Raw genomic sequence first — 115,343 nt, 5'->3', positions numbered from 1 at the left:
CGTGGATGCTAGGTGCCGATCAGCGGCCCTGCATGGGAGGCCCGGGGACGTACTGCCCCGGGACCGGGCCCTGCGGGCCGGCCGGCGGGCGCGGCGCGGGCGGTCGCGCGGCCGCCGCACGGGTGGCACCGGCGGCCGTGGACGCGAACGACGCAGCCATCACCATCGTCCCGACGCCGAACAGCATGATCGTCTCGGCGCTGATCGGATCCTCGGGTTCCTTGATGAACGCCCACACCAGCCCGAAGCACAGCACCCCGAACGCGAGCAGCGTGAAGATCGACTGAAGGATTCTCGCAACGATGGCCACGGCGAGCATGGTAGAGGCGCCTCCGCCGGCCCGGGGGGTGTGCGGAAAGACTCAGTTCGCGGGCGTCCCGGACGACATGACCGACATGCGGGCCGGGAAATGGCGGATGCGGCGACCGGGAACCACCTCGGAACGCCCGGGCGGCGCGGCACGGATCGCGATCGACGCCCTCCCCGACGCCGTTCTCGTCCTGGAGCCCGGCGGCGAGGTGGCGTTCACCAACACCGCCGCCGAACGCCTCCTCGCCACACCCGACTGCGGACCGCCCGTGCGCGAGGCGCTGCACCGGCACTTCCTCACCGGCGCGTCCCCCGACGGCGAGACGATCCGCACCGACACGCGCACGCTGCGGGTGCGGTTCACCGAGACGGCCGAGGTCGCCGGCGGGCGCAAGATCGGTGTCGTGGCCGTCGTGCAGGACATCAGCGGGCTGCGCGCCATGGAGGACCAGCGCCGCGTGCTCCAGCACGAGATAGCCGAACTGACGCTCAAGCTCAACGCCCGCAACGACGAACTCGACCGGCTCAGCCGCACCGACGCCCTGACCGGCCTGCACAACCGCCGCAACCTCGACGAGCTGCTGCTGACCCTGGCCAGCATGACCCGGCGCACCGGTTCCAGCCTGGCCCTCGTCCTGATCGACATCGACTCGTTCAAGCTGGTGAACGACGCCTACGGGCATGAGGCCGGCGACGTGATCCTGCAGGTCGTGGCCGACCGGCTCAGCGAGAGCATGCGGCTGGAGGACGCCTGCGGCCGGTGGAGCGGGCAGGAGTTCCTGATCGTGGCGCCGTTCACCGACACCAATGGCGCGATGGCCCTCGGCGAACGGATCCGCCACCGGCTCGCCGTCGAACCCGTGCGCCTGCCCGACGGCGACCGGGTCCCGATCACCGCCAGCGTGGGCGTGGCCGCCGGCACCGACGCCGACCCGCAGAAGCTGCTGCGCCGCGCGAGCCAGGCCCTCCAGCGGGCGAAGACGCTCGGGCGCGACCAGGTCGTGCACTACACGGACTAACGTTCTCGGGCATGGCCCGCCTGACCTTCGACGACCACTGCGCCCAGATCGTCGCCCAGACCGAGCTGCTGCACGCCACGATCACCGGCGCCGACCTGACCGTTCGGGTGCCCTCCTGCCCGGAGTGGAACCTCGTCCAGCTGCTGCGCCATCTCGGCGGCGGCCAGCACTGGGCGGCGGAGGTGGTGCGCACCCGCGCGACGGCGCCGCCCGACGACCGCTACTTCCGGGACCTCTCCCCCGACCCGGGCGGCTTCTCGCCGGCGTGGCTGCTCGAGAACGCCGCGTCGCTCGCGGCCGCCCTGCGCGAGGCGGGTCCCGACGCGGGCATGTGGACCCCGGTCCCCGGCGGCACGGCGGCGTTCTTCGCGCGGCGGTTCGCGCACGAGACGCTGGTGCACCGCGCCGACGCCACCCTCGCGGTGGGCGCGCCGCTGTCGGTCGAGGAGTCCGTGGCGGTCGACGCGCTCGACGAGTGGCTGGAGCTGGGCTCGCTGCCGATCATGTTCGAGTTCCACCCGCGGCAGCGCGAACTGCTCGGCCCCGGGCGCACCATCCACCTGCACGCCACCGACGCGCCGGGCGCCGAGTGGCTGATCGACCTGACCGGCGACGTCATCACCTGGCGACGCGCGCACGAGAAGGCCGCCGTGGCCGTCCGCGCACCGCTGACCGACCTGGTCATGATCGTCTACCGGCGGGTCCCGGTCACCGCCCCCGGCGTGGCGGTGTTCGGCGACCGGGACCTGCTGGACTTCTGGCTGGACAGGGTCGCCTTCGGCTGAGGAGGGTGGCGGGTCAGGCGCCCAGGGCGTGGTAGCCGCCGTCGACGTGCACGATCTCGCCCGTCGTCGCCGGGAACCAGTCCGACAGCAGCGCCAGGCAGGCCTTCGCCGTCGGCGTCTGATCCGTCAGGTCCCAGCCGAGCGGCGCGCGTTCCTGGAACGGGTTCTCGAACTTCTCGAAGCCCGGGATCGACTTCGCCGCCATGGTGCGCAACGGCCCCGCGGCGACGAGGTTCGCGCGGATGCCCTTCTCGCCCAGGTACTGCGCGAGGTACCGGTTCGTCGACTCCAGGCCGGCCTTCGCCACGCCCATCCAGTCGTAGACCGGCCACGCCTTGGTGGCGTCGAAGGTCAGTCCCACGATCCCGGACCCCCGCCCCAGCAGCGGCAGGCAGGCGATGGCCAGCGACTTGTAGGAGAACGTCGACACGTGCACCGCGGTCGCCACGTCCTCCCACGGCGTGTCGAGGAACCCGCCGCCGAGGGCCGTCGCCGGCGCGAAGCCGATCGAGTGCACCACGCCGTCCAGCCCGTCGACGTGTTCGCGCACCTTGTCGGCGAGCCCGTCGAGGTGCTCCTGGTTGGTGACGTCCAACTCGATCACCGGCGGCGTACTCGGCAGCCGCTTGGCGATGCGTTCGACCAGTGACAGCCGCCCGAAGCCGGTCAGCACCACCGTGGCGCCCGCCTCCTGGGCCAGCTTCGCCACGTGGAACCCGATCGACTGGTCGGTGATCACACCCGTGACCAGCAGCCGCTTGCCCTCAAGAAAACCCGTCATGATCTGTTGTTCTCCTCAGTGCCCCATGCCAAGACCGCCGTCGACCGGGATCACCGCGCCGGTGATGTAGGCCGACGCGTCGCTCGCGAGCCACGTCACCGCGGACGCCACCTCCGCCGGGTCGGCGATCCGCCCGAGCGGCACCGACTTGGTGATCTCCTCCTTGCGCGCGTCGGAGAGCACCGCCGTCATGTCGGTGTTGATGAAGCCGGGGGCGACGACGTTCGCCGTGATGTTACGGCTGCCCAGCTCCCGTGCGATGGAACGCGCCAGACCCACGAGGCCGGCCTTGCTGGCGGCGTAGTTCGCCTGACCGGCCCCGCCGGAGAGGCCCACCACCGAGGAGATGAAGACCATGCGGCCCCACTTGGCGCGCAGCATCTTGCTGGAGGCGCGCTTGGCCAGCCGGTAGGCGCCGGTCAGGTTGGTGTCGATCACCCGCCCGAACTGGTCCTCGCTCATGCGCAGCAGCAGGGTGTCGTCGGTGATGCCGGCGTTGGCGACGAGCACCTCGACGGCGCCGAGTTCCTTCTCGATCGTGCCGAACGCGGCGTCGACCGCGGCCGGGTCGGTGATGTCGCACTCGACCCCGAACAGGTCGTCCGGTGCGCCCTTGCCACGATGGGTGACCGCCACCCGGTCGCCCTGCGCGGCGAACGCCTGGGCGATGGCGAGGCCGATGCCCCGGTTACCGCCGGTGACCAGCACGGTGCGCGCCAACGCGACCTCCCTTGTTGTGGGGTTCTACCGGACGAGAGCGTATTGGATCGACCGACCGTCGCCGCGCTGGGACCCACGTGGCCGATGTGACTCTCCGGAACAGAAGGGCTAGAATCGCTGCGTTTGCCCGTCACGAACGCAGGAGGTGATCGCTGTGCGAGATAGCGATCCTCCTAGTCGTGGTCGGGCCTCGGTCAGCCACGGCTGACAGATGATCACCGCCGTGCGTTCTGCACGGCCGCCCGGCCACGACTTCTCACGCGTATGTCACCGATCTGTCGGACACGCCTTGAGGAGTTGCGCCGTGACCAAGATTCTCGCGCCTCTGGGTTTCACCCTCGCCGCCATGTGGGTGGCTTACCTGTTCTTCCTGGTAAGCCCCCACTAGGCGGTGCGCCTTACGGCAGCCGGGACGTCCAGAGCAGGCTCATCCCGGCCGCCGCCAACGCGAACAGCAGCGCGGCACCCACGTACCACTGGGTGACCTCGCGGGGCTTCGTCCGGTAGCCGATCGAGCTACCCATGTCCTTGTAGACCTTCTTCAGCTCCTCGGCCGAGGCCGCCTCGTAGAAGAGCCCCTTGGTCTGCTCGGCCAGCCGCTGCAACGACTGGCGGTCGACCGGCACCCGCTGGGTCTGGCCGTTGATCCGCACGACCCCCTCGTCGGTGCCGAACGCGATCGTCGACACGGGCACGTTGGCGGCCGAGGACGACGCCGCGGCCTCCTCGATCGAACGCCCGAACGTGCGGTACCCGTCCGACAGCAGCACGATCCGCGCCGGCGGCAGTTCGTTGGCGCCGTCGGTCGGCACCGTGCGGATCGCGTCGAGGCAGGCGAAGACCGCCTCGCCGGTGGCCGTCGCCTCGGCCAGCGTCAGCCCGTCCAACTCGGCCAGCACCCCGCCGCGTTCCTTGGTCGGCGACACCTTCACGTTGGCCGACTTGGCGAACGTCACCAGCCCCAGGTTGTACCCGGCGGGCAGCTGGCTGACGAAGTCCTTCGCCGCCTGCTTGGCCGCCTCGATCCGGCTCGGCTGGACGTCGCCCGCCTGCATCGACAGCGACACGTCGATGGCCAGCATGATGGTGGCGCGTTCGAGCGGCTCCTTGGCGTCGATGGACGGCCGGGCCATGCCCATCGCCAGGACGGCGAGACTCGCCAGGAACGCCCCCGCCGCCAGGTGCTTGCGCGGGCCGATGCCGCTCGGCGCCAGGTGGCGCAGCAGTTCGACGTTGGTGAAGCGCATCGCGAACTGCCGCTTGCGCAGCTGCCGCCAGACGTAGGCACCGGCGATCGCCAGCACCGGGAGGATGGCCAGCAGCCACCACGGTTCGAGGAAACGGATCATCGGACGGTCCCCCTGGTGCGCGCGTGCCGCTGGGCGGCGACGAAGCGCACGATGTCGATCAACCAGTCGGAATCGGTCCGCAGGCGCAGGTGTGCCGCACCCGCGCCGCGCAGGGCCGACGCTATCTCTGCACGCTGCGCCGCGGCGGCGTGCGCGTACTTGGCGCGCAGCACCGGATCCGCCGTCTGCACCTCGTGCGTCCGGCCCGTCTCCGGGTCGGTGAAGACCATGACGCCGACGTCCGGCAGTTCCAACTCACGAGGATCGACGACCTCGACGGCCAGGAGGTCGTGACGGACGCCGAGCTTGCGAAGCGGCCGGGACCACTCGTCGACCGGCGCCATGAAGTCGGAGATCACCACGGCCTGGCCGCGCCGCCGCGGCGGCCGGTTGAGCGCGTCGATCAGGTCGCCGAGATTGCCGCGCCCGGGCTGCGGCGCGGTGTGCGCGATCGTGCGCAGCAGGCCCTGGGCGTCCTTGCGGCCCGGACGGGCGGGCAGCCGGGTCACGGCCGTCGCGGTGCCGACGACGGCGCCGATGCGGTTGCCGCCGCGCACGGTCAGGTGCGACACCGCCGCGGCGGCGGCCAGCGCCAGGTCCCGCTTGAGGCAGCGGGCGGTGCCGAAGTCCAGGCTCGCCGACAGGTCCACGGCGAGCCACGTCTCCAGCTCCCGGTCGGCGGTCGTCTGCCGCACGTGCGGCATCGTGGTGCGGGCGGTGACCGGCCAGTCCATCCGGCGCACGTCGTCGCCGGGCCGGTACTCCCGCGACTCGCCGGCCTCCGAGCCGGGTCCCGGCAGCAGGCCGAGGTAGTCGCCCTGGAGCAGGCCGTCGAGCTTGCGGGTGATGAGCAACTGCAGTCGTCCGAGGACCAGCTCGGCGCGCTGGTTGTCCATCGGGATCCCGATGGTGTCGCCGCCCGCCGGATATCCGCCGGGCCGACGCAGCTTCCCCAGCACCGACAACCCCTTTCCGGCCATCACATCCGGCCGGGCCAGCCGGGACCGCCGGCCGCGGCCGTAGCCGGTTGCTGACCATTCGTGGGAACGGCACCCTGCCGCGGCGCCACCGTCGGAGCCGGAATGGTCGACAGCACCCGGTCGACGATGTGCTCGGCCGGGATGTCGTCGGCGAGCGCGTCGTAGGAGAGCACCAGCCGGTGGCGCAGGATGTCCGGCGCGATGTGCTGGATGTCCTGCGGGAGCGCGTAGTCGCGACCGCGCATCAGCGCCAGGGCCCGGGTGGCCCGCACGATGCCGAGCGACGCGCGCGGGCTCGCCCCGTACTGGATCAGCTGCGCCACGTCCGGCATCCCGTGCTCCGCGGGCGAACGGGTCGCCAGCACCAACCGCACCGCGTAGTCCACGAGCGCGTTGTGCACGAACACGTCGTCGGCCTTGCTCTGCAACGACATCAGCTCGTCCGTGGTGAGCACGGCCTGCGGCTCGGGCGTCTTGACGCCCACCCGGTAGACGATCTCGCGCTCCTCGGCGTCGGTCGGGTAGCCCACGATGATCTTCATGAGGAACCGGTCCCGCTGCGCCTCGGGCAGCGGGTACACGCCCTCCTGCTCGATCGGGTTCTGCGTCGCCATCACCAGGAACGGCTTCGGCAGCGTGTGCGTGTCGCCGCCGATCGAGACCTGCCGCTCGGCCATCACTTCCAGCAGCGCCGACTGCACCTTGGCCGGCGCGCGGTTGATCTCGTCGGCGAGCAGGAAGTTGACGAACACCGGCCCCAGCTCGACGTCGAACTTCTCGCTGCCCTGCCGGTAGATGCGGGTGCCCACGATGTCGGCCGGCACCAGGTCCGGCGTGAACTGGATGCGCGCGAACGTGCCGCCGACCACCTTCGCGACGGTCTCCACGGCCAGCGTCTTCGCCACGCCGGGCACACCCTCGAGCAGACAGTGCCCCCGCGCCAACAGCGCCACGAACATCCGCTCGATCATCCGGTCCTGCCCGACGATGACCTTCTTGACCTCGAACAGCGCCTTCTCCAGCACCGAGGCGTCCTGCGCCGGCGTGGTCGTGGCGGGCTCCTTGGTCAGCGCCGGCCCGGCCGGTGACGACGGCTCCGGGGACAGCCCGTCCGGCCCGGTCGACCACGTGGGCGTCGCTGATCCGGTCTGCTCCGGATGGGCGGGCGTGTTCGGCTGGGCCACCGGTCCTCCACGTGGGAACGAGTACGAAAGTCCCCACAAGCCTCGCATGCCGACCCGGCTGACGACGACCAGCCTGTCAGAACACCCAGGCCCGGCCGGACGCTCACCGACTTGCGCCCGAATGGACACGGACACGGGGTGGACAACGGGTGGAGTGCGGGGGGTACGATTTGAGGCGTCGCCGGGCGGCTTCCCCCGTGGCCGCCCGGCGACTTTACTGCTTCTAAAGTAGGCACTGCCTGGGGAACACTGCTCTTCGTGTCCGACGAAGAAATCCTCATCTGTTCATCCCGCGGCTGCCGCTCGCCGGCCGTCCACTCGCTGCGGTGGAACAATCCCAAGCTCCACACCGCCGAGCGGCGCAAGACGTGGCTCGCCTGCGACGAGCACCTGCACACCCTGAGCGACTTCCTGTCGGTGCGCGGGTTCCTCCGCGAGGTGGAGCCCATCGGCGAGCGCCGTAGGCTTGACCGGTGACGGACGTCGCATCGCCCAACGCCGATCCCCTCGCTCCCTGGCCCGACGACGTCGTATGGCGGCCGGTGAGCGGGAAGCTGATCCTCGTCGAACAGGTGCGCCTGGCCGCGCTCGCCGGCACCGCCGTGGTGGCCGGCGCGGTGCTGTGGACGTTCTTCGACGGCCTGTGGGGCTGGGCGGCGGCGGCCGTGGCCGTGCTCTGGGCGGCCCGGGCGGCCGTCGTCGTGCGCTCGGTGCGCAGCTGGGGCTATGCCGAACGCCCCGACGACCTGCTCGTGCGCCACGGGCTGCTGGTGCGCCGGCTGTCGATCGTCCCCTACGCGCGGATGCAGTTCGTCGACGTCAGCGCCGGCCCCCTGGAACGTTCGCTCGGGCTCGCGACCGTCGAGCTGCACACCGCGGCGGCGGCCAGCGACGCCCGCATCCCCGGGTTGCCCGGGCCCGAGGCGGCGCGGCTGCGGGACCGGTTGTCCGCGCTCGGCGAGACGCACGCGGAGGGCCTGTGAACCCGGGCGGGGACCCGGGCCGATCGGGCTCACCGGCGCCGTCGGCGATCTCCACGCCGCCCGACGCGGCCCACCCGGCCGGGCCCGCGCACCGGCCACCGGCCGACGGAGCATCGCCGCCGCACGACGGCCCGGGGCCGGACTTCCGACCGCCGGCCGGCGGGGTGGGCGGCCCGGTGGCCGACGGGGCGGGCGAGGGTGCGCGGAAGGCGGCCGCGGTCGAGGGGCGGCGGCGTTTGCATCCGCTGACGCCCCTGCTCAAGGGCGCCAAGTTCCTGTTCGCGGCCGTCGCCGCCATCTCCTGGCAGGGCTACGCCCAGCTCGGCACGCTGGTCTTCCTCGCACTGGTGGGCGTCCTGCTGGTGCTCGGGGTGGGGCTGTCGGCGGTGAGCTGGCTGGTCACCGGGTTCCATGTGGTGGGTCGGGAGTTGCGGGTCTACGAGGGCCTCGTCTGGCGGCGCACCCGCGCGATCCCGCTGGAACGCGTCCAGGCCGTCGATGTCGTTCGGCCGCTGCTGGCGCGGATGACCGGGGTGGCCGAGCTGCGCCTGGAGGTGATCGGCGCCGCGAAGACCGAGGCGCCGCTGGCCTACCTGGGCGTCGAGGAGGCGCACGCCCTGCGCGCCCGCCTGCTCGCCGGCGCCGGGCACGCCCCGGCGCACGATCCCGCGGCCCCGGCCGCCGGGCCGGAACGCCCGTTCCACGTGGTGCCCAACCAGCGCGTTCTCGTGGCCAACCTGCTCAGCTCGCCCGTGCTGCTGCTGCCGGTTGCGCTCGCCGTGACGCTGCTGCCGGTGCTGTTCGACCCGCCGGCGTGGACCGCGATCGGCGTGGCCTCCATGGCGACCGCCCTGCTCGGCGTCGTGCTCCCGCCGGTGCGGCGGGTCCTCAACGACTGGGACTTCCGGATCTTCGTGGATCCGTCGGGGGTTCGGCTCACGCACGGGCTGCTGGACACCCGCAGCCGGACCGTGCCGGCGCACCGCGCGCTCGCCGTGGCGGTCGTGCGGCCGCTGCTGTGGCGGCCGCTCAAGTGGTGGCGCGCGAAACTGGATGTCGCCGGGGTCGGCGCCGAGGCCGGCGAGCAGGGCGTGCGCGGCGGGGTCCTGGTGCCGGTGGCGGACCGGGCCACTGTGCGGACCGTCGCGGGCCGGGTCATCGACGGGCTGGACATCGACGCGCTGCCGCTTCGGCCGGTGCCGGCCGTGGCGCGATGGGTGTCGCCGCTGGCGTACCGGCGGCGGGCGTTCGGGTGGACGGAGAGCGTGGTCGTCGCGCGCGACGGCTGGCTCACCGAACGCCTCATCGTCGCCCGCCTCGCCCGCGTGCAGAGCGTGCGGGTCGTGCAGGGTCCGATCCAGCGCCGGCTCGGGCTGGCCGACGTGCACGTGGACACGGCCGGTTCGATCCACGTGACGGCGCGGGACCGCGCGGTCGCCGAGGCCTACGCCAGCGCCGCGACGCTCGCCGAGCTCGCCCGCGCCGCCCGCACCGCCACCTGACCGCGCGCGGTGTGGTCAGGGGGAGGCGGGGACGGCGTCGGTTTCGGGGGCGGGTGGGGCCGGCTCGGGGGTGCGGGGGTGGCGGGCCTGCCACCAGCGTTCGGCGAGGCCGACAGCCACGAAGACGAGGCCGATGTACAGCCAGCCGACCAGCACGTCGATGACGTAGTGCTCGCCGCAGTAGACCAGCGTGGCCGTCATCGCCAGCGGGTACAGGCAGAGCACCGGCCACCACCGCTTGCGCACCCGGTCGAAGAAGAACGCCACCGCCAGCAGCGCGAACGCCGTGTGCAGCGACGGCATCGCCGCGACCGGGTTGGACGCGAGCTGGCCGGCGTTGAGCACGTTGCCCGCCCCGTGCAGCCCGATCGCCCGCCAGCCCCGGGTGGAGATGCGCGCGACGTCCGGCAGCAGCCCGAACTTCGCGGCCCACCAGGGCGGCGCCGCCGGGTACAGGAAGTACGTGACGAGCCCGGCCCCGCACAGCGCGAACCACCGCCGCACGAACTTCGCCCAGCGTTCCCGGTCGCGCAGCCAGAGCGTGACGGCGATCCCGAGCGCGACGACGAAGTGCGAGAAGTACACCCAGCTCGCGACGACGTCCCACCAGAACAGCCGGTCCGGGTCGTAGAAGCGCTCCTGCAGCCACAGCGTCGGCACGTGCCCGCCGAACATCCACTTGTCGACCCAGATCAGTTCGTAGGCGTGCGGCGTGGCCCCGTTGTCGGCGAACCCGCGGGAGAAGTTGTAGACGAGCAGGAGCAGCGCCACCGGCGCCCAGTCGCGGGCGAAGCCGAGGTGCACCTTCCACGGCTGGCCGACCCGCCAGGCCATGGTCAGCAGCCACAGCCACCCGAACGCGAGGATCGGGTCCGTGGCCGGCAGGCCGAGCAGCACCCACCACGCGACGAACCCGACCGCCCACAGGGCGAGCGCACGGATGCGCCGGGTGCGCAGGGACGGGCCGTTCGGGGGCGCGGAAGTGGCGGTGCTCATCGGCGTAGAGGGTATGTGGTCAGGACGGCACCCCGGAAACCGCCGCCACCAGCGCCGGCAGGACGGCACCGATCGGCTCCCGCAGCACGGCGTCGGCCATGAGGTCGTACGGGGTGGGGTCGGCATTGACGATCACGACCCGCGCGCCCGCGTACGCGGCCACCTCGACCAGGCCGGCGGCCGGCTGCACGGTCAGCGACGTGCCTACCGCCAGAAACAGGTCGCAGCCCTTCGCCGCTTGCTGGCAGGCGCGCAGGACCACCGGATCGAGGGACTGCCCGAACGAGATCGTCGCCGACTTGAGGATGCCGCCGCAGCGCAGGCACGGCGGGTCCGCCTCCCCGGCGTCCACGCGCGCCAGCACGTCCGGCATCGGCGTGCGGTCGTGGCAGCTCAGGCACTCCACGGTCCAGATGGTGCCGTGGATCTCCAGCACCTTCTCCGGGTCGGAGCCGGCCTTCTGCTGGAGGCCGTCGATGTTCTGCGTGACGATGGCGCGCAGGCGGCCGGCCCGCTCGAGGTGGACCAGGGCCCGGTGGCCGGTGTTGGGCTCGGCGGTCCACGCCGCGTGGTCGCGCCGGTTGCCCCAGGCGCGCACCCGGACCTCCCGGTCGGCGACGTAGTTGTCAAGCGTGAACAGCTTGGCCGCGGCCGGGTCCTTGGTCCACACGCCGTTGGGGCCGCGGAAGTCGGGGATGCCGGAGTCGGTGGAGATGCCGGCGCCGCAGAGCACCGTCACCGAGCCGACCTTCGGCAGCCAGTCGGGCAGCGTCGACACAGACATGACACCCAACGTAGCCCCGAAATAGGGTGAGGCCATGGATCTCGATGCGGCGGGCTGGGTCGGCGCCACCGTGCGCGTGGCGCTCATCGTGGGCGAGGCGGACACCGCGCAGGCCGTGGGCTCCGGCGACGTGCCGGTGCTGGGGACCCCGCGGGTGCTGGCCCTCGCCGAGGCGGCCACGGTGGCCGTGACCGCCCCGCGCCTGCCGTCGGGCGCGACGACCGTCGGGACCCGCGTGGAGCTGACTCACACCGCGGCCACCCCGGTGGGGCGGACCGTGTGGGCGCAGGCCACGCTGGCCAAGGTCGACGGCAGGCGGCTCACCTTCGAGGTGGCGGTCCGCGACGGGTCGACGGTAGTGGCCGAGGCGAGAATCGAACGGGTCCTCGTCGACCGGCAGAAGTTTCTGGCGAAGGCAGAGAAGGCCGGATCATGAAGGAGATCGCGGATCGCGTCTTCGTCCTGCGGCACGAGGTCCTCGACGTCAACGCCACGCTCGTCCTGGGCGACGACTGCGCGGTCGTGATCGACACGCTGTCGACGGCGGCGCAGGCCACCGAGCTGGTGAACGCGGTGCGCCGGGTGACCGACCGGCCGTACCACGTCGTGAACACGCACCACCACTTCGACCACTGCTTCGGCAACGCCACGCTGAACCCCGTATCCGTGCACGCGCATCCCGAGGCGGCCGCATCGCTGACCGCCACCGATCCGCGCACCGTAGCGGCGGGGTACGACATTCCCGGCTTGGCCGAGGTCGTGGTGCGGCCGCCGGATGTTCTGGTGCGGGCGGAGCAGGCGCTCGGGCTGGGCGGGCGGGAGGTGGTGCTGCGCTTCCTGGGGCGTGGGCACACCGCGGGGGATCTCGTCGTTCACGTGCCGGACGTGGGAGTGGTGGTGGCCGGGGATCTGATCGAGGAGAGCGGGCCGCCGCAGTTCGACGACGCCTATCCGCTGGAGTGGCCGGACACCGTGGCCGCTCTTCTTTCGGTGGGGGCGACGGCCTTCGTACCGGGGCACGGAGCGGTCGTCGACGCGGAGTTCGTGCTGGCGCAGCATGCCGAGCTGGCCGCGCTCGACTGGGCCATCCGCGAGGGGCACGCCGACTCCGCGCCGGTCGAGGCCGTGGCGGCGCGCGCCCCGTTCGGCGTGGAGACCGCCACGGTCGCCGTCCGCCGCGGTTTTCAAGCCCTGTACGGAACGGCCTGAGGAAAGCGCCGGCGCACCGCGTCAGCGGTCGGCAGGGCCGTCGCGCCACCCGGCCCCTCGCAGGTGAGCGAACCGACCGCGAGCGCGTAGCGCAGCAGCAGCGGCCAGTCCGGCGTGCCGCCCTCGGGCGTCGTGAGCATGCCGTGCACCAGCGCTGCGAGCACGCTGTCACCGGCGCCGGTCGTGTCGACGGCTTCGATCGGCTCAGCCCGTTCCATATGAAGCTTGTGATCGTGACGGAGGAGGGCGCCGGAACCGCCTCGGGTGACCACGACGGTGGCCCCGCCCTCGGCGAGCCGGGCGGCGGCGCGCTCCGGGTCGTCCCCCCACAGCACCTCGGCGTCGACCGCGCTCAGCTTGACCAGGTCGGCCCCGGCGGCGAACTCCTCGACCACGGCGGCATACGCCTTCCGGTCCTGGAGCAGGCGCGGGCGCGCGTTGGGGTCGAACACCTTGCGCGGCCCCGGCACCCGCCAGGCGGCCCGGGCGGCGGCGAGCGTCGGCTCCCACAGCATCGCGATCGACCCGGCCGAGATCACCTCCGCGCCGGCGAGCAGCTCCGCGTCGAGATCGTCGGGTCCGAGCAGCCCGTGCGAGTCGCCGTAGAACGTGAAGTCCGGCTCGGCGTCGGTGAACGTCGTCAGCGCCAGGGTGGTCGGCGCGGCGACCCGCTTCACCCCGTCGACGCGCACCCCGTTGTCCACGAGGAACGCCAGCAGCCGTTCCCCCAGCGCGTCGGTCGACACGGAGCCCACGAAGTGCGCCGCACCCCCGAGCCGGGACACGCCCACCGCCACGTTGAACGGCGCACCGCCCACCGCGGGCCGGTAGACGGGCTCCCCGTCGCTCGTCCCGTCCAGCAGATCCATCAGGGCCTCGCCCAGCACCACGGCGTATCGCACGGGCATATTGTGGCCCGGTGCTGTACGTCGGAGGCCATAGCCGGGGCATCGCGATCGTGGATCCGGAGCAATTCGTCGTGCGGCGCACCGTCCCCGGCCCGGACGACCCGGTCTGCCTGGCGCACTCCCCCGACGGCCGCTACGTGTACGCCGCGCACTTCCTCGACCCGGCGCTGATCAGCGCCTATGCGGTCGACGGCCCGGATCTGCACCCGCTCGGCGCGCAGCCGTGCGGCGGCGCGGAGCCGGTGCACCTGAGCGTCTCGCCGGACGGCCGCTGGATCCTGGTGGCCAACTGGGGGTCGGGCAGCTTCGCCACCCTCCCGGTCGAGGCGGACGGCGGCGTCGGTCCGGTCGCCGACGTGGTGACCCATCCGCAGCGCTACGCCCACTGGATCGGTGCCGACCCGAGCGGCCGCTGGATCCTCGCGGTGCACATGGGCCTCGGCTCCGTCCTCACCTACCGCCTCGACCCGTCGACCGGCCGCCTGGCGCTCCACGCCGAGGCTCCGTTACATCGACCGGGTGGCGTCCGCGGGCTCGCCTTTCACCCGGACGGGCGAACCTGCTACGTCGTGAACGAGCTGGAGCCCACGCTCACTTTGTGCGACTTCGATATCACAACGGGCCGATTGACGCAGGTCATGACGGTTCCGACGCTGGACGGTGGAATTGCGCCCGGCCATTCGTCGGCGATTGTCGTCGATCCGACCGGAAAGTTCGTCTACATCGGACACCGCGGCCCCGACAAGATCGCCCAGCTCACGGGCGGAACGCCACCCCGCCTCACCGCCCTGGGCGACAGCGGCGGGCACTTCCCCCGTGACATGCTCCTCAGTGCCGACGGCACAAAAATGTGGGTCGCGAACGAGCGCGGCGACTCCGTCGCAGAGTTGATCGTGGATCCAAAAGATGGACAGTTGTCAACATCCGGACGGGTGCTGTCGATATCCACCCCCACGAGCCTGATGACCATTAGGTCACCGCTCCGGGACCGGTCGTAGTGCACACGAGGTAGGTCCGATCGCCACACGTAGTGCAGACTGTCCGGGTGGAATCGGACGAGACGCTCGGCGGGCGGTACCGCCTGGTCGAACTTCTCGGAGAGGGCGGCATGTCCGCCGTCTGGCGCGCGCATGACGAAGTGCTCCGCCGGCCGGTGGCCGTCAAGGTCCTCTCCTCACGGCACCTGACCGACGACGGCTTCCGCGAGCGCATCCGCGCCGAGGCACTGGCCGCCGCCGGTCTTTCGCATCCACACATCGCGAGCGTCTACGACTTCGGGGAGTCGCTGGGCACTCGCCGCGAGCGCGTTCCCTACGTGGTGATGGAACTCCTCGACGGGCGCTCCCTGGCGGACGTCGTGTCCGACGGGCCGCTCACGCCCCGGCAGGCGATGCGGATCTGCGCCGAGGTCGCCTCCGCGCTCGCCGCCGCACACGCCCGCGGCATCGTCCACCGCGACGTCAAGCCGGGCAACGTCATGGTCACGCCCAACGGCGCCAAGGTCGTCGACTTCGGCATCGCCGCGGCAGCCGGTGAGCTGGCCGACTTCGAGTCCGCCGCGATCATGTACGGCACCCCGGCCTACCTCGCCCCCGAACGCCTCGAGGACGGCCCCGCCGTCACCGCCACCGACGTGTACGCGCTCGGCCTGCTGCTCTACCGGCTGCTCACCGGCCAGCTGCCGTGGTCCGCCGAGACGACCACGCAGATCCTGCGGGCGCACGTGTACGTCGAGCCGAAGTCGCTGCCCCGCCAGACCGGGCTGCCGATCGCCGTCACCACCCTCTACCAGCGCTGCCTGGAGAAGGACCCGGCCAACCGGCCGACCGCCGCCGAGGCGGCCCGGATCCTCGCCGACGCGGCCGGGATCTCGGTGTCGCTGCCCGGCAGCCCGTCGTTCAAGAACGGCGACACCTCGGACTTCCCCACCGTGCCGCGGGTCTCGCCGGCGCGCCGGCGGGCCCGGTTCGCGGGTGCCGCGGTCGCCGCCGTCGCCCTGGTCGCCGCGGTCGTCGTGGGCGCCACGCAGTTGGCCGGCGCCGGTGCCGAGGACCGCAGCGGCGACCGGGGCCTGCCGGCCAACAAGCAGGCCGCGCAGGACGCCAACGCCGGCCTCGGCGCCACCGGCGGAAGCACCGGGCCGGGCACCCCGCCGGGCGGCACGTCGGGCGCGCCCCCCACCAGCGGCAACGGTGCCCAGCCGATCCCCGGCTCCACCGTCGTGCCGAGCAACGGTTCGACCACGGGGTCGAGTCCCGTCGGCGGCGGGTCGCCCAGCGGCCCGGGCGGCGCCGCCACCAACTCGCAGGTGGTGGAGTTCGAGACCAAGGCGGGCCACGTCAGCGTCCGGTGCAGCGGCACCACCGCCGTCTACGTCACCCACAGCACGTTCGAGGGCTACAGCTCCAAGGTCCCCGCGGCGGCGCCCAACGTCGTGGTGCGCTACAGGTCGGACACCCTCACCCCGATGAAGGTGAAGATCACCATCAGCTGCGCGACGGGTAAGCCGGACCCGGACATCCGGGAGAGCAACAACCCTTCCGACGACGTGTAGGCGCCGCCGTCCGGGGGTACCCGACGGATCATGACTGATCCCTCGGTTACCGAAGTCCTGCCGCCGGACGTGGTCGACACCGGCGTCTCCGACGTGCTCAACGAGGACGAGGTCGTCCACGTACCACCGGCCGTCGAGCAGCTGGTCGAGGCGCAGGAGGCGGAGATCGCCTACGCCCCCGACGTGCCGCACTGGGAGCCCGGCACCTGACGCGGGGCCCCGGGGTACGGTCGGGGGATGGCGGACCAGCACGGCTCAGAAAGCCACGACCCCGACTTCCCCGAGAAGTATCTCGAGTTCATGCGTACGGGGTGGAACACCTCCGCCCCGTACGTCGCCACCACCGAGCCGTCCCCCGCTCAGCTGCACCAACGGCGACGCGACGCGCTCGCCGAGGCGTTCCCGGGCGAGACCCTCGTCATCCCGAGCGGCGGCGAGAAGACGCGCGCCAACGACACCGCGTTCCGTTTCCGCCCGGGCAGCGACCACGTGTGGCTCACCGGCGAGCACGACGCCGACGCCGTACTGATCATCCACGCCGACGGCGAGCACGTGCTCTACGTCCGCCCGCGCTCCTCCCGGGAGACCGACGAGTTCTTCCGCGACCGCGTGCACGGCGAGCTGTGGGTGGGCCGCCGCCGCACCCTCCGGGAGAAGTCCGAGGTCCTCGGCATCCGCACGGCGCACGTCGACGAGCTGCCCGCCGCCCTCGACGCCCACGCCCCCGGCCGCACCCGCGTCCTGCGCGGCTACTCCGCGGCCGTCGACGCGGCGATCCGTCCCCGCCACGGCGCGCCCGACGCCGACCGGGAGCTGGCCCGCGCGCTCTCCGAGCTGCGGCTGACCAAGGACGAGTGGGAGATCGCCCAGCTCCAGGACGCCGTGGACGCGACGGTCCGCGGGTTCGAGGACGTCGCGCGGATCCTCCCCGCCGACAAAGCCGTGGCGGAACGTCTTCTCGAGGGCATCTTCGCCCTCCGTGCCCGACACGACGGGAACGACGTCGGCTACCACAGCATCGTCGGCGCCGGCGCCAACGCGACGGTCCTGCACTGGGACGACAGCACCGGCACCACGCGCCCCGGCGAGCTGCTGCTGATGGACATGGGCGTGGAGAACGTCAACCTGTACACCGCCGACGTGACCCGCACGCTGCCGGTGTCGGGGACGTTCACGCCGCTGCAGCGGCAGGTCTACGAGATCGTCTACCGCTCCCAGGAGGCCGGCATCGCGGCGGTGCGGCCCGGCGCGATGTTCGACGACGTGCACCAGGCGTGCATGCGCGTGCTCGCCGAGGGGCTCGACGACCTGGGCCTGCTGCCGGTCGGCGTGGACGAGGCCATGAAGCCCGACTCGATCGTGTACCGGCGCTGGTCGCTGCACGGTTCGGGGCACATGCTCGGGCTCGACGTGCACGACTGCGCCAACGCGCGCAAGGAGCGCTACCGCGACGGTTCCCTGGCGCAGGGCTACGTGATCACCGTCGAGCCGGGCCTGTACTTCCAGCTCGAGGACGAACTCGTCCCGGAGGAGCTGCGCGGCATCGGCATCCGCATCGAGGACGACGTGCTCGTCACCGCCGACGGCGCGCAGAACCTCTCCGCCGGGCTGCCGCGCTCGCCGGACGACGTCGAGCAGTGGCTGGCGCTCCAGCGGGAGGCCGGCTTCCGGCTGCCCGGGTGAGCCCCCGTCCGACGGCCGCCGACCTGGCCTCGGCGGAGGGGCGGACGATCCCCGACGTGATCGGCCCGGGGTTGCGGGTGCTGTTCTGCGGCATCAACCCCGGGCTGTACTCGGCGTGGACCGGCCACCACTTCGCCCGCCCCGGCAACCGGTTCTGGCCGGCGCTGCACCGCTCCGGCTTCACGCCGTCGTTGTTCGCCCCGGCTTCGCAGCACCTGCTGCTGGAGCACGGCCTCGGCATCACGAACGTCGTCGAGCGCGGCAGCGCCCGGGCCGACGAGCTGACCCGCGCGGAACTGGTCGCCGGCGGCGAAGCGTTGCGGCGCAAGGTGTTGCGGCACTCGCCGGGATGGCTGGCCGTGTTGGGCGTCGGGGCGTACCGGGTGGCGTTCGGGGAGCCGCGGGCGTCGGTGGGGCGGCAGGGGCGGACCGTGGGGAGCACCGGGGTGTGGGTCCTGCCCAACCCCAGCGGCCTGAACGCCCACTATCAGCTGGATCGCCTCGCGGCGGAGTTCGCCCTCCTCCGCGAGGTCGCCACCCCCTGAACACGTAAATCGACGGGACGTCTCGCCGCAGGATCAGCTCGGCGAACTGGTGCGGCACCTGGACGCGGCACGGCGCGCGGCGGCGTCGCTTCGGGGCAACGCGGCCTGAGGTCAGGCGGTGGCTATGGCTTCGATCTCGACGAGCCAGTCGTCCGACAGGGTCTGGGCGACGATCGCCGTCGTCGGGACGACCCGGCCGCCCAGCGCCGCCACCCGCGCGGCGGCGTTGGCCTCGGCGTACGACGCGTCGCGCAGGTAGCTCGTCAGCCGCACGATGTTGTCGACGGTCATGTCCGCCGACGCGAGGATCGCGTGCAGGTTGTCCCAGATGAGGACGAGCTGATCCTCCAGCGTCTCGCCGGGTCGGCCGGACGGGTCGAGCCCCATCGTCCCCGAGATGAACAGCAGCCGCTGCGCCCCGCGCACTTCGACCGCGTGGACGTAATCCTCGGTGGCCGGATAGACACCCTGGGTCGGGTTGCGCGGGATCAGCTCCATGCCCGGATCCTAACCCGACCGTCCTCTGTGGACGGTTCTGACGCCGTGCGCAGAACCCGTGGTTCGGCACCGTATCAGGCGTTGTCACGCCGCGAATTTCATGACCGAAAGTTCTACGGACGGGGCGGAAAAGTGTCGGTGGGCTCGTCTAGCCTCTCGCTGTCCCGCTGAGAGAGAGGTCTACACGATGACGTGGCTCGCGACGGCCGGTGGCTATGAGGTCACCGTTCGATCCGGGAAGGTGGTGTGCCGCAACTCGAAGAAAACCGAGCTGCGCACCGTTCCTCCCGCGGTGCGCAAGGATCCCGTGACGGTCGCCGCGCAGCAGCTCATCGAGTGGCTCGAACGCCACCAGAAGCAGTGCCACGCGGAGGTCGAGAAGTGGATGGTGCGCTCGTTGCCCGTTCCCTCGAAGCTGTTGTCCGAGGTGTGGGCGGACGACGCGTGGCGCACGGTCCTCACCGACCTCGTCGTGGCGGCGGTGGACGCCGACGGCGGGTGGGACCCGGACGAGGTCGGCTTCCTGCGCGACGCCGGTGACAAGGGCATCGGCCTGGTCAACCTCGACGGCGAGACGGTGCGCGTCGAGACCGAGCGGATCGCGATCCCGCACCCGGTGCTGCTGTCCGACCTGGACGACCTGCGCGAGTTCGCGGCCGACCTGGAGGTGCGGCAGTCGCTCGACCAGCTGTTCCGCGAGACCTGGGTGCGGCCGGCCATCGCCGACCCGCAGGCGCACAGCGTCAACGACTACGCCGGCGGACGCTACGCCGAGCTGCGGCACCTGATGGCGCGCGCCTCCTCGCTCGGTTACCAGGTCAAGGGCGGCTACGCGGTCTGCCGCGTCTTCGAGGGCGGCGAGACCGTCGAGGCCCGCTCGTGGGTCGGCTCCGACGATCCGTACTACTCCACGGAGACCGGCGACCTCGTCTTCACCGACAAGGCGGGCGTGGGCCGGCTGCTGCGGGCCGTCGGCCCGGTGACCTGGTCCGAGGGCATGCGCATGGCCGCGGCGCTGTACGCCGGCCGCGTCGTGGAGAAGCAGGAGGAAGAAGCGTGACCGAGGCGTTGCTGGATGCCGGTGCGGTGCTGCCGCTCGGGTCCACTGTGGACAAGCCCGACACCGTCGACACGTTGACGGTGCGCGCCTACCGGCATGCCGTTCTCGGGGAGCGGCCGGTGGTGCGGCTGGTGCCGGGCATGCTCGGGCAGGCCGAGGACCTCGCGATGGACTTCCTCGGGCTGAAGCCGGACGAGGACTCCACGCCCGCCGAGGTCGGGCTGGTCCGCCAGCAGGCGCTCGGGTTCCCGGCGTGGGCGCTGGTCAACGACCCGGCCAACGGGCATCACGCCCTCGCCCTGGTCAAGGAGATGGAGAAGCTCGCCCGCGGGGCCAAGTCGAAGATCGGCCCGGCCCGCGACGGGTTCAATGCCTTGGGGGAACGCCTCGCGCGTGCCGTGCCGCACTTCCTGCCGACGTTCTACGAGGAGGCCGGGCGGGCGTTCGTGGCGGCCGAGAGCCCGACCTACGCGGCGACCATGTTCGGCAAGGCGCGCGAGGCGGAGGAGGTGTTCGGGCTCGCGATCGACGAGGAGCGGCTGCACGCCGTGTTCCTGGAGTTCGCGCTGGCGGGTGCGCTGACCGCGAAGGCGCTCTCCGGCCACGCCCGCACCCTCGCCGCGCGCAGCGGCTCCGTCGAGGCCTACGACCGGTTCCTGCGGCTGTGCCTCGAACGCACCCTGGGCGGGCTGCCGCCGTACGCCACCATGCACACGGACCTGCGGCGGCTGGCCAAGGCGGCCAAGCTCGACCAGGCCGAGGCCGACGACGAGGTGGTGCGCCGGCTGCTCGACGCGCCCGCCACCGCGCGTGCGCCGGAGGGGTTCTGGACCGGCTACCAGTCGTCGCTGACCCGCATCGGGGCCGCGGAGCCGCGATTCCGCGGTGTGCTGCTGGGGATGTTCCCGCAAAACTGCGGTGACCTCGCGTGGATCACGGTGCTCCGGGAGAGCGGCGCGGCCGATGCCCTCGTCGGACCGGCGGGTGCGGCGCCCGCGGAGGCCCAGTCGCCCGACGGGCCGGCGGGGTGGCTGCACCGCATCGCCGCGCGCCGCGAGGGGCGCTACTACCGCGAGCGCAAGCGGCTCCAGGAGCTGCAGACGCTCGCCGCCGACATGGCCGGCCGGCTCATCGCCGACGGCGAGCCGGTCAAGCTCGCCGAGAACCACTGGGACGTCGACCTCGACCTGATCGACGAGTGCCTGGCGGCCGGGATCCCGGTGGCCGACCCCGCCGACAACATCCGCGTGCACATCGACGAGTGGCTCGACGACGACAAGCCCGGCCGGCGCGACCTGACCGCGCTGGCGGCCGACGAGCGGTTCCTGCCGCACCTGGTCTCGGGTGTGGAGTCGTTCCTCAAGCCGCGGTACAGCAGCTCCCCGAGGATCGATCCGTTGGCGGTGCAGCGGGTGGTGGCCGTGGCGGGCCTGCGGCGCGCCGTGCACGCCTGGCAGGAGCGGCTCGCCGGCGAGGTCGGCGCGCTCGGCCTGCCCAACCTGCCGGGCCAGCTGACCGCCGTCACCGCGCTCGCCTGCGCGGAGGGCTTCGCGGTCAACCCGGAGGCGGTGCGGCGCATCCTCGACACCTCGGTGCCGGCGCTGCTCGGCCGCACCCTGCGCACCGGCCTGCTGGACGAGTACGGCTGGCCGGCGCTCGAGGAGGCGGTGGCGCGGCTGTCGGAGGGCGTCAAGCCGACCGACGACGCCCGCATCTACGTGGTCCGGCAGTGGCCGCAGCTGATCCTGCGCCGCGGCGACCTGGTGCTGGTGGTCGGCCCGGACGGCATCGAGCTGGAGCACATGCTGCGCATCCCCGCCGCCGAGCGCTCCTACTGGTGGCTGCTGGTGCTCAACTACGTCGACGGGCAGCTGCTCGTCAGCTGGGACCGCGGGCCGGATCGCGCCAATTACTGGACCGGTTCGCCGGACGACGTGTTCATCACCTCGGACCGGGCCTTCTCCCGGTACTCCTACGACACGCTGCCGGCGCCCGGCGGTGGGCGTTCCATCGGTGGGCGGGTCCTGCGGGTGGGCGATCGCACCGATGACGCCACCGCCTCGGTGATCAGCGACGGCGTCACGTACTGGCGCTGCCAGAACGTCGAGGGCAAGCTGGTGCTGATCGAGTTCGACCCGGTCACGGGCACCGCCGGGCGGGCCTCGCTGCCGTCGTTCTTCGAGGACGCCGGGCCCGACGCGGAGGCGCTCAGCCCGTGGGCAAGCTGGCTGGCGCCCGTTCCGGCGATCGCGGGGGCCGATCCGCTGGGCGGCGCCGGTGGGCTGGTCGGGTGGCGGGCCGCCGCCGACGGGCACTCCGGGCGTGCCGTCGACGGGCGGGAGTTCCGTGCGACGACGACGCCGGAGGGCTGGACGGCGACCGTGCTGGGCGCGATGACGTTCCCCGGCTCGGATCGGGTCCGGGGCCTCGTGCGCAGCCGCAACAACAACGACGCCACGCAGATCGTCGACGACAGCGGCTTCGCCGTCGGTGAGTACACAGTGGACAGTCGCAACGAGTCGTACGCGCGGGGCACGCGGATGGTGCTGCCCGCCCGCTGGTGGCACTTCCTGCGGGTGCGCGACGAGGCCGGTTCGGCCGCGCTGCGGGCCGTCACCGACGAGGTCGCCGCGGCGCTGATGGCCGAGATCGACGCCGTGTACCGGGCCGCGGAGGAGGAGCAGAAGGTCGACCGCGACGCGGTGCGCGCCGTGGTCACGCGGCTGCTGCCCGAGGTCACCGACACCGGGCTGGTCGACGGGATCGTCGGCGTCGTACGCGAAGCCGTGCGGCACGACACGACGTTCCGGCAGCTCGCCGGTGTGCTGGAGGGGCGGCCGCTGGTCGAGGAGAAGCCCGCGGTCAAGGAGGAGCCGACCCGGCCCGGTTCGGACGTCACGCTCCAGGCCGGTCTGCAGGGGATGATCCCGTACTGCTACAACCGCGGGCACAGCGCGCTGGACATGTTCACGGCGATCGGGCCGGCGCTCACCGGTGCCGTCGACACGCTGTCGCTCGCCTCGCTCGACCGGGACTGGTTCGACGCGTTCGCCGCGCTCCCCGGTGCCATGTTCCGGGCGGTGGCGACGCTGACCCATCCGGACGAGCGCGAGGCGCTGCTGCTGTTCCTCGAGGCCGTCGCGGGCTCCGGGCTGCTCGACGGGACCGGGCGGCTCCGGCGGGTCACGATGATCGCCGCCGCCAAGCCGACGTACGCGGTCGGCCAGGTGGTGCCGATCGACGGACACCGGTTCCTGATCCTGTCGATCGACAACAGCGACAACGAGGTCTACGCGATCGAGTGGGCGCCGGACGGCGTGTTCCGCCAGCCGACCGGCCACAAGCTGACCCACGAGCGGCAGCTCACCGACGGCAGCGTGTCGGCCGAGCGGATCGCCGAACTGGTCGCGCTGGTGCGCGCCAACGGCCCCGTGCCGTGGCGGCCGGAGCTGATCGACACCCTGTCGCAGCGGGCCGGCATGACGCGTGCCGAGGCGGCCGTCGTGCTGTACGGGCTGCCGACCAGCAACGCGTGGGACCGGGAGGAGTCCGTCGCGCACCGCGAGCCGCTGGGCATCGCCGAGGCCGCGTTCACCACCGCCCGCACCCGCTGGGGCCAGCTCGGCACGGGCACCAACTCGACGGTGCTGGCCTCCCTGCTGCCGGCCGACCTGACCGACCTGTGGTCCGGCGGCCTGAACATCGACGGGCTCGTCGCCTGGTGGGTCGAGCGGCACGGCGAACGCACGCCGGTCGACGACAGCATCGTCGTCACCGTCCAGAAGGCACAGGTCAACGGCCGGATCCACACCTCCGAGCTGGTGCACGGCATCGCCAACCCGCACACGTGCAAGTGGCTCGCCGGGCCGTCCGGCGGCTACGACGTCGACGACGTGCTGGTGGCGCTGGCCCGGATGATCCCGTGGATGTCCTACCACCTGCCGGTCGACAGCCCGATCCGGGAGCAGCTGCCGGCCGTGGTGGAGAAGGTGCGCGCGCTGATCGCCGACCCGTCGGTGGCGCTGCCGGCCGGTTACCTCAACGAGAGCAAGATCGCCCCGCTGATCAAGGCGCTGCACGCGGGCACCCCGGTCGACGGGCCGCACGGCCGGGAGATCGGCCCGCTGATCGTGCCACCGGGCAGCGGCTGGCACCGCGTCCTCCTGCGGCCGGCCCTCGTCAACGGCATGGACGACCCGGTGATGACGGTGCTGCGGGCCCGGCTCGACAGCGTCGACGACGAGAACTTCGCCGCCGTGCGGGCGCTGCTCAGCCCGCAGTTGCCGAAGCTGGTTGCCTACACGCCGCCGGACCCGGAGGCGGGAGCGCCGCAGGACCCGTCCCGTTCCGCGCCGGAGCTGGTGGCGGAGGTCGCCGAGAAGACCGGCCTGAGCGCCGACGCGGCGACGCTGTACCTGCAACTGCTCGCGCTGCCCGACCCCACCGACCGCAACGTGGCGGCGTGGACGGGCTGGAAGCCGGCGCGGCTCAAGAAGGCGCGCGCCGAGCTCGCCGAGACCGACCTGGTGGTGGCCGCCAAGCGGGCCCGTGCCGGGCGCGGGCTCTTCATCCCCGGTGGTTGGCTCGCCCTGGGCGCGCCGCACCTGCCGCTCGAACGCTGGAAGCTCTCCATGCTCATCGGCGACGAGAGCGGCATCTCGGAACTGCACATGGTGCTGCCGGTCTCCCCACCACCGGCGCTGTTCGAACTGGCCTGGGACCGGGTGCGCAACGGTGACGCACCCCGGTTCGACGAACTCGTGACGGAGCGACGCCGATGACCTCGACCCTGACCCGCCCGCAGACCCGACAGGTCGACCCCGCGGAGCACGCCCACGCCGAGGAACTGGCGTTCCTGGCCGCCTACGACGACGGCCCCAAGCCGCCCGGCTGGCGGCTGACGCCGCGTGCGGTGGTGACCTTCGTGATGGGCAGCGACGGCAAGCCGCTGACGCTGCCCAAGGGCGCCAAGGCCGACGGCGTGCCGGCCAAGCTGACCATCCGCGGCAAGTTCGTCGGCGAACGCGCACTCGTCGAACGCTGCGTCGTCACCCTGGCCGGCGAGCGCGGGCTGCTGCTCGTCGGCGAGCCGGGCACCGCCAAGTCCATGCTCTCCGAGCTGCTCTCGGCGGCGGTCTGCGGCACCAGCGAACTGGTCGTGCAGGGCACCGCCGGCACCACCGAGGACCAGCTGCGCTACGGCTGGAACTACGCGCTCCTGCTCGCCGGCGGCCCGTCGCCGGAGGCCCTCGTGCCCTCGCCAGTGCTCAGCGCGATGCGCCAGGGTTCGATCGCCCGCGTCGAGGAGATCACCCGCTGCCTGCCGGAGGTGCAGGACGCGCTCGTGTCGCTGCTGTCCGACCGGCGCATCGCCGTGCCCGAACTGGCCGGCACGGAGCACTCGGCGGTGCACGCGGCGCCCGGGTTCTCGCTGATCGCCACCGCCAACCTGCGCGACCGCGGGGTGTCGGAGATGTCGGCCGCGCTCAAGCGCCGGTTCAACTTCGAGACGGTGGGTCCGATCCCGGACCTGGCGGCGGAGACGGATCTGGTGCGCCGGCAGGCCAAGGCCGCGCTGGAACGCTCGGAGGCCGCCTTCGGCGTGGACGACGCGGTGCTGGAGGCGCTGGTGACGGCGTTCCGGGACCTGCGCTCGGGCCGCTCGGTCGAGGGCTGGGACGTCGAACGCCCGTCGACCGTCATGAGCACCGCCGAAGCGGTCGGGGTGGCCACCGCGCTCGGGCTGGCGGCGGCCTACTTCCCGGGTGACCGGGACGTGCTGTCGCTGCTGCCGGGGCACCTGCTCGGCGTGGTGCGCAAGGACGACCCGGCCGACGCGGCGAAGCTGCTCGGCTACTGGGACTCGTCGGTGCGGCGGCGCGCGGAAGAGGGCGGGCGGCTGTGGCGCCGGCTGTGGGAGCTGCGCGATGTCCTTGCGGACTGAGGCCATCGCGGCGTCGGCGGGCGGGGCACCTCCGTCCGCCGGCGCGGGCGGCCCGGCATCGTTCGGCGGCACCGTGCCGTCGGGTCGTCCGGGCGGCTCGGCGCCGTCCGGCGGTCCGGGCGATCCAGCGCCGTCCGGCAGCCCGGCGGTCGGTGGCGGTGACGGCGGGGCTGATCCGGCCGTCGCGACCGACGCGCTCGCCGCGAGTGTGCGGCCGTTCCTCATCGGGGTGCGGCACCACTCCCCCGCGCTGTCCGTGGCGGTGCCGGTGCTGCTGGAGAAGTTCCGGCCGGACGTGCTGCTGTTGGAGCTGCCGGGCGAGTTGGCCGAGTGGCTGCCGTATCTGGCCGATCCGCAGACCCGTGCGCCGGTGGCGCTCGCCGGGGTCACCAAGGGTTCGCCCGGGCCGGCGTTCTACCCGTTCGCCGACTTCTCGCCGGAACTGGTCGCCGTGCGCTGGGCCGCCCGGGCGGGAGTTCCCGTCGTGGCGTGCGATCTGCCGCTCGGGCATCGTGGCTGGGGTGAGGGGCGCGGTGCGGGTGTGCCGGCCGCGCCGGGTGCGGTGACGTTCGCGGGGGCGCTGCGGGCTGCCTCGAGCGGGCGGGCCGACGAGGACATGTGGGACCGCATGGTCGAGGCCCGGGCGCCGGGGGCCGATCCCGAGGCGATCCGGCGGGCGGCTCTCGCCGTGGGGTGGGCGTTGCGCGACGACGCCGTTCGGGGCGGTGGGGTGGATCCCGTCGACCTCGCTCGCGAGGCGTGGATGCGCAAATGCCTGGCCGAGGCCGGGGAGAAGCGGGTGGCGGCGCTGGTGGGGTCGTTCCACGCGGCGGCGCTGTGTGCCGGCGAGCCGGCCGCGGAGACGTCCACAGTGGACGGTGTGCGGACCTCGCTCGTGCCTTACACGTTCCCCCTGCTGGACTCCAGATCCGGCTACCCGGCGGGGATCCGCGACCCGGAGTGGCAACAGGCCGTGGTCTCCGCCGGAGGCGACCCGGCCGCGGTCGAGGACTCGATGCTCTCGACGGTGGTCGCGGTCTGCGCGCGGTTGCGCGCGGCGGGGCACCCGGCCGGCCCGGCCGAGGCGCGGGAGGCGGTGCGCCTCGCGATCGACCTCGCGCGGCTGCGCCGGCTGCCGGCCCCGAGCCGCGGCGAACTCGTCGAGGCGGTGCAGACCGTCCTGGTTCAGGGCGAGACGATGGGTCGCGGTCGGGTCGTGGCCGCCGCGATGGAACGCGTACTCGTGGGCGAACGCCGCGGCGCCCTCGCCCCGGGCACACCCCGCTCCGGACTGGCGCCCTACGTGACGGAACTGCTCACCGAGCTCCGCCTGCCCGGTCCCGCGCAGGCGGAGAAGGACCTGCGGCTCGACCCGATGCGCTCCGACCTGGACCGGCGTCGCGAGGTGACGCTGGCCCGGCTGGCCGCGGCGGGTGTGCCCTACGCGACCCGGGTCGCCACCGAGGGCGTCGGCGGCGGCGACACGATCAGCACCCGCTGGACCGTCAACTGGACGCCCGAGACCGACGCGATGCTGGAGATCGCCGGGCTGCGCGGGGTGACGCTGGCGCAGGCCGCCGAGGGTTCGCTGCGGGAGGACCGCCGCGCGCAGGAGGCCGAGGGCGAGCCGTCCGTGGCTGAGCTGATCGCCGGCCTCGACGCGGCCGCCACGTGCGGGCTCGTGGACCTGACCCGGGAGTGGCTGGGCGACCTCGTCGACGCGGTGCCCTCGCGCGCCACGCTCGGTGCGGCCGTCAGCGCGCTCGCACTGCTCGACCGGCTGCGCCTGGAACACGTTCCGGGCGTCGCGGGGCAGCTCGACACGAAGGTGCTGCCCGGCATGATCGACGACGTCGAGACGGCCGCGGTGCGCCAGGTCGACGGGCTCGCCGGTTCCGAGCAGGTCGAGGACGCGCGGGCTCTCGCGGCGCTCGCGCACCGTTCCGACGTTACCGGGGTGGGGCTGCGCCTCACCGACGCGCTCGCCCGCCTGGTCGCCACCGGCACGCCGATGATCGCCGGTGCGGCCGGCGCGATCCAGGTGCTGCTCGGCGTCGAGGAACCGGCTGTGCTCGGCACGCGGATCGGTTCGTGGCTCGACCGGGCCACCACGCCGGACGGGCGCCGCGCGCTCCAGGGGCACCTCGGCGGTCTGCTCTCGGCGGCGGAGCCGCTGCTGCAGGCCGGCGGGGACGTGCTGCGGGAACTGCTCGGGCGGGTCGAGACGATGCCGGACCGGGAGTTCCTGGGGCGGCTGCCGGCGTTGCGGGGCGGGTTCCACGTGCTGAGCCCGGCCGCGCGGGACCGGATGCTGACCGTCGTCGCCGAACGGGTCGGTGCGCGGGATCAGGATCTCGGCGAGGGCGATCCGGACGGGTTGCTGGTGCGGCTGCTCGCCGATCGGGCGGGGCGGGAGGTGTTGGCCGCGTTCGGCCTGGGCCTGCCGGACGCTTCACCGGCGTCGGCCGGGCCGGATGCCCCGCCCGGCGCGGCGCTGGAGTCCGGCCCGGGCGCCACACATGGCGCGACGCCGGGCTCGGAAGCGGGTGCCGCGCCTGACCCGGCGCTGGAGTCCGGAGCGGCACCGGAGGTGGGCACGACGCCGGGCCCGGCGTCGGAGGCGGACGCGACGCCCGGTTCGGTGCCGGAAGTGGTGCCGGCGTCCGTGGCGGTGCCCAACGACATCGCGCCGGCCGACCGGTGGCGGCTGCTCCTCGGCCGGGAGAGCGACCGCCTACCGTCCGGCGCACGCCGCTACGCGACGGCGCTCGACGAGCTGTACGGGGCCGGCAAGGGCGAGGGTTCCCGCGCGGACTCCGGCAGCCGCGGCGGGCGCGAGGCGCCGTTCCCCTCTGCGCGGGAGTGGGCCGACGAGCTGGCCGACCTGTTCGGTTCGGGGATCCGCGAGGAGGTCATCGCGGCCGCCGTCGAGGGCGGCCGGACGGACGCGGCGCTGCTGCTCGACCCCGACAGCGTTCGGCCCTCGGTCGAACTCCTCCAGAACGTGCTCACCCTCGCCGGCGGCATGCCGGAGAGCGTCGTCGCGCGGCTGCGCCCGATCGTGCAGCGCATCATCGAGGAGCTCACGAAGGAGCTGGCCAATCGCCTGCGGCCGGCGCTGACCGGCATCACCACGCCGCGCCCGAGCTACCGTCCGGGCGGCCCGCTGGACCTGGCCCGCACCCTGCGGGCCAACCTGGCGAGCAGCCATCTCGACGACGAGGGCCGGCTGGTGCTGGTGCCGGAGAAGCCGGTGTTCCGCACCCGGGCCCGCCGCAGTGTCGACTGGCGGCTGGTGCTGGTGGTGGACGTGTCCGGTTCGATGGAGGCGTCGGTGATCTGGTCCGCGCTCACCGCCGCCGTGCTGGCCGGCGTGCCGGCGCTGACGACGCACTTCGTGGCGTTCTCGACGGAGGTGGTGGACCTGACCGACCAGGCGCACGACCCGCTCTCCCTCCTGCTGGAGGTGCAGGTCGGCGGCGGCACGCGCATCGGCGCCGGCCTGCGCTACGCCCGCGAACTGGTCACCGCACCCACCCGCACCATGGTCGTCCTGGTCACCGACTTCGAGGAGGGTTGGTCCATGCCGGAGGTGCTCGCGGAGACGCGTGCCCTCGTGGAGTCCGGCTGCACCGTGCTGGGCTGCGCGAGCCTCGACGACGCGGGCCGGCCCCGGTACTCCGTGGCGACGGCCGGGCAACTGGTCGCCGCCGGGATGCCGGTCGCCGCGTTGAGCCCGCTGGAGCTGGCCCGCTGGGTCGGCGACAAGGTCCGGCAGGCATGACGCGCCGGGGGACTGAACGCGCCGCCCTCAGCGGACGCGGGGAGGCGAGGGCATGAGCGCGGCGGAGCTGCCTCCGGTGGAGGCCACGGTGGTCACGGCCGCCGTCGACGCGTTGCCGAACAGGCTGCGCAAGAAGCTCGACGACTTCGCCACGAAGGTCGCCGGGTGGGCGGTCTCGGTCGACGGGTCCACGGTGACGGTGACCGTCGACGAGACGACCGCCGTCACGATGACGCTCACGGGCGGCGTGGTCGCCTCGGCCGACGCGGTCGTCTGCACCTGCCTGCTCGCGCCGGCCTGCCTGCACCGCGCGTCGGTCATCGTCACGGCCCCGGTCGCGGACGACGCACCGCCGTCCACAGTGGACGACGGCCCCGGCATGTCCACAGTGGACACCGCGGCGGCGCCGGCCGACGGGACGACCGCAGGGGTGGCGCCGGGGGCGCTCGACGGGACGGCCGCACCGGCCACCGATCCCGCCGGCGCGAGCGCCGCCGGCCAAGGCAAAGGCGCGGGCGGCTCCGCCGCCGGCCGGATCGCTCCGGACGATGCGGCCGCCACCGGAGCCGACCTCACCGAGCAGCAGCGCGCGGCGGCCGAAGGCCTGTGGCGGGCGGCGGCCGCCGCACTCGGTGCCGGCGTCTCCGGCACGGGTCCCGTTCTGCGGACGGGGCTGCTGCGCGCCGCTCACGAGGCGCGGGCCGTGGGGCTGCACCGTGCCGCGGCGGCGGGCCGGCAGGTCGCCAACCAGTTGCAGTCGGCACGGGCCGGCGATCCCCGCTACCGGCTGGCCGACCTGACCGACGGCCTCCGCGAACTCCTCGGCGTGACGCACCGCCTCCGCACCCCCGAACTCGCCGGCGACTCCGTCGGGGAGCTGGTCGGGACGGCCCGGCGGACGTATGACGTTCACGGGAGCATGCGGCTGTACGGGCTGTGCGCCGTGCCGGTGGTGGCCGACACCGGCTACGGCGGAGTGGTGACGTACGTGTCCGATCGGGACGGTCGACTGTGGACGGTCACCGACCTGTATCCCGGTGGTGCCGAACGGGCCGCCGGCGCGGGCCAGATGACGGTGCGCCTGGGCGAGTCGGCGTTGACGCACAAGCGGCTGGCCCGGGCCGGGCTGGTGGTGTCCGGCGCGACGGCCAGCGACACCGGGCAGTTGGGCGCCGGCAAGGCGGTGCGCGCGGTCAGCGCCAAGGGCCTGGGCTGGACCGAGGAGCCGCTGGTCCACCTGTGGAACGCTCCGCTCGCCGAGCAGGTGGCGCGGGCGTTCCCGGCGATGGCCAGGGCGCCGCAGGATCGCACCGCCGGGTCCGACCTGCTGTTCCTGCGGCTGACCGTCGTGGAGGCGCATCGCGACGGCCTCCTGGCGCAGACCTCCGACGGCGGGTGGATCAACCTCGTCGTGGCGATCGACCACGGCGTGCTCGGGTTCCGCCACAACCTGCGGCTGCTCGGCGGCGTGCCGGGGCTGGAGCTGCTGGTGATCGGGCGCCCCGATCCGGCCCGCCGGGCCACGGTGCAGGCGCTGTCGGCGGCTCCCGCGCCGGGCGAGAACCGCCTCGCGCTGCCGGCCGACTGGGCGGGCCACATCGATCTGGGGTACGACCGCCTGCACAGCAGCCACCTCGCGGCGGTCCACCCGCTGCCGCCGGAGCAGGGGCCGGAGGAGCCGCCGCCACCCGGCGAGGTCGTTCCCCTCGCGGTCGGCGATCCCGCCCTGCGACTCCTGCGGCGCCACCTCGAACGCGTCGTCTCCGGAGGCCGCGCCGTCCAGGCACTGGCCACCCCGGAACAGCGTCGCCTGGCGGCCGCCCGCCTGGAGACCGGCGCGGCGCTGCTCGGTCGCCTGACCGACGCCGCCCGCACGCGCCCGCGCGACGCGTTCGGCCGGTTGACGGACGACGGCGGGCAGCCGTTCGTCGCGGCGTGGCTGGCGGCGGCGGTGTACGAGGAGGCGGCCAGCGCGGCGGTGGCGGAGGCCTCCTGGCTGAAGTCGTAGCGGCCGGCAGGATCAAGGGGTGTTCCGTCGCGCGACACGCGGACACCGGTGCGACAGAACACCCCTTGATCCTGAGGAGCGCGGCGGCAACCCGTGTCGCAGTTAGGGCGGCCTTCCTTGCGATCGCAAGCAAGACGGACGTACGGTTTGCAAGAAGATTCCGCACCCGCCGCGCCTGACCCCCGCCACCTGCGGGAGACTTGCGGCTGTAACCACAACCACGTGAGGAGAGCGACGTGGCCAGCCTCGACACGTTCGGTGCCCGGAGCGAGCTGCGCGTCGGCGACGCCAGTTACGAGATCTTCCGGCTGGACAAGGTCGACGGGCAGGAGCGGCTGCCCTACAGCCTGAAGATCCTGCTGGAGAACCTGCTCCGCACCGAGGACGGCGCCAACATCACCGCCGAGCACATCCGGGCCCTCGGCGGCTGGGACCCCGACGCGGAGCCCAACGTCGAGATCCAGTTCACCCCGGCCCGGGTGCTGATGCAGGACTTCACCGGTGTGCCCTGCGTCGTCGACCTGGCCACCATGCGCGAGGCGGTGCGTGACCTGGGCGGCGACGCCACGAAGGTGAACCCGCTGGCGCCGGCGCAGCTCGTCATCGACCACTCCGTCGTCGCCGACCTGTTCGGGCGGCAGGACGCGTTCGCGCGCAACGTGGAGCTGGAGTACGAGCGCAACGGCGAGCGCTACCAGTTCCTGCGCTGGGGACAGTCGGCGTTCAACGAGTTCAAGGTGGTGCCGCCGGGGACCGGCATCGTGCACCAGGTCAACATCGAGTACCTGGCACGGGTGATCTTCGATCGCAACGGGCAGGCCTACCCGGACACCGTCGTCGGCACCGACTCGCACACCACGATGGTCAACGGCCTGGGCGTCGTCGGCTGGGGCGTGGGCGGCATCGAGGCCGAGGCCGCCATGCTCGGCCAGCCGGTGAGCATGCTCATCCCGCGCGTCGTGGGCTTCAAGCTGAGCGGCGAACTGCCCGAGGGCGCCACCGCCACCGACCTTGTGCTCGTGATCACCGAGCAGCTGCGCAAGCACGGCGTGGTCGGCAAGTTCGTGGAGTTCTACGGGCCGGGTGTCTCCGCCGTCCCGCTGGCCAACCGGGCCACCATCGGAAACATGAGCCCCGAGTACGGCTCCACCGTCGCCATCTTCCCGATCGACGACGAGACGCTGAAGTACCTGCGCCTGACCGGCCGCGACGACGCGCACATCGCGCTCGTCGAGGCCTACGCCAAGGAGCAGGGCCTCTGGCACGACCCCGAGCGCGAGCCGGTCTACTCCCAGCGGCTCGAGCTGGATCTGTCCACTGTGGAGCCTTCGCTGGCCGGCCCGAAGCGGCCGCAGGACCGGGTGCCGCTGGCCAACGCGAAGACGCTGTTCCGCGCCGCGCTGAAGGACTACGTCAAGCAGGACGTCGCCGTCGAGGACCGGGCGGCGGGCAACGGCGGGCAGGCCGACGAGAGCAGCGCCGAGTCGTTCCCGGCGAGCGACCCGCCGGCCAACGACCACGCCGACGACCCGGCCGACAAGCCGCGCGACCTCATCTCCGCCGCGGTCGGCGCCGGGGGCCGCCCGACGAAGCCGACCCACGTCACGACCGCCGACGGCGAGTTCGAACTGGACCACGGCGCAGTGGTGATCGCCGCCATCACCTCCTGCACCAACACGTCCAACCCGCAGGTCATGATCGGTGCCGCGCTCCTCGCCCGGAACGCCGTCGACAAGGGCCTGTCCCGCAAGCCGTGGGTCAAGACGACGCTGGCGCCCGGTTCGAAGGTCGTGACGGACTACTACGACCGCTCCGGCCTCACGCCGTACCTGGAGAAGCTGGGCTTCAACCTGGTCGGCTACGGCTGCACGACGTGCATCGGCAACTCGGGCCCGCTCGCCGAGGAGATCAGCGCCGGCGTGCAGGAGTCCGACCTCTCCGTCGTGAGCGTGCTCTCCGGCAACCGCAACTTCGAGGGCCGGATCAACCCCGACGTGAAGATGAACTACCTCGCGTCCCCGCCGCTGGTGGTCGCCTACGCGCTGGCCGGCACGATGGACATCGACCTGTTCAACGAGCCGCTCGGCAACGGTTCGGACGGGGAGCCGGTGTACCTGCGCGACATCTGGCCGAGCCCGAAGGAGATCGACGACGTCATCGCCGGCGCGGTCGCCAGCGACATGTTCACCAGCCGCTACGCCGACGTCTTCGCCGGTGACGAACGCTGGCAGGGGCTCGACACGCCGACCGGTGAGACGTTCACGTGGGACGAGCGGTCGACCTACGTGCGCAAGCCCCCGTACTTCGAGGGCATGGCGAGTGAGCCGTCCGACGTGACCGACATCGAGGGTGCGCGGGTGCTCGCCAAGCTCGGCGACTCGGTCACGACCGACCACATCTCGCCGGCCGGCGCCATCAAGGCGGACTCGCCCGCCGGTAGGTACCTGGCGGAGCACGGGGTGGAGCGCAGGGACTTCAACTCCTACGGTTCCCGGCGCGGCAACCACGAGGTGATGATCCGCGGCACGTTCGCGAACATCCGCCTGCGCAACCAGTTGGTGCCGGGCGTCGAGGGCGGCTTCACGGTCAACCACCTCACCGGCGAGCAGACCACCATCTACGACGCGTCGGCGGCCTACATCGACGCGGGCGTGCCGCTGGTGATCCTGGCCGGCAAGGAGTACGGCTCGGGCTCCTCGCGGGACTGGGCGGCGAAGGGCACCGCGCTGCTCGGCGTGCGTGCCGTGATCGCCGAGAGCTTCGAGCGCATCCACCGTTCCAACCTGATCGGCATGGGTGTGCTCCCGCTTCAGTTCCCCCAGGGGGAGAACGCGGAGTCGCTCGGCCTGGACGGCACGGAAACCTTTGCCATCACGGGCATCGAGGCGCTGAACGCGGGCACCACCCCGCGGGCGGTGACCGTCACGACCGACACCGGGAAGTCCTTCGACGCGGTCGTGCGCATCGACACGCCCGGCGAGGCGGACTACTACCGGCACGGCGGCATCCTGCAGTACGTGCTGCGCCGCATGCTCGCGAGCTGAGCCGAGCCGAATCGGTTCGACGTAGAAACCGGCCGGGGTCCACTGTGGATCCCGGCCGGTGTCGTTGGTAGGGTCCCGCGCGTGCGAACACGAGGATCGATCGCGGTGATGCTCACCCTGCTGGCGCTCGCCGCCTGCAGCGAGCCCGAGCCGTCGGCACCGTCCACAAAGGACAATGCCCCCGTCGCGTCGGCACCGGCGTCGGAGCCCGCGCGGCATCCCCCGGCCCCGAGCGGCCCGACACCGGCCGCCGCAGCGGGCAAGAGCGTGCCGACGTGCACCAAGGGGCTGGCGTTCGACCTCGCCAAGGACTGGAAGCCGCGGCCGGTCCCGGACGACACCAAGGAATTCGACGTCGCCGGCAATCACCCGGTCTGCGAGGTCGACGGCAAGCCGGCCGGCCTCATCGGGTTCATGCGGGTCTACGTGTCGCCGAAGCAGCCGCAGGCCGCGCTGGAGGCGCAGGTGGGCACCGCCAAGGCCACCTACAGCGAGGTGACCGTCGGCCGCGCCGCCGGGGTCGAGGCGGTCTGGACCGACACGAAGGGCGCCCCGGTGCGGGCATTCGCCGTGCAGGGCGGCACCGGCAGCGTGCTGCTGGTGTGGGGCGGCCTCGACGCCGAGGAGCACGAGGGCGGGCGTCCGGCGTACGAGCTGGCCAAGCGCACCGCCGTTCCCCTGTAATCATGTCGGGTCTGGTCTTCCACCGGCCGGATCGTCCCGCGCCGCCCGACCGCGACGAGGCCTACGACGACCTCGGGCTGCGCGCGGCCCGGGAGTCCGCCGCGCTCGGCGACTGGGAGACCGTCGCGGCCGCGATCGATTCCGCCGACTCGTGGGAACGTCGTGCGCTGCGCGTCTGGGTCCTGGCCGGATACGCGGCGACGGACGACCTGTGGCTCAAGCGCTGGCGGACGGCCCGGCCGGACGACCCTCTACTGTGGACGGTCCGGGCCTGCGTGGAGGCGGACCGGGCCTCCCGCGCGCGGGGTGGCGCCTCGGCGGCGCGCACGTCCCGGTCGCAGTTCGAGGCGTTCCACCGGCTGATGCGCGACGCGCGGCTCACCTCGCAGCTCGCCATCGAGAAGTCGCCGCGCGACCCGACGCCGTGGGTGCAATACCTGTGGTCGATGTTCCCGGACGGGCGCGGCCGCCGGGAGGAGTTCGCGACGGCCTTCGCCGCCCTGCGCGAACGCGACCCGTTCCACTACACCGGGCATGAGGCCGCCCTGCAGTTCTACGCGGCGAAGTGGTACGGCTCGCACGCGGAGATGTTCGCGATGGCGCGCACCGTCGCCGCGGAGGCGCCGCCCGGCTCCGCGGTGAACATGCTGCCCGTGCAGGCACACATCGAGTACATCCTGCGGGAGTACCACTGGGACGGGGCCGACGGGCACGCGGCCTCGCAGGCGTACCTGCGCGGCGTCTCCGACGAACTGGACGCGTGCGTGGCGAAGTGGCGTTCGGCCGGGCCGCCCTCGCACGCGCTGGCGATGAAGACCCGTTCGGTGCAGCTCGCGACGCTGGCCCTCGCCGGCCGGACGCGGGAGACCCGGCCGCTGTGGGCGGAGGTCGGCGGGTATCTCGGCGGCGGCTACCCCTGGTACTACTTCGGCAACTCCGCCGGCCTCTTCACGCACTACCGTCGACTGGCCACCTGGCGGGGCTAACCTGGCCCCATGGCTGACGAACAGGTACTTCGGCACATTCACGACCTCGTCGAGGAGGAGCACCGGTTGCGGGCCGGGGTGCAGGACGGTTCGCTCTCCACCGACGAGGAACACGCCCGGCTGCGCGCCGTCGAGGAGCAGTTGGACCAGCTGTGGGACCTGCTGCGGCGCAGGCGCGCGGCGCGGGACAACGGCCAGGATCCGGAGAGCGTCGCGCAGCGGCCGATCCCCGAGGTGGAGCAGTACCGGCAGTAGTGAGCCGGTTGCATGCCGGTTGACGTGGTCAGGTCGATGCGACCCGGGCCGATCTGTCCGGCATGCGGAGCCCCCACGCAGTACCCACCCCGGCCGTCGGCGCCTCCGGGCACGCCGGCCCGGCGATCCCGGCGCAGGCCGCGCCGCACGCGACGAGTCCGGCCCGGGCGGTGGCGCCCGCCGCGCGACGGCCCGGGCGCCGGGGCCTGCTGAAGGCGGTGGCCGCGATCGGCGCCGCCGGCACCGGCCTGGCGATCGCCGAGCCGGCCGCCGCCGCTCCGGCCGCGACGGCCGCTCCGAAGGCCGCCGCCGACACCACGGCCGACGCCGCGCTGCAGCTTCTGCTGCGCCGCGCCACCTACGGCCCCACCGTCGACTCCATGGCCGAGCTGAAGTCCCTCGGCGTCGCCGCCTGGCTGCAGCGCCAGCTGAACCCCGCCCAGATCGACGACGCGCCCGGCGACGCCGTCGTGAAGCGGTTCCCGCTGATCGCGCTCGACATCACCGGCGTGCGCAAGGCCGTCGAGGCCGGCACGCACAAGAAGTACGGCTGGGAGACCATGTCCCAGCTCGCCACCGCGCACGTCGCCCGGGCGGCCTGGAGCCGGCGGCAGCTGTTCGAGGTGATGGTCGACTTCTGGTCCAACCACCTCAACGTCACCTGCCCCTCCGGCGACGTGTGGGACAGCCGCCAGGACTACGACCGCACCGTCATCCGGGCGTTCGCGCTCGGCCGCTTCGCCGACATGCTCAAGGCGAGCGCGCGGCACCCGGCGATGCTCAGCTACCTGGACAACCGTTCGTCGACGAAGGCGAAGCCGAACGAGAACTACGCCCGCGAGCTGATGGAACTGCACTCGGTGGGCCTGGTCTACACCGAGGCCGACGTGCAGGCCGCCGCGCGGCTGCTCACCGGCCTGACCGTCGACAACAAGACGGGGCTGTACCGGTTCGACGCCCTGCAGCACGCGACCGGCGCGGTCAAGGTGCTCACGTTCAGCCACGCGAACGGCACCGCCGCGGGCGGCGAGGCGGCGGCGCTGGCGTTCGTGGAGTACCTGGCGATGCAGCCGGCGACGGCCAAGCGGCTGGCGTACAAGCTCTGCGTCCGCTTCGTGGCCGACGAACCGCCCGCGGCGCTCGTGGAGAAGCTCGCGAAGGTGTACCTCGACAACAGGAGCGCCATCGGGCCGGTGCTGACGGCGCTGTTCACGTCGCCGGAGTTCGCGGCTTCCGCGGGTCAGAAGGTGCGCACGCCGTTCGAGGACATCGTCGCGTCGGTGCGCGCGCTCGGGCTGGGCCCCGACACCGACGGCGGGTTCGCCGGGATCCGCGCGCTGTACTGGATGTGCGAGTCGGCCGGGCAGCCGCCGCTGGGCTGGCATCCGCCGAACGGCTACCCGGACGTCGCCGCCGCCTGGGCCTCCCCGTCCGGCTACGTGGAGCGGTGGAACTCGCACCTCAACCTGGCCGCCGGCTGGTGGCCGAAGCAGCTGTCGCGGCCCGCGTCGCTGCCGGCGTTCCTGCTCCCGGGAACGCTGCCCGCCACCTACGGCCCGATGCTCGACGCGTTGCACCGCCGGGTCACCGGGGCCGCGCCGCGCCCGCAGGACGTGACGGCGCTGGCGACGTTCCTGGGCAAGACGCCCACGTCGGCACTGAAGCCGACCGACGCCGCCGTCACGAGCAAGTTCCCGTATCTCGTCGCGCTGCTGCTCGACGCCCCGTCCTTCTTGGTGAGGTAGCCGAATGTCCACAGTGGAAATGTGCGGGTGCGAGGAGCAGAAGGCGTTGTCCCGGCGGGGTTTCCTGGGGCGGGCCGCCGCCGTCGGGGCCGCCGCGGGGCTGGCCGGACTGGTCGGCGACGGGCTGGCGAGCCGGTTCGCGTTCGCGGCTACGCCGTCGTACACCGGCGACGTGCTCGTGGTGCTGTCGCTGCGCGGCGGGTTCGACGGGCTGTCGGCGATCGTGCCGCACGGCGACCCCGAGTACTACAAGGCGCGGCCGACCATCGGGGTGCCGAAGGCGAAGCTGATCGGGGGCAACGAGATGTTCGGGCTGAACCCGGCGCTCGCGCCGCTGCTGCCGTACTGGCAGGGCGGGCAGCTGGCCGCGGTGCAGGCCGTCGGGCAGCCGGCGCAGAACCGTTCGCACTTCGCCGCGATGGAGGAGCTGGAGCGCGCCGCCGCGGGCACCTCGGTGCGCACCGGCTGGCTGGACCGGATGCTGGGCCTGACGGGGGCGAGCACCCCGTGGGCCGGGGTGTCGCTGGGCTCGCCGTCGCCGGTTCGCGCGCTCGCCGGGCCGTCGCCGGACCTGTCACTGTCCACTGTGGACGGCTTCCGGATGTCGGGCGACACCGACAAGCTGCCGATGGCGGCGGCGTTGCGGGCGCTGCACACCGGCACGCCGGCCGCCGTCTCGGCACCGGCGCTGGCCGCCAACGAGGCGATGGCGACGGTGAAGACGCTCACCGCGTACACGCCGGCCAACGGTGCCGTGTACCCGGACACCCCGCTGGCGCGGGCGCTGCGTGACGTGGCGCGGCTCATCAAGGCGAACGTCGGCCTCACGGCCGCCTGCGTCGACTTCGGCGACTGGGACATGCACGAGGGGCTGGGCACCGCCGAGGCCGGCCAGCGGATGTTCACGCACCTGGGCGAACTGGCCGCCGCGCTGGCCGCGTTCGCCACCGACCTGGGCCCGACCGGCCTGGCGAACATGACGCTGGTGACGCTGTCGGAGTTCGGCCGGCGGGTGGCCGAGAACGGCTCCCGCGGCGTGGACCACGGCTACGGCAACGCCATGCTGATGCTCGGCGGCGGCGTCAAGGGCGGCACCGTCTACGGCAACTGGCCGGGTCTGGCGCCGGCGAAGCTCGCCTCCGGGGATCTCATGTCGACCACGGACTACCGGTCGGTGCTCGCGGAGGTGCTCCAGAAGCGGTGCCGGGTGGGCGCCACGGGCACCGTCTTCCCGAACGTGACCCCGAGCGCGTTCGGGCTGGTCAACGCTAAAGGCTGAAGCGGAGCACCTTCTTGTCCTTGGTGAGCGCGGTGGCTCCCTTGGTGCCGAGAATGATCTCCTCGGGCGCGTCGCCGGTCCCCAGGTCGGCGCGCCCGATCGCCGTGCCGCTCTTGGGGTCGATCACGACCAGGTAGAAGCGCAGCTTCCCGCCGATCGACGACGACGCCGTCCGGATGCCGACCTTGCCTCCGGCGGCCGTCACCACCGAGTCGCCGTCGCCGATGCCGCGGGTGACGTTGCCGTTGGCCGGGTCCAGGACCGAGGCCTTACTGATGCTGTCGAACGTCCCCTCGCCGAACACGAGCTGGTTGTCGACGACGTACCAGTTCTGCTTGTCGGCGAAGTCGTGCGGCTTCTCCCACACGCTCTTGCCGGCGGCCACGTCGATGGCGACCGTCTTGTACCAGCCGGCGCTGCTGTTGTTGACGTCGACGCACACGTGCGCGGGGCCGCACGGCTTGAGGCGTTCGACGTCGGCGCCGGGGCCGAGCGGCACGGTCCACTTCTTCTTCAGGTCCGAGGTGCCGTAGCCGCCGATGGTGGCCTGGCCGGGCGCCTCCTTGTCGGTGAGCTTGCCGACGACCACACCGTTGTAGACGGTCCAGTGCTCGTCCTCGATCGGCACGGTGCCGTTGGCCTTCACCTGGTTGTTCAGGTCGTAGACGGCCGACTTGCCGTTGCCGTCGGTCAGTTCGACCACACCGGCCGGGTCGGCGACGATCGACTCCTCGAACGGCCCCGGCGAGAAGAAGATCGCCCCCTGCCCGCCGACGCCGGCGCCCTCCTTGCCGTCCGGCCACTTGCGCATCGGCTCGGCGCGGTGGTGGCCGCTGGAGACGCTGTTGTTCTTGGCGGCGGAGCGCTTCCACTTCTCCTGGCCGGTGCGCAGGTCGACGCGCTTGATCGCCAGCGTGCTGAACCCGCGCACCTCCACGAGCGCGTCGGTGCCGAAGTAGGCGATGTCGTACGCCTGGTCGTCCCACTCCTTCGGGGCCATGCGGACGGCGCCGTCGGCGGTCGACAGCGTGGCGCGGGCGGACTTGCCGGCGAAGTTGGCGGCCTTCGCGCCGTCGACGATGAGGATGTCGCCGACCACGGTCAGCTTCATGCTGGCCGGCTGCATCGGGACGGCGACCTCCCACTTGGGGCCGCCGCCGGCCGCCGGTACCGCGGCGACCTTGAGCTGGCCGGTCTCGGCCGTCGCGTAGTACACCGTGTCGCCGCTGACGGTCACCGCCGCGGACTGGCCGGCCGGCAGTTGGATCGCCTCGCCGCCCTTGAGGGTGGCCGCGTTGCCGGTGTCCCGCTGCCCGCCGTCGCCGTCACCGGCGCCGTCCCGGCCCTCGTCGCCGGTGGCCTGGTTCCAGGTGTCGGTGGCGATCTGCACGACCTTGTACACGCCGAACCCGCACGACGCGAAGAGCGCGAGGACAACCACGAGCACCACGTACCGCGCCTTGCCGCGCCGCCGGGGCGGTGGCGGAACGGCCGCCCCGCGACCCGGGATCCCGGTCGGCGACACGTGCGGCATGGGCCCACCCGGCGGCACCGGCCCACCGGGCATCGGGCCGCCCTGCATCGGGCCGCCGCTGGTGGGCGGCCGCGCGGGGATTCCCGTCGGCGGCACGGGCGGCACCGTGGGCGCCCCGAAGCTGCCCGTGTTCGGAACGGACTGCATCGGCGGATACGAGACCGGGAAGGTCGGATCGGCCGCCGGGGCGAACGGCGCCGGCGGGGCGAACGACGCCTGCGGCGCACCGGAGGTCACCTGCGCCGGCGGCCCCGAGGTCACCTGCGCCGACACTCCCGAGACCGGCGTGGGCGGCCCGGAGACCACCGACGTCGGCGTGGGATCCGGGGCGAAGGCCTGCGCCTCCCCGCCCACCAGCAGCGCACCGAACGCCACCGGCAGCTCCGGCTGCTCCGGCACGGTCGGCGCGATCCCGAACCGGGAGTGCAGCCGCTGCGCCACGAGCGGGATCCGCGACGAACCACCGACCAGGAAGATGCCGGCGAGGTTCCCGGCACCGGAGCGTTCGACCACCCGGCGGGTCTCGTCGACGGCGCGCTGGATCAGCGGGCCGGCGACCCGTTCGAGCTCCTCGCGGGTGAGGTGCAGGGCGTTGTCGAGGCCGGGCACCTGCACCGGTGCCGCGGAGGTGCGGGAGAGCATCTCCTTCGCGCCGCGCACCTCCGCCCAGAACTGCTGGCGCTCGCGCTGTTCGCTGCGCGGGCCGGGGTTGTTGAGCCGCTGCCACACGCGTGGGCTGCGCTGGGCGATGAGCGCCCCGACGTGCCCGACCAGCGCGGCGTCGACGTCCACCCCACCCAGGTCGTCGAGGCCACCGACGGCGAGGACGCGCAGGCCGGTGGGCTCACGGCGGAGAACGGAGACGTCCAACGTTCCCCCGCCGAAGTCGAAGACGGCGAGATCCTCACCGACGGCGATCTCCTGGCGGAGTACCTCCATGCAGTAGGTGGCGGCGGCGACGGGCTCGTCGACCAGCTCGACCTCGCCGAGCCCGGCCGCCTGCGCGGCGGTGAGCAGAACGCTGCGCCGCCGGCGCCCCCAGTCGGCGGGGCAGGTGAGGACGGCGCCGGAGCCGGCCGGCACACCGGCGAGGGCGGCCTCCTCGGCGACCCGGCGCAGCAGGGCGGTCAGCAGCTCCACGACCTCGAACTCGGTGTTGCCGAGCAGCACCGAGCCCTCGTCGACGCGCCGCTTGGGGTGCGGTTCGAAGCTGCTCGGGTCGGTCAGCGCGAGGCGCTCGGCGTCGCGGCCCACGTGCAGCCGCGGCGGCTCGGCGAACACTGCCGACGGCATGAGCGGCGACCCGTCGAAGAGCACGGCGCGCGGGGCCTCGTCACCGCGTCGCACCACGGCGACGGTGTGGGACGTGCCGAGGTCGATCGCGAGCCGGTGGCGCGCCACGAACTTCTCCCCTCGTTCGGCCCCGGCGATAGTACGGCACCAGGTAAGGGGTGACGCAGGGCCGAGAGGGCAGCGTATGCCCTCCCGGCCACCCGGTACATCAGCGGATCCCGGCGTCCCTCAGCAGGTCCTCGGTGAGCGCCGGGGCATCGACGGGATGCCCCTTGGCGGTGAACCAGTCCGCCATCACCCGCACGTCCCGGGCCAGGAACTCCGGCCCCTGCGGATTGATGACGACGTCCACCACCTGTGGCAGGTCGATGAGGACCAGCTGCCCCTCGTGCACCAGCACGTTGTAGGGCGAGAGGTCGCCGTGCGCCAGGCCGGCCCGGGCCAGCACGGTCACGGCGTCGACCGTCTGCTGCCACAGATCGGCCAGTTCGTCCCGCGACGGGCGGGTCTGGACGAGCCGCGGTGCCCCCTGCCCGTCCGCGTCGCCGAGGAACTCCAGCAGCAGCTCGGTCCCGTCGAGTTGCACCGGGTAGGGGACGCGGAGGCCGCCGGTGGCCTGGCCCAGTTCCCACAGATTGGCCAGGGCCGCGAACTCGGCAGCGGCCCACTGCGCCGCGATGACCTGACGCCCGAACGCGGTCCGGGATCCCATGGCCCGGTTGGTCCGCGATTCGCGCACGCGGCGCCCCTCGAGATAGCCGGCGTCCCGGTGGAACAGCCGGTGCTCGGTGGAGCGGTAGCGCTTGGCGGCCAGCAGCACGCCGCGGTCGGTGTCCGGAACGACGCGCTCCAGCAGGGAGACGTCGGCCTCTTTGCCCGTCTTGAGGACCCCGAGGTCGGTGTCGATCGCACCGTCGTCGGTGATGACCCAGGCCGGCCACGGCTCGGGACCGTGCAGCACGTCGGTGTCGACCCAGGTGGACCAGCGGTCGCCGAACGGTGGCCCGTCGAGCTCGGGCCGGTCGTCGACGAGGCGGACGGGCTGCCGCCTTCTTACGAAGGTCTCTTCGTCATCAGCACTTACATAGGTTTCTTCGTCATCGAATCTGCGACGGCGCCCACGGCTGGGCCCGCCGAAGTCTTGCTCGCGCAACGCGGGTTACTCCTTGGAAGAAGAGACGGAAGCAGGGCGAAGCCCTTCACAGGCGCCATGGCGAGGCCTCCCATCTCTTGTCCCGAAGGTGCGAGCTGTCCCGAAGGTGCGAGCGCACGATCACACGTCAGCGGGCGCGCACACAACCGATTTAATAGCCGGACCCGAGCACCTCGGCCACGGCCTCGATCACCCCGTCGCACACCCGCGTCGGCACGAACCGGTTGTCGTACCAGGTGCGTCCCCTCCGCAGCCACACGCTCGGCACCCCGATCGCGTCGGCGCCGCCGATGTCCGCCTCCGGGCTGTCCCCGATCAGCCACGCGCCGCGCAGGTCGCCGCGGGCCTTGGCGGCGGCGATGTCGAAGATGCGCGGGTTCGGCTTGCGAACGCCGGCGTCCTCGCTGATGACGTAGGCGACGATCTCGTTCATCAGCCCGGTCCGGCGCAGCTTCTCCTCCTGCACGCGGGTGGGGCCGTTGGTCACGACGATCGGCATCCAGTTGGCGTTGGCGGCGATCCGCAGCGCGAACGCCACCAGCGGATCGAGCCGCAGGTGGGCGAGCAGCCCCTCCCGAATCGCTTCGACGAGGTCGATCGCGGAGGCGCGCAGGCTGTAGCGGTCCTTGATCGCGTCGGCGAGGTCCCAGGCGTCGGTCATCCCGTCGGCGTCGAGCGCGACGAGCCAGTCGAGGTCGTGATCGGGCGCACCGAGCTCGGCGAGGAACCCTTTTGACCAGGTCTGGAATGCCCCCGCACGGTCGAGCAGGGTGTTGTCCAGGCTGAGGAACAACAGGGGCACAGCGCGAAGATTACGGCAGACTGTCCGATCGCCGACAGTCCCCCAGGTGTCTGTAACAAGCCTCTAACCACGCAGAACATCAAGTACCAGCGCCGGACACACTTATGCAATCCGTACGTACGGCTTGCATAATCGTGGGATGCCCCGAGTCAGTCAGGATCAGCTCGACGCCCGGCGCCGGCAGATTCTCGCCGGGGCGCGCGCCTGCTTCGCCCGGCACGGATACGAGGGTGCCACGGTGCGCCGCCTGGAAGAAGAGACCGGCCTGTCCCGCGGTGCGATCTTCCATCACTTCCGGGACAAGGAGTCCCTCTTCCTCGCCGTGGCCGAGGACGACGCCGCCGCGATGGTCGCCACCGTCGCCGAGCACGGGCTCGTGCAGGTCATGCGCGACCTGCTGGCCCGCGCCGACGAGCCGGACCAGGCGGGCTGGCTCGGCACGCAGCTCGAGGTCTCCCGGCGGCTGCGCACCGACCCGGACTTCACCAAGCGGTGGGCCGCGCGTTCGGAGGCGATCGCCGCCGCCACCCGCGACCGGCTCATCCGGCAGCGGGACGCGGGCGTGCTGCGCGCCGACGTGCCCGTGCAGGTGCTGGCCCAGTTCCTCGAACTGGCCTACGACGGCCTCGTCCTCCATCTGGCGATGGGCCGCCCGGCGGTGGACCTGGAGCCGGTGCTCGACCTGGCCGAGTCGGTCGTCCGCCGCCAGCGCTAGCCCTCGCCGGCCGGCAACCGTCGATCTTGCAGTTGTGGCGCCCGGCGTGTCCGGTAATGCCCCGCACTGTCCCCACCACAACTGCAAGATCGGCGAAGCGGCCGCAGGCACGTGCCGCAACTGGCCCGCAGGCCGCACAATGCAGCCATGCGCACCATCACTGCCGACACCTGGGGAATCGCCGGCCCCACGTTCCTCGGGCTCTTCGCGGTGCTGGCGGTCGCCGCCCTGCTGATCACCGCCCTCCTCCGGCGCGCGCTGGCCCAGGGCCGCGTCGACCCCCGGTGGGAGCCCGGCCCGGAGGAACTCGGCTACGTCAACGGCAACGCCCTCCAGGCCGTGGCCGTGAGCCTCGCCGGGCTGCGGGCCGCCAACGCGATCAGCGTCGAGTCCGGCACCATCACGGTGATCGGTTCGCCGCCGCCCGCCCCGAGCGAGCTCACCTGGGCCGTGTACCAGGCCGTGCAGCAGCGCCCGATGCGCGCGCTCGCCCTGGTCAAGGAGCGTTCCATCGCGCCGGCGCTGCAGCACCTGCGCGACACGCTGGTGCGCCACGGCTGGCTGCTGTCGCCGCGCCGGCGCAACGCGATGCGGCTGGCCGCGCTGCCGATGTTCGCGGTGCTGGCGCTGGGGATCGCGCGGATCGTCGCCGGTATCGACGCGGGTAAGCCGGTGGGGTTCGTCGTCATGCTGACCGTCGTGGTGGGCGTGCTGATCCTGCCGACGCTTGTCGTGTCGCCGCGTTCGCGGGCCGGGCAGTCGGCCATGGCGCGCACCCGGGCCGCGCACGTCCGGCTCGACCCGCGCGACCACGCCTCGGCGGCCTCCGCGTTCGGTGCCGGTGGTGCCGCGCTCGCCGTCGGGCTCTTCGGCGCCGCCGCGCTGTGGTCGGCGGATCCGGCCCTCGCGGCCGAGACGGATCTGGGCCGGCTGGGCGGTTCCTCCGGGTCGTCCGGCGGCGACTCCGGCAGCGGTTGCAGCGGCGGCAGCAGCTGCGGCGGGGGTAGTAGCTGCGGCGGCGGAGGGGGTGGCGGCTGTGGGGGCTGACGTGCTGCCGGCCGAGATCGGGGTCGGCGTGGGTTGGCGGCCCGAGATCGCCGACGTCCTCGCCGCCCTGCCGAGTCTCCCGTTCACCGAGGTGATCGCCGAGTCGGTCCGTCCCGCTGATCCTCCCCCCGCCCTTCTTTCCCTTGTCGAACGGGGAACCGTGGTCATCCCGCACGGTGTGCGCCTCTCCCTGGGCGGGGCCGAACCCGTTGCCACGCACCGCGTCCGGCACATGGCGGAGGTGGCCGAGGCGCTCCGGGCACCGCTGGTGAGCGACCACATCGCCTACGTGCGTTCGGGCGGCCTGGAGGTCGGGCACCTCACACCCGTGCCGCGCACCCGGGAGACGGTCGACGTCATCGTGGACAACGTCCGACGCGTGCAGGCCGACCTGCCGGTGCCCATCGCCCTGGAGCCGATCGCGGCGCTCTTCGACTGGCCGGACGACGAACTGACCGAGGCGCAGTTCCTCACCGAGATCGTCGAACGCACCGGCGCACCGCTGCTGCTCGACATCGCCAACGTCTACGCCAACGCGGTCAACCGCGGCGAGGACCCGACCGCCCTGCTCGACGCCCTCCCCCTCGAACGCGTCGCCTACGTGCACGTCGCCGGCGGCGAGGAGGCGGACGGCGTCTACCACGACACGCACACGGATCCGACCCCGCCGGCCGTGCTCGACCTCATCCGCGAGCTGTGCGCGAGGCGCCGCCCACCCGCCCTGATGCTGGAGCGCGACGGCGACTACCCGCAGCCGTCGGAACTCCGCGCCGAACTCGACGCGATAGCGGCGGCCAGCGGCTACCCGCGCATCACGACCCCCGCATGAGCGGCAACGCTCTGGGCGACGCGCGGCAGCGCCTGGCCGCCAAGCAGACCGCGCTCGCCGCCGCCCTCGTGGCCGGCGCCCCCACCCCCGACGGCTTCGACGAGCGGCGGGTGGCGATCGCCCGTTCGGCCCTGCTCAACAAGCGCGCCGGCGAGGTGGCCCACACCTGGCCCGCGCTCGCCGCGTCGCTCGGTCCACAGTGGAGGACGATCTTCCGGGGTTGGGCCGCCGGCCGGCCGCCGCGCGGTTCGCTGCGCGACGGGTTCGACCTCGCCCGCGAACTGGCCGTCACCCGGCGGCTCCCCGAAGCGGCCGTGGCGGAGCTGGCCGAGCGCGAGGGGCACTTCTACTACGACGGCATCCGGCCGCCGCGCCATCGCCGGTGGACGCCGTCGTTCGTACGCACGCCGTTGGGGCGGCTGCGCGTTCAGCTCATGTCGCGCGCGATGCCGGCGAGCGCGGCCAGCGACGAGGTGCCCGGCACGAAGTAGCCGTCGTGCCCGTCGACGTCGCCGCACGGCACCTCCCGGGAGCCGAACCCCGCCCCGGTCGGCTTGGCGCCGTGCCCGAACCCGAGCACCCGCACGCCCGGCACGAAGCGGGTCCAGTCGTTCGGGGCCCGGCCGGCCCACACCCGCGCGGTGGTGCGCAGCGCCGCGGCGTCCCGCACGCCCATGCCCGGGCTGCCCAGCGCCACCAGGTCGGTGACCGCCGCGGGCAGGGCCGGCGCCGCGTAGCCGAGCACCGCCGAGCCGTACGAGTGTCCAATGAGGACGAACGTCGCCGTGGGCCGTTGCACGGCGAGCCCGCGCAGGAAGCGCACGAGTGCGGCGGCCCCGTCGCGGGCCCGTTCGGTGCGCGCCGAGGCGATGCCGAGTCCCTCCGGCGGGTCGTAGCCGAGCCAGGCCACCACCGCGACGCCGGGGCCCGCCGCGTCGTGCACCTGCTTCGCCTGCCACGCCGGTGCGCGGCGGAGCACGCCGCCGAGTCCACTGTGGAAGTTCGCCGCGTCGGTGTCGACGCCGGGCACCAGCACCACGATCCGCCGGGCGGTCAGCGGATCGCCCACGACCTCCGCGACGCGCCCGTCGCCGCGCGGGTCGTCGAGCAGGCGCACGCCGTCGCCGGCCGCGAGCCGCAGCGCGAGCGGCGCGCCGTCGAGCCCGTTGACCAGCCGGGGATAGCTGCGCGCCAGGTACGCCGACTCGACCGGCCCGGCCGCGTCGAAGAACTCCGCCACGGCGGCGGGGTCGGCGTGCCGCGGGTCGGGCAGGGCGCGGCCGGCGTAGCGCTGCGCCGACCAGGCCGCCACGTCGGCCGGCACGACGTGCGCCGACACCGGACCGGCCGGCGCCACGAGCAGAATCCCCGACACCGCCAACGCAACCATGACTCGCATGGCTCCAGAAGCTAGGGAGGACAACGCCTTCCGCGAGTCACACCGGGGAGCCGTTCACCCCGTAGTGCTCCGGTGCTACTCGCCGGGAACAACAAGACCCGTCTCGTAGGCGAAGACCACGACCTGCGCCCGGTCGCGCAGTTCCAGCTTCATCAGGATCCGTCCCACGTGCGTCTTGACCGTCTGTTCCGCCACGACGAGGTCGGCCGCGATCTCCGTGTTGGAACGCCCACGCGCGATCAACCGCAGCACCTCCGTCTCCCGCGACGTCAGGGCGTTGAGCCGCTCCGGCTTCGGCCGATCCGCACGCGGCCGGGACGCGAACTCCGCGATGAGCCGCCGCGTCACGGACGGCGCGAGCAGCCCCTCCCCCGCCGCGACGACCCGCACCGCGTTGACCAGATCCGCGGCCGGCGCGTCCTTCAGCAGGAACCCGCTCGCCCCGGCCCGCAGCGCCTCGAACACGTAGTCGTCGAGGTCGAACGTCGTCAGCATCAGCACCTTCGGCACGTCCGCCCCGTTGCCCGCCGCGGTGATCCGCCGGGTGGCCTCCACGCCGTCCAGCACCGGCATGCGGATGTCCATCAGGACGACGTCGGGCCGCAGCTCCCGCACGGCGGTCACGGCCTCGGCGCCGTTGCCCGCGTCGCCGACCACCACGAGGTCGGGCTGTGCGGCGAGCAGCGCCCCGAACCCCTGACGCACCATCGCCTGGTCATCGACGATCAGCAGCCGAATCATCCGTCTTCTCTATCAGTAGGGGGTCATCGGTGAGCGGCAGCGTCGCCCGCACCGCGAAGCCGTCCGGGCCCGGGCCGGCGGTAAGCCGCCCGCCCAGCGCGGTGGCGCGTTCGCGCATGCCGGCGAGGCCGAGCCCGGGCCGCACCGGTCCGTTCGGGGCCGGGTCGACGTCGTTGGCCACGAGCAGGCGCAGCTCCCGATCGGGCCACACGTCGAGCGAGACGCGCACCGGTGCGCCCGGCGCGTGCCGGGTGGCGTTGGACAGCGCCTCCTGCACGATCCGGTACGCGGTGAGCTGCACCGCGGACGGCACCGACGCGCGGTCGCCGGTGAGCGTGAGCGTGATGTCCACGCCGGCGGCCCGGGCGGTCTCGACGAGCACGGCGACGTCGTCGAGCTGCGGCTGCGGCGCCCGGGACGGATCGGCGCCCTCGGCGTCCTCGCTGCGCAGCACCCCGAGCAGGCGGCGCATCTCGGTGAGCGCCTCGCGCGACGCGGCCGCGATCCCGGCGAACTCCTCGCGCGCCTCGTCCGGCATGCCGTCCAGGCGGTACGGCGCCGTCTCCGCCCGAACGACGATGAGCGACATGTGGTGCGCCACCACGTCGTGCAGTTCGCGGGCGATGCGGGTGCGCTCCTCCAGGACCGCGCGGCGCGCCTTCTCCTGCTCGGTGCGGGCCTCCTCCTCGACCAGCCCGCGCTGCGCCTCCCGCCGCCGCCGGATCTGATCCGCGGTGATCGTGACGGCGAGGACAAGCATCATGACGGCGAGGCTGTTCGGGTTCTTGACGAAGACGATCACCACGGCGCCGGTGAGGACCAGCGCCCACAGCAGTTCCGCGCGGCGGCGGTGGATCCCGAACCACCCGAACGCCAGCAGCGCCACCAGGATCTGCGCGGGGTGCCACGGCCATGGCGCGTCCGGCATCGCGTTCACCGACACGCCGGCGATGATCAGCCCCACGAACGACACCTGCCACGCCAGGGCCGGCCGCCGCCGCATCAGCAATACCGGCGCCACCACCAGCGCGGCCAGCAGCAGCGCGCTGAACGTTCCCTTGTTCAGCTGGTTGTACTCGGTGGCGGTGATGACCCACAGGCCCGCCGCGACGAGGTAGCCGACGCCGACCCACAGCGCCGGCAACGGCATGCGCGGGTCCGGGGTGTCCCGGGCGAGGACCACGGACGCCGCGCTCCGCAGCCGGCGACGGATAACGCGCATCGCCGCAGGGTACGTGGCAGGTATGCGAACGCGCGCCACACCTGGGTATCGGGCCGCCCCCTACCACGGTGTGAGCGGGTCACAAGAACGCAATCACGCCGGTACACTCTGCGCGCTGTACCGAAAGTGACGGGAGGCTCCCTTGGTGTCCCAGGTGGGTCCACTGCCGGAGACAGTGGTCGATGCCGTCTCGGCCGGCCTGCTGGTGACGACCGCGGACCGGCGTCCGATCTGGTCCAACCGTGCCCTGCGCGCCATCCTCGGCGGGGCCGATCCCCGGACGCTGCCGCTCGCCGAGGTCGTTCCGGAGGCGCCGTCGGCCGAGCACGGATGGAGCGCGCCCGAGCACGGCCCGCGCCGGCTGGACCTCTCCTGCCGGCGCGTCGACGACCTGCTGCTGTACGAGATCACCGACGTGACCGAACGGCGCCGGGTGCACGACCGCGCCCGCAGCCACGCCGCGCACATCGAGCCGTTCGCCAGGATCGGCACGTGGGTGTGGGACCTGGTGAGCGGCGAGATCACGTGGTCGCCGGCGCTGCTGCGCGCGGTCGGGCTGGAGCGCTTCGACTTCGACACCTACCGCGAACTGCTGCACCCGGACGACGTCGAGATCCTCTTCCAGACGTTCGACACCGCCCGCCGCACCGGCGAGCCGTTCACCATCACCCATCGCATGTACCTCAGCGACCGGGTGACGCTGCGGGTGTTCGAGTGCACGGGAGAAGTGATCACGGACAGCGAGGGCGTGCCTACCCGAGTGCTCGGGACGGCCTATGACGTCACCGAACTGCGCGAGGTGCGCGAGGAACTCGCCTACCTCGCGGTGCACGACCCGCTGACCGGCCTGGCCAACCGCCGCACGCTGACCGCCCGGCTGGAGGACGTGCTCGCCTGCGGCACGGCGGTGGGCGCGCTGATCCTCGTCGACGTCGACAACTTCAAGGACATCAACGACCTGCGCGGCTACGCGACCGGCGACGAGGTCATGCGGGAGCTGGCGCTGCGGCTGCCCGCGCACGTGCCGCCGGAGGCGATGCTCGGCCGGCTCGGCGGCGACGAGTTCGCGATCCTGCTGCCGGGCGCCGACGTGGCGGACGCCCTGCACACCGCGGGCCGGCTCTGCACGGCGATCGTCGACCGGCCGATCGTCGTGGACGGGGAGGCGGTCCGGGTCACCCTGAGTGCCGGTGTCGCCTCCCTCGAGGGGGAACCGGACTGTGCGAGCGTCCTCGCGCACGCCGACCTGGCGCTCCTGGAGGCGAAGACCGCGGGCCGCAACCGCGCACGCCTCTTCTCCCCCGAGCAGTACCGGCACGCCGTGCATCGGGTCAACGTGCTCTCCCGCATCCGGGCCGCCCTGGACACCGGCCGGCTCCAGCTCGACGCGCAGCCCATCGTCACCCTCGCCACGCACCGGGTCAGCAGCTACGAACTGCTCGTGCGGCTGCGCGACGGCATCTACCCGCAGGTCGGCCCGGCAGACTTCCTGCCCACCCTGGAACGCGGCGACCTGGTGCGCGACCTCGACCGCTGGGTGATCGGCGAGGCCGTGACGGCCCTCGCCTCCTCGGTCGAGCTGCGCCTGGACGTCAACGTCTCCAGCCGTTCGCTGGAGGATCCGAGCTTCGGCGAGTGGGTGGTCAACACGCTGCACCGGGCCGGGGTGACGCCCGTCCGGCTGGGGCTGGAGATCACGGAGACGACGGCGATCAGCAACCTCGACGCGGCGCGGCGGCTCGCGACCCTCCTGCGCGCGGCGGGGTGCCGGTTCAGCCTCGACGACTTCGGGGCCGGGTTCGGGTCGTTCGTATACCTGAAGCACCTGCCGTTCACGACGGTGAAGATCGCCGGGGAGTTCGTGCGGCAGGCCGATCAGGGCGGCGTCGACCGCGTGCTCGTGGACGCGGTGGTGCGGGCGGCCCGCGGGCTCGGCATGAGCACCGTCGCCGAGTACGTCGACCGCGAACCGCTCATCGCGGCGTTACGGGACCTCGGGGTGGACCGGGGCCAGGGCTACCACCTGGGCCGGCCCGCGCCGCTGACGACCCTGCTCGCCGGCCAGCCCCTGGACAACCGGCCCACCCAGCGGATGCGGCGTGGCCTACCCGCCGTGCCCCAGCCAGACGCCTAGCCCGAACGCCACTCCGACCAGCACCGCCATCAGCACCGCCACCCGCCGGAACTTCGCCTGCAGCGCCGGCAGCTCGGCCGGGAGCGCGAAGACGCGGGCCGGCCATCCGCGCCACGACACCCACCAGAACGCCACCGAGGCGGCCAGCAGCAGCCCGATCTTCGCCACGACGACGGCCCACCACCACGCGTCACGTTCCCCGAAGAAGAGAAGAGCGGCGCCGGAGACGGCGAGGGTCGCGATGAGGCCGACCACCGGCCACCTGTTTCCCGTGCCGAACTCCCGGTACAGCTCCTCCGCACGCTCCGCGTCGGAGAACATGCGGGCCACCCGCGGCTGCACGATCCGCAGGCTGTAGGCCATCGCACCGAGCCACAACGCCCCCACGCCGACGTGCACCAGCACGATTAGGTACTGCATCCGCGCAGTGTGCCCCACCGACGCGAGCGTCGCCCGCGTACGATCCCGAGTCGTGCCGACCCTTCTCGCTGTCGACCTGGGCACCTCACACACGGTCGCGGTGGTCCAGCGCGACGGTAGCCACCCCCAGACGCTCCTCTTCGACGGCTCGCCCGTGCTGCCCTCCGGCGTCTACGCCGACGCGCACGGCGACCTGCGCACCGGCCGCGACGCCGAACGCCTCGCCCGCGTCGAGCCGCACCGCTTCGAACCGCACCCCAAGCAGCGCGTCGACGAGGGTGCCGTGCTGCTCGGCGACGCCGAGGTCGAGGTGCCGGCGCTGCTGGCGGCGGTGCTGCGGCGGGTGCTCGACGAGGCCCGCAACGCGGGGTGGTCGGCGGCCGACCCGGTGGTGCTCACCTGCCCCGCCGACTGGGGCCCGCACCGCCGCGAGGTCCTGGTGTCGGCCGCCGGGCGGGCCGGCCTGGGCTCCCCCCGCCTGGTCGAGGAACCGATCGCGGCCGCCGCGTACTGCACCGAGGTGCTCGGCGCGCGGGTGCAGCCCGGCCGGCCGCTGCTGGTCTTCGACTTCGGCGGCGGCACGCTGGACCTGGCGCTGCTGGCCGTCGACCCGGGTGGCTCCTTCCGGGTCCTCTCCGTCGGCGGCCTGGAGAACCTCGGCGGTCTCGACGTCGACTCCGTGCTCGTCGGCCACCTCGGCAGCATGGTCGCGAGCCGCCGCCCCGACGTCTGGGAACGCCTCTCCCGCCCGCGCGAACTCGGCGACGTGCGCGATCGGGCGACGTTCTGGGCGGAGGTGCGCGGCGCCAAGGAGATGCTGTCCCGCACGACGTCCGCGCCGATCGCGGTCCCCGGCACCGATCAGGCCGTCTACCTCACCCGTGAGGAGTTGGAACGCCTCGCCGGCCCGCTCGTCGACCGCGCCGTCGACGAGACGCGGCGCGCCCTCGACACGGCCGGCGTGCGCGGCGGCGACCTCGGGGCGATCCTGCTGGTCGGCGGTTCGAGCCGGATCCCGCTGGTGGCCACCCGCCTGCACACCCGCTTCGGCGTCGCACCGACCGTGCCCGAGCAGCCCGAACTCCCCGTCGCGCTGGGCGCCCTCCGGACCGCCGCGACCGACAGCGGCGCACCGTCCACGTCGGACCCGTCGGCGGGCCGCGCCGGACCCCGCCCGCCCGCCGGCCCGGTCTACCCACCGGCCGGACACGTCGGCGCGCCCTATCCGGCACCCTCCTCACCCTTCCCCGCCGATCCCTCGGCGCCCGGCTACCCGGCCGGCTCGCCCGCCTATCCCGGCGGCCCGACGGGCTCGCCCGCTTACCCCGGCGGCCCGACCGCCTATCCGGGCGGCCCCGTCCCGGGTGGGAGCCCGCTGCCGGGCGGCCCGACGCCCACGTCCGGCGGGCCGTTCCCGCCCGGCGCCTACGGCGGCACCGCGTCCCCCACGACGGGCGGCCCCGCGTTCCCGACGAGCGGCCCCGCACACCCCACGACCGGCGGCCCGGCGTTCCCGACGTCCGCTCCGGGCTATCCCACCTCCGGCCCCGGCGTGGGCTACGACACCACGAGCCCCACGGGCTTGCCGGTCAGCGGCATCCCGACGAGCGGCCCCGGCGGCTACTCCACCGTCGACAGTGGACAGTGGCGGGGACCGGCTCCCGTGCCGTCCGGGCGTTCGCATCGGGTGGTGGTCGTCGCGGCGAGCCTCGTGGTGGCCATCGTCCTGGCGGTGGCCGGGGTGGTGGTGTTCAAGACGTTCAACGGCCCGGGCGGCGACAACAACGCCGGCGCCGGCCCCACGTCCAGCGCCGGCGCCGGCCCGGGCGGCACCACCCCCTCCCCGAGCGTCGCCGCGATGCCCACCGACCCGGCACCCGACGGCTTCGCGTGGTGCGACGCCGCGCGCAAGCTCTTCTGCCCCACCGAGCCCGTCTGCGAACTGGACGACGACGAGGTCGAGTGTTCGGCCGCGCACGACGTCGAGACGTTCTCCGGCGGCTACCTCAAGTCGAACGCCCAGATCAGCAACGAGGCGATGAAGAACGCCCCCGAGGTCAAGGAGGGCTGCGGCGACGCGGTGATGAAGGAGCGCGCGCTGGACCCGGCGAAGGTGGCCGACTGGGCACGCTACTCCCAGTGGCGCCAGATCAACGGCGTGAACTTCTTCTTCTGCCACGCCGGCCCGAGACAGGGCACCACGAAGGGCTCCGACTTCAAAACCCAATGACCGAATGACACACCAGGTACCTCATTCTCGGGAGTTGACGTACCTGGTGTGTCATCGGGTCATTGGTTGCGCTCCTTGAGGGTGGCCCGGACCTGACGCACCACGCGGTCCGGGTGCCGCAGTACATCGTCGGCCGTGAAGCGGAGCACCGTCCAGCCTGCCAGGCGCAGACGGTTCAGCCGCACGGCGTCGCGCCGGAATCGCTCACGCTCCCGATGCTGGTCGCCGTCGTACTCCAGCCCCACCCGCTCCGCTTCGTAAGCGAGGTCGAGCCGTCCCACCGGATCGCCGTTGCGGTCGAGAACCGTGTGTTGGGTGATCGGCTCGGGAAGCCCGCCGCGCACGACGACCAGCCGCAGGCGGGTCTCCATCGGCGACTCCGCGCCCCTGCGGGCCAGCGCGACAGCGGCCCGGAACGGCGCGATCCCCGGCCATCCCTTCCGCGAGTGCCCGATGTCGCGGAGCGCGGACTCGCGAATGAGACGCCGGTACAACAGCATGTCGAGCGCGATGACGGCGCGAGCTGGGTCCGGCACCCGCCCGAGATCGAACGCTGTCCGCTCGGGTGACGTCACCGGCAGCCCGCGAAAGACGATCGCATCGTCGGCGGCCGTGGAGAGCCGGCAGCGATGCACGATGAGTCCGTCGCTTCCGCGCAGCCGTGCGGGCGGCGGCACCGTCACGTGCACCGCCCCCGACCTGCCGAGGTCGGGCGCCCCGAGGAGGTAGGCCGCCGATCCGTGACTCAACGCCGCCCCCGCGGGAAGCAGCAGCGCGGCGGCGTGGAAGAGGGTCAGCCGGTCAAGTGCCGCATCGCGATGCACGTAGACGTCGGGCAACAGCCTGCGCCACGTCGGACCCTTCAATTGGCGGGCGGTCAGGAGGCCGTCGGCGACGGCGAGCGTTCCCCGGAAGGGACGCTGCGACAGCACGGAGGGAACGTTCGGCGGACGCATCCGCAGATCCTTCCCGCCCGGGCCCTCACCTGTCCGCCCCTGTGGACAACGCCCGCACGCCCCTGTGGACAACCGTCAGTGCGGCCCCACGGCGGTCACCCGCACGACCGCCGTCCCCGCCTCGTCGGACTCCGCGAGGTCCACCTCGGCCGAGATCCCCCAGTCGTGGTGGTTGTCCGGGTCGTCGAAGATCTGCCGCACCAGCCACCGTTCCGGCTGCTGGTCGATCAGCAACAACCGCGGGCCGCGCGCGTCCGGTCCGGTGCCCAGCTCGTCGTACTCCTCGAAGTACGACTCCATGGCCCCTTCCCAGTCCACGTCGGGGTCCAGCTCCGCGAGGAGGTCCCACCTGCGCAACGCCGCCAGCTCCACTCGGCGGAACATCGCATTGCGCACCAACACCCGGAAAGCCCGCAGGTTCCGGGTGACGCTGGGCGGAGCGACGTCCAGGGCGGGCGCGTCCGCGGCGAGGGGATTGCGCAGCTTCTCCCACTCGTCGATGAGGCTGGAGTCGACCTGGCGCACCAGTTCGCCGAGCCATTCGATGAGGTCGACGAGTTCCTCGGTCTTGGCGTCGTCCGGAACGGTCTGCCGCACCGCCCGGAACGCGTCGGCGAGATACCGCAGCACCAGCCCCTCGGAACGGGCCAGCCCGTAGAAGCTCACGTACTCCGTGAACGTCATCGCCCGTTCGAACATGTCCCGCACGACCGACTTGGGCGAGAGCGTGTGATCGGCGACCCACGGGTGGCCCCGCCGGTAGGTCTCGTACGCCGCGTCGAGCAACTCGGCGAGCGGCTTGGGCCAGGTGACGTTCTCGAGGAGGTCCATGCGCTGCTCGTACTCGACGCCGTCGGCCTTCATCGCCGCGACGGCCTCCCCCTTGGCCTTGAACTGCTGCGCCGACAGGATCTGCCGCGGATCGTCCAATGTGGACTCGATGACCGAGAGCACGTCGAGCGCGTACGACGGCGAGTCCCGATCCAGCAGTTCGATGGAGGCGAGCGCCAACGGCGACAGCGGCTGGTTGAGCGCGAAGTCGACCTGGAAGTCGTCGGCGAGGCGCACCTGCCCGTCGTCGTCCACGACCACGACGCCGCCGGCCTTGAGCGCGCGGAAGATGGCGATCGCGCGGCGGATGTGCCGGCGTTGGGACGCGCGGTCCTCGTGGTTGTCCCTCAACAGGTGCCGCATCGCCGCGAAGACGTCGCCGCCGCGCCCGATGACGTGCAGCAGCATCGCGTGCGTCACCTGGAAGCTGGAGCGCAGCGGCTCGGGGTCGGCGGCGACGAGGCGTTCGTAGGTGGGCTGCCCCCAGCCGATCGAACCCTCGGGCGGCTTCTTCTTCACCACCTTGCGGCGCTTCTTCGGATCGTCGCCGGCCTTGGCGAGCGCGCGTTCGTTGTCGATGACGTGCTCGGGAGCCTGAACGACCACCGTGCCGACGGTGTCGTACCCGGCCCGTCCCGCACGCCCGGCGATCTGGTGGAACTCCCGCGCGTACAGCAGCCGCGTCTTCACCCCGTCGTACTTCGACAGCCCGGTGAAGAGCACCGTCCGGATGGGAACGTTGATGCCGACGCCGAGCGTGTCCGTCCCGCAGATCACCTTCAGCATGCCGGCCTGCGCCAGGGTCTCGACCAGCCGTCGGTACTTGGGCAGCATTCCGGCGTGGTGCACCCCGATGCCGTGCCGCACCAGGCGCGACAGCGTCTTCCCGAACCCGGCCGTGAAGCGGAAGTTGCCGATCAGCGCGGCGATCGCGTCCTTCTCCGCACGGGTGCAGACGTTGACGCTCATCAGCGCCTGGGCGCGTTCCAGGGCGGCGGCCTGGGTGAAGTGGACCACGTAGACGGGCGACTGCCGCGTCGAGAGAAGTTCCTCGAGCGTCTCGTGCAGCGGCGTCATCGCGTACTCGAAGTGCAGCGGCACGGGGCGTTCGGCGTTGCGGACGACGGCGGTGGGCCGCCCGGTGCGCCGCGTCAGGTCGTCGGTGAACCGCGTCACGTCGCCGAGCGTCGCCGACATCAGCAGGAACTGCGCCTGCGGCAGTTCGATCAGCGGCACCTGCCACGCCCACCCGCGATCGGGCTCCGCGTAGAAGTGGAACTCGTCCATCACGACCTGGCCGACGTCGGCCCTGGTGCCCTCGCGCAGCGCCAGGTTGGCCAGGATCTCGGCGGTGCAGCAGATGATCGGCGCGTCGGCGTTGACGCTCGCGTCGCCGGTGAGCATGCCGACGTTCGCCGCCCCGAACACGTCGCACAGCGCGAAGAACTTCTCCGACACCAGCGCCTTGATCGGTGCCGTGTAGAACGTCGTGCGGTCGTCGGCGAGCGCGGCCACGTGCGCGCCCATCGCGACGAGGCTCTTGCCCGAACCGGTGGGTGTGCTGAGGATGACGTTCGCCCCGGAGACGATCTCGATGAGCGCCTCTTCCTGGTGCGGGTACAGCTTGAGCCCGCGTTCCTCGGCCCAGCCGGCGAACGCCTCGTACACGGCGTCCGGATCGCCTCCCCGCGGCACCCGCTCAGCGAGACTCATTGTTTCCCGCCACCTTCCGGAACACGAGGTCGAAAACGGGCCGCGCGGCTTCGATACCCCGCAGCTCGAACTTGGTCCACGGCCGGTGTTCCGGTCGTGGGGCGTAGCCGTCGAAGCAGTTCACCAGAGCGGATGCCGACAGCGTCTCCAGCATCCAGGAGGCGTACTCGGGCCAGTCCGTCGCGCAGTGCAGCACGCCGCCGGGCGCCAGCCGCGAGGCCACGAGCGACACGTGCGCGGGCTGGATGAGGCGCCGCTTGTGGTGCCGGGCCTTCGGCCACGGGTCCGGGAAGAAGATGTGCACCGCGGCGAGGCTGTCGGGCGGGATGCGTTCGCGCAGCAACTCGAGGGCGTCCAACGGGGCGACCCGCAGGTTGGTGACGCCGCGCTCCTCGGCGACCGCGAGCAGGTTGGCGACCCCCGGCGTGTGGATCTCCGCGGCGAGGTATCCCCGGTCCGGGTCGGCCGCGGCCATCTCGACCGTCGCCTCGCCCATGCCGGAGCCTATTTCCAGTACCAGGGGAACGTCCCGGCCGAAGAGCGTGGCCCCGTCGACGCGCACCGGCGACGTCTCCGACACCCCGTACACCGGCAGGAGCCGGTCGAGCGCGTCACGGTGCCGGCCGCTGAGCCGCCCTCGCCTGGGGTGATACGTCCGGATGGCCACCAAGCAAGATTCTCACACCGCCGGCCGGTCCTCGTCGGGCCCGTCGTTCGGCGGGAACCACCCCGGTGTCGACGCCATGCCGAGGTACGCCCAGACGACTCGGCGCGCTCACCCACCAGCGGCGTGTGCCGCGCCTTCAATGCCCCGTTGAAGAGCCCGAACGCGTAGTACAGCGAGTCGCCGCGCTCCAGGCGGTGGTGGTAGACGACCGGCGCCCGGGCGCGGTGCACGAGGGTGCTAATAGGATCGGGCCATGGATCTTGGACTTGACGGACGCGTCTACGTGCTCACCGGCGCCAGCAAGGGCCTGGGGTTCGCCACCGCTGAGGCGCTGGTGGGCGACGGTGCCCGGGTGGTGATCTCGTCCCGCGATCAGTCCACTGTGGACGCCGCCGTCGAGCGCCTGGGGGACAACGCCGTCGGTGTCGCGGCCGACCTGGCCGACCCGGCCACTGCGGAAACCCTCGTGACGACGGCGCTGGGTCGCTTCGGGCGGATCGACGGGGCACTGATCTCCGTCGGCGGCCCGCCGTCCGGCATCGCTTCGGCGATCACGGACGAGCAGTGGCTCACGGCGTTCCACACCATCTTTTTGGGAGCGGTGCGGATGACCCGGACCGTCGCCGCGGCCCTGGGGGACGGCGGCGCGATCGCTCTGGTCCTCTCCTCGTCGGTGCACGTGCCGATCGCCAACCTGGCCATCTCCAACGGCCTGCGCCCCGGCCTCGCCAGCTTCGCCAAGGACATCGCCGAGGAGGTCGGGCCGCGCGGCGTGCGCATCCTGAGCCTGCTGCCCGGGCGCATCTCGACCGACCGCAGCACGGAACTGCTCGCCGCCACCCCCGACCCGAAGGCCGCCGAGGAGGCCATCAACCGCAACGTGCCGCTGCGCCGGATCGGGCGGCCGGACGAATTCGGTAAGGTGGCCGCCTTCCTGCTCTCGCCCGCCGCCAGCTACGTCAACGGGGTGGCGGTCGCGATCGACGGCGGCGCGCTGCGGATCATCTGACCGTCCCCGCCCGCGACGGCGAACTGCGTCCGGTACAGCTCGGCGTAGAGGCCGTCGCGGCGCACCAGTTCCTCATGGGTGCCGCGCTCCACGATGCGCCCCTCGTCCAGCACGAGAATCTGGTCGGCCTCGCGCACCGTCGACAAGCGGTGCGCGATGACCAGCGCCGTGCGCCCGGTCAGCGCCTCGGCGAGGGCCCGCTGGACGGCCGCCTCCGACTCGGAGTCCAGGTGCGCGGTCGCCTCGTCCAGGATCACCACCGACGGGGCCTTGAGCAGCAGCCGCGCGATCGCGATGCGCTGCTTCTCGCCGCCGGAGAAGCGGTAGCCGCGTTCGCCGACGACGGTGTCGAGCCCGTCCGGGACCGCGCGCACCAGGTCCTCGATCTGGGCCCGGCGCAGGGCGGTCCACAGTTCGTCGTCGGTGGCGTCGGGTTTGGCGTAGCGCAGGTTCTCGGCGATGGTCTCGTGGAACAGGTGGGAGTCCTGGGTGACGACGCCGACCGTGTCGCGCAGGCTCTGCAGCGTCACGTCGCGCACGTCGGTGTCGCCGAGCAGGACCGCGCCGTCGGTGACGTCGTAGACCCGGGGCAACAACATCGCCGTCGTGCTCTTTCCCGCGCCGGAGTGTCCGACGAGCGCGACCAGCTGGCCCGGTTCCACGGTGAACGACACCCCGCGCAGCACCGGCTCGTCGACCCGACGGTCGAGCACGGCGACGTCCTCCAGCGAGGCGAGCGACACCTCCGCGGCGCTCGGATAGCGGAACGTCACGTCCCGGAACTCCACCCGTGACGTGCCCGGCGGCAGCGGCTTCGCGTCCGGCCGTTCGTCGATGGAGGGCGCGAGATCGAGCACCTCGAACACCCGCTCGAACGACACGAGCGCGCTCATCACGTCGACGCGCACGTTCGACAGGGCGGTCAGCGGGCCGTACAGGCGGGTCAGCAGCAGCGCCAGCGTCACGACGGTGCCGGCGCTGATCTGCCCGTTGACCGCGTACCAGCCGCCCAGCCCGTACGTGAGCGCCTGGGCGAGCGACGCGACGAGCAGCATGGCGACGAAGAACGTGCGCGAGTACATGGCGCTCTGCACCCCGATGTCGCGCACCCGGGCCGCCCGGTCGGCGAAGCGTTCCGCCTCGGACTCGGGGCGGGCGAACAGCTTCACCAACAGCGCACCGGCCACGCCGAAGCGTTCCGTCATGGTGGCGTTCATCGTGGCGTTGAGCTGGTAGGCCTCGCGGGTGATCTCCGCGAGCCGGCGGCCGACCCGCCGGGCCGGCAGGATGAAGACGGGCAGCAGCACCAGCGACAGCGCGGTGATCCGCCAGGACAGCGTCAGCATCACGCCGGCGGTGAGGACCAGCTGGATCACGTTCGACACCACGCCCGACAGCGTGGACGTGAACGCCCGCTGCGCCCCCTCGACGTCGTTGTTGAGCCGGCTCACGAGCGCACCGGTCTGCGTCCGGGTGAAGAACTGCACCGGCATCCGCTGCACGTGGTCGTACACCCGGGTGCGCAGGTGGTAGATGATCCCCTCGCCGATGCGCGCCGAGTACCACCGCTGCGCCAGCGACAGCAACGCGTCGACCACGGCCAGCCCGGCGATCAGGAACGCGATGCGCACCACGGTGCCGCCGGCGTCGGGGCCGCCCTTTCCGATCGTGTTGACGACGTCGCCGGCGAGCACCGGCGTGGCGACCCCGATGCCGGCGCCGATGACGACGGTCAGCAGGAAGACGCTGATCTGTCCGAGGTACGGCTTCGCGAAGGCGGCCACGCGGCGTGCGGTCGCCGCGCCGACCTTCTTGCCTTTCAGCTCGCCCTCGCGGCGGAGGGAACCGAGCATGTTCCATCCGCCGCCGGAGCCGGCCATGCCCATGGGTGGTGGCATGCTGCCCCCGATCGCTCGTTCGATGTTCCTCGGGGATCAACGATGCCAGGTGGCGTATTTACTCCCCGGAACCGAACAGCTCGCGCATGCGGCGCAGCTGGGCCTCGCGTTCGGCGCGGAGTTGGGCCTCGTAGGTGCGCCCGTGCGCCCCGGCGAGCAACGCCTTGATCTCCACGACGGCGTCCCGGTTGCCCGCGAGGATCGCGGCACTCAGGTCGCGCACCGCCCCGTCGAGATCTCCCACCGGAACAACAAGATTCGCAAGCCCGATCTTGTCCGCCTCGTCGGCACTCACGCGGCGTCCCGTCACGCACAGTTCCATCGCCCGGGCGTAGCCGACCAGCTCGACAAGTCGTTTGGTACCACCGAGATCCGGCACGAGTCCCAGCGCCACCTCGGCCATGGAGAACTTTGCGTCATCCGCCACAACACGCAGATCACATGCGAGCGCGAGTTGGAAGCCGGCGCCGATGGCGTGCCCGTGCACGGCCGCGATCGTCACGATGTCCGGCCGGTGCAACCAGCTGAACGCCTGCTGGTAGCCCGCGATGCGGGCGAGCGCCACGGAATCCTCCGACGCGGCCAGCTTGGCCAGTTCGCCGCTCGCGGCGGCCTGTCGGTCGAGCCCGGCGGAGAACGCCCGGCCCTCGCCGCGCACCACCACCACGCGCACGTCGCCCGGCAGGTCGCGGGCGATCTCGTTGATCTCCGCCCACATGGCCGGGGTCTGTGCGTTCAGCACCGCGGGCCGGCACAACGAGATCGTTGCCACCGGCCCGTCGCGATCCAGTCGAACGCCTGGCCCTTCCGTGGGGGATTCTGTTGCGGCGCTCACGCCTTCTTGCGACGTCGAGCGCCGCCCCGCTGGCGGAGCTGAACCCCGGATTCGGTAAGGACGCGGTGCACGAAACCGTAGGAACGACCCGTAGATGCGGCCAGAGCGCGGATGCTCTCGCCGCCGGTGTAACGCTTCACCAAATCCTTGGCGAGTGTCTGCCGTTCCGCTCCGACGATCCGGCGACCCTTCTCTGTGCTGGTGGTGGCGGTGGCTGCCATGATTTCCCTCACGTCTCAGACTGAGCGGTGTGGTTGCGGTCTCACCTATTAGACCGTCTAGTTGGATCATGCGCTAGATATCGACCGTGCGCCAACCGACACGCACAGTCTCGTTATGGACTCGCTACCGTGATCTGCCACAGCGAACATACATGTCTAAATGGGTACATCGAACACATAGCTACGGTGACTCTGGTGCTACCGAAGGCGATACAACGAGTGACCGTCCTCTGTGGATGATCACCCGTTAGTGCGCGATGTGAGACGCCGGTCCGGCAATAAACGGACACAAACAAACACAGGTTGATGTGATAAAGCGCCGCCCTTGCCCGTTGGGCAATATTGAGGCGGCGCTCCAATCAGAAAGAAATCAGGCGAGCTCGACCAATTCGAGAAGGTCGTCGCTCCACGCGTCCTCGTCGCCGTCCGGCAACAGGATCGCCCGATCCGGCTTCAACGCCGCAACCGCACCCGGGTCGTGCGTCACGAGGACGATGGCGCCGGGATAACGCGCGATCGCGTCGAGCACCTGCTCGCGGCTGACCGGGTCGAGGTTGTTCGTCGGCTCGTCCAGGAGCAGGACGTTGGCGCCCGAGCACACCAGCGACGCCAGCGCGAGCCGGGTCTTCTCGCCGCCGGAGAGCACACCCGCCGGCTTCGACACGTCGTCGCCGGAGAAGAGGAACGCCCCCAGGATCCGGCGCAGTTCGCCGTCGGTCTGCTCCGGCGCGGCGGAACGCATGTGCTCCAGCACCGTCCGGTCGACCTCGAGGGTCTCGTGCTCCTGCGCGTAGTAGCCCAACCGCAGCCCGTGCCCGGGAACGACGGCACCGGTGTCCGGCTCCAGAACGCCCGCCAGCATGCGCAGCAGCGTGGTCTTGCCCGCGCCGTTGAGGCCCAGGATCGCCACCCGCGAACCGCGGTCCACCGCCACGTTGACGTCGGTGAAGATCTCCAGCGAGCCGTAGGACTTGCTGAGCCCCTCCGCGGTCAGCGGCGTCTTGCCGCACGGCGCCGGCGTGGGGAAGCGCACCTTCGCGACCTTGTCGGAGGTGCGCGCCTCCTCCAGGTCCCCGAGGAGCTTCTCCGCCCGGCGGGCCATGTTGTGCGCGGCGGTCGCCTTGGTGGCCTTCGCCCGCATCTTGTCGGCCTGCGCCATCAGCGCGCCGGCCTTGCGTTCGGCGTTGGCGCGCTCGCGACGGCGGCGGCGCTCGTCCGTCTCGCGCTGCTCCAGGTAGGCGTTCCAGCCGACGTTGTAGACGTCCACGGTCGACCGGTTGGCGTCGAGGTACCAGACCTTGTTGACCGTCGCCTCGAGCAGGGAGGCGTCGTGGCTGATGACGATGAAGCCGCCCTTGTGCCCGGCGAGGAACGCCCGCAGCCACGTGATGCTGTCGGCGTCGAGGTGGTTGGTCGGCTCGTCGAGCAGCAGGGTGCCGCCACCGGTGGCCGCCGCGTCGGCGAACAGGATGCGGGCCAGCTCGATGCGGCGCCGCTGACCGCCGGACAGCGTCCCGAGCGGCTGCTTGAGAACCCGGTCCGGCAGCGACAGGTTGGCGCAGATCCGGGCGGCCTCGGCCTCGGCGGCGTACCCGCCCAGCGCGGCGAACCGCTCCTCGACGGCCCCGTAGCGGCGCACCGTGCGGTCGTCGCCGCCGTTCTGCAGCTCGATCTCGAGCTTGGCCATCTCGGCCAGCAGGGTGTCGAGCCCCCGCGCGGAGAGCACCCGGTCGCCGGCCGTCACGTGCAGGTCGCCGGTGCGGGGGTCCTGCGGCAGGTAGCCGACCGCCCCGCGGGTGTCGAGATGGCCGGCGTACGGCTGGCCCTCACCGGCGAGCACCTTGAGCGTGGTCGTCTTGCCGGCGCCGTTGCGCCCGACGAGCCCGATCCGGTCGCCGGGCTGGACCCGCAGGTTGGCGTCGGAGAGCAGGATCCGGGAACCGACGCGCAGTTCGAGGCCGGTAGCGGAGATCATGAAGCTCGCTTCCTTCTACAGCAGGGGACGATCAGACAGCAACGGAACGGATCGTCTCTAGTGAGGGTCGGCGAGCACGGCGACCATCGTACCGGGGTGTCAGCTCGGCCTGCCAGGCGATTACGTCACGTCATCCGCGGGTATCGAACGCCCCATGGAGCTGAACGAACAGGCCGACCTCGAATCCGGCCAGGTCGAGGACCTGCGCGGGCAGGGTGGCGGCGGGATCCGGGCCGGCGGGTTGCCGATTCCCATCCCGATCGGCGGCGGCAAGATCGGACTCATCATCACGGTCGTGGTCCTGCTCGCCGGGCTGTTCGTCGGCGGCGGCCTCGGCACCGGCCTCATCGGCGGCGAGGACTCCGGGAGCAACTCCGGCAGCGGCCAGCCGCTGGAGCAGGAGTGCGACAAGTCCAACACGAACCGGTTCCAGGAGGCGGACTGCCGCAACTTCCTCTACGTGCAGTCCGTGCAGACGTACTGGAAGGTGCAGCTGCCCCAGTCGTTCGGCAAGGCGTACCAGGAGGCCACGACGCGTTTCTTCAGCGGCCAGGTGAACACCGGCTGCGGCGCGGCCGACTCCGGCGTGGGCCCGTTCTACTGCCCGGCCGACAGCCACGTCTACATCGACCTCACCTTCTACCAGGAGCTGAGCAACCGCTTCGGGGCGCAGGGCGAGTTCGCGGCGCCGTACGTGATCGCGCACGAGTACGGGCACCACGTGCAGAACCTGCTCGGCACCTCGGACCAGGTCAACCGGGCCCAGCAGCGGGACCCGAACAACGCGAACCGCTACTCGGTCATGCTCGAACTGCAGGCCGACTGCTACGCGGGAGCCTGGGCGAAGGGCGCCTCCACCACCAAGGACCGCGACGGGGACACGCTGTTCAAGTCGATCTCCGAGCAGGACATCCAGCAGGCCGTCGAGACGGCGGAGGCGATCGGCGACGACGCCATCCAGAAGCGGGCCGGCGGCCGGGTGAACCAGGACCAGTTCACGCACGGCTCGTCGGCACAGCGCAAGCAGTGGTTCCTGCAGGGCTACAACACGGGTGATCCGAAGCAGTGCGACACGTTCTCGGGCGCCGTCTGAGCCGTAACATTCGCGCATGGCGGCCTCCGACACCCCGCTCGCGCGCACGGTTCTCGACCGGCTCCTGGCGATCTACGGGTCGGCCGCCGATCCCGCGGCGGCCGGCCCGATGCGCGCCTACATGCGCGACGCGTTCCCCTTCCTCGGGTTGCCCTCGCCCCGCCGCCGGGAGCTGGCCAAGCGGGTCGTCGCCGGACTGCCCCGGCCGACCGAGGCGGACCTGCGCGGCGTCGCGCTCGCCTGCTGGGAGCTGCCCGAGCGGGAGTACCAGTACTTCGCGATCGACCTGCTGGTGGCGCACCCGTCGGCGTGCGGGCCGACGTTCCTCACGACGGCGGAGCTGCTGATCACGACGCGCGCGTGGTGGGACACCGTGGACGCGCTCGCCACGCGGGTCGTGGGCACGATCGTCGCCCGGCATCCGGCCGCCGTGGCGACGATGGACCGGTGGCTCGTGGACGGGGACATGTGGCTGGCCCGGACGGCGATCCTGCACCAGATGCACTACAAGCGGGCCACCGACGCGGAGCGGCTGTTCCGCTACTGCGCGCTCCAGGCCGAACACCCGGACTTCTTCATCCGCAAGGCGATCGGCTGGGCGCTGCGGCAGTACGCCCGGAGCGACCCCGCCGCCGTCCGCGCGTTCGTGAAGGAGAATCCGCAGCTGTCACCCCTGTCGGTGCGCGAGGCGACGAAGCACCTGCAAGGGTCCGATAATCCGGTTTCGTAACTGTCGGCAAAACTGCGGCTACATAATGTGGCCGTGATGCCGCTGCGGCGTATGGCCCTGATCGCGAGCCTGACGACGCTCGCGGTCACCGCCGCCACGACCACGGCGTTCGCGCTCACCCGGGGTGCGGGCGACGACGCGCACTGGGAGCCGGGGCCGGCCGCATCGTCGCCCGCCGCCGCCCCCTCGCCGAGCGCGGCACCCTTCGTGGGCTGGTCCGACCCGGCCGCCGTGGGCAGGCCGTGGGGCGATCGCGTGCCGGGGCTGTTGACGTTCCGCGGAAATCCGACGAGGACCTACTACGGCACCGGACCGATCTCCCGGTCCGCCCCCGGACGCAAATGGATCTTTCCGGGGAACGGTGGACTCTGCGGCACCTCGATCGACGAAAAGGGTCCCAGCGAGTGGTGCGGCTCCGGCTGGACCGGCCAGCCCGCGGTCTTCGAACGCGACGGCCGCACCTGGGTCGTCTTCGGCGCCTACGACAAGAAGATCCACTTCCTCGACGCCGGCACGGGAGAACGCATCCTCCCCGACTTCCCCACCGGCGACATCATCAAGGGCTCGGTGACGGTCGACCCGGACGGCTTCCCGCTGGTCTACTCCGGCTCGCGCGACAACTACTACCGGGTGCTGGCCGTGGACCGGGACAAGCCCACCGAGCTGTGGAAACTCTCGGCCGACGCGGTCTCCCCCACCATGTGGAACGACGACTGGGACGGCGCCGGGCTCGTCATCGACGACCACCTCTTCATCGGCGGCGAGAACAGCCAGTTCCACATCGTGAAGCTCAACCGCGGCTACGGCCCCGACGGCAAGGTGACCGTGGCGCCGGAACTGATCTTCCACGCGCCCGGCTGGGATGAGCAGCAGTTGCGCGACATCGGCCACCGCGCCGTCTCCATCGAGAACTCCGTCGCGATCCACAAGGACACCGTCTACTTCGCCAACTCCGGCGGCCTCGTCCAGGGCTGGAACATCGCCGGCCTGAAGCAGGGCCGCAAACCGGAGCGCACCTTCCGCTTCTGGACCGGCGACGACACCGACGCGACCATCGTGGTCGACGAGGCCGGCATGCTCTACGTGGGATCCGAATACGAGAAGGGCAGCGCGCGTTCGCACGAGGTCGGGCAGATCATGAAGCTCGACCCGTCGAAGCCGGAGGCCCCGCTGGTGTGGAGCCATCCGGACACCGGCGCCACGCCGGCCGGCGTCTGGGGCACCCCGGCGCTGTACAAGGACCTCGCGATCTTCGACACCACCGGCGGCGACGTGCTCGGCATCGACCGCGCGAGCGGGGCGGTGCGGTGGCGGTTCCACCTGCCGGGCGGGCAGGTGTGGCAGTCGCCGGTCGTGGTGGACGACGTGCTGGTGATCGGGGACTGCCTGGGGGTTCTGCACGCGTTCGACGTGCGCGACACCCAGGCTCCCCCGACGCCGCTGTGGGACCTCACCGTCGGCGGGTGCATCGAGTCCACCCCCGCCGTGTGGAAGGGGTCGCTCTACTTCGGCACCCGCGCGGGCAGCTTTCACGCCTTCAGCTGAGGGAGCACCTTCGCGCCGAAGGCGTCCACAAAACCCTCCAGTTCCTGTCCGACGTGGTGCAGCATGATCTGGTCGAACCCGAGATCGGCGCACTTGCGCAGGTATTCCGTGTGCCTGTTCAGGTCGGCGCTGATGTGCACGACCTGCGCGACGGCCTCGACCGGGGTGTGCTCGGAGACGACGTCGAAGTGCTCCGCCGTGTCGAGGTCCCAGCAGACCGGTGGCGGGAACACGTTGCTGCGCCACTGATCGTGCGCGATCGCGCGGGCGGTCTGCTCGTCCGGCGCCCAGCTCAGGTGCAGCTGGAGGTGCAGGTCGCCGCGGCCGCCGGCCTCCCGGTAGGCGTCGATCATGCGGCGGAGGTGCTCCTCCGGGGCGTTCACCGTGATGAGGCCGTCGGCCCACTCCGCGCACCAGCGGGCGGTCTCCACGCTGACCGCGGCGCCGATCAGCGGCGGCGGCTCGTCGGGACGGGTCCACAGGCGCGCGCGGTCCACCTTCACGAGGCCGTCGTGGCTCACCTCCTCGCCCCTCAGCAGCGCCCGGATGATGTCGACGCACTCCCGCAGGCGCTGTGTCCGCAGTTCCTTGCGGGGCCAGCCGGTGCCGGTGATGTGCTCGTTCGACGCCTCGCCGGTGCCGAGCGCCGCCCAGAACCGGCCGGGGAACATCGCCCCGAGCGTCCCGATCGCCTGCGCGACGATCGCCGGGTGATAGCGCTGGCCGGGGGCGTTCACGATGCCGAACGGCAGCCGCGTGGCCTGCATCGCCGCGCCCAACCACGACCACGCGAACGCGGACTGCCCCTGGCGGGCGCTCCACGGCGAGAAGTGGTCGGAGCACATGGCGGCCGCGAACCCGGCCTGCTCGGCGCGCACCACCGTCTCCAGCAGCTTCGCCGGGTGGACCTGCTCGTGCGAGTTGTGGATCCCGTACACCGTCATGCCCGGGCACTTACCCGGTAGACAGGTCCGTCATGCTGGAACCATGTCCGACGACCTGCCCGTCCGCGGGAGCATCACGATTCCCCGCGCCGAGCTGCGGTGGCGCTTCTCGCGTTCCGGCGGCCCGGGCGGCCAGGGCGTCAATACCACCGACTCCAAGGTCGAACTGCGCTGGAACGTCGCCGAGTCCGACGCCCTGCCGCCGGTGCTGAAGGAGCGCGCCCTGACCCGCCTCGCCGGCCGCCTGGTCGACGGCGCACTGGTGATCACCGCCTCGGAGCAGCGCCACCAGCTGCAGAACCGCAAGGCCGCGGAGATCCGCCTCGCGGCCCTGGTGCGGGACGCGATCACCCCCGACCCACCCGCACGCCGCCCCACGAGGCCCAGCCGCGGCGCGGTAGAACGCCGCCTGGAGAACAAGCGCCACCGCACCCTCAAGCTCCAGAACCGCCGCGTCGACTGACCCCGCCCGCAGCTTCAGCCTCGCGCGGCCCGGCGGACCGACAGCGCCACGACGAGCGGCCACAGCGCCTGCGCCCCGGCGGCCACCCGCTCGGCCAGCCCGACCCGCTCCCCGCTCGCCAGCGTGCTCCCGAACCACCCGACCAGGGCCAGCAACCCGACCCCCGCCGCGACGGCGACGGGCGGGCGCACCCCCCACGGCACCGTCGGACGATCGCCCCGGGCCACCCCCGGGTGCCGGCGGGACGAGAGCAGCGGCCACGCCCCCAGCGCGCCGAACGCCACCGCGGCCGTCGCCGTGTGCGCGGCGCTCGACCCGCCGTCCGCGGGCAACGGGAACGCGGCCACGCCGAGCGTCGCCGCGCCACCCAGCGCCAGCACGGCCCGCCCGAGCGGACTCGCCGGGTGCAGCCCCGCGGCCGTCACCAGGTGGCACACGCCCACGCCGGACAGCGCCCCGGTCATGATCCACCGGTCGCGCGCATCCAACGCGGCGAGCGCACTGATCGTATCCACGGTCGAGTCGAAGCCGGCCGGCTGCCGAACGGCGGCGAGCGTCCACCCCCCGATCAGCAGCACCGGCGCCGAGGCCGCCGACCAGAGGACCCACGACGGCATTCGCACGCCGGCAGCCTATCCCCCGTCGGGGGGAAAGCAGCGTCAGCGGAGGCCGTACCGGCGGGCCACCGCGATCGCGAGGTCGGGGTCGTCGGAGATCACGCCGTCCATGCCCAGCGCGATCACCCGCTCGAGCGTCGGGGCGTCGTTCACCGTGTACGGGACGACCTTCAGCCCGTAGCGCCGCTGGAGCACCGGCACCGTCGGACCGTGGAAGTAGGCCGGGTCGGTGCGCAGGTACCAGTCCGGGTCGGCCGCCTTGGGCTGGTCCGGGTCGTGCACCTGCCAGTTCGCGGAGACCGTCCCGGCACCGGCCGCCTTGACGAGCGCACCCAGATCACGGAACTTCCACCAGTCGAGCCCGCCCGTCCAGGGGCTCCGCACCGACGGGTTCCCGTACACCGCCTGCAGCGAGCACTCGTCGGCGAGCGACGCACACTCGGCCGGCCCGTACTGCCACACCAGCGCCACCGTCCCGATGCGGCGGTCGAGCCAACGCGCCAGGCGGATCGTGCGCCAGTCGAAGCTCTGGATCGTGACCCGCGAGGTCAGCCCGGCGGCCTTGATCGCGTTGACCAGCTTCACGGTGAAGAGCGCGTAGTTCTCGGTGTCGTCGACGGTGGGGCTGATCTTCGTTTCGACGTTCAACCGGATGTCCTTGCGACCGGAGGCGGCGACCAGCGCGAAGACCTCGCGCAGCGTCGGGATCCGCTCGCCCGGGACGGCGACCTGCCGGGGGAACTCCGGGAGCGTCCTCGACCCGCAGTCGATGGTCTTGACCTGCGCGAGCGTCAGGTCGTGTACCCGCTTGCCGACGTACGGGAAGGCCGGGTCGCCCGCGACGACCGGCGCCGTGTCGACGCAGTGGCTGCCGTTGATCGTGCGGTCGTGGATGACGACGAGCTGCCCGTCCCGCGTCACGCCGGTGTCCAGCTCCAGCGTGGAGACGTCGGGGTTCGCCAGCGCGTAGCGGAACGCCGCGAGCGTGTTCTCCGGCCGCACCGCCCGCGCCCCCCGGTGCCCCTGGATGTCGAACGGCGACGCGTACCCGCGCGGCAGCGGGAAGCCGCGCGCCGCCACCACGTCGCGCAGCCGGTCCGGATAGTCCGTGATGATGCCGTCGACCCCGTCGTCGATGAGCTTGTTCATCGTGGCCGGGTCGTCGACGGTCCACGGGACGACCTTGATCCCGCGCCGGTGCGCGTTCCTGACCATCTCGGCGGTCACGTACGGCTGGTATCCGGGGTCGCCGACCTTGCCGTTCTGCGGGAAGCCGTGCACCGGCGAGAACGCCGCCGCCTTGAAGGAGGCGACGGCCGCGATCGGGTCGCCGCCGAAGTCGTCGATGTCGAGGCCGCCGAGCCACGGGCTCCTGCCGGGCTGACCGGTCTGCAGGAAGTCCTTGTTGGTCAGGGCCACCACGGGCAGCCGCGGCTCGACCTGGCGCATGCGCATCAGCGCACCCCAGTCGAAGCTCTGGATCGTGACCCTGGACAGGAATCCGGCGTCCCGGATCTCCCGCGCCGTCACCTGCACGAACTGCTCACGCGGCGCGGTCTCCGACGGCGCGCCCGCCTCGACCTTCGTCTCGACGTTGAGCGTGACGTCGTCGGCGCCGTAGCGCTTCACCAGGTCGAACACCTCGCGCAGCAGCGGCATCCGGGAGCCCGGCGAGAGCACCTGACCCGGGTGGTCCGCGAGGCGCTGCGAGCCGCAGTCGAGCGTGCGCACCTGGGCCAGCGTCAGCGTGTTGACGTACTTGCCGACGAAGGGGGACTCGGGGTCGTCAGAAACCGTGTCCCGGCATTTGCGGCCGTCCACGCGCCGGTCGTGCGTGACGACCGCCTGCCCGTCCTCGGTGATCTGCACGTCGAGTTCGAGCGTGGTGACGCCGAGGCGCAGGGCGTTGCCGAAGGAGCTGAGCGTGCTCTCGGCGCGCAGCCCGAGGCCGCCCCGATGCGCTTGCAGGTCGAACTCACGGCCGTTCGGCCGGGCAGCGGCCGCGCCGGGGGCCGTGAGCGTTCCCGCCACGACCGCCACGGCGACAGTGCCGCTCATCCATCGGAACATTCGCATGCCGCGAACCCTCGCAGCGGCACACGAAGATCACCAGTCCCGCGGATGAAGCGCAGGTATACGTCAGACGTTGAAGCCCAGCGAACGCAGCTGGTCGCGCCCGTCATCGGTGATCTTGTCCGGCCCCCACGGCGGCAGCCACACCCAGTTGATCCGGAAGTCCTTGACGATGCCGCCGCCCGGACCCCCGCACAGGGCCTGCTTGGTCTGGTCCTCGATGACGTCCGTCAGCGGGCACGCGGCCGAGGTGAGCGTCATGTCGATCGAGGCGACGTTGTCGTCGTCGATGTGCACCCCGTAGACCAGTCCCAGGTCGACGACGTTGATCCCCAGCTCGGGGTCGACGACGTCCTTCATCGCTTCCTCGACGTCGGCCAGCGACGCCTTGACGGCACCGGTCTCTTCCGCGGCGACGACAGTTTCCTCGCTCATTTCTCTACCTTCTCCGGTTCTCCCGCACGCGCCAACGCGTCCTTGAACGCCATCCACGCGAGCAGCGCGCACTTGACCCGCGCCGGGTACTTCGCCACCCCCGCGAACGCGATCCCGTCGCCGAGCACGTCCTCGTCCGGCTCGACGTCACCACGACTCGTCATCACCTCGGTGAACGCGTCCGTGATCTCCAGGGAGCGCGCCACCTTCTGTTCCTTGACCAGCTCGTACAGCACGCTTGCCGCCGCCTGGCTGATCGAGCAGCCCATGCCGGTGTAGGAGACGTCGTCGACGGTGCCGTCGGCCACCTTCACGCGCAGCGTGATCTCGTCCCCGCAGGTCGGGTTGACGTGGTGCGCCTCGGCGTCGAACGGCTCCCGCAGGCCACGGCCGTGCGGGTGCTTGTAGTGATCGAGGATGATCTCCTGATAGAGCTGGTCGAGACGCATTACGCGAAGACCTTCCGAACGGTGTAGAGACCACGGATCAACGCGTCGATCTCGTCCGTGGTCGTGTAGAGGTACGGCGACACACGCGTCGTCGCCGGTACCCCGAAGCGTACGCAGACCGGCCGGGCGCAGTGGTGGCCCACACGCACCTCGACCCCCTCCGCGTCGAGTATCTGACCGACGTCATGCGGGTGCACACCCTCGACCACGAGCGAGATCGTCGCGGCCCGGTCCTCCAGCGACCGCGGCCCCACGATCCGCACGTCCGGAACGGTGGCCAGGGCGTCCAGCGTGTACGCCGTGATGCGGCGTTCGTGCTCCTGGACGGCCTCCATGCCGACGCCGGTGAGGTAGTCGACCGCCGCCCCGAGCCCGATGGCCTCGCCGATCGGCGGCGTACCCGCCTCGAAGCGCGCCGGCGGCGGCATGAACGTCGACCCGGTCAGCATGACGGTCTCGATCATCGACCCGCCACCGAGGAACGGCGGCATCGCGTTCAGCAGCGCCGAACGCCCCCACAGCACACCGATGCCGGTCGGCCCGCACATCTTGTGCCCCGTGAACGCCAGAAAATCGGCGCCGAGCGCGGTCACGTCCACGGGCGCGTGCGGCACCGACTGCGACCCGTCGAGCATGACGAGCGCACCGACCTCCCGCGCCCGGGCGATGATCGTCGCGACCGGGTTGATGGTGCCGATGATGTTCGAGTAGTGCACGATCGACACGATCTTCGCGCGTTCGGTGATGACCTCGTCGATGGCCGACAGGTCGAGCCGTCCGTCGTCCGTGAGCCCGAACCACTTCAGCGTCGCGCCGGTGCGCTCGCAGAGCAGCTGCCACGGCACGATGTTCGAGTGGTGCTCCATCTCGGAGATCACCACCTCGTCGCCGGGCCCGAGGCGGAAGCGCTCGTCCGTGGCGCGCACCGAGAACGCGTGCGCCACCAGGTTGATCGCCTCGGTGGAGTTCTTCGTGAAGACGATCTCCTCGGCCGGCGCGCCGACGAAGCGGCCCACCTTCCCGCGGGCCCCCTCGTACGCCTCCGTCGCCTCGGTGCCGAGCGTGTGCACCGAACGCGCCACGTTGCCGTTGTGCCGTTCGTAGTGAGTGCGGATCGCGTCGATCACCTGGCGCGGCTTCTGGGACGTGTTGCCCGAGTCGAGGTAGACCAGCGGGTGGCCGTTGACCTCGCGGGACAGGATCGGGAAGTCCGCGCGGATCCGGGCGACGTCGAACGTGGCCATCACACCGCCGCCGGTCCCGCACCCGCCAGGTACCGCTCGTAGCCCTTGTCCTCCAGCTTGTCGGCCAGTTCGCGGCCGCCCTCCTCGACGATCCGCCCGCCGACGAAGACGTGCACGAAGTCCGGTCGCACGTAGCGCAGGATCCGCGTGTAGTGCGTGATCAGCAGCAGGCCCGTCTGCCCGGCCTCGCGCACCCGCTCGATGCCGCCGCTGACGATGCGCAGGGCGTCGATGTCGAGGCCGGAGTCGGTCTCGTCGAGGATGGCGATCTTCGGCTTGAGGAGTTCCATCTGCACGATCTCGTGGCGCTTCTTCTCGCCGCCGGAGAAGCCCTCGTTGACGTTGCGCTGGGCGAACGCCGGGTCCATCTGCAGCTTCTCCATCGCGCCGCGCAGCTCGTTGCCCCAGGTGCGCAGCTTCGGCGCCTCCCCGTCGATGGCGGTCTTGGCGGTGCGCAGGAAGTTCGCCACGGAGACGCCGGGCACCTCCACCGGGTACTGCATCGCGAGGAACAGGCCGGCGCGGGCGCGTTCGTCGACGGACATCGCCAGGACGTCCTCGCCGTCGAGCGTCACCGAGCCGCCGGTCACCTCGTACTTGGGGTGGCCCGCGAGCGAGTAGGCGAGGGTGGACTTGCCGGAGCCGTTCGGGCCCATGATGGCGTGGGTCTCCCCCGCCCGCACCGTCAGCGTGACCCCGGCGAGGATGGGCTTCAGCTCACCCTCGGGCAGCTTCACGGAGACCTGCAGGTCGCGGATTTCCAGGGTGCTCATCTATTTCACTCCGTTGCTGGATTCGAGCGTCACGTAGATGTCGCCGTCGCGCACTTCGACGGGGTAGACCGGTACGGCCTCGTAGGCCGGCGGGCCGCTGGGCTGACCGGTGCGCAGGTCGAACCGCGACCCGTGCAGCCAGCACTCGAGCGTGCAGCCGTCGACCTCGCCCTCGCTCAGCGCGATGCTGGCGTGCGAACACTCGTCGTAGACGGCGTAGTAGGAGTCGTCGTCGGCGTGCACCACGGCGAGCGGGGTGTCCTGCACCTCGACGGCGATCACGGACCCCTTCGCCACGTCGGCCGCGGCGCAGACCCGCACGGCCTCCCCACTCATGACCCGCTCTCCGAGAGGCGGGCCTCGACGGCGTCCGCGAGGCGCTCGCGCAGCCCCTCGACCGGGATCTTGCCGAGCAGTTCGTGGAAGAAGCCGCGCACCACGAGCTTGCGGGCCACGTCGTCCGGGATGCCCCGGGACATCAGGTAGAAGAGCTGCTCGTCGTCGAAGCGGCCGGTCGCGCTGGCGTGTCCGGCACCGGCCACCTCGCCGGTCTCGATCTCCAGGTTGGGCACGCTGTCCGCCCGCGCCCCGTCGGTCAGCACGAGGTTCCGGTTGATCTCGTACGTGTCCGTGCCGGTGGCCTCGGCGCGGATCAGCACGTCGCCGACCCAGACCGTGTGCGAGCCGGTGCCCTGCAGCGCGCCGCGGTAGTTGACGTAGCTGCGGCAGTCCGGCACCGAGTGGTCCACGAGCAGCCGGTGCTCCTGGTGCTGGCCCTCGGCCGCGAAGTACAGGCCGTAGGCCTCGCAGTCGCCGCCCCGGCCCGAGTACTCCACGCTGGTGTACTGCCGGACCAGGTCGCCGCCGAGCGCCACCTGCACGTGGACGACGCGGGCGTCGCGCCCGAGCCGGAACTTCACGTGCTGCGCGTGGATCGCGTCCGGTGCCCAGTCGGCGACGGTCACCAGGGTCAGGTGCGCGCCGTCGGCGACGTCCACCTCGACGTTGTCCGCCAGGACCGCACTGCCGGTGTGTTCCAGGACGAGCGTCGACTGGGAGAGTTCGCCGACCTCGACGAAGGTGTGGCCGTAGGCCGGGTCCGCGCCGCGTCCGACGATGCGGACCGTCGCCGGAGGAGCGGTCGCGTGGCGTGCGACCGAGATGAGGAGCGCCTCGCCGGCACCGCCGTACGCCAGGGCGCTGATCCGGTCGAACGGCGTCAGCACCGAGCCGATGCGCGGATCCGTCCGTTCCACAGTGGACACCGAGACCCCGGCGGGCAGCTCGTCGTAGTCGTGGCCCACACCGGCGGACGTCGCGGCTTCCGACGCCTTGGCGAGGACACCGAGGCGCCGCAGCGGCGTGAACCGCCACTCCTCCTCGCGCCCGTTGAGCACCGGGAAGTCCGCGACGTCGAACGAGCGCAACGCCTGCGACTTGGTCTTGGGCGGCGTAATGACAGCAGTCATCGAATCCTTGTTTCTGAAGAGGTCGTCAGGGGCGGCGGGCGTCAGCCCACAGCGCCTTCCATCTGGAGCTCGATAAGCCGGTTGAGCTCCAGGGCGTACTCCATCGGCAGTTCCTTGGCGATCGGCTCGATGAACCCGCGCACGATCATCGCCATGGCCTCGTCCTCGGAGAGCCCGCGGCTCATCAGGTAGAAGAGCTGGTCGTCGCTGATCTTCGAGACGGTCGCCTCGTGGCCCATGGCGACGTCGTCCTCGCGGATGTCGACGTAGGGGTAGGTGTCCGACCGGGAGATCGTGTCGACCAGCAGCGCGTCGCACTTGACCGTCGACTTCGACTGCGTGGCGCCCTCGAGCACCTGCACCAGGCCGCGGTACGAGGTGCGGCCGCCGCCACGGGCGATCGACTTGCTGATGATCGTGCTGGACGTGCCGGGCGCGGCGTGCACCATCTTGGCGCCGGCGTCCTGGTGCTGCCCCTCGCCGGCCATGGCGACGGAGAGCACCTCGCCCTTGGCGTGCGGGCCGGTCATGTACACGGCCGGGTACTTCATCGTGACCTTGGAACCGAGGTTGCCGTCGATCCACTCCATCGTGGCGCCCTCATGGCACACGGCGCGCTTGGTGACCAGGTTGTACACGTTGGTCGACCAGTTCTGGATGGTGGTGTAGCGGCAGCGGGCGTTCTTCTTCACGATGATCTCGACGACCGCGGAGTGCAGCGAGTCCGAGGTGTAGATCGGCGCGGTGCAGCCCTCGACGTAGTGCACGTAGGCGCCCTCGTCGACGATGATCAGCGTCCGCTCGAACTGGCCCATGTTCTCCGTGTTGATCCGGAAGTAGGCCTGCAGCGGGATCTCCACGTGCACGCCCTTCGGCACGTAGATGAAGCTGCCGCCGGACCAGACCGACGTGTTGAGCGCGGCGAACTTGTTGTCGCCGACCGGGATCACGGTGCCGAAGTACTCCTTGAAGACGTCCTCGTGCTCCTTGAGCGCCGTGTCGGTGTCGAGGAAGATGACGCCCTGCTCCTCGAGGTCCTCACGGATCTTGTGGTAGACCACCTCGGACTCGTACTGGGCAGCGACACCGGCCACGAGGCGCTGCTTCTCCGCCTCGGGGATGCCGAGCTTGTCGTACGTGTTCTTGATGTCCTCGGGCAGATCCTCCCAGCTGGCGGCCTGCTTCTCGGTCGAACGCACGAAGTACTTGATGTTGTCGAAGTCGATCGTGGTGAGATCGGCGCCCCAGTTGGGCAGCGGCTTGCGGTCGAACAGCCGCAGCCCCTTCAGGCGCAGGTCCAGCATCCACTCGGGTTCGTTCTTCTTGGCGGAGATGTCCCGGACCACGGCCTCGTTGAGACCACGCTTGGCCGCGGCGCCTGCCGTGTCCGAGTCGGCCCAGCCGTACTCGTACCGGCCGAGCCCGGCCAGCGGGTCGTCGACGGGAGTGACGGGGATGGTCTGCTCGGTCATGCGGAAGTCCTCACAGGTATCGATGGTTCGAGAACGATGTCGGCGGAGCGCGGGATGTGCGTGGTGCACACCCCGTCGCCGTTGGCGATCGTGGCGAGGCGCTGGACGTGGGTACCGACGACGCGCGAGATCACGTGCGTCTCCGCCTCGCACAGCTGGGGGAACTCGGCGGCGACGTGCGCCACTGGGCAGTGGTGCTGGCAGAGCTGGCCGCCCGAGGCGATGGTCGTCGCCCCGGCCGCGTAGCCCTCGGCGGTCAGCGCCCGGGCGAGTGCCTCGGCGCGGGCCATCGGGTCGGTGCCCGCTTCGGCGACGGCGCCGCGGAGGCGTTCCTCCAGGCCGGCGACCTGCGCGGCGGCGAACTCGGCGACGGCGTCGGGACCACCCCGCAGGGCGATCCAGCGCAGGGCGGCCGAGGCCAGGTCTCCGTAGGTGCGCGGGTTGAGCTCGTCGCGGGCCGCGTCGGTCAGGGCGAACACCCGGGCGGGGCGGCCACGGCCGCGCGGGCCACGGCGGGTACCCTCTCCCCCGGCCACCAGCCCGTCGGCCTCGAGCGCGTCCAGGTGCCGGCGGATCCCGGCGGCACTGATGCCCAGCTCGCACGCGAGCTCGGAGGCGGTGAGCGCGCCCCGCTCCAGCAGGAGTCCGAGGAGGCGGTCGCGGGTGCGGCGATCGGCGGTCCCCTCGGACCCGACCATCATCGCCGCGTTTTTCACAACAGAAACGTTACGTAATTCGGTGGAGATCGGCAAATCCGCTCCGCCGCGGGCCCAGTGAAGCCGGTCACCCAGGGCACCCTAAGTAATAAGGTGTGAATGGGCCGCCGCGTAGCATCCACCAGGTGAGACGCCTCGTCGACGCGCTGGCCACCGCGAACGCACTGCGCCGGCTCGCGCTGGCCTCGATCATCGCCAACGTCGGGATCATCGTCACCGGCGGAGCGGTCCGCCTGACCGGTTCGGGCCTCGGCTGCCCCACCTGGCCCCGCTGCACCGACGACTCATACGTCACGACGCCCGAGATGGGCTTCAACGGCGTCATCGAGTTCGGCAACCGGCTGCTGACCTTCGTCGTGGGAGCCGTCGCGCTGGTGGGGCTGATCAGCGCGCTGCTGCACAAGCCGCGCCGGCCGGGCACCGTCAAGTGGTCCGCGCTGGTGCTCGCCGGCATCCCCGCACAGGGCGTCGTCGGCGGGTTCACGGTGCTCACCAACCTCAACCCCTACGTCGTCGGCTGCCACTTCCTCGTGTCGGTGGGCATCGTCGCGGCGGCGTACATGTTCTGGACCGCCGCCGGCGGGGGGCCGAAGGTCGGCGGCTGGGCGGCGCCCGGAGCGCTGCGCGCGCTCGGCTGGTCCGTCGTCGCGGCGAGCCTGCTCGTGGTGGTGCTCGGCGTCGTGGTCACCGGCAGCGGCCCGCACGCCGGGGACGCCGACGCCCGCCGCACCGGACTCGACATCGAGGCCGTCTCGCAGTTGCACGCCGACGCGGTGTTCCTGCTGATCGGCCTCTCCGTCGGGCTGTGGCTGGCGGTCCGGGCCGCCGGCGGGCCGGCCCGCGCCGCGGCCGTCCTCGTCGCGGTCGAACTGGCGCAGGGGTTCGTCGGCTTCGCGCAGTACCTCACGCACCTGCCGGAACTTCTGGTGGGACTGCACATGTTCGGGGCGTGCCTGGTGTGGGTGGCGACGCTCGCGGCGTTCACGACGGTCTCGGCGCCCCGGGCGGCCGCGGTGGAGGGGCCGGGCGGTGGACCGTTCACCCTGCCGGAAACCCTGACGCGGACGCCGCGCGGGCAGCGGGACCCCGCGCCCGGCGGCGACGCCAACGATCTACTGGGTCTTTCCCGCTAGCCGCGCGATCGCGGCCGCGAACCGGTCGGCCGCCCCCGGGTCGGTGCCGAGGAAGAGCGACGGCTCGGTCAGCTCCAGCTCCAGCAGGACGGGTGTGCCGTCCGGCCCGGGGATCAGGTCGACCCGGACGTAGAGCAGGTCGGCGACGTCGAAGGGCATCGCCGCGACCACCTTCTCCGCGATCTCCCGCTCGGCCGCCGACGGCTCGCGGGCGGAGATCTCCTCCTCCCGGTAGAGCCCCTCGACGCCCTCGTCGGGGCCGATGAGCAGCGGACCCTTGCGGATGGCGTGCGAGTACCGCCCGCCGGTCCACAGCAGCGCCGTCTCGCCGTGGGAGTCGACCGCGTCCAGGTAGGGCTGCACCATGACGGCACGTCCGGCCGCCTGGAGGCGCCGCACCTGCGCCACCGCCAGCGCCCGCTGCCCGCCGTCGGCCAGGTCGTAACGGCCGGTGTCGACGCTGCCGGCGCCGACGGCCGGCTTGATCACGATCTCGCCCTCCGCCGCCGGCTCCCAGCCGTCGTCGGGTTCGACAAATTCCGTGGGAACGACCGGAGCCCCGGCGTCGCGCAGTTCGTCGAGATAGCGCTTGTCGGTGTTCCAGCGCACGACGCCGGCGGGATTGGCCAGGCGCGGCACCCGGCCCGCCCACTCCAGGAACTCCGCGCGCCGCGGCGCGTAGTCCCACGGGGAGCGCAGCACCACCAGGTCGAACGCCGACCAGTCGACGGCGGGGTCGTCCCACACGGCCGGCGTGGCGGTGATCCCGAGGCCGGCCAGCGGGGTCAGCACCAGCCGGTCGTCGGGGTCCAGGTCGGGCAGTGCGCCACACGTGACGAGCGCGACCCGGGTAGCGGCCCGGATCGCGCTCGGTGTGGATGTGTTCGCGGTCATCTGGGGATTCTCGGGGAAAACAACGAAAGTTCTACTCGCGGTGGGGTGGTCGACCTCAGCGGGAGAGCGTGGTGCGCGACATCGAGCGCCACAGGTCCGTGTTCGGGCGCATGTTGTCCATCAGCTCCCGCTCCCACTCGTTCTCCACGGCGACGCCGGCCTTGATGCAGGCCTCACGAGCGACGTCGGTGGCGGGGGCGAACTGGTCAGCCCAGACGCCGTCCTCGCCGACAAGCACGATGCGCGCACCGCGCCGCCCGATGTACTCGATGACCGCCTTCGCACCCCCGTGGTCGCCGGCGAAGGACCGCAGTCCGTCCACCAGGTTTCCCGGGGCCTCGAGGGTCATCGTGCTATGGGAACCATCTGCCATGAAGGCAACCATAGGCGCATAGACCCAGGTCGGGAGGGCAAACGAATGGTGGTTGTGATGCTGCCCACGACACGTTTAAGGCGTCGATCAATAAGTTTTGACCGCATGAATCACGATAATTTCGGGCATAAAGGTACAGTTAAAGTAACCATATGCAGTGCGGCTTTTACAGCAGGTAATGGCATTGTGATTCAGGCGTGTCGGGCATCAACCCGACAGGAGGACCGCTTTCGGATGAGTCCTCAGCCGATGAAAACGTCCACCGCGACGGCGACGAACAGCAGCGTCAGGTACGTCGTCGACCAGTGGAACAGCCGCATCGGACGCACCGGCTCACCCCGGAACGCACGCCGCGCCAGGCGGTGCGCCTCCAGCACGAAAAGAACACCCACCACGGTGGCCGTCACTCCGTACAGCGGCGTCATGCCGAGCGGCCACAGCGCCAGCGAGGCGGCCAGCGTCAGCCACGCATAGGCCACGACCTCGACGCCGACCCGCTTCATGCTGGCCACGACGGGCAGCATCGGGATGCCGGCCCGCGCGTAGTCGTCCTTGAACCGGATCGCCAGCGCGTAGAAGTGCGGCGGCTGCCAGAGAAACACCACGGCGAAAAGCACCCACGCCCGCAGGTCCAGCCCGCCGGTCACGGCGGCCCAGCCGATCAGCACCGGCGCCGCGCCGCACGCGCCGCCCCAGACCGTGTTGGCCGGCGTGGTGCGCTTGAGCCACATCGTGTAGACGAGGTCGTAGTACGCGATCGCGGCCGCTGTCAGCACGGTGGCGAGCGGATTGGTGAACACCGCCATCAGTGCGACGGAGATCACGGCCAGCGTGAGCCCGAACACCAGCACGGCCCGCGGCTCGATGGTGTGCTTCGGCAGCGGCCGGGACGCCGTGCGCTTCATCACCTGGTCGATGTCGCGGTCGATGTAGCAGTTGAGCGCGTTGGCCGCGCCGGCCGCGAGCGCCCCGCCGACCAGCACCACCGCGATCAGGCCCAGCGACGGCACCCCGCCCTCGGCCAGGAACATCGCCGGCAGCGTGGTGACCAGCAGCAACTCGACGATGCGCGGCTTGGTCAGCGACAGGTACGCCTTGAGGACGGCCTTGACGCCCGGGCGTCCCTCGACGGCGCGGCGGGCGGCCGCGATGTCGGCCGGGCGCACGGGCCGGACCGGCGACGCCGTCTTGGAGGGCCTGTCCGCGAGAGTGCTCATGCAGCCGACCCCGCTTCATCACCGGAAAGGATCACGTTGCGTACCTCTCGAATCGGTGTGCTGGGAGGAGATCAGCGCTGGGCTAACGCATCGTAGAACAGCGGCTTTGCTCTTCGACGGGCAGGTGCGGGGAGCACTCCGGTCCTCCGTTGCGTACCCATGGGCGGGTCGGGCGTTGTTGAATACCTGATGACAGCCGGCAGCGCCCGGAGGTTGGTGCCCGATCGCATGGGTAGGGTCCACAAGAGAAGTCAGCTCTCAACCACCGAGGAGCAGCGAGCATCGTGTCCGCTGAACTGAACTGGTCCGAACTCGACCGGCGAGCCGTCGACACCGTGCGGGTGCTCGCCATGGACGCCGTGGAAAAGGCCGGCAACGGCCACCCGGGCACCGCGATGAGCCTCGCCCCCGCCGCTTATCTGCTTTTCAACCGCGTGATGCGGCACGACCCCAGCGATCCACAGTGGATCGGGCGGGACCGGTTCGTGCTCTCCTGTGGACACTCCAGCCTCACGCTCTACATCCAGCTCTACCTGGCCGGCTACGGGCTCGACCTGTCCGACCTGCAGTCGCTGCGCCAGTGGGGTTCGCTGACGCCGGGCCACCCGGAGCACGGGCACACCGCCGGCGTGGAGACCACCACCGGGCCGCTCGGCCAGGGCCTGGGCAACGCCGTCGGCATGGCCATGGCGGCCCGCCGCGAGCGCGGCCTCTACGACCCGGACGCCGCCCCCGGCGAGAGCCCGTTCGACCACTTCGTCTACGCGATCTGCTCCGACGGGGACATCGAAGAGGGCATCAGCCACGAGGTGAGCGCCATCGCGGGCCACCAGAAGCTGGGCAACCTGATCTTCATCTACGACGACAACGAGATCTCCATCGAGGACGACACGAAGATCGCCAAGAGCGAGGACGTGGTCGCCCGGTACGCCGCCTACGGCTGGCACACCGAGGCCGTGGACTGGCGCGGCGGCGACACCTACGAGGAGAACGTCGAGGCGCTGTACGCCGCGATCGAGCGGGCCAAGGCGGAGACCGGCCGGCCGTCGTTCATCTCGCTGCGCACCATCATCGGCTGGCCCGCGCCCAACAAGCAGAACACCGGCAAGATCCACGGTTCGGCGCTCGGCAAGGACGAGGTCGCCGCCACCAAGGAGCTGCTCGGCTTCGACCCGGCCAAGACGTTCGAGGTCGCCGACGAGGTGCTGGAGCACGCGCGCACTGTCGTGGCCCGTGGGCGCGAGGCGCGCGCCGAGTGGACGAAGGCGTTCGAGTCGTGGCGCGCGGCCGACGCCGAGCGCGCGGCCCTGCTCGACCGGCTCACCAAGAAGGCCCTCCCCGAGGGGTGGACCTCGGCGCTGCCGGAGTTCCCCGCCGACGCGAAGGGGCTCGCCACGCGTGCCGCCTCCGGCAAGGTGCTCGGTGCGCTCGCCGGCACGCTGCCCGAGTTGTGGGGCGGCTCCGCCGACCTCGCCGAGAGCAACAACACGACCATGGAGGGCGAGCCGTCGTTCGTGCCGTCCGAGTACGCCACGAAGGCGTTCCCGGGCAACGAGTACGGGCGCACGCTGCACTTCGGCATCCGCGAACACGGCATGGGCGCCATCCTCAACGGCATCGTGCTGCACGGCGGCACCCGGCCGTACGGCGGCACGTTCCTCGTCTTCAGCGACTACATGCGCCCGGCCGTGCGGCTCGCGGCGCTGATGAAGCTGCCCGTGGTGTACGTGTGGACGCACGACTCCATCGGTCTCGGCGAGGACGGCCCGACGCACCAGCCGATCGAGCACGTCACCGCGCTGCGGGCCATTCCCGGCCTGGACGTGGTGCGCCCCGCCGACGCCAACGAGACCGCGTGGGCCTGGCGCGCCGCGCTGGAGCACACCGACCGCCCGACCGCCCTGTGCCTGACCCGGCAGGCCCTGCCGACGCTGGACCGCACGGAGTTCGCGTCGGCGGAGGGTGTGCTGAAGGGCGGCTACACGCTGATCGACGCCTCCAACGGGCAGCCCGAGGTGATCCTCATCGGCACCGGTTCCGAGGTGGCGCTCTGCGTCGAGGCGCGCAACAAGCTGGAGGAGGCGGGCACGCCCACGCGCGTGGTGTCGATGCCGTGCCAGGAGTGGTTCCGCGAGCAGGACACCGCCTACCAGCAGCAGGTGCTGCCGTCGAACGTCTCCGCCCGGGTGGCCGTCGAGGCGGGCATCCCGATGTCCTGGCTCGACCTGATCGGGCCGGCCGGCGAGACGGTGACCATCGACCACTACGGCGCGAGCGCCCCCTACCAGGTGCTCTTCGAGCAGTTCGGGTTCACGCCCGACCGGGTGGTGGCCGCGGCCCGCGCCTCGCTCTCCCGGGTCGGAGCCGTCAAGGGCTCCACGACCGGCAACTGAACCGACGGACCTCTCAAGGATGAAAGCGCAGAGCAGGGAGCGCGTGCGATGACCGACAGGCTGGCCAAACTGAGCGCCGCGGGTGTGGCGATCTGGCTCGACGACCTTTCCCGGCAACGACTTGTCTCCGGCAGCCTCGACAAGATGCGCCGCGAGATGCACATGGTCGGCGTGACGACCAACCCGTCCATCTTCGCCAAGGCGCTGGCCGACGCCGACGCCTACGCGGACGCCGTCAAGGAACTGGCCACGCGCGGCATCGAGGTGGAAGAGGCCACCCGGATGCTGACCACGTACGACGTGCGCTGGGCGTGCGACGTGATGCGCCCGGCCTACGACGCCTCCAAGGGTGTCGACGGCCGGGTCTCCATCGAGGTGGACCCGCGGCTGGCCCACGAGACCGAGAAGACCGTCGCCGAGGCGAAGGCCCTCTGGTGGCTGGTCGACCGGCCCAACCTGTACATCAAGATCCCGGCCACGAAGGCGGGCCTGCCGGCCATCACGGCGGTGCTCGCGGCCGGCATCAGCGTCAACGTGACCCTGATCTTCAGCCTGGAGCGCTACCGCGCGGTGATGGACGCGTTCCTCGCCGGGCTGGAGCAGGCCAAGGCCAACGGGCACGACCTGGCGCAGATCGGCTCGGTCGCCTCGTTCTTCGTGTCCCGAGTGGACACCGAGGTCGACAAGCGGCTCGACAAGATCGGCACGCCGGAGGCACAGGCACTGCACGGCAAGGCCGCCGTCGCCAACGCCCAGCTGGCCTACCAGGCGTACGAGGAGGTCTTCGGCGGCACCCGCTGGCAGGCCCTCGCCGACGCCGGCGCGCACCCGCAGCGGCCGCTGTGGGCCTCGACGTCGACGAAGAACCCCGCGTACAAGGACGTCATCTACGTCGAGGAACTCATCGCCCCCGGCACCGTCAACACGATGCCGGAGTCGGTCATCCACGCGTTCGCCGACCACGGTGAGGTCCGGGGCGACACCATCACCGGTAACTACGCGAAGGCGAAGAAGGACCTGGACGACCTCGCCGCCGTCGGGATCGACTACGACGACGTGGTGGAGACGCTGGAGCGCGAGGGCGTCGAGAAGTTCGCCCAGAGCTGGGCCGAACTCCTCGAGGGCGTGCAGAAGTCGCTGAAGGCCGCGCACCAGGGCGCCGACGACCCGACCGACGCCGCACCGCAGCCCAGTAGTGACGGTGCGGAATGACGGCTGGAGCGAAGCGGAAGACGGCATTCCGCAGGTCGCTGTCCGCGGTTGGAGGCACAGCGTGACCGAGAAGGAGATCGACGGGGCCGCCGGTCTCTCCGTCTACGGGGCACGGGCCGTCCCCGGCACCGCCGAGGTGCTGGCGCAGCTGCTCAGTGACGGCGTGCCCGGGCTGCTCGCCGCGAAGGACCCCACGCTCTGGGGCCCCGAGGCCGAGGCCGAGTCGAAGATCCGGCTCGGCTGGGTGGACACGTTCCGCCGCAGCCGGGCGCTGCTGCCGCAGCTGGAGGAGATCCGGGCGAGCCTTCGCGAGAAGGGGCTCGACCACGTGGTGCTCTCCGGCATGGGCGGTTCGTCGCTCGCGCCCGAGGTGATCACCCGCACACTGGACGTGCCGCTGACCGTGCTCGACACGACCGACCCGCACCAGGTGAGCGCCGCTCTCGGCGACCGGCTCTCGCGCACGGTCGTGGTGGTGGCGAGCAAGTCGGGCTCCACCGTGGAGACCGACAGCCACCGGCGGGCGTACCTCGACGCGTTCGAGCGGGCCGGGCTGGACGACATCGGCGGCCGGTTCGTCATCGTGACCGACCCCGGTTCGCCGTTCGAGCAGACGGCGCGGGAGATGGGCGCGCACGTCGTGCTCGCCGACCCCGAGGTGGGCGGCCGGTACAGCGCGCTGACCGCGTTCGGGTTGGTGCCGAGTGCACTTGCCGGTGTCAATGTGGCCGAACTGCTGGACCAGGCCGACGAACTGGCCGCGACGATCGGCAACACCGACGGCAATCCGACGCTGGTGCTCGGCGCCGCCCTCGGTGCCGCCGCGCTCGCCGGCCGGGACAAGGTGGCGCTGGTGCCGGACGGCAGCGGCATCGTCGGGCTGGGCGACTGGGCCGAACAGCTCATCGCCGAGTCCAGCGGCAAGGACGGCAAGGGCATCCTCCCGGTCGTCGTCGAGACGCCGGCGAGCCCGGGTGCGACCGGCGCCGACGTGCTGACCGTGACGGTCGGCGGGGCGCTGACCTCGGGCTCCGTGCCGGGCGGCGGGGTCGACCCCGACGTGTCGGTCAACGGGCCGCTCGGTGCGCACTTCCTCGCGTGGGAGGTCGCCACGGCGATCGCCTGCCGGGTGATCGGGGTCAACCCGTTCGACCAGCCGAACGTCGCGGAGAGCAAGGCCAACACCAACCGCATCCTGGAGAACGGCGCCCCGCCGGCCACTCCGTCCTTCGTGGACGGTGCGATCGAGGTCTACGCCGACGGCCTTGCCGAGGGTCTGTCCACTGTGGGCGATGCCGTGCGGGCGTTGCTGGCGGCCGCGCCCGAGAAGGGCTACGTGGCCGTCATGGCCTACCTGGACCGCAACGCCGACGCCGACACGGCTCTCCTCCGGGCCGCGCTCGCACGGGAGACCGACCGGGCCGTCACCTTCGGGTGGGGGCCGCGCTTCCTGCACTCCACCGGCCAGTACCACAAGGGCGGGCCGGCGGTGGGGGCGTTCCTGCAGATCACCGGCGCCGTCGTCGAAGACCTGCCGGTCAAGGGAAAGCCCTACACATTCGGCGAACTGATCGGGGCGCAGGCGGCGGGTGACCGCGAGGCGATCGCCGGCCGCGGCCGACCGCTGCTGCACCTGCACCTGACGGACCGCGCCGCCGGCGTGCGGCAGCTGCTCGCGGCGTTCAGCGGCGGTTCTTGACAACCGGGCGGTTACGGGAGTGCGGAAGAGTTCGCGCTCCCGTAACCGCCGGTAGATCACGCGGCCCGCGCGTAACGACGCCGGGAGATATCGTGCAAGGAAATCCTGCACCGGGAGAGCACACCATGGACCTACCCGCGAATCCGCTCCGGGATCCGCAGGACCGACGGCTGCCGCGCATTCCGGAGCCGTGCGCGCTGGTCATCTTCGGCGTGACGGGCGACCTCGCCCGCAAGAAGTTGATCCCCGCCGTCTACGACCTGGCCAACCGAGGGCTGCTGCCACCCGGTTTCGTGGTGCTGGGCTTCGCCCGCCGGGACTGGGGCGACGGCGACTTCGAGCAGATCGCCCGCGCCGCCGCGGAGAAGCACGCCCGCACGCCGTGGCGGGACGAGGTGTGGGCCCGGCTGTCGGGCAACATCAAGTTCGTCGGCGGCTCGTTCGAGGACGACGCGGCGTTCGACCTGCTGGCGCAGACCCTGGACGACCTGCGCGACTCGCACGGGATCCCGGGCAACGCCGCGTTCTACCTGTCGATCCCGCCGTCGGCGTTCCCCGTCGTGCTCAAGCAGCTGGGCCGCACCGGCATGGCGGACAACGACCGCAGCGGCGGCTGGCGTCGCGTCATCGTGGAGAAGCCGTTCGGCAGCGACCTGCAGTCCGCCCGCGAGCTGGACGACCTGGTCGACGACGTGTTCACCGCCGACGACGTCTTCCGCATCGACCACTACCTCGGCAAGGAGACCGTCCAGAACATCCTGGCGCTCCGCTTCGCCAACACGCTCTTCGAGCCGGTGTGGAACTCGCACTACGTCGACTCGGTGCAGATCACCATGGCCGAGGACGTCGGCATCGGGACCCGGGCCGGCTTCTACGACTCGGTCGGCACCGCGCGCGACGTCGTGCAGAACCACCTGTTGCAGCTCCTGGCGCTGACCGCGATGGAGGAGCCGACCAGCTTCGAGGCGAGCGAGATCCGCCAGGAGAAGCTGAAGGTGCTGCGGGCGATCGTTCCGCCGAAGGACGTGGCGAAGGACACCGTGCGCGGGCAGTACCTGCCGGGCTGGGTCGCCGGGGAGCGCGTGAAGGGCTACCTCGACGAGGACGGTGTGCCCCCCACGTCCACGACGGAGACGTACGTGGCGATCAACCTCGCCATCCAGAACCGCCGTTGGGCCGGGGTGCCGTTCTACGTGCGCGCCGGCAAGCGGCTGCCGCGCCGGGTCACCGAGGTGGCCGTGATGTTCAAGCGGGCGCCGCACCTGCCGTTCCAGCAGGCCGACATCGAGATGCTCGGCAACAACCAGCTGGTCATCCGCGTGCAGCCGGACGAGGGCGTGGTGCTGAAGTTCGGCTCGAAGGTGCCGGGCACCACGATGGAGGTCCGCGACATCGCGATGGACTTCTCCTACGGCGAGGCGTTCACCGAGGCCAGCCCGGAGGCGTACGAGCGGCTGGTGCTGGACGTTCTCATCGGGGACAAGACCCTCTTCCCGGACGCCGCGGAGGTCGAGGCGAGCTGGGCGGTCATCGACCCGCTGGAAGAGGCGTGGGAGGGGACCAAGCCGGAGCCGTACCGGTCCGGTGAATGGGGTCCCCGGCTCGCCGACAAGATGCTGGGCCGCGAGGGTCGCGCCTGGCGCCGCGCCTGATGCCTTTTCTCTGGAACGGAGTCAGCCTGTGATCGGTCTGTGGGACACCACCGGCGCCGCGGTCGTCAACGCGCTCGCGGCGGAGCGGCGCACGGCCGGCGGTGTGGCCAGTGGACTGGCGCTCACGCTCGTGGCCGTCGTGGACGAGAAGCGGGTGCGCGACGCCGAGGCGGCGGCCACCATCGCCGCGGCCGCGCACCCGTGCCGGATCCTCATCGTGGCCCGGTACGACGTGACGGACACCCATTCGCGGCTCGACGCGGAGATCGTCGTCGGCGGGCGGCTCGGCCCGTGCGAGGCGGTCGTCATGCGCATGCGCGGGCGGCTGGCGCTGCACGCCGAGTCCGTCACGATGCCGCTGATGGCGCCGGACGTGCCGGTCGTCACGTGGTGGCACAGCGAGGCACCGGAACTGGTCGCGCACGACCCGCTCGGGGTCTTCGCCGACCGGCGGATCACCGACGCCACGCAGTCGAAGGACCCGATCGCGATGCTGCGCGCCCGGGCCGACGACTACGCGCCCGGCGACACCGACCTGGCGTGGACCCGGACGACCCCGTGGCGCACGCTGATCGCCGGCGCGTTCGACGCCTACTCGCAGCCGACGCGCAGCATCACGATCACCGCCCCGGACAACGACCCGTCGGCGGCGCTGCTCGGCGGCTGGCTCAAGGCCCGGCTCGGGGTCGACCCCACGTGGGTCTCCGCGCCGACGCTGGCCGGTGTGCGCTTCGAACTCGCCGACGGCGACGCGATCGAGCTGGCGGCCAACAACGGCACCGTTCAGCTGCGCCGCAGCAACCTGCCGGAGCGCTCGCTGCCGCTGGTGCACCGCACCCTCGGCGACGAACTGGCGGAGGAACTGCGCCGGCTGGACCCGGACCAGACCTACGCGAGCGCGCTCGGGGCGGCGACGGGGCGCACCGACCTCGACAGCCGTTCGGCGACGCGGGTGCACATCTGGAAGGACCCGGCCCTCGCCGAGCGTCCCGAAGCCGTGGTGTCCCCCGCGTGAGGGTCATTTACGAGAGCGCGGAGCTGTTGGCGGCCACCGCGGCGGCGCGGCTGGCCGTCACGCTCGCCGACGCGCAGGCCGTGCGCGGTACCGCGTCGGTGGTGCTCACCGGCGGCGGGATCGCCGCGAAGCTCTACTCCGCCCTGCGCGACGCGCCGTACCGCGACGCGGTCGACTGGAGCCGCGTGGACTTCTGGTGGGGCGACGAGCGGTTCCTGCCCACGGGTGACCCCGAACGCAACGAGACACAGGCGCGGGCGGCGCTGTTGGACGCGTTGCCCGTTCCCCCGGAAAACATCCACGCGATGCCGGCGACGGACGGTCCGGACGGCGGCGACCCCGACGCGGCGGCGGCGCGGTACGCCGCCGCGCTGGCCGGCCCCTTCGACGTGGTGCTGCTCGGGGTCGGGGAGGACGGCCACGTGGCGTCGCTCTTCCCCGGGCACCCCGAGGTCGACATCACGGACCTGACGGTGTCGGCGGTGCGCGACAGCCCGAAGCCGCCGCCGACCCGGATCACGCTCACGCTGCCGGTGCTCACGTCGGCGCGGGAGGTGTGGCTGGTCGCGGCCGGTGCCGGCAAGGCGGAGGCGGTCGCGTCGGCGCTCTCGGACGGCCCCGTGCCGGCCGCGCGCGTGCGGGGCGCCGAACGCACCCTCTGGCTCCTGGACGCCGCGGCCGCATCGCGCCTGTAACACGAGGTCCATTCGGGACCTGCTAGGTTCCCTCGTTGTGAGCGAGTGGACGGCGACGCGGCGGCGTCGCCCACTGAGCGGGCCGGCGCATGAATGAGCGTGTGGGGAGCCGGGTCGCGACGCTGTTCCCGGTCGATGCGCAGCCCGCTTCCGGCGCCCCGCTCATCCCCCGCCAGCGCACCGGTTCTCCTGACGAGGCGCGGGATCCGGCCGATGCGACCATCGTGGAGCCGAAGGTCGCGGAGGCACCCGTTCCTCCGGCGGGCACGACCGGCGTGGAACGCCTGTGGGAGCGCGTTGTCGCGCTGGTCACCGCGCATCCGCGGGTCGTCGCCGCGGTGGCCGTGCTGCTCGGGACGGCGTTCAGCCTGACGCGCACCGTCGGACCGGGGCCGCTCAACTCGATCTTCGCCGAGGACGCCAGCGTGTTCCTGGAGGACGCGCTCAACCACTCGACGTGGGAGGCGCTGAGCCGCCCGCACAACGGCTACTGGAACACCGTTCCCCGGCTGCTCGCCGAACCGGCGTCGTGGGTGCCGCTCGAGTACGCCCCGGTGGTGCTGTCGACCTCGGCGGCGCTGCTGTCGGCGTTGATGGCGCTGGGCGTGTACATCGCCAGCGGCGCGCACCTGCGGCACTGGATCGCCCGGTGCCTGGCGGCCGTTCCGATCGTGATGGCGCCGGTGGGCGAGACGATGGCCTCCACGATGGCCAACAACGTCGCCACGCTGCAGTTCGCCGCCGTGTACACGGTCTTCTGGCTGCTGCTGTGGACACCGTCGTCGCGGGCCGGCCGGGTCGTCGCGATCGCCACGGTGGTCGCCAGCGCCGCGAGCGCCGTGCTGACCGTGACGCTGATCCCGCTGGCGCTGCTGCGGCTGTACGGCCGGCGCACGGCGTACAGCGTGACGCTCGCGCTCGTGCTGCTCGCCGGCACCGCCGCGAACGGCATCGCCAACCTGACCGGCATCACCAACCGGGAGGGCATCTCGCATCCCACCACCGACGTGTGGTGGGCGCTGGGGCTGTACGTCGACGGCGGGCTGCCGCACGCGATGTTCGGCTGGCGGGAGGCGATGCCGACGGCGCAGCTGCGGGTACTGGCGTGGGTGCTGGTGATCGTCGTCGTGCTCGTGGCGGTGTTGCGGCTGACCCGGCCGGCGTGGCTGTTCGCGGCCGTCGCCGGTGTGCACCACGTGGGCGTTCTCGTCATGTCGTTCATGCTGCAGGGCGGCTTCGAGATGCGGTACGTGCTCATCCCCGAGCTGCTGCTGTTCGCGGCGTTGGCGGCGCTGCTGCTGCCCCGCAGGGTCGAGCCCACGGCCCCGCTGGGACGGAAGCTGCTGGTGCAGGTGCCGCTGGGTGCGCTCGCGGTCGTCATCGCGGCCTCGTGCGCGGCGAACTACCGGCAGGACACCGGGCGTTCGTACAGCAAGCCGTGGCGGGATGCGGTGGCGGCGGCGCGGCAGGTGTGCGCCGACCCCGCGGTGGAACGGGTCTCGATCGGCTCGATGGACGGCTCGGCCCGCACGACCACGGACACCTCGGACAGCCCCCTGCGCGGCGGCTGGCCGGTAATCGTGCCGTGCAGCAGGCTGCGCTGAGAAACGGCTAGTTGGATCTGCGCTGGCGGAGCCGGTCGAGCGCCTCGGCGAGGATGGCCGCCGCGTCCTCCTCGCTGCGCCGCTCCTTCACGTACGCCAGGTGACTCTTGTACGGCTCGGTGCGCGGCCGGACGGGCGGGTTGTCCGGATCGGTGCCGGCGGGGCAGCCGCACTGCGGGCACTCCCACAGCTCGGGCACCTCCACCTCGGCGGAGAAGAGCGGCTCGGTCCGGTGCCCGTTGACGCACCAGTACGTGACGGTCTGCCGAGCGGCTTCCGGTACCCGCTCCTCCATCCGGGCGGGGCCGGAGCCCACCCGCGAGCCGCGGATGACGTTCCCAGAAACCATGGCCGAACTCCCCACGGACAGCAGAATGCGCGCGGACCGTGACGGACCGCGCGCACGAGTGTACGTCGAGGGAGTTAATTCACGAGACCGGATTAGCCATGGCAACCTTCAGCCAAAGGCCCAAACCGACAATGCAGGCGAACCAGATGATCCCGACCAGTACCGTGTAACGGTCGAGGTTTTTCTCCGCCACGGACGAACCGGCCAGGCTGGAGGAGACACCGCCGCCGAACATGCTCGACAGACCGCCGCCCTTACCGCGGTGCAGCAGGATGAGCATCGTCAACAGGATGCTCGTGATCACGAGCAGCACGATCAACGTGTAGGCGAACGCCATCATGGCGGCGGATCCTTCCCTGGTTTCATCACCACCGGAGTACCGGCGATGCGCTATCAGGATAGCGGGCCACTACCCATCCGGTACGCCCGGTACACCCCGATCACATTGAGCACAAAGGCGCCCGGCGGTCACCGGGCGCCACTGCGTGCTGCGGAGCTACTTGCCGAGCCGGCAGATCAGCGCGAAGTCCTGCGCGTCGAGGCTCGCCCCGCCGACCAGGGCACCGTCGATGTCCGGCTGCTCCATGATGCCGGCGACGTTGCTGCCCTTCACGGAACCGCCGTACAGGATGCGCACCCGGTCCGCGGTGTTGCCGTGCGACTCCGCCAGCCGGTTGCGGATCGCGCCGATGACCTCCTGCGCGTTCTCCGGCGTGGCGGTGAGCCCGGTGCCGATGGCCCACACCGGCTCGTAGGCGATCACGACCTTCTCCACGTCGTCCGACTTCAGCCCGTCGAGGCCGCCGTCGACCTGCGCCAGCGTGTAGGGCACGTGCTCGCCGGCCTCCCGGATCGGCAGGCCCTCCCCCACGCACAGGATCGGCGTGAGGTCGTTGGCGAGGGCCGCCTTGACCTTGGCGTTGACCAGCTTGTCGTCCTCGTTGTGGTACTGCCGGCGCTCGGAGTGCCCGACCACCACGTACGAACAGCCGAGCTTCGCCAGCATGGCGCCCGAGATGTCGCCGGTGTAGGCGCCCTTCTCGTGCGGCGACAGGTCCTGCGCGCCGTACCTGATCAGCAGCTTGTCGCCGTCGACCAGGGTCTGCACCGAACGCAGCGACACGAACGGCGGCAGCACGACCACCTCGACGTCGGTCAGCTGCTGCTCGGTGAGCGTGAACGCCAACTTCTGCGCGAGGCTGATCGCCTCGAGGTGGTTGCCGTTCATCTTCCAGTTGCCCGCCATGAGCGGCAGGCGACCGTTCTTGGTGGCCACCTCAGGACTCCAATGCCGTCAGGCCCGGGAGCTGCTTGCCCTCCAGGTACTCCAGCGACGCGCCGCCACCGGTCGAGATGTGGCCGAACGCCGACTCGTCGATCCCGAGCGCGCGCACGGCGGCCGCGGAGTCGCCCCCGCCGACGACCGTGAACCCGTCCACCTTGGTGATCGCCTCGGCGACCCCACGCGTCCCGGCGGCGAACGGCGCCAGCTCGAAGACGCCCATCGGGCCGTTCCAGAAAACGGTCCGGGCGCCCGAGAGAGCGTCGCTGAACCGCACGACGGACTCGGGGCCGATGTCCAGCCCGAGCCGGTCGGCGGGGATCGCGTCGGCCGGCACGGTCGAGTGCGCGGCGTCGGCGGCGAACGCCTCCGCGGCCACCACGTCGACCGGCAGCTCGATCTTGCCGGCGCCCCGCTCCAGCAGGTCCCGGCAGGTGTCGACCATCTCCGCCTCGAGCAGCGACTTGCCGACCTCGTGCCCCTGCGCCTTGAGGAACGTGAAGCACATGCCGCCGCCGACCAGCAGCTTGTCGACCTTCGGCAGCAGCGCCTCGATGACGGCCAGCTTGTCGGAGACCTTCGAGCCGCCGAGCACCACGACGTACGGCCGCTCGGGGTCGCCGGTGAGCTTCTTCAGCACCTCGACCTCGCGCAGCACCAGCCCACCGGCGTAGGCCGGGAGGCGGGACGCGATGTCCGAGACGCTCGCGTGCGCCCGGTGCACGGCGCCGAACGCGTCGTCCACGTACACGTCGGCGAGCGCCGCCAACTCGTCCGCGAACGCCCCGCGCACCGCGGGGTCCTTGCTGGTCTCGCCCTCGTTGAAGCGGAGGTTCTCCAGCAGCGCCACGGCGCCGTCGGCGAGCCCGTCCACAGTGGACCTCGCCGAGGCGCCCACGGTGTCGGAGGCGAACGCCACCGGCGCGCCGAGCAGCTCGCCGAAGCGCACGGCCACCGGGGCCAGCGTGTACTTCGGGTCCGGGGCGCCCTTCGGACGGCCGAGGTGCGAGATCACCACGACCTTCGCGCCCGCGTCCCGCAGCGCCGTCACGGTCGGCAGCACCGCACGGATGCGGCCGTCGTCCGAGATGACGCCCGGATTCGCCTTGTCGAACGGGACGTTGAGGTCGGCGCGCACGAGCACGCGCCGACCCTGGACGCCCTCGCCGATCAGATCGTCGAGTGTTTTCATGATCAGAGCGACGCGCCGACCAGCTTGACGAGGTCGACGAGGCGGTTGGAGTAGCCCCACTCGTTGTCGTACCAGCCGACGACCTTCACCTGGTTGCCGGTCGCCTTGGTCAGCGGCGCGTCGAAGATGCACGACGCCGGGTCCGTGACGATGTCGGTGGAGACGATCGGGTCCTCGTTGTAGGTGAGGATGCCCCGCAGCGGACCCTCGGCGGCGGCCTTCACCGCGGCGTTGACCTCGTCCACGGTCACCTCACGGGCGAGGTTGACGGTGAGGTCGGTGGCCGAACCGGTCGGGATCGGCACCCGCAGCGCGTAGCCGTCCAGCTTGCCCTTGAGCTCCGGCAGCACCAGGCCGATGGCCTTCGCGGCACCGGTCGAGGTGGGCACGATGTTGAGCGCGGCGGCCCGGGCGCGACGCAGGTCCTTGTGCGGCGCGTCCTGGAGGTTCTGGTCCTGGGTGTAGGCGTGGATCGTGGTCATCAGACCCCGCTCGATCCCGAACGTGTCGTTGAGGACCTTCGCCATCGGCGCCAGGCAGTTGGTGGTGCACGAGGCGTTGGAGATCACGGTGTGCTTGGCGGGGTCGTAGGAACCCTCGTTGACACCGAGAACGATCGTGACGTCCTCGTTCTTCGCGGGGGCGGAGATGATGACCTTCTTGGCACCGCCGGCGACGTGCGCCTTCGCCTTCTCGGCGTCGGTGAACAGACCGGTCGACTCGATGACGATGTCGGCGCCCAGGTCGCCCCAGGGCAGCTTGCCCGGGTCGCGCTCGGCGAACGCCTTGAACGTCTTGCCGCCCACCGTGATCTCGTCGCTGGTGGCCTTGACCTCCAGGCCGAGACGGCCCAGGATGCTGTCGTACTTGAGCAGGTGGGCCAGCGTGGCGTTGTCGGTAAGGTCGTTGGCCCCCACCAGCTCGATGTCCGCGCCCTGCGCGAGCGCCGCGCGGAAGAAGTTACGTCCGATGCGGCCGAAGCCGTTGATACCAACCCGGATGGTCACGGTCGAGACCCTCTCGTCGATTGAGCGCCGGCACCCACCAGCCGGCTGAAATTCGTCAGTGGCCGCCCCGCCGCGAGCCCCACGAGGGCCGTTCGAGGAGCGAGACCCGGCTCCGTCGCCGAACAGGAAGACCCTATCGCCAGCACCGGGCCCTGGTGCCTCCGGGGCGTGAAAACGTGGGCGTCGTTACCATGCGCGCGTGGTTTCTCGTTTTCCCCGCCATTGGCTGGTACCCGCGCTGGTCGTTCTCGGCTACGTCGTGCTCCAGTTCGTCAACTATCCCAAGGCGCAGGTCTTCCCGGACTCCGCGCGGTACGTGAGCCAGGCGCAGCAGTTTCTCGGCGTCTCCGAGGCCGAGGCCAACGAGAAGGCCAAGCGGCTCATGTGCGACAGCGAGGCGAAGATCTGGGAGCGGGAGCGCCGCGCCGACGTGCGCCGGACGTTCAGCCCGCAGATCTACCAGAAGCAGTTCCTCGGGTGTCTCCAGAACAACAAGGACGGGATGTACCCGCGCGGGGAGCGCTACCAGGCGATCTTCTCCAGCCGGCCGGGCTATCCGCTGTTGATGACGCCGCTGGTGGGGATCCTGGGGCCGAAGCACGGGATGTGGGCGACGAGCCTGTTGATCGCGATCGCGTGCGGGCTGCTGGTGTTCCAGCTGCTGCGGATGTTGGGCTGCTCGGACCGGGTGGCCGTCGCGGGGCAGGTGCTGTACTACGCGACGCCGATCGGGTTCTGGTCGTCGCGGATGTTGGCCGAGGGGCCGCAGATGTTGACGATGCTGGTGGCGCTGATCGGGGCGGTGCTGCTGATCCAGCGGCGGGTCAGACCGGGCGTCGGGCTCCTGGTGGGCGCCACGGTCGTGGGGTCGCTGGTGAAGTACTCGTCGATGATGCTGGTCACCGCCGCGCTGGCCGCGGGCGCCGTGGGGATCTGGATGTTCGCGCGTGATCATCGTCACCGCGGGCTCGCGTGGCTGTTCGGCGTCTCGTCCGGCCTGACGATCGCGATTTCCGGGGGAACGTCACTCGCCGGCCTGCCCGGCTCCTCGGAATCCCTGCAGGACACGTTCACCAGCCACTTCGCGGTGCCGGACGTGCCCGACCCGTGGCGGCGGCTGATCGTGATCAACATCCGCTTCTGGGACAAGTGGATCGCCGAACAGGCCGCCGCCCCGCTGCTCGTCACGGCGTTGGTGGCCGGCGGGTTCTTCCTCTGGCGCTGGCACCGCCCGGCGGCGCTGCTGACGATCGCGGCGGCGCTGACCGGCCTGGCCACGGAGGTGGCACACCCCGACTGGCTGGAGGGCGACCGCCTCTACAGCCCGGTCTGGCTCCTCGCGGTGGTAGGCCTCCCCTGCGCGGTATCCCTCGCCCAGCGCACCCGCACTCCCGCTGCGACGCAGGACCCCGCCCCGACCACTCCCCCGGCCGCCGAGCCCAACGACGAGCCGGCCGCCCAACGTGTGTGAGCTGAGGGATATCAACTAGCGATTTGATCTCCCTGAGCTCACACACGTCCGCACTCAACTCACACCCGTGTGAGTCCGGGCGGGCCGGGGGATCCGGCCGCCGGAGGCGCCGCGACTACACGCGGACGTGAAAGCGTAGGCCCGCCAGGGCCCAGCGGTGCGGCCCGGGAGGCAACGGTCGCGCCCCCGAGACGGGCCCGCGAAATGAAGCTCTAAAAGGTAGTCATCCCACCAGCATGTCGGGCGTGACGACGCTTTCGGTGTCGGGGATGCCCAGGTCGCGGGCGCGCTTGTCGGCCAGCGCCAGCAACCGGCGGATCCGGCCCGCGATGGCGTCCTTCGTGAGCGGCGGGTCGGCGAGCGCGCCGAGCTCCTCCAGGCTCGCCTGGCGGTGCTCCAGCCGGAGAGCGCCGGCGCTGGTCAGGTGATTGGGCGCGACGTCGCCGAGGATCTCCAGCGCGCGGGCCACCCGGGCGGCCGCCGCGACCGCGGCCCGGGCCGAACGGCGCAGGTTGGCGTCGTCGAAGTTGGCCAGGCGGTTGGCCGTGGCGCGCACCTCGCGGCGCACCCGGCGCTCTTCCCAGGTCAGCACGGTGCTGTGGGCGCCGATGCGGGTCAGCAGCGCGCCGATCGCGTCGCCGTCCTTGACCACCACGCGGTCCACCCCGCGCACCTCGCGCGCCTTCGCCGTGAGGCCGATCCGGCGGGCGGCGCCGACCAGCGCGACCGCCGCCAACGGGCCCGGGCAGGTGATCTCCAGCGCGCACGAACGCCCCGGCTCGGTCAGCGAACCGTGCGCCAGGAACGCCCCGCGCCACACGGAGACGGCGCAGCAGAGGTTGCCGGTGACGACGTTCGACGGGAGGCCGACAACCGGCCGGCCGCGAACGTCGAGCAGCCCGGTCTGCCGCGCGAGGGCCTCCCCGTCCTTGACGACGCGGAGGATGAAGTGGCTGCTCTTGCGCAGCCCGCCGGAGGCCAGCACATGGATCTCGGACTGGTAGCCGAAGACCTGGCTGATCTCGCGCTTGAGCCGGCGCGCGACGGCGTTGGTGTCGAGTTCGGCCTCCACGACCACGCGGCCCGACACGATGTGCAGCCCGCCGGAGAAGCGGAGCAGCGCCGCCATCTCGGCGCGACGGCAACATGGCTTGGCCACGTCAACCCGGCTCAGCTCGTCCTTGACCGCAGCGGTCATCGCCATCGTGTTCACCTCGGGGGCCGGTCGGGTCGTCTGCTGTCACTCCACCATCGGGAGATCGCTCCTATTTGTACCCGGCGGAGATATCACTCCGACGGCTACCCATCCACGAGGATCGGCTCCAGAGCGACCGCGAGTGCGGCCGGGTCATGGCGCGCTGCCCCGTCGGGCACCGCGACCGGAGCGAGCACCAACCGTGCGCCGAGCGACTCCGCCGCGCGATGCACAGGTTCGGGCTCGCCCACGGCTTTGCCGTCGGCAAGAACTACATCTGCCCGGAGGCCCGGTAGGTAACGGGTGAGTGCCGCAAGGTGATCCGGCAATGACAGCCCGTGAGTCTCCTGGTCCATCGCGAGGTTGAGCGTGACCAGCTTACGCGCAGCGCTACCCGCCACCGCATCCGCGATCTCCGGTACCAGCAGATGCGGGATCACGCTCGTGTACCAGGAACCCGGCCCGAAGATGAGCCAGTCGGCCCGGCGCACCGCCTCGATCGCCTCCGCACACGCGTGCGGCGCCGGCGTGAGCCGAACGGTGTGCACCACCCCGCGCGCCACCGCCACCTGATGCTGGCCGCGCACCACGACGACCTCGTCCGGACGGGCCGGATCGCCGCCGTACACGTCCGCCTCGATCTGCACCGACTTCATCGCCATCGGCAGCACCCGCCCCGCCGCGCGGACCAGCGTCGCGGCGTGGTCGAGCGCGGCGATCGGATCCCCGAACTGCTCCATCAGCCCGCACAGCACCAGATTGCCCACCGGGTGCCCGGCCAGCGAGTCCTGCCCGCCGAACCGGTGCTGGAACAGCTCCGCCGTGCGTCTCGTCGTCGGGTCGGTGTCGTCCGCGAGAGCGGCCAGCGCCTGCCGGAGATCGCCCGGCGGCACGGGAACGTTGCGTTCGGCGATGAGCCGTCCGCTGGAGCCGCCGTCGTCGCCGACCGTCACCACGGCCGTGATGTCGAGGTCGAACGGTTTGCGCAGGGTCCGAAGCGCCCGCAGCGTAGTGGCGAGTCCGTGTCCCCCGCCGAACGCTACGATTCGGATCATTCCCGCCCCAGGTCGCGGTGCTGCGCTGATGCCGCCAGCCGGACGTCACGCAGGCGGCGGGCCAGCTCCTCGGCGATCGCCACCGAACGGTGCTTGCCGCCCGTACATCCTACGGCCACCGTAAGGTACCGCTTCCCCTCGCGTTCGAAACCCGGAGCGGTGGTGTTGATCAATCGCGCGTACGTCTCGATGAACGTGCGCGCGCCGTGCTGGCCCAGCACGTACTTGCTCACCTCGGTGTCCCGACCGGTGTGTTCGCGCAGCTCCGGCACCCAATACGGGTTGGGCAGGAACCGCGCGTCGAGCACGAAGTCCGCGTCCGGCGGCAGCCCGTACTTGAACCCGAACGACAGCACCGTCACCCGCAGCCGCCGCGAGTCCTCCCCCGCGAACATCTCCTCGATCCGCGCGCGCAGCTGGTTGACGTTGAGGTGGCTGGTGTCGATCAGGACGTCGGCCTGCTCGCGGGCGTCGAGCAGCAGTTCGCGCTCGGCGGCGATGCCGTCGGCCAGCCGCCCGTTGCCCTGCAGCGGATGCGCCCGCCGCACGCTCTCGAAGCGGCGGATCAGCACCTTGTCGTCGGCGTCGACGAAGACGATCCGCGGGCTGAACCCCCGGTCGCGCAGCGCCTTCACGGCCCCCGTCAGGTCGGTCGAGAACGCGCGACTGCGCACGTCGAGCACCATCGCCGTGCGCTTGGCGGTGCCGCCGGCGGCGTGGGCCAGCTCGGCCATCTCCAGCAGCAGCGTCTGCGGCAGGTTGTCGACGACGTAGTACCCGACGTTTTCCAGGGCACGGGCGACGGTGCTGCGGCCACCACCGGAGACCCCGGTCACGATCACCAGGTCGGTGCTGGAACGCGAGGCGTTGCCGTCGTCGGTCCCCTGCGGCGCCACGGCCGCCGCGGAATCACTCACCACACGGCGATCCTAGGCGGCGCGGGTTGCCGCCCGGTGTTCAACCGTGGTCAAAGCGTGGGTCCCGAAGGTGGGATTTTCCTTCGCGGGTCCGTCGGGGGCATGACCGTTGCCTCCCGGGCCGCACCGCTCCGGGTCGATCCGCCTTCGGCGTGTTCGACCACTCCGCTGCCGGGTCCGCGTCCCAAGTACTGGGGACTTCCGCAGGCTATTCGCGCCCCGTAACCAGCTTTTCGCCCCACTACTTGTGTTCAACTCCCGGCGCTGCCGGCTGCGGGCCGGCGGGCTCCGGGGCGGCGGGCTGCGGGGGTGGGGTGGCGCCGAGGGCCGCGAGGATGGCCTCGGCGGTGCGGCGGCCGATGCCGGGCACCTCCGTGATCTCCTCCACCGTCGCGCCCGACAGCCGCTTCAGCGACCCGAAGTGGCGCATCAGCGCCTTGCGGCGCACCTCGCCCAGCCCGGGGACCTGGTCGAGCGCCGACACCGTCATCCGGCTCGAACGCTTCTGCCGGTGATACGTGATCGCGAAGCGGTGCGCCTCGTCGCGCACCCGCTGGAGCAGGTACAGCCCCTGCGAGCTGCGCGGCAGGATCACCGGGAACTCCTCCGCCGGCACCCACACCTCCTCCAGCCGCTTCGCGAGCCCGACGACGGCGAGATCGTTGATGCCCGCGTCGGCAAGCGTCTGCGCCGCGGCCGCCACCTGTGGCGCACCGCCGTCGACCACGAGCAGCTGCGGCGGATAGGCGAACTTCCTGGGCCGCCCCGTCTCCGGATCGATCGGCTGCCCCTGCTCGTCCCCCGTCTCCGCCTTGTAGCGGGCGAACCGGCGGCGCAGCACCTCCGAGATCGCGGAAACGTCGTCCGTCGCCCCGGTGATCGCGAAGCGCCGGTACTCGCTCTTGCGCGGCAGCCCGTCCTCGAAGACGACCATGCTCGCGACGACGTCGGTGCCCTGGATCTGCGAGACGTCGTAGCACTCGATGCGCAGCGGCGCGGTCTCCAGGGTCAGCGCCTCGGCCAGCTCGTCGAGGGCCTGGCTGCGGGTCGTCAGGTCGCCCGCGCGGTGCAGCTTGTGCCGCACCAGCGCCTCCTCGGCGTTGCGCCGAACGGTGTCCGCCAGCGCCTTCTTGTCGCCCCGCTGCGGCACCCGGATCTGCACCCTGGCGCCGCGCTGGCCGGAGAGCCACTCGGCGAGGGCGTCCACGTCGGCCGGCAGCTCCGGCACCAGCACCTCGCGCGGGATGTCGGCCTCGCCGCGCTCCCCGCCGTAGACCTGCGAGCAGAACTGGTGCACCAGGTCCCCGAACGTCACGTCCTCGGTCTTCTCGACCACCCAGCCGCGCTGTCCACGGATGCGGCCGCCGCGCACCCGGAAGACCTGCACCGCCGCTTCGAGCTGGTCGTCCGCGAACGCCACCACATCGGCGTCGGTGCCGTCCCCGAAGACGACGGCCTGCTTCTCCATGGCCCGCCGCAGCGCGGTCAGGTCGTCGCGCAGCCGGGCGGCCTTCTCGAACTCCAGCTCCTCGGCCGCGGCGTGCATGTCCTTCTCGAGCCGCTTGACCATGGCGTCGGTGCGCCCGCCCATGAAGTCGCAGAACTCCAGCGCGATCTGCCGGTGCTCCTCGGCGCTGACCCGCCCGACGCAGGGCGCGGAGCACTTGTCGATGTAGCCGAGCAGGCAGGGCCGCTGATGCTGCCGCGCCTGCTTGAACACCCCGGGCCGGCACGTCCGCGCCGGGAACACCCGCAGCAGCAGGTCCAACGTCTCCCGGATGGCCCACGCGTGGGAGTAGGGCCCGAAGTAGCGCACGCCCTTGCGTTTGGCGCCGCGCATCACCTGCAGCCGCGGGTACTCCTCGTCGAGGGTGACCGCCAGGTAGGGATAGCTCTTGTCGTCGCGGTAGCGAACGTTGAACCGGGGGTCGTACTCCTTGATCCACTGGTACTCCAGCTGGAGCGCCTCGACCTCGGTGTTGACCGTGACCCAGTCGACCGACGCCGCCGTGGTGACCATCTGCTGCGTGCGCGCGTGCAGCGACCACGGGTCGGCGAAGTAGGAGTTGAGCCGCTGGCGCAGGCTCTTCGCCTTGCCAACGTAGATGACCCGCCCGGTCGGATCCCGGAACCGGTAGACACCGGGAAGCTCGGGGATGGTGCCCGGGGCGGGACGGTAGGTCGACGGATCCGGCACCAACCGAGCGTATCGCCGGGGTACGTCATTTTCCGTCGGGCACCGCCCGCCCCGGGCGCCACACGTGTCTGCTAGCCGAGGACGCAGTGCTAGCCGAGAACTACTCGGCCGTTCTCGACCTTGACGGTCGCGGGGGTCAGCGGCTTCGTCGCCGGGCCACCCGCCGGGGATCCGTCCGCCACCTTGAACTTGCTGTTGTGGCAGGTGCACACGATGTTGCCGGCCTCGATCTTGCTCACCGGGCAGCCCTGGTGCGTGCACGTCACCGAGAACGCCTTGATCGTGCCGGCCGTCGGCTGGGTCACGACCACCTTCTGCTCGGCGAAGATCTTCCCGCCGCCGACGGGGATGTCGGCCACGGCGGCGATTCCGGCGGCGGCACCGTTGCCGGCCGTTGAAGACGCCTTGCCCGAGGGCGAACTGCCACCGGCGGGTCCGCTGGTGCCGGCTGCCGGCGGCGCGGCGTTGTCCGTGCCCGGCGCGTCGAGATCGTCACCGCAGGCGGCCAGCGCCGTCGCGGCGGTAATTCCAGCGGCACCGGCCAGCACCGAACGTCGGGTCGTGTCGCTCATCTCGCTCCTCCTGGAGGTACGGCATTGATCTCCAGTTCATACGTGGCGTAGTCCCCGCATGGTTCGATTTGTTGCTTAGGAATTAGCTGTGTATCGCTCCAAAGCGCCAGAAAGCGCCGTTGACCTGCGGGGATGCCTTCCTCCGAAAACTGTGAGAAAAACGTTGAACCCGCAAGAACTTAACTTAGGGTAACCTAACTTGAGGCTAGCCGGTTCGGTTCCTGGTCGTCTTGCGGGCCGGCGCCGCCTTCGTCGCCGCGGCCTTCTTCGCGGGAACGGCCTTGGCCGCGGGCACCGCCTTGGCGGTCGTCGCCTTGGCGGCGGTGGACCGCGCGGCCGGCACGGCCTTCGACGGCGCACGCTTCGTCGCCGCCTTGGCCGGAGCCGTCTTCGCGACCGCGGCCTGCGCCGGCGCCGCCTTCGTGGTGGCGCGCGCCCCGTTGACCTTCCCCTCGTTGGCCCGCCGCGCCCGCGCCACCGCCGGTCCCTCGTCCGACACCTCGCCGGAGACGTCCAGCACCTGCCGCAGGAACTCCCCGGTGGCGCTCGCCGACACGACGGCGACCTCCTCGGGGGTGCCCGCCGCGACGACCGTGCCGCCCTTGTGGCCGCCCTCCGGGCCCATGTCGACCAGCCAGTCCGCGGTCTTGATCACGTCGAGGTTGTGCTCGATCACGATCACCGTGTTGCCCTTGTCCACCAGGCTGTGCAGCACCGCGAGGAGCTTGCGGATGTCCTCGAAGTGCAGCCCCGTGGTCGGCTCGTCCAGCACGTACACGGTCCGCCCGGTCGAACGCTTCTGCAACTCCGACGCGAGCTTCACGCGCTGCGCCTCGCCACCCGACAGCGTCGGCGCCGGCTGCCCCAGCCGCACGTAGCCCAGGCCCACGTCCACCAGCGTCTTGAGGTGCCGGTGGATCGCCGGGATGGCGGTGAAGAACTGCTCCGCCTCCTCGATCGGCATGTCCAGGATCTCCGCGATGGTGCGGCCCTTGTAGTGCACCTCCAGGGTCTCCCGGTTGTACCGGGCGCCCTTGCAGACCTCGCACGGCACGTAGACGTCGGGGAGGAAGTTCATCTCGATCTTGATGGTGCCGTCGCCGGCGCACGCCTCGCAGCGCCCGCCCTTCACGTTGAACGAGAAGCGCCCCGGGCCGTAGCCGCGCACCTTCGCCTCGGTGGTCTCCGCGAAGAGCTTGCGCACGTTGTCGAAGACGCCGGTGTACGTGGCCGGGTTGGAACGCGGCGTGCGGCCGATCGGCGACTGGTCCACGCCGACCACCTTGTCGACGTGTTCGAGGCCGCTGACCCGGGTGTGCCGGCCGGGCACCAGGCGGGCGCCGTTGATCTGGTTGGCCAGCACGGCATGCAGGATGTCGTTGACCAGCGTCGACTTGCCCGAGCCGGAGACACCCGTCACCGCCACGAACTGCCCCAGCGGGAACGTCACCGTCAGGTTGCGCAGGTTGTGCTCGCGGGCGCCGTGCACGGTCAGCTCGCGGCCGGGCGTGGACGGCCGGCGCACCGGCGGAACGGCGATCGCCCGCTTGCCGGAGAGGTACGCGCCGGTCATCGACTCCTCGTTGGACAGCAGCCCGTCGAGGTCGCCGCTGTGCACGATCTTGCCGCCGTGCTCACCGGCACCCGGCCCGATGTCGACCACCCAGTCGGCGGTGCGGATCGTGTCCTCGTCGTGCTCGACGACGATCAGCGTGTTGCCCAGGTTCTTCAGGCGCACCAGCGTCTCGATCAGCCGGTGGTTGTCCCGCTGGTGCAGCCCGATCGACGGCTCGTCGAGGACGTAGAGCACGCCCACCAGCCCCGAACCGATCTGCGTGGCCAGCCGGATGCGCTGCGCCTCGCCGCCGGAGAGGGTACCCGCGCCCCGGTTGAGCGACAGGTAGTCCAGCCCCACGTCGACCAGGAACCGCAGCCGGGCGTTGATCTCCTTGAGCACGCGCTCGGCGATCATCTTCTGCCGGTCGTTGAGCGTCATCGCACCGAGCAGGTCGGCGCACTCGCCCACCGACAGCCCGCAGACCTCGGCGATGTTGCGCCCGTTGATCGTGACGGCGAGCACCTCGGGCTTGAGCCGCGTGCCCTCGCAGGCGCCGCACGGCACGTCGCGCATGTACCCCTCGTACTTGTCGCGGGACCACTCGCTCTCGGTGTCGGCGTGGCGGCGTTCGATCCACTGGATCACGCCCTCGAAGCCGGTGTAGTAGGAGCGCTCGCGGCCGTACTTGTTGCGGTACCGCACGTGCACCTGGTCCTCGGCACCGAGGAGGATCGTCTTCTGCGCGCGGTTGGACAGAGCCCGCCACGGCGTGTCGAGGGTGAACCCCTCCTCCTCGCCCAGCGCCTCCAGCAGCCGCAGGAAGTACTCCAGCGTGTGGCCGGTCGCCCACGGCGCGATCGCGCCCTCCCGGAGCGACTTCTCCGGGTCGGGGATGATCAGCTCCGGGTCGACCTCCTTCTTCGTCCCGATGCCGGTGCACTCGGCACAGGCGCCGTACGGCGAGTTGAACGAGAACGACCGCGGCTCCAGGTCCTCGATCGCGAGCGGGTGGTCGTTGGGGCACGCGAGGTGCTCGGAGAACTTGCGCTCCCGCGCCGGGTCGTCCTCCGGCAGGTCGACGAAGTCCAGCACCACGATGCCGGAGGCCAGGGCCAGCGCCGACTCGATCGAGTCCGTCAGCCGCTGCTTGCCGGTCGCCTTGACCGCCAGCCGGTCGACGACCACCTCGATCGTGTGCTTCTCCTGCTTCTTCAGCTTCGGCGGCTCGGTCAGCGGATGCACGACGCCGTCGACCCGGGCCCGCGCGTACCCCTTGGACTGCAGGTCGGCGAAGAGGTCGACGTACTCGCCCTTGCGCCCGCGCACCACCGGCGCGAGCACCTGGAACCGGGTGCCCTCCTTCATCGCCAGCACGCGGTCGACGATCTGCTGCGGCGTCTGCTTGGAGATCGGCTCGCCGCAGGTCGGGCAGTGCGGCTCACCGATGCGCGCGAAGAGCAGCCGCAGGTAGTCGTAGACCTCGGTGATCGTGCCGACCGTCGAGCGCGGGTTGCGCGAGGTCGACTTCTGGTCGATCGACACCGCCGGGGAGAGCCCCTCGATGAAGTCGACGTCGGGCTTGTCCATCTGACCCAGGAACTGCCGCGCGTACGAGGAGAGCGACTCCACGTAGCGCCGCTGTCCCTCGGCGAAAATCGTGTCGAACGCCAGGCTCGACTTGCCCGAACCGGACAAGCCGGTGAAGACGATCATTGCGTCGCGCGGCAGGTCAAGGCTGACGTCGCGCAGGTTGTGCTCGCGCGCGCCGCGCACGATCAAACGGTCTGCCATGAGGTAGGAGCCTCGAGTCGTGAGGAGAGTCGGAACCGGCGGCCCCACTGTATCCGCGGGGTATGACAAAAACTCCGACAGCGATTGTCGGCCCTGCTCACGAGGCCCGGAAGAGTGAACCCGGTACGGTACGCGCGTGCGCAAGCCATCGATGGACGACCCCGCCGCGTACGCGGTCCACTACCGGTGGCCGGGGGTCGTCGCGGAGCCGGCCGACGGGCTCCGTGAGGCGGTCAAGAGCTTCAGTGGGAACGCCCACACGGTCGGCTGAGTCACCCGGAGCGGCGACTCCGGGGGTGGCTGAGGCGTTCGGCGCGGCGGCGTTTGTACATGTCGACGCGCTGCTCCCGGGCCTCCCGGCGGCGCAGCTCGTGAGCCAGCTCACGGGTGAGCTTGCGCCAGCTCGCCAGCCGCCGCCGGGCCAGTGCGCCGGACTCGACGGCCGCCCGCACGGCACACCCCGGCTCGCTCTCGTGGGCGCACCCCACGAACCGGCACCGCGCCGCCAGCGCCGCGATGTCCTCGAACGCCCGCGCCAGCCCCGGACCGGCCTCGTACATGCCGACCGACCGGATACCGGGTGTGTCCAGGACGGCCCCTCCGCCCGGCACCGGCACCAACGCCCGGAACGTCGTCGTGTGCCGCCCCTTGGCGTCGGTGCGAAGCTCTCTCGTGCCCATCACGCTCGCCCCGACGAGGGCGTTGACCAGGCTCGACTTGCCCACGCCGGAGGCCCCCAGCAGCCCCAGCGTGCGGCCGGGCCGCACCAGCGGACGGATCCGGTCGAGGCCTTCGCCGGTGCGGGTGCTCACCGCGTACACCGGCACCGACGGCGCGGCCGCCGACACCGTGGCGGCGACGGCGGCCGGATCGGCGAGCAGGTCGGCCTTGGTCAGGATGACGAGCGGTGTCGCGCCGCTGTTGTGGGCGAGGGCCAGCAGGCGTTCGATCCGGCCGAGATCCGGCTCGGGGTCGAACGCCTCCACGACCGCGACCGCGTCCATGTTGGCGGCGAGGACCTGTCCACTGGCGGCGGCCTCCGCGCTCGCCCGCACCACGGCGGTCCGGCGGGGCAGCACCGCCTCGACGGTCAACCGGTCGTCCGGCCACGTGCGCACGACTATCCAATCGCCGGCGCACGGCAGGTTGACCGGGTCGGTGGCCGCCCGGTCCAGCACGGTGGCGCCGAGACTGGCGCGCACCGTGCCGGAACATGACAGTGCCGCACAGGCACCCCGATCGACCCGGGTGACCCGGGCGGGTTGGAGTCCGGAGCGGGAGAAGGGGCGGTACGCCGCCGCGAGGTCGGCATTCCAGCCCAGGGCCGGCAGGTCGATGTTCATATCGGTCCTTACGCGAAGCGGGTCGGTCGCACGCGAGCCGCTCCCCCGGCGCCTCCCCCGATAGTCGCGCGGCTGACCAGCCCGTTCCGACTCGACGGTAGGCAACGAGCCGGTCACGCGAAACCAATTATCGAACCGGTAGGTTCTTGAGACGTGACCGTCGATCCGCTCGCACTCATCGCCGACGTGGACCGGGCCACCGCACGGCTGCTCGACGCCGTCGCGGCGCTCGATCCGGCGGCGGCCGCCGCCCCGTCCCGGCTGCCCGGCTGGACCCGTGGGCACCTGGTGACCCACGTCGCCCGCAACGCGGACTCCTACACGCGGCTGCTCGAGGGCGCGCGCAACGGGGTGTTCGCCGCCCAGTACCCCGACCCGGCCAGGCGCGACCCCGAGATCGCCGAGGGCGCCGGACGGGACGTCGCCGCGCTCGCCGACGACCTGCGCACCGCGCACGGGCGGTTCGCCGAGGCGGTGCGGGAGTTGCCGGCCGAGGCGTGGGCGCGCCACATCCGCTACCTGAGCGGGGCCGAGGTGCCGGCCGCGCACATCGTCTGGGCGCGCTTGCGCGAGGTCGAGGTGCATCACGTGGACCTCGGCATCGGCTACGAGCCGTCGGACTGGAGCGAGGCGTTCACGCTGCGGTTCCTGCACGAGCTGACCGCCGACCTGTTCCGGAAGGCGCTCGGCACCGTCGTCGAGGTGGGATTCTCGGTGGAGGCGAGCGACCTGCCGTTCAGCGGTGCGGTGGGCGGTGGCGGCGCGGTCGTGCGCGGCCACGGGCACACGCTGGCCGCGTGGCTGTCCGGGCGCGGCGACGGCTCCGGACTCGTGGCGTCGACCGGCGGGCTCCCGCCCGTTCCCCGGTATATGTAGAGGAGAGACAGTGACGTACACCGGTGCGGTGACCCCCGGCGGACCCGCGGCCACGCGCGACCTCGGCGCCTTGCGGATCACCAAGCTGTCGGTCGGCCCGATGGACAACAACGCCTACCTGTTGCGGGACACCGCGACCGGCGAGCAGCTGCTGATCGACGCCGCCAACGACCCCGAACGCCTCATCGACCTCATCGACGACGGCGGACTGTCCACTGTGGTCACCACCCACCGCCACGGCGATCACTGGCAGGGCCTCGCCGCCGTCGTCTCGGCGACCGGCGCCCGCTCCGTCGCGCACGCCGCCGACGCGACCGAACTGCCCGTCGTGCACGACACCGTCGCCGACGGCGGGACCGTCCAGGTAGGACAGTCCACATTGGACGTCATCCACCTCGTCGGGCACACGCCCGGGTCGATCGCGCTGGTGTACCGGGATTCCGACGGGGTGCCGCACCTGTTCACCGGCGACTCCCTCTTCCCCGGCGGCCCCGGCCGCACGACCAACCCGACCGACTTCGCCTCGTTGATGAACGACCTGGAGGAGAAGGTGTTCGGGCGGCTGCCGGACGAGACGTGGTTCTACCCGGGACACGGGAACGACTCCACGCTCGGCGCGGAGCGGCCGGCCATTCCGGAATGGCGCGCCCGCGGCTGGTAGCGGGTTCGCCGGAGTCCGATCCCGGCGGCAAGCGACCCGCTACCCGGCGGCTATGCGCGCGAGGCAGCGGCGGCAGGTCGGCGCGTAGGCGATCTCGCCGTATCGGCTGATGGCGGTGCCGTCGCCGCCGACCATCACCGCCCACGGGCGGCCGCACAGCGTTGCCGTCGCCCATCGCGGCGCGGTCAGGACAGCCCGGTCCGAGCCGGCCGCAACATCGCCCCGGTCGACGCCGCCGTCGTGGAAGTAGCGGTGCGGCACCGCTTCCCGGCCGGCGGCGGGCGCCGCGGCGGCGGCCGTGAGGTGGACCGCACCGCCGCCGCCCGAGGTCGTCAGCAGCATCGGCGCGCCGTGGATGTCGATGACGTTCGGGCCGAGCGGGTCGGGAGTCATGAACGCCCATTGTCGTGACTCCCGCGTGGCGGCGTGGCCCGGTTTCGGAGAGACGGCTCCGGGGGCGGGTACCCGACAGCGCGGGGCGCCCGCCGGCCCTCTGAACCGCGGGCTGTTCAGGGTGTGGTGCGGGCGAAGAGGGTCGTCAGGGTGGGCATGCGGTAGCACTGTCCGTCGGGGCCGTCGTCGAGGTGTTCCAGTAGCTGCGCGTCGACGAGCCGGTCGGCGAGGCGTTCGGCGCGGGAGACGGTCGGGGGGCCGTCGGGGAGCCGGGTCAGCGCGACGGCCGTGAAGACGTTCGCGTCGAGGCGGCCGATCCGGCGGAACAGCCCGGCCTCCGGCTCGGTCAACCGGTCGTAGCTGCCCTGGATGCTGGTGCGCACGTCGAGGTCGCCGGCGGAGAGTTCGTCGAGGCGTTGGCCGTCGTCCAGCAGTCTGTCCGCCAGGTGTGCGAGGCGCCAGCGGGGCCGGGCGGCGAGGCGTGCCCCGGCCGCGCGAACGGCCAACGGGAGCCCGTCGCAAGCGTGCACGATGTCGGCGGCGGCGGCGTGTTCGGCCGCGACGCGTGCCGCGCCCACCGCGCCGCCCAGCAGCCGCAGGGAATCCTCGGGCGGCAGCGGGCCCAGGTCCACCGCCAGCGTCGCGTCGAGGCTGGGCAGCCGGGGGCGGCTGGTCGCCAGCACCGCGCACCCCGGGTGAACGGCCAGAAAGGGCCGCACCTCGGCCGGCCCGGCCACGTCGTCGAGGATCAGCAGCACACGCCGTCCGATGAGGGTGGTGCGCAGCAGCGCGGCGAGTTCGTCCACTGTGGACGGTAGTGGTGTCGACACGCCGAACGAGCGCAGCAGCATGGCCAGCGCACCGACCACCGGCGTCGACGCCTCCGGAGCGCTGGCCCGCATCGGCACGTACAGCTGCCCGTCGGGGAACCGGTCCGCCACCGCCCCGGCGACGGCGAGCGCGAGCGCGGACTTGCCCACGCCGGCCGGCCCGGAGATCACGGCCAGCGCGGAGTCGCTGTCGTCGGCCGCGGCGCGCAGGCAGGAGGTCAGCGCCCACGCCTCCGCCGCGCGGCCCACGAACGGCTCCGGCGCGGCGGGCAGCTGGCGCGGCGGTTCGGCGGCCGCGGGGGGCTCCGCAGCGGCGGCCGGCAGCAGTGCGGGGTCGGCGTCCAGGATCTTGCGGTGCAGTGCCCGCAGCTCGGGGCCGGGTTCGAGGCCGAGCTCCTCGCGCAGGGTCTGATAGCCCTCCTGGTACACCTGCAGCGCCTCGGCCTGCCGACCCAGCCGGTACAGCGTGTGCATGAGCAGCCCCCGCAGCCGCTCACGCAACGGGTGTGCGGAGACCAGTTCGGTCAGCTCGGCGGCCAGGGCGCCGCTCGGCCCGACGTGGGCGTCGGCGGCGAGGCGATGTTCCAGGACGGCGAGGCGGGCCTCGTCGAGCCGGGCCGCCGCCGCGCGGAACAGCGGCGTGTCCAACCCGTCGAAGGCGGGGCCGCGCCAGTGGCTCAACGCCTCGCGGAACAGTCCGGCGGCGCGGGAGTGGTCGCCGTCCGCCGCGGCGCGTTCGCCCTCGGCGCTGAGCCGTTCGAAGTCGTGCAGGTCGAGGTCGCCGTGGGAGACGCGCAGCACGTAACCGGGCGCGCGGGTCACGATGGGGTCCTCGGCGAGCGGGCCGATGAGGCGGCGCAGCGCCCACACGTAGGTCTGGACGAGGGCCGATGCGCTCTGCGGCGGGCGTTCGCCCCAGATGGCGTCGACCAGCCGGCCGGCGGAGACGACCATGTTGGCGTTGAGCAGACCGGCGCCGAGCAGCGCCTGCTGTTTCGTCGAGGTCAGTTCGAGGCGCCGGTCCTGGCATCTCAGTTCGACCGGGCCGAGGATGCCGAATCGCAGGGCCGTTCCGTCCACTGTTGTCTGCACGTGACTCCCCCTCCGTGACACACACCGATCGGGTGCGGCAGCAACGGTCGCAAGGGCGCGCATACGCCGGGCACATGGATGGTTCACAGCGTGTGGCGGGGCCGTATACCGGCGGCCGGGGACCGGGATGTCGATCCCGATCCCACGAGCCGGTGCGATCAGGCGTTCTGCGCCCCGTTGTAGATGTTCCAGGCGACGTCGCGCCAGTAGGCGAAGTAGGAGTCGCCCCAGCTGCCGAAGTAGCTGGCCGTCTGGTAGGCGGATCCGTCGGACGGCTGGTAGTTCACGATGAAGGCGCCGCCGCTGGCCCCACCGGCCAGGCCGACGCAGTTGCGGATCTGCACGCCGCCGGAGGGACCGTCGTACGGCTGGCCCTCGCACCACACGGCGTAGTCCTTGTCGCCGGGCAGGCCGAGCCCGCGGGCGTAGTTGTTGGTGGACCAGTTGAAGCCGAGGCCGGTGCCGCCGACGACCTCCTGCACGTGGCGGCCGGCGTTGCCGCCGGTGGCGAGCACCATGAACGCCGTGTCGCCGCCGGGGCCGCGATCGTCGGTGCGCCAGCCGACCGAGCGCCAGTTCCACCAGCCGTAGGGGGCGTTGCCGCGGTTGTACGCGGGAGCGAAGCGGAAGCTGCGGTACACGGCGCCGGTGTCGATGTTCATGACGCAGTGGCGGGCCGTCGCGATGACGTCGCGGTTGTTGCTGGCCACCACGTTGGCGGAGCAGATGTAGTCGCCGGAGCCGGGGACGTTGAACCAGAGCCGGCCGATGGTGACCCAGACGCTGGGGCCGTTGACGACGATGCCGGTCTTCGGCGCGACGGCGGGAACGGTGCGGGCGGGGCCGTCCGGCTCGGTGTCCCGCGCCGGGATGCCCGCGGCGGGGGCCGGCATGGGCCTGGCGGCGGCCATCCGTTCGGGGGTCCAGTAGGCGTCGATAGCGGCGGAGGGCTCGGTGTTGACGGCCGAACCGGCGGCCGTGGCCGGGGCGGCGGTCGCGGGGGCGGGGAGCAGAGCGGGGATCAGTGCGGCGAGCAGGATCACGGACAGCGTGGAGCGCACGGGCAGGCGCATGGGGACGGGACCTTCCTGCAGGTGGGGAAGGAGCGATCGAACGCCATCGATAGGCGTCCATCACTATGGAAGGCCCGTTGGTCTAGACCTGTCAATACCCCGGCGTCAGCCCGTGCCGGCGCTCGGGTCCACCGGCCCGCCGGCCCCCGCCCCACCGGTCCCGCCGGACGGGTTGGTGCCCGGCGAGCCGCCGCCGCCACCCTCCGTGGGCTGCGGCGCCGACGTGGGGCCCTGCGTGGGGCCACTGGTGCGGGTGGGGTTGCCGCCGCCGGTCGGTGCGGGCCCCTGGGTCTGGGTCGGGCCGCCGGTCGGGCGCACCGGCTGGTTGGGCTGGGTCGTCGTGCGGGCGGTCGTCGGTCTGGGCGAGTCCTTGGCGGCCGGGGCCGAGGAGGGCGTCTCCGGACCGGCCGGCGTGCCGCCGTCGTCGTCGTTGCCCTTGGTGAGGCCGAGCATCACCGCGAGACCGAGGACGGCGAGCGCCACGATGCCGGCGAGCGCCAGCCCGGCCCGCTTACCCGCCCCGGTGCGGGACGCGGCGCCGGCCGCACCGCCGCGAGCCGAACCGCCGCGAGCCGCGGCCAGGCCGGCCGCGCCCCCCGCCGCGCCGCCGGCGACCGGGCTGAGGCGCGTGCCCGTGGCACCGGGCCGGCTGCCCGCCACGGGATACCCCGTGGAGGTCAGGGAGTCATACTCCGGGTCGTAGTCGGGATCGGCCATCGCCCGCCCCGGCGGCACCGCCGCGCTCCCGGCGACCGCCCCGCCGAGCAGGTCCAGCCGGGTCCCGCCCTGCTGCGCGGGGGCGGCGAGCTGCGTCGCGCCGAGCGCGGACGTTCCCGGAGAGAACTGCCCGTTGGCGGCGGCGCGCGCGGCGACCGCGAACGCCGCCGCGGTCGGGAACCGCCCCTCCGGGTCCTTGCACAAAGCCCGGTCCACGAGCGCACGCGCCGGTGCGGGAACCGAGTCGGGCAGCGGCGGCACCTCGTCGTTGAGGTGCTTCACGGCGACGGCGATCGCGTCGGTGCCGTTGAACGGCGGCTCCCCCACCAGGCACTGGTAGGTCACCGCGCCGAGCGCGTAGATGTCGGTGGCCGGCGACACGGGCTTGCCCTGCACCTGCTCCGGCGACATGTACAGCGCGGTGCCCGGAACGGCGTTCGCCTGCGTGATGGCCGTGACGGCGGCCGAACGCGCGATGCCGAAGTCGACCAGCATCACCCGCCCGTCCGGCTCGACGATCAGGTTGCCCGGCTTGACGTCGCGGTGCACCACGCCGCTCGCGTGCGCCGCGTGCAGCGCCTCGGCCGCCTGCGCCACGATCGACAGCGTCTCACCGGGTGGGAGCGTGCCGGCGGCGGCGAGCCGTTCGGAGAGGGGCTC

The 115,343-nt window shown here is 71.9% G+C and carries 99 protein-coding genes and 1 pseudogene; 46 read left to right on the top strand and 54 right to left on the bottom strand.

Translation table 11 applies throughout. The annotated features are described in order from the left end of the window. Window positions 1-19: 19 nt before the first annotated feature. A complete protein-coding gene (locus Val02_RS21825; protein WP_203901001.1) occupies window positions 20-310 on the bottom strand; it encodes a hypothetical protein in 291 nt (96 codons plus the stop codon). A 106-nt stretch (window positions 311-416) separates the two neighbouring features. Between Val02_RS21825 and Val02_RS21820 the strand changes: the two genes are divergently transcribed. Together Val02_RS21820 and Val02_RS21815 are read left to right on the top strand one after the other, a co-directional pair. Beyond that, complete coding sequence (locus Val02_RS21820) at window positions 417-1,328, top strand: GGDEF domain-containing protein (RefSeq protein ID WP_203901000.1); 912 nt, start codon at window positions 417-419, stop codon at window positions 1,326-1,328. Window positions 1,329-1,339: 11 nt separating this feature from the next. Beyond that, window positions 1,340-2,113, top strand: coding sequence for a maleylpyruvate isomerase family mycothiol-dependent enzyme (locus Val02_RS21815; RefSeq protein WP_203900999.1), 774 nt, complete (start codon window positions 1,340-1,342; stop codon window positions 2,111-2,113). 13 nt (window positions 2,114-2,126) lie between these two features. Here Val02_RS21815 and fabI read toward each other — a convergent pair whose 3' ends face one another. The 5 genes from fabI to Val02_RS21790 form a co-directional block, all read right to left on the bottom strand. Then, entirely contained in the window at window positions 2,127-2,894 is a 768-nt protein-coding gene (fabI, locus tag Val02_RS21810) for an enoyl-ACP reductase FabI (RefSeq protein WP_203900998.1), read from the bottom strand. A gap of 15 nt (window positions 2,895-2,909) precedes the next feature. After that, window positions 2,910-3,614: a 3-oxoacyl-ACP reductase FabG gene (gene fabG, locus Val02_RS21805; protein WP_203900997.1), complete on the bottom strand. Its 705-nt coding sequence runs from the start codon at window positions 3,612-3,614 to the stop codon at window positions 2,910-2,912. Between the two features lie 398 nt (window positions 3,615-4,012). Next, window positions 4,013-4,963, bottom strand: a complete 951-nt coding sequence (locus tag Val02_RS21800) for a VWA domain-containing protein (protein WP_203900996.1) — start codon at window positions 4,961-4,963, stop codon at window positions 4,013-4,015. Then, on the bottom strand, window positions 4,960-5,859 hold the full coding sequence (locus Val02_RS21795; RefSeq protein WP_203901135.1) for a DUF58 domain-containing protein: 900 nt from the start codon (window positions 5,857-5,859) through the stop codon (window positions 4,960-4,962). Before Val02_RS21795 ends, Val02_RS21800 begins: the two co-directional genes overlap by 4 nt. A gap of 83 nt (window positions 5,860-5,942) precedes the next feature. Next, a complete protein-coding gene (locus Val02_RS21790) occupies window positions 5,943-7,049 on the bottom strand; it encodes an AAA family ATPase (RefSeq protein ID WP_203901134.1) in 1,107 nt (368 codons plus the stop codon). Window positions 7,050-7,385: 336 nt separating this feature from the next. Between Val02_RS21790 and Val02_RS21785 the strand changes: the two genes are divergently transcribed. The 3 genes from Val02_RS21785 to Val02_RS21775 are packed head-to-tail and all read left to right on the top strand — an operon-like array spanning window position 7,386 to window position 9,612. Continuing rightward, a complete protein-coding gene (locus Val02_RS21785) occupies window positions 7,386-7,604 on the top strand; it encodes a hypothetical protein (protein ID WP_203900995.1) in 219 nt (72 codons plus the stop codon). Beyond that, window positions 7,601-8,110: a PH domain-containing protein gene (locus Val02_RS21780; protein ID WP_203900994.1), complete on the top strand. Its 510-nt coding sequence runs from the start codon at window positions 7,601-7,603 to the stop codon at window positions 8,108-8,110. The genes Val02_RS21785 and Val02_RS21780 overlap by 4 nt, the downstream gene beginning before the upstream one ends. Then, complete coding sequence (locus Val02_RS21775) at window positions 8,107-9,612, top strand: PH domain-containing protein (RefSeq protein ID WP_239153231.1); 1,506 nt, start codon at window positions 8,107-8,109, stop codon at window positions 9,610-9,612. Before Val02_RS21780 ends, Val02_RS21775 begins: the two co-directional genes overlap by 4 nt. Window positions 9,613-9,627: 15 nt before the next feature. On the opposite strand, the gene Val02_RS21770 is transcribed toward Val02_RS21775, so the two are convergent. After that, on the bottom strand, window positions 9,628-10,608 hold the full coding sequence (locus tag Val02_RS21770; RefSeq protein WP_239153230.1) for a phosphatase PAP2 family protein: 981 nt from the start codon (window positions 10,606-10,608) through the stop codon (window positions 9,628-9,630). 19 nt (window positions 10,609-10,627) lie between these two features. Further along, window positions 10,628-11,392 carry an SIR2 family NAD-dependent protein deacylase gene (locus Val02_RS21765; RefSeq protein ID WP_203900992.1) on the bottom strand — a complete coding sequence of 255 codons (765 nt, stop codon included), beginning with the start codon at window positions 11,390-11,392 and terminating at the stop codon, window positions 10,628-10,630. Window positions 11,393-11,426: 34 nt separating this feature from the next. Here Val02_RS21765 and Val02_RS21760 point away from each other — a divergent pair, with 34 nt between their 5' ends. Both Val02_RS21760 and Val02_RS21755 read left to right on the top strand, forming a co-directional pair. Beyond that, on the top strand, window positions 11,427-11,828 hold the full coding sequence (locus tag Val02_RS21760; RefSeq protein WP_203900991.1) for a thioesterase family protein: 402 nt from the start codon (window positions 11,427-11,429) through the stop codon (window positions 11,826-11,828). Then, complete coding sequence (locus Val02_RS21755) at window positions 11,825-12,601, top strand: MBL fold metallo-hydrolase (RefSeq protein ID WP_203900990.1); 777 nt, start codon at window positions 11,825-11,827, stop codon at window positions 12,599-12,601. The genes Val02_RS21760 and Val02_RS21755 overlap by 4 nt, the downstream gene beginning before the upstream one ends. Here Val02_RS21755 and Val02_RS21750 read toward each other — a convergent pair. Continuing rightward, a complete protein-coding gene (locus Val02_RS21750) occupies window positions 12,577-13,503 on the bottom strand; it encodes a carbohydrate kinase family protein (protein WP_203900989.1) in 927 nt (308 codons plus the stop codon). The genes Val02_RS21755 and Val02_RS21750 overlap by 25 nt on opposite strands. A 17-nt stretch (window positions 13,504-13,520) precedes the next feature. On the opposite strand from Val02_RS21750, the gene Val02_RS21745 reads away from it, so the two are divergent. Genes Val02_RS21745 through mug form a run of 5 tightly spaced genes read left to right on the top strand, consistent with a single transcriptional unit; the run spans window position 13,521 to window position 18,291 of the window. Further along, entirely contained in the window at window positions 13,521-14,507 is a 987-nt protein-coding gene (locus Val02_RS21745; RefSeq protein WP_203900988.1) for a lactonase family protein, read from the top strand. A gap of 47 nt (window positions 14,508-14,554) precedes the next feature. Next, window positions 14,555-16,063, top strand: coding sequence for a serine/threonine-protein kinase (locus tag Val02_RS47520; RefSeq protein ID WP_239153229.1), 1,509 nt, complete (start codon window positions 14,555-14,557; stop codon window positions 16,061-16,063). A gap of 30 nt (window positions 16,064-16,093) precedes the next feature. Further along, window positions 16,094-16,273, top strand: coding sequence for a hypothetical protein (locus tag Val02_RS21735; protein WP_203900987.1), 180 nt, complete (start codon window positions 16,094-16,096; stop codon window positions 16,271-16,273). A 27-nt stretch (window positions 16,274-16,300) separates the two neighbouring features. After that, a complete protein-coding gene (locus tag Val02_RS21730; RefSeq protein ID WP_203900986.1) occupies window positions 16,301-17,746 on the top strand; it encodes an aminopeptidase P family protein in 1,446 nt (481 codons plus the stop codon). Next, window positions 17,743-18,291: a G/U mismatch-specific DNA glycosylase gene (gene mug / locus Val02_RS21725; RefSeq protein ID WP_308440015.1), complete on the top strand. Its 549-nt coding sequence runs from the start codon at window positions 17,743-17,745 to the stop codon at window positions 18,289-18,291. The genes Val02_RS21730 and mug overlap by 4 nt, the downstream gene beginning before the upstream one ends. A 111-nt stretch (window positions 18,292-18,402) precedes the next feature. Here mug and Val02_RS21720 read toward each other — a convergent pair whose 3' ends face one another. Continuing rightward, the gene (locus Val02_RS21720) at window positions 18,403-18,789 is read right to left on the bottom strand and encodes a RidA family protein (protein WP_203900985.1); all 387 of its coding nucleotides are present in this window, start codon (window positions 18,787-18,789) and stop codon (window positions 18,403-18,405) included. A gap of 187 nt (window positions 18,790-18,976) precedes the next feature. Between Val02_RS21720 and Val02_RS21715 the strand changes: the two genes are divergently transcribed. The 11 genes from Val02_RS21715 to Val02_RS21665 all read left to right on the top strand — a co-directional run bounded on the left by Val02_RS21715 (window position 18,977) and on the right by Val02_RS21665 (window position 39,578). Further along, the gene (locus Val02_RS21715; protein WP_203900984.1) at window positions 18,977-19,849 is read left to right on the top strand and encodes a DUF4132 domain-containing protein; all 873 of its coding nucleotides are present in this window, start codon (window positions 18,977-18,979) and stop codon (window positions 19,847-19,849) included. After that, a complete protein-coding gene (locus Val02_RS21710; protein ID WP_203900983.1) occupies window positions 19,846-24,630 on the top strand; it encodes a hypothetical protein in 4,785 nt (1,594 codons plus the stop codon). The genes Val02_RS21715 and Val02_RS21710 overlap by 4 nt, the downstream gene beginning before the upstream one ends. After that, window positions 24,627-25,793 carry an ATP-binding protein gene (locus Val02_RS21705; protein WP_203900982.1) on the top strand — a complete coding sequence of 389 codons (1,167 nt, stop codon included), beginning with the start codon at window positions 24,627-24,629 and terminating at the stop codon, window positions 25,791-25,793. Before Val02_RS21710 ends, Val02_RS21705 begins: the two co-directional genes overlap by 4 nt. Beyond that, window positions 25,777-29,577: a DUF5682 family protein gene (locus Val02_RS47515; protein ID WP_239153227.1), complete on the top strand. Its 3,801-nt coding sequence runs from the start codon at window positions 25,777-25,779 to the stop codon at window positions 29,575-29,577. The genes Val02_RS21705 and Val02_RS47515 overlap by 17 nt, the downstream gene beginning before the upstream one ends. Before the next feature lie 52 nt (window positions 29,578-29,629). Then, window positions 29,630-31,585: a hypothetical protein gene (locus Val02_RS21695; protein ID WP_203900981.1), complete on the top strand. Its 1,956-nt coding sequence runs from the start codon at window positions 29,630-29,632 to the stop codon at window positions 31,583-31,585. Window positions 31,586-31,821: 236 nt separating this feature from the next. Then, on the top strand, window positions 31,822-34,629 hold the full coding sequence (locus Val02_RS21690; RefSeq protein WP_203900980.1) for an aconitate hydratase: 2,808 nt from the start codon (window positions 31,822-31,824) through the stop codon (window positions 34,627-34,629). Window positions 34,630-34,710: 81 nt separating this feature from the next. Continuing rightward, a complete protein-coding gene (locus Val02_RS21685) occupies window positions 34,711-35,313 on the top strand; it encodes a lipoprotein (RefSeq protein ID WP_203900979.1) in 603 nt (200 codons plus the stop codon). A 2-nt stretch (window positions 35,314-35,315) separates the two neighbouring features. After that, the gene (locus Val02_RS21680; RefSeq protein ID WP_203900978.1) at window positions 35,316-36,299 is read left to right on the top strand and encodes a hypothetical protein; all 984 of its coding nucleotides are present in this window, start codon (window positions 35,316-35,318) and stop codon (window positions 36,297-36,299) included. Window positions 36,300-36,308: 9 nt separating this feature from the next. Then, window positions 36,309-36,554: a DUF2630 family protein gene (locus Val02_RS21675; RefSeq protein WP_203900977.1), complete on the top strand. Its 246-nt coding sequence runs from the start codon at window positions 36,309-36,311 to the stop codon at window positions 36,552-36,554. A 62-nt stretch (window positions 36,555-36,616) separates the two neighbouring features. After that, entirely contained in the window at window positions 36,617-38,299 is a 1,683-nt protein-coding gene (locus tag Val02_RS21670) for a DUF1800 domain-containing protein (RefSeq protein ID WP_203900976.1), read from the top strand. Window positions 38,300-38,303: 4 nt separating this feature from the next. After that, a complete protein-coding gene (locus Val02_RS21665; protein WP_239153226.1) occupies window positions 38,304-39,578 on the top strand; it encodes a DUF1501 domain-containing protein in 1,275 nt (424 codons plus the stop codon). Here the strand turns inward: Val02_RS21665 and Val02_RS21660 are convergent. The 3 genes from Val02_RS21660 to Val02_RS21650 all read right to left on the bottom strand — a co-directional run bounded on the left by Val02_RS21660 (window position 39,568) and on the right by Val02_RS21650 (window position 44,360). Further along, window positions 39,568-42,513, bottom strand: a complete 2,946-nt coding sequence (locus Val02_RS21660) for an Hsp70 family protein (protein ID WP_203900975.1) — start codon at window positions 42,511-42,513, stop codon at window positions 39,568-39,570. The two genes, Val02_RS21665 and Val02_RS21660, sit on opposite strands and share 11 nt — an antisense overlap. A gap of 100 nt (window positions 42,514-42,613) precedes the next feature. Beyond that, complete coding sequence (locus Val02_RS21655; RefSeq protein ID WP_203900974.1) at window positions 42,614-43,558, bottom strand: serine protein kinase RIO; 945 nt, start codon at window positions 43,556-43,558, stop codon at window positions 42,614-42,616. 151 nt (window positions 43,559-43,709) lie between these two features. After that, window positions 43,710-44,360, bottom strand: coding sequence for an HAD family hydrolase (locus Val02_RS21650; protein WP_203900973.1), 651 nt, complete (start codon window positions 44,358-44,360; stop codon window positions 43,710-43,712). A gap of 139 nt (window positions 44,361-44,499) precedes the next feature. On the opposite strand from Val02_RS21650, the gene Val02_RS21645 reads away from it, so the two are divergent. The 4 genes from Val02_RS21645 to Val02_RS21630 all read left to right on the top strand — a co-directional run bounded on the left by Val02_RS21645 (window position 44,500) and on the right by Val02_RS21630 (window position 47,442). Next, the gene (locus Val02_RS21645; protein ID WP_203900972.1) at window positions 44,500-45,075 is read left to right on the top strand and encodes a TetR/AcrR family transcriptional regulator; all 576 of its coding nucleotides are present in this window, start codon (window positions 44,500-44,502) and stop codon (window positions 45,073-45,075) included. A 147-nt stretch (window positions 45,076-45,222) separates the two neighbouring features. Beyond that, window positions 45,223-46,122 (top strand): TIGR04222 domain-containing membrane protein, encoded by a 900-nt coding sequence (locus Val02_RS21640; RefSeq protein WP_203900971.1) that lies wholly within the window; start codon window positions 45,223-45,225, stop codon window positions 46,120-46,122. A 4-nt stretch (window positions 46,123-46,126) separates the two neighbouring features. Further along, entirely contained in the window at window positions 46,127-46,951 is an 825-nt protein-coding gene (locus Val02_RS21635) for an MbnB/TglH/ChrH family RiPP precursor modification enzyme (RefSeq protein ID WP_203901129.1), read from the top strand. Next, the gene (locus Val02_RS21630; RefSeq protein ID WP_203900970.1) at window positions 46,948-47,442 is read left to right on the top strand and encodes an SCO6045 C-terminal-like domain-containing protein; all 495 of its coding nucleotides are present in this window, start codon (window positions 46,948-46,950) and stop codon (window positions 47,440-47,442) included. Before Val02_RS21635 ends, Val02_RS21630 begins: the two co-directional genes overlap by 4 nt. Here the strand turns inward: Val02_RS21630 and Val02_RS21625 are convergent. From Val02_RS21625 to Val02_RS21615, 3 genes are all read right to left on the bottom strand, one after another. After that, entirely contained in the window at window positions 47,379-48,350 is a 972-nt protein-coding gene (locus Val02_RS21625) for an alpha/beta hydrolase (protein ID WP_239153225.1), read from the bottom strand. The genes Val02_RS21630 and Val02_RS21625 overlap by 64 nt on opposite strands. Window positions 48,351-48,425: 75 nt before the next feature. Beyond that, window positions 48,426-49,091, bottom strand: coding sequence for a response regulator (locus Val02_RS21620; protein WP_203900969.1), 666 nt, complete (start codon window positions 49,089-49,091; stop codon window positions 48,426-48,428). Beyond that, the gene (locus Val02_RS21615; protein ID WP_203900968.1) at window positions 49,066-50,313 is read right to left on the bottom strand and encodes a sensor histidine kinase; all 1,248 of its coding nucleotides are present in this window, start codon (window positions 50,311-50,313) and stop codon (window positions 49,066-49,068) included. Before Val02_RS21615 ends, Val02_RS21620 begins: the two co-directional genes overlap by 26 nt. Window positions 50,314-50,458: 145 nt before the next feature. Between Val02_RS21615 and Val02_RS21610 the strand changes: the two genes are divergently transcribed. Further along, window positions 50,459-52,447, top strand: a complete 1,989-nt coding sequence (locus Val02_RS21610) for a putative bifunctional diguanylate cyclase/phosphodiesterase (RefSeq protein ID WP_203900967.1) — start codon at window positions 50,459-50,461, stop codon at window positions 52,445-52,447. Here the strand turns inward: Val02_RS21610 and Val02_RS21605 are convergent. Beyond that, a complete protein-coding gene (locus Val02_RS21605; RefSeq protein ID WP_203900966.1) occupies window positions 52,418-52,867 on the bottom strand; it encodes a hypothetical protein in 450 nt (149 codons plus the stop codon). The two genes, Val02_RS21610 and Val02_RS21605, sit on opposite strands and share 30 nt — an antisense overlap. Before the next feature lie 52 nt (window positions 52,868-52,919). Here Val02_RS21605 and Val02_RS21600 point away from each other — a divergent pair, with 52 nt between their 5' ends. Beyond that, on the top strand, window positions 52,920-55,097 hold the full coding sequence (locus Val02_RS21600; RefSeq protein WP_203900965.1) for an Hsp70 family protein: 2,178 nt from the start codon (window positions 52,920-52,922) through the stop codon (window positions 55,095-55,097). 59 nt (window positions 55,098-55,156) lie between these two features. On the opposite strand, the gene Val02_RS21595 is transcribed toward Val02_RS21600, so the two are convergent. The 3 genes from Val02_RS21595 to trmB all read right to left on the bottom strand — a co-directional run bounded on the left by Val02_RS21595 (window position 55,157) and on the right by trmB (window position 59,264). Next, entirely contained in the window at window positions 55,157-56,053 is an 897-nt protein-coding gene (locus tag Val02_RS21595; protein WP_203900964.1) for a DUF559 domain-containing protein, read from the bottom strand. A gap of 75 nt (window positions 56,054-56,128) precedes the next feature. Further along, the gene (locus tag Val02_RS21590) at window positions 56,129-58,597 is read right to left on the bottom strand and encodes a DEAD/DEAH box helicase (protein ID WP_203900963.1); all 2,469 of its coding nucleotides are present in this window, start codon (window positions 58,595-58,597) and stop codon (window positions 56,129-56,131) included. Beyond that, window positions 58,584-59,264 (bottom strand): tRNA (guanosine(46)-N7)-methyltransferase TrmB, encoded by a 681-nt coding sequence (gene trmB, locus Val02_RS21585; RefSeq protein WP_239153224.1) that lies wholly within the window; start codon window positions 59,262-59,264, stop codon window positions 58,584-58,586. Before trmB ends, Val02_RS21590 begins: the two co-directional genes overlap by 14 nt. Window positions 59,265-59,517: 253 nt before the next feature. Between trmB and Val02_RS21580 the strand changes: the two genes are divergently transcribed. Further along, complete coding sequence (locus Val02_RS21580; RefSeq protein WP_203900961.1) at window positions 59,518-60,273, top strand: SDR family oxidoreductase; 756 nt, start codon at window positions 59,518-59,520, stop codon at window positions 60,271-60,273. Here Val02_RS21580 and Val02_RS21575 read toward each other — a convergent pair. From Val02_RS21575 to Val02_RS21565, 4 genes are all read right to left on the bottom strand, one after another. Next, complete coding sequence (locus tag Val02_RS21575; RefSeq protein WP_203901127.1) at window positions 60,219-62,153, bottom strand: ABC transporter ATP-binding protein; 1,935 nt, start codon at window positions 62,151-62,153, stop codon at window positions 60,219-60,221. The two genes, Val02_RS21580 and Val02_RS21575, sit on opposite strands and share 55 nt — an antisense overlap. 76 nt (window positions 62,154-62,229) lie before the next feature. Beyond that, window positions 62,230-63,006: an enoyl-CoA hydratase/isomerase family protein gene (locus Val02_RS21570; protein WP_239153223.1), complete on the bottom strand. Its 777-nt coding sequence runs from the start codon at window positions 63,004-63,006 to the stop codon at window positions 62,230-62,232. Next, complete coding sequence (locus Val02_RS47510; protein ID WP_203934750.1) at window positions 63,003-63,227, bottom strand: helix-turn-helix domain-containing protein; 225 nt, start codon at window positions 63,225-63,227, stop codon at window positions 63,003-63,005. The genes Val02_RS21570 and Val02_RS47510 overlap by 4 nt, the downstream gene beginning before the upstream one ends. 370 nt (window positions 63,228-63,597) lie before the next feature. Further along, window positions 63,598-65,202 carry an ABC-F family ATP-binding cassette domain-containing protein gene (locus tag Val02_RS21565; protein ID WP_203900959.1) on the bottom strand — a complete coding sequence of 535 codons (1,605 nt, stop codon included), beginning with the start codon at window positions 65,200-65,202 and terminating at the stop codon, window positions 63,598-63,600. Between the two features lie 154 nt (window positions 65,203-65,356). On the opposite strand from Val02_RS21565, the gene ypfJ reads away from it, so the two are divergent. The 3 genes from ypfJ to Val02_RS21550 are packed head-to-tail and all read left to right on the top strand — an operon-like array spanning window position 65,357 to window position 68,570. Then, window positions 65,357-66,295 (top strand): KPN_02809 family neutral zinc metallopeptidase, encoded by a 939-nt coding sequence (gene ypfJ / locus Val02_RS21560; RefSeq protein ID WP_203900958.1) that lies wholly within the window; start codon window positions 65,357-65,359, stop codon window positions 66,293-66,295. 16 nt (window positions 66,296-66,311) lie between these two features. Continuing rightward, complete coding sequence (locus tag Val02_RS21555) at window positions 66,312-67,025, top strand: DNA alkylation repair protein (RefSeq protein WP_203900957.1); 714 nt, start codon at window positions 66,312-66,314, stop codon at window positions 67,023-67,025. A gap of 36 nt (window positions 67,026-67,061) precedes the next feature. After that, window positions 67,062-68,570, top strand: coding sequence for an outer membrane protein assembly factor BamB family protein (locus Val02_RS21550; RefSeq protein ID WP_203900956.1), 1,509 nt, complete (start codon window positions 67,062-67,064; stop codon window positions 68,568-68,570). On the opposite strand, the gene Val02_RS21545 is transcribed toward Val02_RS21550, so the two are convergent. Then, window positions 68,555-69,514, bottom strand: coding sequence for a TIGR03885 family FMN-dependent LLM class oxidoreductase (locus Val02_RS21545; protein ID WP_203900955.1), 960 nt, complete (start codon window positions 69,512-69,514; stop codon window positions 68,555-68,557). The genes Val02_RS21550 and Val02_RS21545 overlap by 16 nt on opposite strands. Window positions 69,515-69,557: 43 nt before the next feature. Between Val02_RS21545 and arfB the strand changes: the two genes are divergently transcribed. Then, window positions 69,558-69,977: an alternative ribosome rescue aminoacyl-tRNA hydrolase ArfB gene (gene arfB, locus Val02_RS21540; RefSeq protein WP_203900954.1), complete on the top strand. Its 420-nt coding sequence runs from the start codon at window positions 69,558-69,560 to the stop codon at window positions 69,975-69,977. Window positions 69,978-69,991: 14 nt separating this feature from the next. Here arfB and Val02_RS21535 read toward each other — a convergent pair whose 3' ends face one another. From Val02_RS21535 to Val02_RS21490, 10 genes are all read right to left on the bottom strand, one after another. After that, window positions 69,992-70,594: a DUF998 domain-containing protein gene (locus tag Val02_RS21535; protein ID WP_239153249.1), complete on the bottom strand. Its 603-nt coding sequence runs from the start codon at window positions 70,592-70,594 to the stop codon at window positions 69,992-69,994. A 42-nt stretch (window positions 70,595-70,636) separates the two neighbouring features. Beyond that, window positions 70,637-72,652 carry a glycerophosphodiester phosphodiesterase family protein gene (locus Val02_RS21530; protein ID WP_203900952.1) on the bottom strand — a complete coding sequence of 672 codons (2,016 nt, stop codon included), beginning with the start codon at window positions 72,650-72,652 and terminating at the stop codon, window positions 70,637-70,639. A gap of 81 nt (window positions 72,653-72,733) precedes the next feature. Beyond that, the gene (locus tag Val02_RS21525; RefSeq protein WP_203900951.1) at window positions 72,734-73,102 is read right to left on the bottom strand and encodes a metal-sulfur cluster assembly factor; all 369 of its coding nucleotides are present in this window, start codon (window positions 73,100-73,102) and stop codon (window positions 72,734-72,736) included. After that, window positions 73,099-73,551 carry a Fe-S cluster assembly sulfur transfer protein SufU gene (gene sufU / locus Val02_RS21520; protein ID WP_203900950.1) on the bottom strand — a complete coding sequence of 151 codons (453 nt, stop codon included), beginning with the start codon at window positions 73,549-73,551 and terminating at the stop codon, window positions 73,099-73,101. Before sufU ends, Val02_RS21525 begins: the two co-directional genes overlap by 4 nt. Beyond that, entirely contained in the window at window positions 73,551-74,795 is a 1,245-nt protein-coding gene (locus Val02_RS21515; RefSeq protein ID WP_203900949.1) for a cysteine desulfurase, read from the bottom strand. Before Val02_RS21515 ends, sufU begins: the two co-directional genes overlap by 1 nt. Further along, window positions 74,795-75,568, bottom strand: coding sequence for a Fe-S cluster assembly ATPase SufC (gene sufC / locus Val02_RS21510; protein ID WP_203900948.1), 774 nt, complete (start codon window positions 75,566-75,568; stop codon window positions 74,795-74,797). Before sufC ends, Val02_RS21515 begins: the two co-directional genes overlap by 1 nt. Continuing rightward, the gene (locus Val02_RS21505) at window positions 75,569-75,904 is read right to left on the bottom strand and encodes a non-heme iron oxygenase ferredoxin subunit (protein ID WP_203900947.1); all 336 of its coding nucleotides are present in this window, start codon (window positions 75,902-75,904) and stop codon (window positions 75,569-75,571) included. After that, on the bottom strand, window positions 75,901-77,037 hold the full coding sequence (gene sufD / locus Val02_RS21500) for a Fe-S cluster assembly protein SufD (RefSeq protein WP_203900946.1): 1,137 nt from the start codon (window positions 77,035-77,037) through the stop codon (window positions 75,901-75,903). The genes Val02_RS21505 and sufD overlap by 4 nt, the downstream gene beginning before the upstream one ends. Before the next feature lie 41 nt (window positions 77,038-77,078). Then, window positions 77,079-78,509 carry a Fe-S cluster assembly protein SufB gene (gene sufB / locus Val02_RS21495; protein WP_203900945.1) on the bottom strand — a complete coding sequence of 477 codons (1,431 nt, stop codon included), beginning with the start codon at window positions 78,507-78,509 and terminating at the stop codon, window positions 77,079-77,081. Further along, the gene (locus Val02_RS21490) at window positions 78,506-79,225 is read right to left on the bottom strand and encodes a helix-turn-helix transcriptional regulator (protein WP_373317926.1); all 720 of its coding nucleotides are present in this window, start codon (window positions 79,223-79,225) and stop codon (window positions 78,506-78,508) included. The genes sufB and Val02_RS21490 overlap by 4 nt, the downstream gene beginning before the upstream one ends. A gap of 125 nt (window positions 79,226-79,350) precedes the next feature. On the opposite strand from Val02_RS21490, the gene Val02_RS21485 reads away from it, so the two are divergent. Continuing rightward, window positions 79,351-80,358, top strand: coding sequence for a COX15/CtaA family protein (locus Val02_RS21485; RefSeq protein WP_203900944.1), 1,008 nt, complete (start codon window positions 79,351-79,353; stop codon window positions 80,356-80,358). Here the strand turns inward: Val02_RS21485 and Val02_RS21480 are convergent. The 3 genes from Val02_RS21480 to Val02_RS21470 form a co-directional block, all read right to left on the bottom strand. After that, complete coding sequence (locus tag Val02_RS21480; protein ID WP_203900943.1) at window positions 80,338-81,252, bottom strand: ATP-grasp domain-containing protein; 915 nt, start codon at window positions 81,250-81,252, stop codon at window positions 80,338-80,340. The two genes, Val02_RS21485 and Val02_RS21480, sit on opposite strands and share 21 nt — an antisense overlap. 55 nt (window positions 81,253-81,307) lie before the next feature. Next, entirely contained in the window at window positions 81,308-81,625 is a 318-nt protein-coding gene (locus Val02_RS21475; RefSeq protein ID WP_203900942.1) for a hypothetical protein, read from the bottom strand. A gap of 242 nt (window positions 81,626-81,867) precedes the next feature. After that, the gene (locus Val02_RS21470; protein WP_203900941.1) at window positions 81,868-82,842 is read right to left on the bottom strand and encodes a heme o synthase; all 975 of its coding nucleotides are present in this window, start codon (window positions 82,840-82,842) and stop codon (window positions 81,868-81,870) included. Window positions 82,843-83,126: 284 nt separating this feature from the next. Here Val02_RS21470 and tkt point away from each other — a divergent pair, with 284 nt between their 5' ends. The 7 genes from tkt to Val02_RS21435 all read left to right on the top strand — a co-directional run bounded on the left by tkt (window position 83,127) and on the right by Val02_RS21435 (window position 93,112). Continuing rightward, entirely contained in the window at window positions 83,127-85,235 is a 2,109-nt protein-coding gene (gene tkt / locus Val02_RS21465) for a transketolase (RefSeq protein ID WP_373317925.1), read from the top strand. A 48-nt stretch (window positions 85,236-85,283) separates the two neighbouring features. Beyond that, the gene (tal, locus tag Val02_RS21460; RefSeq protein ID WP_203900940.1) at window positions 85,284-86,447 is read left to right on the top strand and encodes a transaldolase; all 1,164 of its coding nucleotides are present in this window, start codon (window positions 85,284-85,286) and stop codon (window positions 86,445-86,447) included. 61 nt (window positions 86,448-86,508) lie between these two features. After that, window positions 86,509-88,146, top strand: a complete 1,638-nt coding sequence (locus Val02_RS21455; RefSeq protein ID WP_203900939.1) for a phosphoglucose isomerase-related protein — start codon at window positions 86,509-86,511, stop codon at window positions 88,144-88,146. A gap of 125 nt (window positions 88,147-88,271) precedes the next feature. Then, entirely contained in the window at window positions 88,272-89,798 is a 1,527-nt protein-coding gene (gene zwf / locus Val02_RS21450) for a glucose-6-phosphate dehydrogenase (protein WP_203900938.1), read from the top strand. A gap of 28 nt (window positions 89,799-89,826) precedes the next feature. Then, entirely contained in the window at window positions 89,827-90,813 is a 987-nt protein-coding gene (locus tag Val02_RS21445) for a glucose-6-phosphate dehydrogenase assembly protein OpcA (RefSeq protein ID WP_203900937.1), read from the top strand. Next, window positions 90,810-91,508: a 6-phosphogluconolactonase gene (pgl, locus tag Val02_RS21440; protein WP_203900936.1), complete on the top strand. Its 699-nt coding sequence runs from the start codon at window positions 90,810-90,812 to the stop codon at window positions 91,506-91,508. The genes Val02_RS21445 and pgl overlap by 4 nt, the downstream gene beginning before the upstream one ends. Window positions 91,509-91,597: 89 nt before the next feature. After that, window positions 91,598-93,112, top strand: coding sequence for a hypothetical protein (locus Val02_RS21435; RefSeq protein WP_203900935.1), 1,515 nt, complete (start codon window positions 91,598-91,600; stop codon window positions 93,110-93,112). A gap of 7 nt (window positions 93,113-93,119) precedes the next feature. Here Val02_RS21435 and Val02_RS21430 read toward each other — a convergent pair whose 3' ends face one another. The 5 genes from Val02_RS21430 to gap all read right to left on the bottom strand — a co-directional run bounded on the left by Val02_RS21430 (window position 93,120) and on the right by gap (window position 96,942). Then, a complete protein-coding gene (locus Val02_RS21430; protein ID WP_203900934.1) occupies window positions 93,120-93,461 on the bottom strand; it encodes an RNA polymerase-binding protein RbpA in 342 nt (113 codons plus the stop codon). A 79-nt stretch (window positions 93,462-93,540) separates the two neighbouring features. Continuing rightward, window positions 93,541-93,801, bottom strand: coding sequence for a preprotein translocase subunit SecG (gene secG, locus Val02_RS21425; RefSeq protein WP_203900933.1), 261 nt, complete (start codon window positions 93,799-93,801; stop codon window positions 93,541-93,543). Window positions 93,802-93,957: 156 nt separating this feature from the next. Further along, window positions 93,958-94,707, bottom strand: coding sequence for a triose-phosphate isomerase (gene tpiA / locus Val02_RS21420; RefSeq protein ID WP_203901123.1), 750 nt, complete (start codon window positions 94,705-94,707; stop codon window positions 93,958-93,960). 31 nt (window positions 94,708-94,738) lie between these two features. Next, window positions 94,739-95,941, bottom strand: coding sequence for a phosphoglycerate kinase (locus Val02_RS21415; RefSeq protein ID WP_203901124.1), 1,203 nt, complete (start codon window positions 95,939-95,941; stop codon window positions 94,739-94,741). Then, window positions 95,938-96,942: a type I glyceraldehyde-3-phosphate dehydrogenase gene (gene gap, locus Val02_RS21410; protein WP_203900932.1), complete on the bottom strand. Its 1,005-nt coding sequence runs from the start codon at window positions 96,940-96,942 to the stop codon at window positions 95,938-95,940. The genes Val02_RS21415 and gap overlap by 4 nt, the downstream gene beginning before the upstream one ends. Window positions 96,943-97,141: 199 nt before the next feature. Between gap and Val02_RS21405 the strand changes: the two genes are divergently transcribed. After that, on the top strand, window positions 97,142-98,413 hold the full coding sequence (locus tag Val02_RS21405; RefSeq protein WP_203900931.1) for a glycosyltransferase family protein: 1,272 nt from the start codon (window positions 97,142-97,144) through the stop codon (window positions 98,411-98,413). Between the two features lie 223 nt (window positions 98,414-98,636). Here Val02_RS21405 and whiA read toward each other — a convergent pair whose 3' ends face one another. The 6 genes and pseudogenes from whiA to uvrA all read right to left on the bottom strand — a co-directional run. After that, the gene (gene whiA, locus Val02_RS21400) at window positions 98,637-99,617 is read right to left on the bottom strand and encodes a DNA-binding protein WhiA (protein WP_203900930.1); all 981 of its coding nucleotides are present in this window, start codon (window positions 99,615-99,617) and stop codon (window positions 98,637-98,639) included. A 95-nt stretch (window positions 99,618-99,712) separates the two neighbouring features. Beyond that, window positions 99,713-100,663, bottom strand: a complete 951-nt coding sequence (locus tag Val02_RS21395; RefSeq protein WP_203900929.1) for a gluconeogenesis factor YvcK family protein — start codon at window positions 100,661-100,663, stop codon at window positions 99,713-99,715. Next, a complete protein-coding gene (gene rapZ, locus Val02_RS21390; protein ID WP_203901122.1) occupies window positions 100,660-101,559 on the bottom strand; it encodes an RNase adapter RapZ in 900 nt (299 codons plus the stop codon). The genes Val02_RS21395 and rapZ overlap by 4 nt, the downstream gene beginning before the upstream one ends. Before the next feature lie 262 nt (window positions 101,560-101,821). Then, entirely contained in the window at window positions 101,822-103,777 is a 1,956-nt protein-coding gene (gene uvrC / locus Val02_RS21385; protein ID WP_203900928.1) for an excinuclease ABC subunit UvrC, read from the bottom strand. A gap of 89 nt (window positions 103,778-103,866) precedes the next feature. Next, window positions 103,867-104,349: a Rieske (2Fe-2S) protein gene (locus tag Val02_RS21380; RefSeq protein WP_203900927.1), complete on the bottom strand. Its 483-nt coding sequence runs from the start codon at window positions 104,347-104,349 to the stop codon at window positions 103,867-103,869. A 370-nt stretch (window positions 104,350-104,719) separates the two neighbouring features. Beyond that, window positions 104,720-107,698, bottom strand: a pseudogene (gene uvrA, locus Val02_RS21375) (excinuclease ABC subunit UvrA); the annotation flags it as partial. 136 nt (window positions 107,699-107,834) lie between these two features. Here uvrA and Val02_RS48260 point away from each other — a divergent pair. Then, window positions 107,835-107,969 carry a hypothetical protein gene (locus tag Val02_RS48260; RefSeq protein ID WP_275415597.1) on the top strand — a complete coding sequence of 45 codons (135 nt, stop codon included), beginning with the start codon at window positions 107,835-107,837 and terminating at the stop codon, window positions 107,967-107,969. A gap of 1 nt (window position 107,970) precedes the next feature. Here Val02_RS48260 and rsgA read toward each other — a convergent pair whose 3' ends face one another. Further along, window positions 107,971-109,041 carry a ribosome small subunit-dependent GTPase A gene (gene rsgA / locus Val02_RS21370; RefSeq protein WP_203900925.1) on the bottom strand — a complete coding sequence of 357 codons (1,071 nt, stop codon included), beginning with the start codon at window positions 109,039-109,041 and terminating at the stop codon, window positions 107,971-107,973. Window positions 109,042-109,194: 153 nt separating this feature from the next. Here rsgA and Val02_RS21365 point away from each other — a divergent pair, with 153 nt between their 5' ends. Next, window positions 109,195-109,917, top strand: a complete 723-nt coding sequence (locus Val02_RS21365) for a maleylpyruvate isomerase family mycothiol-dependent enzyme (protein ID WP_203900924.1) — start codon at window positions 109,195-109,197, stop codon at window positions 109,915-109,917. A 10-nt stretch (window positions 109,918-109,927) separates the two neighbouring features. Further along, complete coding sequence (locus Val02_RS21360; protein WP_203900923.1) at window positions 109,928-110,578, top strand: MBL fold metallo-hydrolase; 651 nt, start codon at window positions 109,928-109,930, stop codon at window positions 110,576-110,578. Between the two features lie 39 nt (window positions 110,579-110,617). Here the strand turns inward: Val02_RS21360 and Val02_RS21355 are convergent, their stop codons facing one another. From Val02_RS21355 to Val02_RS21340, 4 genes are all read right to left on the bottom strand, one after another. After that, window positions 110,618-110,971, bottom strand: coding sequence for a hypothetical protein (locus Val02_RS21355; protein ID WP_203900922.1), 354 nt, complete (start codon window positions 110,969-110,971; stop codon window positions 110,618-110,620). A 116-nt stretch (window positions 110,972-111,087) separates the two neighbouring features. Further along, a complete protein-coding gene (locus Val02_RS21350; RefSeq protein WP_203900921.1) occupies window positions 111,088-112,893 on the bottom strand; it encodes an AfsR/SARP family transcriptional regulator in 1,806 nt (601 codons plus the stop codon). Window positions 112,894-113,051: 158 nt separating this feature from the next. Beyond that, window positions 113,052-113,966 carry a hypothetical protein gene (locus Val02_RS21345; protein WP_203900920.1) on the bottom strand — a complete coding sequence of 305 codons (915 nt, stop codon included), beginning with the start codon at window positions 113,964-113,966 and terminating at the stop codon, window positions 113,052-113,054. Between the two features lie 105 nt (window positions 113,967-114,071). Then, a partial coding sequence (locus Val02_RS21340) for a protein kinase domain-containing protein (RefSeq protein WP_203900919.1) occupies window positions 114,072-115,343 on the bottom strand: 1,272 nt, incomplete at its 5' end.

The organism is Virgisporangium aliadipatigenens (assembly GCF_016863615.1).
GTDB classification, from domain to species: domain Bacteria; phylum Actinomycetota; class Actinomycetes; order Mycobacteriales; family Micromonosporaceae; genus Virgisporangium; species Virgisporangium aliadipatigenens.
This window is presented reverse-complemented; position numbering and strand designations above follow the sequence as displayed.

What these genes read in the sequence shown, in the direction of transcription:
- Val02_RS21820 (WP_203901000.1), top strand. Translation starts at nt 417, where the DNA reads ATGCGGCGACCGGGAACCACCTCGGAACGCCCGGGCGGCGCGGCACGG.
- Val02_RS21815 (WP_203900999.1), top strand. Translation starts at nt 1,340, where the DNA reads ATGGCCCGCCTGACCTTCGACGACCACTGCGCCCAGATCGTCGCCCAG.
- fabI (WP_203900998.1), bottom strand. Translation starts at nt 2,894, where the DNA reads ATGACGGGTTTTCTTGAGGGCAAGCGGCTGCTGGTCACGGGTGTGATC.
- Val02_RS21800 (WP_203900996.1), bottom strand. Translation starts at nt 4,963, where the DNA reads ATGATCCGTTTCCTCGAACCGTGGTGGCTGCTGGCCATCCTCCCGGTG.
- Val02_RS21795 (WP_203901135.1), bottom strand. Translation starts at nt 5,859, where the DNA reads ATGGACAACCAGCGCGCCGAGCTGGTCCTCGGACGACTGCAGTTGCTC.
- Val02_RS21770 (WP_239153230.1), bottom strand. Translation starts at nt 10,608, where the DNA reads ATGAGCACCGCCACTTCCGCGCCCCCGAACGGCCCGTCCCTGCGCACC.
- Val02_RS21765 (WP_203900992.1), bottom strand. Translation starts at nt 11,392, where the DNA reads ATGTCTGTGTCGACGCTGCCCGACTGGCTGCCGAAGGTCGGCTCGGTG.
- Val02_RS21760 (WP_203900991.1), top strand. Translation starts at nt 11,427, where the DNA reads ATGGATCTCGATGCGGCGGGCTGGGTCGGCGCCACCGTGCGCGTGGCG.
- Val02_RS21755 (WP_203900990.1), top strand. Translation starts at nt 11,825, where the DNA reads ATGAAGGAGATCGCGGATCGCGTCTTCGTCCTGCGGCACGAGGTCCTC.
- Val02_RS21735 (WP_203900987.1), top strand. Translation starts at nt 16,094, where the DNA reads ATGACTGATCCCTCGGTTACCGAAGTCCTGCCGCCGGACGTGGTCGAC.
- Val02_RS21730 (WP_203900986.1), top strand. Translation starts at nt 16,301, where the DNA reads ATGGCGGACCAGCACGGCTCAGAAAGCCACGACCCCGACTTCCCCGAG.
- Val02_RS21720 (WP_203900985.1), bottom strand. Translation starts at nt 18,789, where the DNA reads ATGGAGCTGATCCCGCGCAACCCGACCCAGGGTGTCTATCCGGCCACC.
- Val02_RS21715 (WP_203900984.1), top strand. Translation starts at nt 18,977, where the DNA reads ATGACGTGGCTCGCGACGGCCGGTGGCTATGAGGTCACCGTTCGATCC.
- Val02_RS21705 (WP_203900982.1), top strand. Translation starts at nt 24,627, where the DNA reads ATGACCTCGACCCTGACCCGCCCGCAGACCCGACAGGTCGACCCCGCG.
- Val02_RS47515 (WP_239153227.1), top strand. Translation starts at nt 25,777, where the DNA reads ATGTCCTTGCGGACTGAGGCCATCGCGGCGTCGGCGGGCGGGGCACCT.
- Val02_RS21695 (WP_203900981.1), top strand. Translation starts at nt 29,630, where the DNA reads ATGAGCGCGGCGGAGCTGCCTCCGGTGGAGGCCACGGTGGTCACGGCC.
- Val02_RS21680 (WP_203900978.1), top strand. Translation starts at nt 35,316, where the DNA reads ATGTCGGGTCTGGTCTTCCACCGGCCGGATCGTCCCGCGCCGCCCGAC.
- Val02_RS21675 (WP_203900977.1), top strand. Translation starts at nt 36,309, where the DNA reads ATGGCTGACGAACAGGTACTTCGGCACATTCACGACCTCGTCGAGGAG.
- Val02_RS21670 (WP_203900976.1), top strand. Translation starts at nt 36,617, where the DNA reads ATGCGGAGCCCCCACGCAGTACCCACCCCGGCCGTCGGCGCCTCCGGG.
- Val02_RS21665 (WP_239153226.1), top strand. Translation starts at nt 38,304, where the DNA reads ATGTCCACAGTGGAAATGTGCGGGTGCGAGGAGCAGAAGGCGTTGTCC.
- Val02_RS21645 (WP_203900972.1), top strand. Translation starts at nt 44,500, where the DNA reads ATGCCCCGAGTCAGTCAGGATCAGCTCGACGCCCGGCGCCGGCAGATT.
- Val02_RS21640 (WP_203900971.1), top strand. Translation starts at nt 45,223, where the DNA reads ATGCGCACCATCACTGCCGACACCTGGGGAATCGCCGGCCCCACGTTC.
- Val02_RS21630 (WP_203900970.1), top strand. Translation starts at nt 46,948, where the DNA reads ATGAGCGGCAACGCTCTGGGCGACGCGCGGCAGCGCCTGGCCGCCAAG.
- Val02_RS21625 (WP_239153225.1), bottom strand. Translation starts at nt 48,350, where the DNA reads ATGCGAGTCATGGTTGCGTTGGCGGTGTCGGGGATTCTGCTCGTGGCG.
- Val02_RS21620 (WP_203900969.1), bottom strand. Translation starts at nt 49,091, where the DNA reads ATGATTCGGCTGCTGATCGTCGATGACCAGGCGATGGTGCGTCAGGGG.
- Val02_RS21615 (WP_203900968.1), bottom strand. Translation starts at nt 50,313, where the DNA reads ATGCGCGTTATCCGTCGCCGGCTGCGGAGCGCGGCGTCCGTGGTCCTC.
- Val02_RS21605 (WP_203900966.1), bottom strand. Translation starts at nt 52,867, where the DNA reads ATGCAGTACCTAATCGTGCTGGTGCACGTCGGCGTGGGGGCGTTGTGG.
- Val02_RS21595 (WP_203900964.1), bottom strand. Translation starts at nt 56,053, where the DNA reads ATGCGTCCGCCGAACGTTCCCTCCGTGCTGTCGCAGCGTCCCTTCCGG.
- Val02_RS21590 (WP_203900963.1), bottom strand. Translation starts at nt 58,597, where the DNA reads ATGAGTCTCGCTGAGCGGGTGCCGCGGGGAGGCGATCCGGACGCCGTG.
- Val02_RS21580 (WP_203900961.1), top strand. Translation starts at nt 59,518, where the DNA reads ATGGATCTTGGACTTGACGGACGCGTCTACGTGCTCACCGGCGCCAGC.
- Val02_RS21575 (WP_203901127.1), bottom strand. Translation starts at nt 62,153, where the DNA reads ATGGCCGGCTCCGGCGGCGGATGGAACATGCTCGGTTCCCTCCGCCGC.
- Val02_RS47510 (WP_203934750.1), bottom strand. Translation starts at nt 63,227, where the DNA reads ATGGCAGCCACCGCCACCACCAGCACAGAGAAGGGTCGCCGGATCGTC.
- Val02_RS21565 (WP_203900959.1), bottom strand. Translation starts at nt 65,202, where the DNA reads ATGATCTCCGCTACCGGCCTCGAACTGCGCGTCGGTTCCCGGATCCTG.
- ypfJ (WP_203900958.1), top strand. Translation starts at nt 65,357, where the DNA reads ATGGAGCTGAACGAACAGGCCGACCTCGAATCCGGCCAGGTCGAGGAC.
- Val02_RS21555 (WP_203900957.1), top strand. Translation starts at nt 66,312, where the DNA reads ATGGCGGCCTCCGACACCCCGCTCGCGCGCACGGTTCTCGACCGGCTC.
- Val02_RS21550 (WP_203900956.1), top strand. Translation starts at nt 67,062, where the DNA reads ATGCCGCTGCGGCGTATGGCCCTGATCGCGAGCCTGACGACGCTCGCG.
- Val02_RS21545 (WP_203900955.1), bottom strand. Translation starts at nt 69,514, where the DNA reads ATGACGGTGTACGGGATCCACAACTCGCACGAGCAGGTCCACCCGGCG.
- arfB (WP_203900954.1), top strand. Translation starts at nt 69,558, where the DNA reads ATGTCCGACGACCTGCCCGTCCGCGGGAGCATCACGATTCCCCGCGCC.
- Val02_RS21535 (WP_239153249.1), bottom strand. Translation starts at nt 70,594, where the DNA reads ATGCCGTCGTGGGTCCTCTGGTCGGCGGCCTCGGCGCCGGTGCTGCTG.
- Val02_RS21530 (WP_203900952.1), bottom strand. Translation starts at nt 72,652, where the DNA reads ATGAGCGGCACTGTCGCCGTGGCGGTCGTGGCGGGAACGCTCACGGCC.
- Val02_RS21525 (WP_203900951.1), bottom strand. Translation starts at nt 73,102, where the DNA reads ATGAGCGAGGAAACTGTCGTCGCCGCGGAAGAGACCGGTGCCGTCAAG.
- sufU (WP_203900950.1), bottom strand. Translation starts at nt 73,551, where the DNA reads ATGCGTCTCGACCAGCTCTATCAGGAGATCATCCTCGATCACTACAAG.
- Val02_RS21515 (WP_203900949.1), bottom strand. Translation starts at nt 74,795, where the DNA reads ATGGCCACGTTCGACGTCGCCCGGATCCGCGCGGACTTCCCGATCCTG.
- sufC (WP_203900948.1), bottom strand. Translation starts at nt 75,568, where the DNA reads ATGAGCACCCTGGAAATCCGCGACCTGCAGGTCTCCGTGAAGCTGCCC.
- Val02_RS21505 (WP_203900947.1), bottom strand. Translation starts at nt 75,904, where the DNA reads ATGAGTGGGGAGGCCGTGCGGGTCTGCGCCGCGGCCGACGTGGCGAAG.
- sufD (WP_203900946.1), bottom strand. Translation starts at nt 77,037, where the DNA reads ATGACTGCTGTCATTACGCCGCCCAAGACCAAGTCGCAGGCGTTGCGC.
- sufB (WP_203900945.1), bottom strand. Translation starts at nt 78,509, where the DNA reads ATGACCGAGCAGACCATCCCCGTCACTCCCGTCGACGACCCGCTGGCC.
- Val02_RS21480 (WP_203900943.1), bottom strand. Translation starts at nt 81,252, where the DNA reads ATGACCGCGAACACATCCACACCGAGCGCGATCCGGGCCGCTACCCGG.
- Val02_RS21475 (WP_203900942.1), bottom strand. Translation starts at nt 81,625, where the DNA reads ATGGCAGATGGTTCCCATAGCACGATGACCCTCGAGGCCCCGGGAAAC.
- Val02_RS21470 (WP_203900941.1), bottom strand. Translation starts at nt 82,842, where the DNA reads ATGAGCACTCTCGCGGACAGGCCCTCCAAGACGGCGTCGCCGGTCCGG.
- tal (WP_203900940.1), top strand. Translation starts at nt 85,284, where the DNA reads ATGACCGACAGGCTGGCCAAACTGAGCGCCGCGGGTGTGGCGATCTGG.
- zwf (WP_203900938.1), top strand. Translation starts at nt 88,272, where the DNA reads ATGGACCTACCCGCGAATCCGCTCCGGGATCCGCAGGACCGACGGCTG.
- Val02_RS21435 (WP_203900935.1), top strand. Translation starts at nt 91,598, where the DNA reads ATGAATGAGCGTGTGGGGAGCCGGGTCGCGACGCTGTTCCCGGTCGAT.
- Val02_RS21430 (WP_203900934.1), bottom strand. Translation starts at nt 93,461, where the DNA reads ATGGTTTCTGGGAACGTCATCCGCGGCTCGCGGGTGGGCTCCGGCCCC.
- secG (WP_203900933.1), bottom strand. Translation starts at nt 93,801, where the DNA reads ATGATGGCGTTCGCCTACACGTTGATCGTGCTGCTCGTGATCACGAGC.
- tpiA (WP_203901123.1), bottom strand. Translation starts at nt 94,707, where the DNA reads ATGGCGGGCAACTGGAAGATGAACGGCAACCACCTCGAGGCGATCAGC.
- whiA (WP_203900930.1), bottom strand. Translation starts at nt 99,617, where the DNA reads ATGGCGATGACCGCTGCGGTCAAGGACGAGCTGAGCCGGGTTGACGTG.
- Val02_RS21395 (WP_203900929.1), bottom strand. Translation starts at nt 100,663, where the DNA reads ATGATCCGAATCGTAGCGTTCGGCGGGGGACACGGACTCGCCACTACG.
- Val02_RS21380 (WP_203900927.1), bottom strand. Translation starts at nt 104,349, where the DNA reads ATGAGCGACACGACCCGACGTTCGGTGCTGGCCGGTGCCGCTGGAATT.
- rsgA (WP_203900925.1), bottom strand. Translation starts at nt 109,041, where the DNA reads ATGAACATCGACCTGCCGGCCCTGGGCTGGAATGCCGACCTCGCGGCG.
- Val02_RS21355 (WP_203900922.1), bottom strand. Translation starts at nt 110,971, where the DNA reads ATGACTCCCGACCCGCTCGGCCCGAACGTCATCGACATCCACGGCGCG.
- Val02_RS21345 (WP_203900920.1), bottom strand. Translation starts at nt 113,966, where the DNA reads ATGCGCCTGCCCGTGCGCTCCACGCTGTCCGTGATCCTGCTCGCCGCA.